Origin of the sequence: Enterobacter sp. RHBSTW-00975 (assembly GCF_013615235.1) — a bacterium.
GTDB lineage: Bacteria > Pseudomonadota > Gammaproteobacteria > Enterobacterales > Enterobacteriaceae > Enterobacter > Enterobacter ludwigii.
The window spans coordinates 4,359,098-4,474,440 of the sequence record NZ_CP055883.1 but is presented as its reverse complement, the minus strand read 5'-3'; the positions used below and the strand labels follow the sequence as shown (position 1 = coordinate 4,474,440).

At 56.1% G+C, this 115,343-nt stretch carries 105 protein-coding genes and 1 pseudogene (1 of these 106 cut by a window edge); 65 read left to right on the top strand and 41 right to left on the bottom strand.

Annotation, left to right across the window (positions count from 1 at the left end; translation table 11 throughout):
* From HV340_RS21695 to HV340_RS21675, 5 genes are all read right to left on the bottom strand, one after another.
* Nucleotides 1–51, bottom strand: partial view of a lysophospholipid acyltransferase family protein gene (locus tag HV340_RS21695; protein WP_025202835.1) — the 5' end (the start) only. Its footprint begins 765 nt before the window's first position; the window shows 51 of its 816 coding nt (coding positions 1–51); its start codon is at nucleotides 49–51; its stop codon lies beyond the left edge, outside the window.
* Nucleotides 48–770 (bottom strand): beta-ketoacyl synthase chain length factor, encoded by a 723-nt coding sequence (locus HV340_RS21690; RefSeq protein WP_032679149.1) that lies wholly within the window; start codon nucleotides 768–770, stop codon nucleotides 48–50. Before HV340_RS21690 ends, HV340_RS21695 begins: the two co-directional genes overlap by 4 nt.
* Nucleotides 771–834: 64 nt before the next feature.
* The gene (locus tag HV340_RS21685) at nucleotides 835–1,899 is read right to left on the bottom strand and encodes a class I SAM-dependent methyltransferase (RefSeq protein WP_181216218.1); all 1,065 of its coding nucleotides are present in this window, start codon (nucleotides 1,897–1,899) and stop codon (nucleotides 835–837) included.
* A gap of 67 nt (nucleotides 1,900–1,966) precedes the next feature.
* The gene (locus HV340_RS21680) at nucleotides 1,967–2,356 is read right to left on the bottom strand and encodes a hypothetical protein (protein ID WP_020884534.1); all 390 of its coding nucleotides are present in this window, start codon (nucleotides 2,354–2,356) and stop codon (nucleotides 1,967–1,969) included.
* Nucleotides 2,357–2,679: 323 nt separating this feature from the next.
* Nucleotides 2,680–3,729, bottom strand: a complete 1,050-nt coding sequence (locus HV340_RS21675) for an AI-2E family transporter (RefSeq protein WP_014172027.1) — start codon at nucleotides 3,727–3,729, stop codon at nucleotides 2,680–2,682.
* 144 nt (nucleotides 3,730–3,873) lie between these two features.
* Between HV340_RS21675 and HV340_RS21670 the strand changes: the two genes are divergently transcribed.
* Complete coding sequence (locus tag HV340_RS21670) at nucleotides 3,874–5,091, top strand: MFS transporter (RefSeq protein WP_020884535.1); 1,218 nt, start codon at nucleotides 3,874–3,876, stop codon at nucleotides 5,089–5,091.
* 4 nt (nucleotides 5,092–5,095) lie between these two features.
* Here HV340_RS21670 and HV340_RS21665 read toward each other — a convergent pair whose 3' ends face one another.
* Together HV340_RS21665 and HV340_RS21660 are read right to left on the bottom strand one after the other, a co-directional pair.
* Nucleotides 5,096–5,653, bottom strand: a complete 558-nt coding sequence (locus HV340_RS21665) for a DcrB family lipoprotein (protein WP_014172025.1) — start codon at nucleotides 5,651–5,653, stop codon at nucleotides 5,096–5,098.
* A 72-nt stretch (nucleotides 5,654–5,725) separates the two neighbouring features.
* Nucleotides 5,726–6,391 carry a 7-cyano-7-deazaguanine/7-aminomethyl-7-deazaguanine transporter gene (locus HV340_RS21660; RefSeq protein WP_020884536.1) on the bottom strand — a complete coding sequence of 222 codons (666 nt, stop codon included), beginning with the start codon at nucleotides 6,389–6,391 and terminating at the stop codon, nucleotides 5,726–5,728.
* Between the two features lie 166 nt (nucleotides 6,392–6,557).
* On the opposite strand from HV340_RS21660, the gene tusA reads away from it, so the two are divergent.
* The 4 genes from tusA (at nucleotide 6,558) to HV340_RS21640 (ending at nucleotide 9,781) form a co-directional block, all read left to right on the top strand.
* Nucleotides 6,558–6,800: a sulfurtransferase TusA gene (tusA, locus tag HV340_RS21655; protein ID WP_108647725.1), complete on the top strand. Its 243-nt coding sequence runs from the start codon at nucleotides 6,558–6,560 to the stop codon at nucleotides 6,798–6,800.
* Nucleotides 6,801–6,991: 191 nt separating this feature from the next.
* Complete coding sequence (locus HV340_RS21650) at nucleotides 6,992–7,963, top strand: TRAP transporter substrate-binding protein (RefSeq protein ID WP_014172022.1); 972 nt, start codon at nucleotides 6,992–6,994, stop codon at nucleotides 7,961–7,963.
* An 11-nt stretch (nucleotides 7,964–7,974) separates the two neighbouring features.
* Complete coding sequence (locus HV340_RS21645) at nucleotides 7,975–8,484, top strand: TRAP transporter small permease (protein ID WP_108647729.1); 510 nt, start codon at nucleotides 7,975–7,977, stop codon at nucleotides 8,482–8,484.
* A gap of 10 nt (nucleotides 8,485–8,494) precedes the next feature.
* Nucleotides 8,495–9,781, top strand: a complete 1,287-nt coding sequence (locus tag HV340_RS21640) for a TRAP transporter large permease (RefSeq protein ID WP_020884539.1) — start codon at nucleotides 8,495–8,497, stop codon at nucleotides 9,779–9,781.
* A 42-nt stretch (nucleotides 9,782–9,823) separates the two neighbouring features.
* Here the strand turns inward: HV340_RS21640 and zntA are convergent, their stop codons facing one another.
* Both zntA and HV340_RS21630 read right to left on the bottom strand, forming a co-directional pair.
* Nucleotides 9,824–12,010 (bottom strand): Zn(II)/Cd(II)/Pb(II) translocating P-type ATPase ZntA, encoded by a 2,187-nt coding sequence (zntA, locus tag HV340_RS21635; protein WP_181216217.1) that lies wholly within the window; start codon nucleotides 12,008–12,010, stop codon nucleotides 9,824–9,826.
* 76 nt (nucleotides 12,011–12,086) lie between these two features.
* Nucleotides 12,087–12,713 (bottom strand): lysoplasmalogenase, encoded by a 627-nt coding sequence (locus tag HV340_RS21630; RefSeq protein ID WP_181216216.1) that lies wholly within the window; start codon nucleotides 12,711–12,713, stop codon nucleotides 12,087–12,089.
* Between the two features lie 129 nt (nucleotides 12,714–12,842).
* Here HV340_RS21630 and HV340_RS21625 point away from each other — a divergent pair, with 129 nt between their 5' ends.
* Nucleotides 12,843–13,202, top strand: coding sequence for a DUF2500 domain-containing protein (locus HV340_RS21625; RefSeq protein WP_032679142.1), 360 nt, complete (start codon nucleotides 12,843–12,845; stop codon nucleotides 13,200–13,202).
* A gap of 47 nt (nucleotides 13,203–13,249) precedes the next feature.
* On the opposite strand, the gene HV340_RS21620 is transcribed toward HV340_RS21625, so the two are convergent.
* Complete coding sequence (locus HV340_RS21620; protein ID WP_014172016.1) at nucleotides 13,250–13,531, bottom strand: DUF1145 family protein; 282 nt, start codon at nucleotides 13,529–13,531, stop codon at nucleotides 13,250–13,252.
* Nucleotides 13,515–14,117 (bottom strand): 16S rRNA (guanine(966)-N(2))-methyltransferase, encoded by a 603-nt coding sequence (gene rsmD / locus HV340_RS21615; RefSeq protein WP_020884541.1) that lies wholly within the window; start codon nucleotides 14,115–14,117, stop codon nucleotides 13,515–13,517. Before rsmD ends, HV340_RS21620 begins: the two co-directional genes overlap by 17 nt.
* A gap of 127 nt (nucleotides 14,118–14,244) precedes the next feature.
* Between rsmD and ftsY the strand changes: the two genes are divergently transcribed.
* The 6 genes from ftsY (at nucleotide 14,245) to livJ (ending at nucleotide 21,234) form a co-directional block, all read left to right on the top strand.
* Nucleotides 14,245–15,711, top strand: a complete 1,467-nt coding sequence (gene ftsY / locus HV340_RS21610) for a signal recognition particle-docking protein FtsY (RefSeq protein WP_020884542.1) — start codon at nucleotides 14,245–14,247, stop codon at nucleotides 15,709–15,711.
* Nucleotides 15,712–15,713: 2 nt separating this feature from the next.
* A complete protein-coding gene (gene ftsE / locus HV340_RS21605) occupies nucleotides 15,714–16,379 on the top strand; it encodes a cell division ATP-binding protein FtsE (protein WP_014172013.1) in 666 nt (221 codons plus the stop codon).
* On the top strand, nucleotides 16,372–17,427 hold the full coding sequence (ftsX, locus tag HV340_RS21600) for a permease-like cell division protein FtsX (protein WP_014172012.1): 1,056 nt from the start codon (nucleotides 16,372–16,374) through the stop codon (nucleotides 17,425–17,427). Before ftsE ends, ftsX begins: the two co-directional genes overlap by 8 nt.
* A gap of 251 nt (nucleotides 17,428–17,678) precedes the next feature.
* Nucleotides 17,679–18,536 (top strand): RNA polymerase sigma factor RpoH, encoded by an 858-nt coding sequence (gene rpoH / locus HV340_RS21595; RefSeq protein WP_014172011.1) that lies wholly within the window; start codon nucleotides 17,679–17,681, stop codon nucleotides 18,534–18,536.
* Nucleotides 18,537–18,671: 135 nt separating this feature from the next.
* On the top strand, nucleotides 18,672–19,937 hold the full coding sequence (locus HV340_RS21590; protein ID WP_181216215.1) for a 4-aminobutyrate--2-oxoglutarate transaminase: 1,266 nt from the start codon (nucleotides 18,672–18,674) through the stop codon (nucleotides 19,935–19,937).
* A 196-nt stretch (nucleotides 19,938–20,133) separates the two neighbouring features.
* Nucleotides 20,134–21,234: a branched chain amino acid ABC transporter substrate-binding protein LivJ gene (gene livJ, locus HV340_RS21585; protein WP_072126534.1), complete on the top strand. Its 1,101-nt coding sequence runs from the start codon at nucleotides 20,134–20,136 to the stop codon at nucleotides 21,232–21,234.
* Nucleotides 21,235–21,320: 86 nt separating this feature from the next.
* On the opposite strand, the gene panM is transcribed toward livJ, so the two are convergent.
* Nucleotides 21,321–21,713 carry an aspartate 1-decarboxylase autocleavage activator PanM gene (gene panM / locus HV340_RS21580; protein WP_020884545.1) on the bottom strand — a complete coding sequence of 131 codons (393 nt, stop codon included), beginning with the start codon at nucleotides 21,711–21,713 and terminating at the stop codon, nucleotides 21,321–21,323.
* 424 nt (nucleotides 21,714–22,137) lie between these two features.
* Here panM and livK point away from each other — a divergent pair, with 424 nt between their 5' ends.
* The 10 genes from livK (at nucleotide 22,138) to ugpQ (ending at nucleotide 32,138) form a co-directional block, all read left to right on the top strand.
* On the top strand, nucleotides 22,138–23,247 hold the full coding sequence (livK, locus tag HV340_RS21575) for a high-affinity branched-chain amino acid ABC transporter substrate-binding protein LivK (RefSeq protein WP_020884546.1): 1,110 nt from the start codon (nucleotides 22,138–22,140) through the stop codon (nucleotides 23,245–23,247).
* A gap of 46 nt (nucleotides 23,248–23,293) precedes the next feature.
* Complete coding sequence (gene livH, locus HV340_RS21570; protein ID WP_020884547.1) at nucleotides 23,294–24,220, top strand: high-affinity branched-chain amino acid ABC transporter permease LivH; 927 nt, start codon at nucleotides 23,294–23,296, stop codon at nucleotides 24,218–24,220.
* Nucleotides 24,217–25,494 (top strand): high-affinity branched-chain amino acid ABC transporter permease LivM, encoded by a 1,278-nt coding sequence (locus tag HV340_RS21565; RefSeq protein ID WP_059305698.1) that lies wholly within the window; start codon nucleotides 24,217–24,219, stop codon nucleotides 25,492–25,494. Before livH ends, HV340_RS21565 begins: the two co-directional genes overlap by 4 nt.
* A complete protein-coding gene (livG, locus tag HV340_RS21560; RefSeq protein WP_014172002.1) occupies nucleotides 25,491–26,258 on the top strand; it encodes a high-affinity branched-chain amino acid ABC transporter ATP-binding protein LivG in 768 nt (255 codons plus the stop codon). Before HV340_RS21565 ends, livG begins: the two co-directional genes overlap by 4 nt.
* Before the next feature lies 1 nt (nucleotide 26,259).
* Nucleotides 26,260–26,973 (top strand): high-affinity branched-chain amino acid ABC transporter ATP-binding protein LivF, encoded by a 714-nt coding sequence (gene livF, locus HV340_RS21555; protein WP_020884549.1) that lies wholly within the window; start codon nucleotides 26,260–26,262, stop codon nucleotides 26,971–26,973.
* 227 nt (nucleotides 26,974–27,200) lie between these two features.
* Nucleotides 27,201–28,517: a sn-glycerol-3-phosphate ABC transporter substrate-binding protein UgpB gene (gene ugpB / locus HV340_RS21550; protein WP_032679132.1), complete on the top strand. Its 1,317-nt coding sequence runs from the start codon at nucleotides 27,201–27,203 to the stop codon at nucleotides 28,515–28,517.
* 73 nt (nucleotides 28,518–28,590) lie between these two features.
* Entirely contained in the window at nucleotides 28,591–29,478 is an 888-nt protein-coding gene (ugpA, locus tag HV340_RS21545; RefSeq protein WP_014171998.1) for a sn-glycerol-3-phosphate ABC transporter permease UgpA, read from the top strand.
* Nucleotides 29,475–30,320 (top strand): sn-glycerol-3-phosphate ABC transporter permease UgpE, encoded by an 846-nt coding sequence (gene ugpE / locus HV340_RS21540; RefSeq protein WP_014171997.1) that lies wholly within the window; start codon nucleotides 29,475–29,477, stop codon nucleotides 30,318–30,320. The genes ugpA and ugpE overlap by 4 nt, the downstream gene beginning before the upstream one ends.
* Before the next feature lies 1 nt (nucleotide 30,321).
* Nucleotides 30,322–31,392 (top strand): sn-glycerol-3-phosphate import ATP-binding protein UgpC, encoded by a 1,071-nt coding sequence (locus HV340_RS21535; RefSeq protein WP_020884551.1) that lies wholly within the window; start codon nucleotides 30,322–30,324, stop codon nucleotides 31,390–31,392.
* Nucleotides 31,389–32,138: a glycerophosphodiester phosphodiesterase gene (gene ugpQ, locus HV340_RS21530; protein WP_059305699.1), complete on the top strand. Its 750-nt coding sequence runs from the start codon at nucleotides 31,389–31,391 to the stop codon at nucleotides 32,136–32,138. The genes HV340_RS21535 and ugpQ overlap by 4 nt, the downstream gene beginning before the upstream one ends.
* Here the strand turns inward: ugpQ and HV340_RS21525 are convergent.
* Nucleotides 32,119–32,505, bottom strand: coding sequence for a DUF2756 family protein (locus HV340_RS21525; RefSeq protein WP_020884553.1), 387 nt, complete (start codon nucleotides 32,503–32,505; stop codon nucleotides 32,119–32,121). The two genes, ugpQ and HV340_RS21525, sit on opposite strands and share 20 nt — an antisense overlap.
* A 124-nt stretch (nucleotides 32,506–32,629) precedes the next feature.
* Between HV340_RS21525 and ggt the strand changes: the two genes are divergently transcribed.
* A complete protein-coding gene (gene ggt, locus HV340_RS21520) occupies nucleotides 32,630–34,375 on the top strand; it encodes a gamma-glutamyltransferase (protein ID WP_072255740.1) in 1,746 nt (581 codons plus the stop codon).
* Between the two features lie 39 nt (nucleotides 34,376–34,414).
* On the opposite strand, the gene yhhY is transcribed toward ggt, so the two are convergent.
* Complete coding sequence (yhhY, locus tag HV340_RS21515) at nucleotides 34,415–34,903, bottom strand: N-acetyltransferase (protein WP_014171992.1); 489 nt, start codon at nucleotides 34,901–34,903, stop codon at nucleotides 34,415–34,417.
* 308 nt (nucleotides 34,904–35,211) lie between these two features.
* Between yhhY and HV340_RS21510 the strand changes: the two genes are divergently transcribed.
* From HV340_RS21510 to gntU, 5 genes are all read left to right on the top strand, one after another.
* Entirely contained in the window at nucleotides 35,212–36,249 is a 1,038-nt protein-coding gene (locus tag HV340_RS21510) for an oxidoreductase (RefSeq protein WP_181216214.1), read from the top strand.
* A gap of 122 nt (nucleotides 36,250–36,371) precedes the next feature.
* Nucleotides 36,372–37,067: a pirin family protein gene (locus tag HV340_RS21505; protein WP_014171990.1), complete on the top strand. Its 696-nt coding sequence runs from the start codon at nucleotides 36,372–36,374 to the stop codon at nucleotides 37,065–37,067.
* 100 nt (nucleotides 37,068–37,167) lie between these two features.
* The gene (gene gntR, locus HV340_RS21500; RefSeq protein WP_014171989.1) at nucleotides 37,168–38,163 is read left to right on the top strand and encodes a gluconate operon transcriptional repressor GntR; all 996 of its coding nucleotides are present in this window, start codon (nucleotides 37,168–37,170) and stop codon (nucleotides 38,161–38,163) included.
* 126 nt (nucleotides 38,164–38,289) lie between these two features.
* The gene (gene gntK, locus HV340_RS21495; protein WP_020884556.1) at nucleotides 38,290–38,817 is read left to right on the top strand and encodes a gluconokinase; all 528 of its coding nucleotides are present in this window, start codon (nucleotides 38,290–38,292) and stop codon (nucleotides 38,815–38,817) included.
* Between the two features lie 3 nt (nucleotides 38,818–38,820).
* Nucleotides 38,821–40,161 (top strand): gluconate transporter, encoded by a 1,341-nt coding sequence (gene gntU, locus HV340_RS21490; RefSeq protein ID WP_014171987.1) that lies wholly within the window; start codon nucleotides 38,821–38,823, stop codon nucleotides 40,159–40,161.
* Nucleotides 40,162–40,211: 50 nt separating this feature from the next.
* On the opposite strand, the gene yhgN is transcribed toward gntU, so the two are convergent.
* On the bottom strand, nucleotides 40,212–40,805 hold the full coding sequence (yhgN, locus tag HV340_RS21485) for an NAAT family transporter YhgN (RefSeq protein ID WP_003861574.1): 594 nt from the start codon (nucleotides 40,803–40,805) through the stop codon (nucleotides 40,212–40,214).
* 177 nt (nucleotides 40,806–40,982) lie between these two features.
* On the opposite strand from yhgN, the gene asd reads away from it, so the two are divergent.
* The 6 genes from asd (at nucleotide 40,983) to glgP (ending at nucleotide 51,686) form a co-directional block, all read left to right on the top strand.
* Entirely contained in the window at nucleotides 40,983–42,086 is a 1,104-nt protein-coding gene (gene asd, locus HV340_RS21480; protein ID WP_014171986.1) for an aspartate-semialdehyde dehydrogenase, read from the top strand.
* Between the two features lie 231 nt (nucleotides 42,087–42,317).
* Nucleotides 42,318–44,504, top strand: coding sequence for a 1,4-alpha-glucan branching enzyme (glgB, locus tag HV340_RS21475; RefSeq protein ID WP_020884557.1), 2,187 nt, complete (start codon nucleotides 42,318–42,320; stop codon nucleotides 44,502–44,504).
* Entirely contained in the window at nucleotides 44,501–46,474 is a 1,974-nt protein-coding gene (gene glgX, locus HV340_RS21470; protein WP_181216213.1) for a glycogen debranching protein GlgX, read from the top strand. Before glgB ends, glgX begins: the two co-directional genes overlap by 4 nt.
* A gap of 17 nt (nucleotides 46,475–46,491) precedes the next feature.
* Complete coding sequence (gene glgC / locus HV340_RS21465; protein WP_020884559.1) at nucleotides 46,492–47,787, top strand: glucose-1-phosphate adenylyltransferase; 1,296 nt, start codon at nucleotides 46,492–46,494, stop codon at nucleotides 47,785–47,787.
* A complete protein-coding gene (gene glgA / locus HV340_RS21460) occupies nucleotides 47,787–49,220 on the top strand; it encodes a glycogen synthase GlgA (protein ID WP_014171982.1) in 1,434 nt (477 codons plus the stop codon). The genes glgC and glgA overlap by 1 nt, the downstream gene beginning before the upstream one ends.
* A gap of 18 nt (nucleotides 49,221–49,238) precedes the next feature.
* Entirely contained in the window at nucleotides 49,239–51,686 is a 2,448-nt protein-coding gene (gene glgP, locus HV340_RS21455; RefSeq protein ID WP_014171981.1) for a glycogen phosphorylase, read from the top strand.
* Between the two features lie 88 nt (nucleotides 51,687–51,774).
* On the opposite strand, the gene glpD is transcribed toward glgP, so the two are convergent.
* Nucleotides 51,775–53,283, bottom strand: a complete 1,509-nt coding sequence (gene glpD, locus HV340_RS21450) for a glycerol-3-phosphate dehydrogenase (RefSeq protein WP_020884561.1) — start codon at nucleotides 53,281–53,283, stop codon at nucleotides 51,775–51,777.
* Between the two features lie 252 nt (nucleotides 53,284–53,535).
* On the opposite strand from glpD, the gene glpE reads away from it, so the two are divergent.
* From glpE to HV340_RS21435, 3 genes are read left to right on the top strand one after another with little or no spacing between them, the layout of a single operon-like run.
* Nucleotides 53,536–53,868 carry a thiosulfate sulfurtransferase GlpE gene (gene glpE / locus HV340_RS21445; RefSeq protein WP_020884562.1) on the top strand — a complete coding sequence of 111 codons (333 nt, stop codon included), beginning with the start codon at nucleotides 53,536–53,538 and terminating at the stop codon, nucleotides 53,866–53,868.
* Nucleotides 53,869–53,915: 47 nt separating this feature from the next.
* On the top strand, nucleotides 53,916–54,746 hold the full coding sequence (glpG, locus tag HV340_RS21440; RefSeq protein ID WP_032679123.1) for a rhomboid family intramembrane serine protease GlpG: 831 nt from the start codon (nucleotides 53,916–53,918) through the stop codon (nucleotides 54,744–54,746).
* 16 nt (nucleotides 54,747–54,762) lie between these two features.
* Entirely contained in the window at nucleotides 54,763–55,521 is a 759-nt protein-coding gene (locus HV340_RS21435; RefSeq protein WP_008503060.1) for a DeoR/GlpR family transcriptional regulator, read from the top strand.
* Nucleotides 55,522–55,604: 83 nt separating this feature from the next.
* On the opposite strand, the gene malT is transcribed toward HV340_RS21435, so the two are convergent.
* A complete protein-coding gene (malT, locus tag HV340_RS21430) occupies nucleotides 55,605–58,310 on the bottom strand; it encodes an HTH-type transcriptional regulator MalT (RefSeq protein ID WP_020884564.1) in 2,706 nt (901 codons plus the stop codon).
* Nucleotides 58,311–58,895: 585 nt separating this feature from the next.
* Between malT and malP the strand changes: the two genes are divergently transcribed.
* Together malP and malQ are read left to right on the top strand one after the other, a co-directional pair.
* Nucleotides 58,896–61,289: a maltodextrin phosphorylase gene (malP, locus tag HV340_RS21425; protein ID WP_063925811.1), complete on the top strand. Its 2,394-nt coding sequence runs from the start codon at nucleotides 58,896–58,898 to the stop codon at nucleotides 61,287–61,289.
* Nucleotides 61,290–61,298: 9 nt separating this feature from the next.
* Complete coding sequence (malQ, locus tag HV340_RS21420) at nucleotides 61,299–63,380, top strand: 4-alpha-glucanotransferase (RefSeq protein WP_059305704.1); 2,082 nt, start codon at nucleotides 61,299–61,301, stop codon at nucleotides 63,378–63,380.
* A gap of 52 nt (nucleotides 63,381–63,432) precedes the next feature.
* On the opposite strand, the pseudogene gntT reads toward malQ, so the two are convergent.
* From gntT to gntX, 3 genes and pseudogenes are all read right to left on the bottom strand, one after another.
* Nucleotides 63,433–64,751: pseudogene (gene gntT, locus HV340_RS21415) on the bottom strand (gluconate transporter).
* A 307-nt stretch (nucleotides 64,752–65,058) separates the two neighbouring features.
* Nucleotides 65,059–65,634 (bottom strand): Fe-S biogenesis protein NfuA, encoded by a 576-nt coding sequence (gene nfuA / locus HV340_RS21410; RefSeq protein WP_003861601.1) that lies wholly within the window; start codon nucleotides 65,632–65,634, stop codon nucleotides 65,059–65,061.
* A gap of 61 nt (nucleotides 65,635–65,695) precedes the next feature.
* Nucleotides 65,696–66,379: a DNA utilization protein GntX gene (gene gntX / locus HV340_RS21405; RefSeq protein ID WP_020884567.1), complete on the bottom strand. Its 684-nt coding sequence runs from the start codon at nucleotides 66,377–66,379 to the stop codon at nucleotides 65,696–65,698.
* A gap of 36 nt (nucleotides 66,380–66,415) precedes the next feature.
* Between gntX and bioH the strand changes: the two genes are divergently transcribed.
* Both bioH and HV340_RS21395 read left to right on the top strand, forming a co-directional pair.
* Nucleotides 66,416–67,189 carry a pimeloyl-ACP methyl ester esterase BioH gene (gene bioH / locus HV340_RS21400; RefSeq protein ID WP_050737692.1) on the top strand — a complete coding sequence of 258 codons (774 nt, stop codon included), beginning with the start codon at nucleotides 66,416–66,418 and terminating at the stop codon, nucleotides 67,187–67,189.
* Nucleotides 67,190–67,300: 111 nt separating this feature from the next.
* The gene (locus HV340_RS21395; protein ID WP_025202855.1) at nucleotides 67,301–67,570 is read left to right on the top strand and encodes a YdgH/BhsA/McbA-like domain containing protein; all 270 of its coding nucleotides are present in this window, start codon (nucleotides 67,301–67,303) and stop codon (nucleotides 67,568–67,570) included.
* Between the two features lie 30 nt (nucleotides 67,571–67,600).
* Here the strand turns inward: HV340_RS21395 and feoC are convergent, their stop codons facing one another.
* From feoC to greB, 5 genes are all read right to left on the bottom strand, one after another.
* Nucleotides 67,601–67,840: a [Fe-S]-dependent transcriptional repressor FeoC gene (feoC, locus tag HV340_RS21390; RefSeq protein ID WP_014171968.1), complete on the bottom strand. Its 240-nt coding sequence runs from the start codon at nucleotides 67,838–67,840 to the stop codon at nucleotides 67,601–67,603.
* A 10-nt stretch (nucleotides 67,841–67,850) separates the two neighbouring features.
* On the bottom strand, nucleotides 67,851–70,169 hold the full coding sequence (gene feoB / locus HV340_RS21385; RefSeq protein WP_059305705.1) for a Fe(2+) transporter permease subunit FeoB: 2,319 nt from the start codon (nucleotides 70,167–70,169) through the stop codon (nucleotides 67,851–67,853).
* Nucleotides 70,170–70,199: 30 nt separating this feature from the next.
* Entirely contained in the window at nucleotides 70,200–70,427 is a 228-nt protein-coding gene (feoA, locus tag HV340_RS21380; RefSeq protein WP_020884570.1) for a ferrous iron transporter A, read from the bottom strand.
* Between the two features lie 292 nt (nucleotides 70,428–70,719).
* On the bottom strand, nucleotides 70,720–73,050 hold the full coding sequence (locus HV340_RS21375; RefSeq protein WP_059305706.1) for a Tex family protein: 2,331 nt from the start codon (nucleotides 73,048–73,050) through the stop codon (nucleotides 70,720–70,722).
* A gap of 88 nt (nucleotides 73,051–73,138) precedes the next feature.
* Nucleotides 73,139–73,612, bottom strand: a complete 474-nt coding sequence (greB, locus tag HV340_RS21370; protein WP_014171964.1) for a transcription elongation factor GreB — start codon at nucleotides 73,610–73,612, stop codon at nucleotides 73,139–73,141.
* Nucleotides 73,613–73,844: 232 nt separating this feature from the next.
* Between greB and ompR the strand changes: the two genes are divergently transcribed.
* Together ompR and envZ are read left to right on the top strand one after the other, a co-directional pair.
* Nucleotides 73,845–74,564 carry a two-component system response regulator OmpR gene (gene ompR / locus HV340_RS21365; RefSeq protein ID WP_006177890.1) on the top strand — a complete coding sequence of 240 codons (720 nt, stop codon included), beginning with the start codon at nucleotides 73,845–73,847 and terminating at the stop codon, nucleotides 74,562–74,564.
* Entirely contained in the window at nucleotides 74,561–75,907 is a 1,347-nt protein-coding gene (envZ, locus tag HV340_RS21360; protein ID WP_014171962.1) for a two-component system sensor histidine kinase EnvZ, read from the top strand. Before ompR ends, envZ begins: the two co-directional genes overlap by 4 nt.
* Nucleotides 75,908–75,954: 47 nt before the next feature.
* On the opposite strand, the gene pckA is transcribed toward envZ, so the two are convergent.
* The 5 genes from pckA to HV340_RS21335 form a co-directional block, all read right to left on the bottom strand.
* Complete coding sequence (pckA, locus tag HV340_RS21355) at nucleotides 75,955–77,574, bottom strand: phosphoenolpyruvate carboxykinase (ATP) (RefSeq protein ID WP_014171961.1); 1,620 nt, start codon at nucleotides 77,572–77,574, stop codon at nucleotides 75,955–75,957.
* Between the two features lie 353 nt (nucleotides 77,575–77,927).
* On the bottom strand, nucleotides 77,928–78,806 hold the full coding sequence (hslO, locus tag HV340_RS21350; protein WP_014171960.1) for an Hsp33 family molecular chaperone HslO: 879 nt from the start codon (nucleotides 78,804–78,806) through the stop codon (nucleotides 77,928–77,930).
* A 24-nt stretch (nucleotides 78,807–78,830) separates the two neighbouring features.
* On the bottom strand, nucleotides 78,831–79,232 hold the full coding sequence (gene hslR / locus HV340_RS21345) for a ribosome-associated heat shock protein Hsp15 (protein WP_020884572.1): 402 nt from the start codon (nucleotides 79,230–79,232) through the stop codon (nucleotides 78,831–78,833).
* Complete coding sequence (yrfG, locus tag HV340_RS21340) at nucleotides 79,229–79,912, bottom strand: GMP/IMP nucleotidase (RefSeq protein ID WP_025202858.1); 684 nt, start codon at nucleotides 79,910–79,912, stop codon at nucleotides 79,229–79,231. Before yrfG ends, hslR begins: the two co-directional genes overlap by 4 nt.
* Nucleotides 79,913–79,979: 67 nt before the next feature.
* Complete coding sequence (locus tag HV340_RS21335) at nucleotides 79,980–82,115, bottom strand: intracellular growth attenuator family protein (RefSeq protein WP_032679110.1); 2,136 nt, start codon at nucleotides 82,113–82,115, stop codon at nucleotides 79,980–79,982.
* 326 nt (nucleotides 82,116–82,441) lie between these two features.
* Here HV340_RS21335 and nudE point away from each other — a divergent pair, with 326 nt between their 5' ends.
* A complete protein-coding gene (gene nudE, locus HV340_RS21330; protein ID WP_014171956.1) occupies nucleotides 82,442–83,002 on the top strand; it encodes an ADP compounds hydrolase NudE in 561 nt (186 codons plus the stop codon).
* Nucleotides 83,003–83,074: 72 nt separating this feature from the next.
* Here the strand turns inward: nudE and mrcA are convergent, their stop codons facing one another.
* Nucleotides 83,075–85,627, bottom strand: coding sequence for a peptidoglycan glycosyltransferase/peptidoglycan DD-transpeptidase MrcA (mrcA, locus tag HV340_RS21325; RefSeq protein ID WP_020884575.1), 2,553 nt, complete (start codon nucleotides 85,625–85,627; stop codon nucleotides 83,075–83,077).
* A gap of 119 nt (nucleotides 85,628–85,746) precedes the next feature.
* Here mrcA and HV340_RS21320 point away from each other — a divergent pair, with 119 nt between their 5' ends.
* The 12 genes from HV340_RS21320 to trpS all read left to right on the top strand — a co-directional run bounded on the left by HV340_RS21320 (nucleotide 85,747) and on the right by trpS (nucleotide 95,748).
* A complete protein-coding gene (locus HV340_RS21320; protein ID WP_063925812.1) occupies nucleotides 85,747–86,523 on the top strand; it encodes a hypothetical protein in 777 nt (258 codons plus the stop codon).
* Complete coding sequence (locus tag HV340_RS21315) at nucleotides 86,520–87,014, top strand: PilN domain-containing protein (protein WP_063925813.1); 495 nt, start codon at nucleotides 86,520–86,522, stop codon at nucleotides 87,012–87,014. The genes HV340_RS21320 and HV340_RS21315 overlap by 4 nt, the downstream gene beginning before the upstream one ends.
* Nucleotides 87,015–87,017: 3 nt before the next feature.
* Nucleotides 87,018–87,479: a hypothetical protein gene (locus HV340_RS21310; protein ID WP_063925814.1), complete on the top strand. Its 462-nt coding sequence runs from the start codon at nucleotides 87,018–87,020 to the stop codon at nucleotides 87,477–87,479.
* Nucleotides 87,469–87,873, top strand: coding sequence for a HofP DNA utilization family protein (locus HV340_RS21305; protein ID WP_063925815.1), 405 nt, complete (start codon nucleotides 87,469–87,471; stop codon nucleotides 87,871–87,873). The genes HV340_RS21310 and HV340_RS21305 overlap by 11 nt, the downstream gene beginning before the upstream one ends.
* Nucleotides 87,785–89,023, top strand: a complete 1,239-nt coding sequence (hofQ, locus tag HV340_RS21300; protein ID WP_032680150.1) for a DNA uptake porin HofQ — start codon at nucleotides 87,785–87,787, stop codon at nucleotides 89,021–89,023. The genes HV340_RS21305 and hofQ overlap by 89 nt, the downstream gene beginning before the upstream one ends.
* 286 nt (nucleotides 89,024–89,309) lie before the next feature.
* On the top strand, nucleotides 89,310–89,831 hold the full coding sequence (aroK, locus tag HV340_RS21295) for a shikimate kinase AroK (protein WP_003861630.1): 522 nt from the start codon (nucleotides 89,310–89,312) through the stop codon (nucleotides 89,829–89,831).
* Nucleotides 89,832–89,888: 57 nt separating this feature from the next.
* Complete coding sequence (gene aroB, locus HV340_RS21290) at nucleotides 89,889–90,977, top strand: 3-dehydroquinate synthase (protein WP_063925816.1); 1,089 nt, start codon at nucleotides 89,889–89,891, stop codon at nucleotides 90,975–90,977.
* Nucleotides 90,978–91,069: 92 nt separating this feature from the next.
* Nucleotides 91,070–92,398 (top strand): cell division protein DamX, encoded by a 1,329-nt coding sequence (damX, locus tag HV340_RS21285; RefSeq protein WP_063925817.1) that lies wholly within the window; start codon nucleotides 91,070–91,072, stop codon nucleotides 92,396–92,398.
* Between the two features lie 67 nt (nucleotides 92,399–92,465).
* Nucleotides 92,466–93,278 (top strand): adenine-specific DNA-methyltransferase, encoded by an 813-nt coding sequence (gene dam / locus HV340_RS21280; RefSeq protein WP_014171946.1) that lies wholly within the window; start codon nucleotides 92,466–92,468, stop codon nucleotides 93,276–93,278.
* A 41-nt stretch (nucleotides 93,279–93,319) separates the two neighbouring features.
* Nucleotides 93,320–93,997, top strand: a complete 678-nt coding sequence (gene rpe / locus HV340_RS21275; protein ID WP_014885523.1) for a ribulose-phosphate 3-epimerase — start codon at nucleotides 93,320–93,322, stop codon at nucleotides 93,995–93,997.
* The gene (gph, locus tag HV340_RS21270) at nucleotides 93,990–94,751 is read left to right on the top strand and encodes a phosphoglycolate phosphatase (protein ID WP_020884582.1); all 762 of its coding nucleotides are present in this window, start codon (nucleotides 93,990–93,992) and stop codon (nucleotides 94,749–94,751) included. Before rpe ends, gph begins: the two co-directional genes overlap by 8 nt.
* Nucleotides 94,744–95,748: a tryptophan--tRNA ligase gene (gene trpS, locus HV340_RS21265; RefSeq protein ID WP_014171943.1), complete on the top strand. Its 1,005-nt coding sequence runs from the start codon at nucleotides 94,744–94,746 to the stop codon at nucleotides 95,746–95,748. The genes gph and trpS overlap by 8 nt, the downstream gene beginning before the upstream one ends.
* Nucleotides 95,749–95,849: 101 nt before the next feature.
* Here trpS and HV340_RS21260 read toward each other — a convergent pair whose 3' ends face one another.
* The 4 genes from HV340_RS21260 to nirB form a co-directional block, all read right to left on the bottom strand.
* Nucleotides 95,850–96,020, bottom strand: coding sequence for a YhfL family protein (locus tag HV340_RS21260; protein WP_020884583.1), 171 nt, complete (start codon nucleotides 96,018–96,020; stop codon nucleotides 95,850–95,852).
* 147 nt (nucleotides 96,021–96,167) lie between these two features.
* Complete coding sequence (gene cysG, locus HV340_RS21255; RefSeq protein ID WP_020884584.1) at nucleotides 96,168–97,541, bottom strand: siroheme synthase CysG; 1,374 nt, start codon at nucleotides 97,539–97,541, stop codon at nucleotides 96,168–96,170.
* Between the two features lie 136 nt (nucleotides 97,542–97,677).
* Nucleotides 97,678–98,004, bottom strand: coding sequence for a nitrite reductase small subunit NirD (nirD, locus tag HV340_RS21250; protein WP_181216212.1), 327 nt, complete (start codon nucleotides 98,002–98,004; stop codon nucleotides 97,678–97,680).
* Nucleotides 98,001–100,544, bottom strand: coding sequence for a nitrite reductase large subunit NirB (gene nirB / locus HV340_RS21245; protein ID WP_181216211.1), 2,544 nt, complete (start codon nucleotides 100,542–100,544; stop codon nucleotides 98,001–98,003). The genes nirD and nirB overlap by 4 nt, the downstream gene beginning before the upstream one ends.
* A gap of 240 nt (nucleotides 100,545–100,784) precedes the next feature.
* On the opposite strand from nirB, the gene HV340_RS21240 reads away from it, so the two are divergent.
* Nucleotides 100,785–102,101: a cytosine deaminase gene (locus tag HV340_RS21240; protein WP_032679098.1), complete on the top strand. Its 1,317-nt coding sequence runs from the start codon at nucleotides 100,785–100,787 to the stop codon at nucleotides 102,099–102,101.
* Between the two features lie 4 nt (nucleotides 102,102–102,105).
* On the opposite strand, the gene tsgA is transcribed toward HV340_RS21240, so the two are convergent.
* Nucleotides 102,106–103,290 carry an MFS transporter TsgA gene (gene tsgA / locus HV340_RS21235; protein WP_020884588.1) on the bottom strand — a complete coding sequence of 395 codons (1,185 nt, stop codon included), beginning with the start codon at nucleotides 103,288–103,290 and terminating at the stop codon, nucleotides 102,106–102,108.
* 278 nt (nucleotides 103,291–103,568) lie between these two features.
* On the opposite strand from tsgA, the gene ppiA reads away from it, so the two are divergent.
* The 5 genes from ppiA to HV340_RS21210 all read left to right on the top strand — a co-directional run bounded on the left by ppiA (nucleotide 103,569) and on the right by HV340_RS21210 (nucleotide 106,909).
* Nucleotides 103,569–104,141 carry a peptidylprolyl isomerase A gene (ppiA, locus tag HV340_RS21230; RefSeq protein WP_014171936.1) on the top strand — a complete coding sequence of 191 codons (573 nt, stop codon included), beginning with the start codon at nucleotides 103,569–103,571 and terminating at the stop codon, nucleotides 104,139–104,141.
* Nucleotides 104,142–104,248: 107 nt separating this feature from the next.
* Entirely contained in the window at nucleotides 104,249–104,416 is a 168-nt protein-coding gene (locus HV340_RS21225) for a YhfG family protein (RefSeq protein ID WP_181216210.1), read from the top strand.
* The gene (locus tag HV340_RS21220; protein ID WP_181216209.1) at nucleotides 104,406–105,008 is read left to right on the top strand and encodes a putative adenosine monophosphate-protein transferase Fic; all 603 of its coding nucleotides are present in this window, start codon (nucleotides 104,406–104,408) and stop codon (nucleotides 105,006–105,008) included. The genes HV340_RS21225 and HV340_RS21220 overlap by 11 nt, the downstream gene beginning before the upstream one ends.
* Nucleotides 105,009–105,038: 30 nt before the next feature.
* Entirely contained in the window at nucleotides 105,039–105,602 is a 564-nt protein-coding gene (gene pabA / locus HV340_RS21215) for an aminodeoxychorismate synthase component 2 (protein ID WP_181216208.1), read from the top strand.
* 86 nt (nucleotides 105,603–105,688) lie between these two features.
* The gene (locus HV340_RS21210) at nucleotides 105,689–106,909 is read left to right on the top strand and encodes an aspartate aminotransferase family protein (protein ID WP_171032977.1); all 1,221 of its coding nucleotides are present in this window, start codon (nucleotides 105,689–105,691) and stop codon (nucleotides 106,907–106,909) included.
* Here the strand turns inward: HV340_RS21210 and HV340_RS21205 are convergent.
* Together HV340_RS21205 and crp are read right to left on the bottom strand one after the other, a co-directional pair.
* Nucleotides 106,906–108,993, bottom strand: coding sequence for a YccS/YhfK family putative transporter (locus HV340_RS21205; protein ID WP_020884592.1), 2,088 nt, complete (start codon nucleotides 108,991–108,993; stop codon nucleotides 106,906–106,908). The two genes, HV340_RS21210 and HV340_RS21205, sit on opposite strands and share 4 nt — an antisense overlap.
* Nucleotides 108,994–109,050: 57 nt before the next feature.
* Complete coding sequence (gene crp, locus HV340_RS21200; RefSeq protein WP_000242758.1) at nucleotides 109,051–109,683, bottom strand: cAMP-activated global transcriptional regulator CRP; 633 nt, start codon at nucleotides 109,681–109,683, stop codon at nucleotides 109,051–109,053.
* Between the two features lie 311 nt (nucleotides 109,684–109,994).
* Here crp and HV340_RS21195 point away from each other — a divergent pair, with 311 nt between their 5' ends.
* Nucleotides 109,995–110,399, top strand: a complete 405-nt coding sequence (locus HV340_RS21195; RefSeq protein WP_025202873.1) for an OsmC family protein — start codon at nucleotides 109,995–109,997, stop codon at nucleotides 110,397–110,399.
* Between the two features lie 65 nt (nucleotides 110,400–110,464).
* Here the strand turns inward: HV340_RS21195 and HV340_RS21190 are convergent, their stop codons facing one another.
* Genes HV340_RS21190 through HV340_RS21180 form a run of 3 tightly spaced genes read right to left on the bottom strand, consistent with a single transcriptional unit; the run spans nucleotide 110,465 to nucleotide 112,602 of the window.
* Nucleotides 110,465–111,334 carry a phosphoribulokinase gene (locus HV340_RS21190; RefSeq protein WP_014171927.1) on the bottom strand — a complete coding sequence of 290 codons (870 nt, stop codon included), beginning with the start codon at nucleotides 111,332–111,334 and terminating at the stop codon, nucleotides 110,465–110,467.
* A 30-nt stretch (nucleotides 111,335–111,364) separates the two neighbouring features.
* Nucleotides 111,365–111,583, bottom strand: a complete 219-nt coding sequence (locus tag HV340_RS21185) for a YheU family protein (protein WP_003861664.1) — start codon at nucleotides 111,581–111,583, stop codon at nucleotides 111,365–111,367.
* Entirely contained in the window at nucleotides 111,580–112,602 is a 1,023-nt protein-coding gene (locus HV340_RS21180; RefSeq protein WP_014171925.1) for a hydrolase, read from the bottom strand. Before HV340_RS21180 ends, HV340_RS21185 begins: the two co-directional genes overlap by 4 nt.
* A 228-nt stretch (nucleotides 112,603–112,830) precedes the next feature.
* Between HV340_RS21180 and mdcA the strand changes: the two genes are divergently transcribed.
* Both mdcA and HV340_RS21170 read left to right on the top strand, forming a co-directional pair.
* Complete coding sequence (gene mdcA / locus HV340_RS21175) at nucleotides 112,831–114,486, top strand: malonate decarboxylase subunit alpha (RefSeq protein WP_014171924.1); 1,656 nt, start codon at nucleotides 112,831–112,833, stop codon at nucleotides 114,484–114,486.
* Nucleotides 114,486–115,343, top strand: coding sequence for a triphosphoribosyl-dephospho-CoA synthase (locus HV340_RS21170; protein WP_025202874.1), 858 nt, complete (start codon nucleotides 114,486–114,488; stop codon nucleotides 115,341–115,343). The genes mdcA and HV340_RS21170 overlap by 1 nt, the downstream gene beginning before the upstream one ends.

The following is a 115,343-nucleotide window of genomic DNA, read 5'->3' as shown; positions in this document are numbered from 1 at the left end:
GGTCATCATCAGACGCCATAACCAGTTGATACGGGCAGTCAGGCGGCTCATTCGCGTGTCCATTGCCACAGCAGACGTTCGCCTGAAACCACAAACTGCCGTTCATCGCGGAGGTAACGTTGCAGGAACATCAGGCTCTGCGGCAGGGGAGGTTCTTCACCCGTGCTGCCGCTGTGGGTTTCACACTGCAGTGTGCTCCCGGCTTCAATCACCAGGGCCAGCGCGTAGGGCCAGGTGGGCATCTGCGGCGGTAAACCCGGATGATAAAAATCGGGCAGGGCGCCGTCAAAATCGACCAGCAAGACGCGGGAATAGCCCGCCTGAAGCAGGCTCAACACTTCATATAATGCCTGCTGGAAGGTGTCCAGCCCGGCAGAAACAGAAGACGAGACGATGGGGTGTCGCGCAGTGATCGTCAGGTTGCCCACCGCCGAATTGTGCACGGACATGGCAAAGTCTGTCGGCGAGACGGCCTGACCGGTCGCCAGGGAGTGCAGGATGCGGAAATTACGCTCCAGTTCGCCATGACGGCTGGAATAGACAACGGCATCAATCGCGTGGCGGCGAAGCAGGGTGAGTCCGAGGTCTACCGCCAGCTTACTGCCCGAGTTGAGGCGGCGCGCGGTCATCATTGGCAGTTCGGTAAGCTTAGGCAGCGGCGCAGCCGGGTCGAGGGTAAGGTGCTGGCGTGACCACGCCTGCCACTCTGCGGCATCGCTCAGGCCTGGCGCTCTTGCCTGCCAGTCAATTATGTTCAGTGAAAATTTCATCTACGCGCGTCCGCGGAAAACCATCATTAAAAGACAGGCAAGCCTGCCGGGCAGTTCAACTGCTCTATTGTTCAATTTTTTGACAAATCAAAAGGGTATGACCTACCCCAAGGTTGTCCAGCCGCTGTTCTACGTGGAAACCGGCCCGCTCCAGGTAGTGATAAAATTTCTCTACACTGTAAAACCGGCTGTTGCCGTTCGCCATACAGGTGAAATAAAGCGAGGTAGCATTCAGGCTGAATGAGGCGGCTTCAAATTTTTGGGCATCCCAGAACAGTTCCATGATGCACAGTCGCGCGCCGGGCTTCATAACCTGTGCAACGCGAGTCAACATGGCGACAATCTGGTCCGGAGAGAAACAATCCAGGAACTGGCTCATCCACCAGATATCGGCTTCACCCGGCAATGTCGCATGACTAAGCATATCGACAGCATGGAAGTCAATGCGATGAGATAAACCTGCTTTTTCGATGTTTTCCTGCGCCAGCGTTATCTGCTGTGGCAGGTCAAGGATCGTCACGGCAACATTGTCGTCATAGCGGCAGCAGCGTAACGCCCATTTACCCGTATTTCCGCCCACATCGTACAATTTTGTCGGCGAGCTTGCGAATATATATGGCAGCGCCGCGTCGAAAGCGGCATCAGAATAGTAATGATCAAAAGCGAACCAGCTCTCTTTTGCCTGCGCGGGTAATTGTGATAATGCCGGATAGATGGTTGGCCAGTTACCAAACACGGATAATCCCGCCGGTTTTTCTTCCTGCAGGGCATCGGCCAGATGGAATAATCCCTGGTAACAAACATCCTGCGTGAAATCCATATTCACGCGGGTCATGGTGTCATGCAATAAGAAATGGCCCACCTTTGCCAGGAAATAGCGTCCTTCTTTACAGGTAACGATCCGTCCGCTTAATCCCATATCCAGCAATACGCTTACGCTATAACTGCTCAGGGTACTGTTTTCGGTTATTTCCTCGAGACTTGCCCCTGTTTTCCCTTTTTTATCCAGCCACGAAAGCACGCCCGAATTACGCAGACAACGCGCGGTCTGAAACAGCATCGGCGCAAAAGCGATGCGTTGCGCTTCGGTAATGGCGTCCAGCGCGTTGAGGGTGTCCTTTTCGTACATGCGTGCGTAACCTTATGAGGCCGAGAAAAACGTTATCGGGCCATGTCGGCCCGACATGAGGAAAATATTACAGCGCGGCGCCTGCAGAGAGGTTCATCTGAATATCGTGGTCGAGGTTATGAACCCAGCGGTTATAGTTTTTGTGAATTTTACCGTCGGCGGCTTTCAGGTTCATACTGCTTTCGTAATTAATTGAATAGCTTGTCGCAGAATAAGGAATACGGATTTCGACCGAGTGGTCGCGTGCCTGCAGACGGCCTTTAATTACGCCCGGGCCCGCTTCGCTCATGATCCAGTCGCGCTTCTGGCCTGCTTTCAGAATGGCGGTTTTCACCTGCTCAGCGGTGTGGCCTGTACTGACAGTAGCGTGAACCTGATCGATTGGGGCGGTACGCGCGCAACCGGCCAGTGCGCCGACGACAGCAACAGCAGCAAACCATTTAATGATCTTTTTCATCAACAACTCCGTATCAATAATAACAATTTAAATCAGTAATTTTAAAAAATTATATTTTGGCGGAGTATTATCGCTAATGAGGATAATTTTTGTCGATATAAAAGTGGGTATTTATTTTACGCGAGGGGAGGTGTAATGCATTGAAACGAAAGGGTGAGAATTATATGTCATGTAATTTGCGTTAAATAAATATTTGCATGACGATTCATTTATTAGGGCGGGATAAATAACGCGAAATCCTCCTTAGCGAAAATGAAAATTACCGCGCGGTGAGCGTCGCGGTAATTTTCGGTGTGTTGCACTGTTACGCGTTGTGGGACCCGTTATCCCGGCAGACGGCTTTTCGGTCGCCCGGGACCCAACAGGATCGCCAGTTTGCTGCCACCTTTGGTGGTTTCCATCCAGATCTTACACACGCTGGTCAGCGGGACTGACAGTAACATCCCGACCGGTCCCAGCAGCCATCCCCAGATCAGCAACGACAAGAACACCACCAGCGTCGACATTCCGAGACGGTGGCCCATCATGCGCGGCTCAAGGATATTGCCCAGTACCATATGCACGACCAGGAACAGCGCCCCCACCAGCATGCATTCGTAAAAGCCATTGAACAGAAACGCCTGAATCATCGGCGGCACGGCGGAAAGCACCGCGCCGATGTTGGGTACGTAGTTCAGCAGAAACGCCAGTACGCCCCACATCAGCGCGAACTGCACGCCCATCAGCATCAGTCCCAGCCAGACAATCACCCCGGTCCAGACGCTTAACAGCGTTTTCAGGGCCAGATATTTGGACACGCCCTTCAGGGCCCGGTGTAAACCCGCAATATGAATTTGCGGGTTATTCAGCGCAAAGCGCAGCTTATAAGGAACATGGCGGACCTCGAACAGCATAAACACCACCGTCATCACCAGCAGCAGGATGCTGGCCATCGCGCCGGAAAGGCCGGTCATCAGGGTGGTGGCGTAGGTCATGACCTTCTCTGAATCCATGCGGCGTAACATCCGCTCGGGTGAGATATGCAGGTTAAGAAAAGGCATCATCTCCTGAAGCGAAACGATCTTACGCGTCAGCTCTTTGTTGTACTGCGGAAGCATGGTGGAGAATTCACTGAGCGACGCCGCCAGCACGCCGAAAAGCGCCGTCAGGGCAATCATCATCACGATGACCACGATAGTAATGGCCACCGGACGGCTGATGCCCCGGCGCAAAAACCAGGTCACCAGCGGATTAAGCACAATGGCAAAAAAGAGCGCCAGCAGGAGCTGGACAATGATGTCAGCGGCAGCATGGATACCTGCGAGGATAACCACCAGGCAGGCGAGTTTTAATAAGATGTGAAGTCCTGCTTTGTCGGACTGGTTCGGTATCATGCGGGTTCCTTAATGTGATAGCCCGTTAAGTGTAGTGCCCGGTGGCCGCTTCGTCTGGAGCCGATAATCTGAAAGTCAGTGCTGATTTTCTTATCCTGCCGTGGTAATAGTGAAACACTGTTGTAAAAACTCAGGTTAAACCCCATGCCAGAGCATGCCGCCGAACCGGCGCTGAGCGGATTGCGCCTCAATCTGCGCATTGTTTCCGTTGTGATTTTTAACTTCGCCAGTTATCTGACGATTGGCCTGCCGCTGGCGGTGTTGCCGGGCTATGTCCATGACGTCATGGGTTTTAGCGCATTCTGGGCGGGGCTGGTCATCAGCCTGCAGTATTTCGCCACGCTCCTGAGCCGCCCGCATGCCGGGCGCTATGCGGATCTGTTTGGGCCAAAGCGCATCGTCATTGTGGGGCTCTGCGGCTGTTTTCTGAGTGGTCTGGGCTACCTGCTGGCCGCCACCACCAGCCACTGGCCGCTGGTCAGCCTGGCGCTGCTCTGTCTGGGGCGAGTGATTCTGGGTATCGGACAAAGTCTGGCGGGTACCGGTTCGACGCTGTGGGGCGTGGGTGTGGTGGGTGCGTCCCATATTGGCCGGGTGATCTCCTGGAACGGTATCGTCACTTACGGCGCAATGGCGCTGGGCGCACCGCTGGGGGTGATTTGTTATGCCTATGGCGGGCTATCCGGGCTGGCTATCACCATTATGGTCGTCGCGCTGCTCGCGATTCTGTTTGCCCTGCCGCGCCCGAAGGTGAAGGCCAGCAAAGGCAAGCCACTGCCGTTCAGGGCGGTGTTAGGGCGCGTCTGGCCTTATGGTATGGCGCTGGCGCTGGCAACCACCGGCTTCGGCGTGATCGCCACGTTCATCACTCTCTTCTATGACGCCAAAGGCTGGGACGGCGCAGCCTTTGCCCTGACGCTGTTTAGCTGTGCGTTTGTCGGCGCGCGTTTGCTCTTCCCGAACGGTATCAACCGTCTGGGGGGACTGAATGTGGCGTTGATCTGCTTTGCGGTAGAGATTGTCGGGCTGGTGCTGACCGGGATTGCCACCGCACCGTGGATGGCGAAAATGGGCGTTTTCCTCGCCGGCGCTGGCTTTTCGCTGGTCTTCCCGGCACTCGGCGTGGTCGCGGTAAAAGCCGTGCCGCAGCAGAACCAGGGGTCGGCGCTGGCGACCTATACGGTGTTTATGGACATGTCGCTGGGCATTACCGGGCCGCTGGCGGGGCTGGTGATGGCGTGGGCAGGGGTTCCGGTAATCTATCTTGCCGCGGCGGGTCTGGTGGTTATCGCATTGATGCTGACATGGCGGCTAAAAAAATGGCCCCCGGTGCAGGCACCGGAGGCCACGTCATCATCGTGAAGAATTACTGGATCACGATGGTGTTAATGATGTTTTCAGCAGCTGTCTGCGCTTTCTGCTGATTTTCCGCCGGCAGAGTGATCTGCAGGGTCAGCAGTTTGTTATCGACCTTGCCAAGCACCACGGAAGAGTAAGCGGTCTGGCCTTTTGCTGAAATGATGCTGTCCAGCTGTTGCAGCGTGTGGCCTTTCAGTTCGATAGATTTATTGGTCACGACCTGCAGCTGCGGATCGCGGCTGCGCTGCTGATCTTCCAGACGTTTGGTCATGACGGCCAGGTCTTCGCTGGTGTCGTCGCCCACAATCACAATAACGGCTTTCTGCCCGGTTGCATCGGAGTAAACGTGCATATTGTTCGCCTGGGTACCCAGCTTGCCGCTCTGGTCAGTCATATCTGCCGGCAGAGAGAAACTGAGTTTACCGTCCAGCAGACTCACCGGCTGACCGGTGGCGTTGCTCTCTGCAGACGCGCCCTGAGCAGGCGTTTTCGTGTCGCTGTTATCACAGGCTGCAAGGCCCACAACCAGCAGGCCAATCCCGACATATTTAACCAGATTGCGCATTAACTTCTTCCTTTCGATAAACGGCCATAACGGCTGATTGGCTCATCTTATCACAACTGATAAAGCGAACCCTTAACCAGCCTGCAATGCTGTGATTTCAGATTTATCTGCGAGTCTTTTCAGCAGCATATTCAGCAGGACGCCGTACATCGGCAGGAAGAACACAATGCTGATAAGCACCTTGAAGCAGTAGTCCACAAGGGCGATTTCCATCCAGTGCTGGGCCATAAATGCGTCCGGGCTACGCCAGAATGCGATAAAGAAGAAGGCCAGCGTGTCGCTGACGTTGCCGAACAGCGTGGACGCCGTGGGTGCCATCCACCAGCGATGATTTTGACGCAGGCGGTTAAACACGTGAACGTCGAGGATCTGCCCCAGCGCGTAGGCCATAAAGCTGGCGGAGGCGATACGGGCGACAAACAGGTTGAAGTGCGTTAATGCCTCGAACCCCTGCCAGCTTCCCATATAAAACAGGGAAGAGATCACGTACGAAATGAACAGCGCCGGCAGCATGACCGCAAAAATAATGCGGCGAGCCAGCGGTGCGCCGAAAATACGCACGGTCAAATCAGTGGCGAGAAAAATAAACGGGAAACTGAACGCGCCCCACGTGGTATGAAAACCAAAGATGGAGATCGGGAGTTGCACCAGATAGTTGCTGGAGGTAATCACCAGCAAATGAAAAAGCGAAAGCCAGAACAACGCTTTAACGCGCTGCGAATCAGAAAACTGCATCATGTTGTAACCTTTTTATACGTTGGGGTGAGGGAACCCAATAAAAACCGCAGCATGATACTGCTTTGGCCGGACATTGCAATGGTTAGTTTTTACGCAATCGTTAACCTGGTTGCATTGCCGACGATGGGGCGTAAACTACAGCCGTTTTTACCTGACCGAGAAGAACATGACCGATCTGTTTTCCAGCCCAGACCACACCCTTGATGCTCAGGGCCTTCGCTGCCCGGAGCCGGTAATGATGGTACGTAAAACCGTGCGCAACATGCAGACCGGTGAGACGCTGCTGATCATCGCCGACGACCCCGCCACCACCCGCGACATTCCCGGTTTTTGTACCTTTATGGAACATGAGCTGGTGGCACAGCAGACCGAAATGCTGCCGTACCGGTATGTGATCCGCAAGGGGTAAATGCGGCCTGATGGCCTCACCCCGACCCTCTCCCACCGGGAGAGGGAGAAAACTTTTCTAAACCATCGTTTCAAAATTTCACGCTTTTGTGAGGCGCTTCACCTCCGCTTTTCCGGCCGTAGTCTAGTTTTTAAGCGTACAAAAATAAAACACTGTTTTAACGCTTATCTCACTACCCTGGAGTTGACCCGATGAAAACGACCCTCAAGCCGTTACTGGCCGCCCTGTGCCTCTCCGCTTTTGCCTGCTCTGTCGCTGCGCAAACCATCAAAGCCGCCGATGTGCACCCTGAAGGCTACCCGAACGTGGTGGCGGTTCAGCAAATGGGTGAAAAACTCAAACAACAAACCGACGGCAAGCTGGAGATTAAGGTCTTCCCCGGCGGCGTGCTGGGGGATGAAAAACAGATGATTGAGCAGGCGCAGATGGGGGCGATCGATATGATCCGCGTCTCGATGGCGCCGGTGGCGGCCATCCTGCCCGATATCGAAGTCTTCACACTGCCCTACGTTTTCCGCGATGAAGACCACATGCACAAAGTGATCGACGGGGATATCGGCAAGCAAATTGGCGATAAGCTGACCGCCAACCCGAAATCACGACTGGTGTTCCTCGGCTGGATGGACTCCGGCACCCGCAACCTGATCACCAAAGATCCGATTGTTAAACCCGACGATCTGAAAGGGAAGAAAATCCGCGTACAGGGCAGTCCGGTGGCGCTGGCGACGCTGAAAGATATGGGCGCTAACGCGGTGGCAATGGGGGTGAGCGAAGTTTACAGCGGGATGCAAACCGGCGTGATTGACGGCGCGGAGAATAATCCACCGACCTATGTCGCGCATAACTATATGCCGGTCGCCAAAAACTACACCCTCAGCGGCCACTTTATCACCCCGGAAATGCTGCTCTATTCAAAAGTGAAGTGGGACAAACTCAGCGCCGACGAGCAGAAAAAGATCCTGACCCTGGCCCGTGAAGCCCAGTTTGAACAACGTAAGTTGTGGGAAGCCTATAACGCCCAGGCGCTGGAAAAAATGAAGGCTGGCGGGGTGCAGTTCCACGAGATCGACAAAACGGTATTTATCAAAGCCACAGAGCCGGTGCGCGCCCAGTATGGCGAAAAGCATCAGGATCTGATGAAAGCCATCGCTGACGTCAAGTAACCGGAGTACGTATGTCCGAACTCTATCTGAAGTGGATGGACCGTCTCTACCTGCTGGCGATGGCCGTGGCGGGCATCTCGCTGCTGGTGATGACGATTGTGATCCCCATCGGCATCTTTTCGCGCTATGTGCTTAACCGCGGTGAATCCTGGCCGGAGCCGGTTGCCATCATCTGCATGGTGACCTTCACCTTTATCGGCGCGGCGGTCAGCTACCGTGCCGGTTCGCACATTGCGGTGAATATGCTCACCGACCGGCTGCCCGGGTCGTTAAAAACCGTCTGCGCACGGGCCGTTGATCTGCTGATGCTGCTGATCGCTGGCCTGATGTTCTGGTACAGCTACTGGCTGTGCGTCGAACTCTGGGAGCAACCGGTCGCCGAATTTCCGGTCCTGACCTCCGGCGAGAGCTATCTGCCGCTGCCGGTGGGCTCTGCCGTTCTGATCCTGTTTGTGATTGAGCGCCTGCTGTTTGGCTCGCAGGAAAACCGTCCCGTCGTGCTGATCGGCAACCACAGTTAAGGGGTGAACAATGGATGCATTCGTTTTGTTATTCACCCTCGCCATTTTGCTGGCGCTGGGGATGCCGGTGGCTTTTGCCGTCGGGCTAAGCGCCGTCGCGGGCGCGTTGTGGATAGATTTACCCCTCGAGGCGCTGATGATTCAGATAACCAGCGGGGTGAATAAATTCACGCTGCTGGCGATCCCCTTCTTTATTCTCGCGGGTGCGATTATGGCGGAAGGGGGGATTGCCCGACGGCTGGTCAATTTCGCCTACGTGTTTGTTGGCTTTATTCGCGGTGGGCTGTCGCTGGTGAATATTGTGGCCTCCACGTTCTTCGGCGCGATTTCCGGCTCGTCGGTGGCGGATACGGCCTCCATTGGCAGCGTAATGATCCCGGAGATGGAGAAGAAGGGCTATCCGCGCGAGTATGCGGCGGCGGTGACCGCCAGCGGGTCGGTACAGGCGATTTTGATCCCGCCCAGCCACAACTCGGTAATTTATTCCCTCGCGGCAGGCGGGACGGTCTCTATCGCGACGCTGTTTATCGCGGGGGTGCTGCCAGGGCTGCTGCTCGGCGTAAGCCTGATGGCAATGTGTCTGGGCTTTGCCCGCAAACGTGGCTACCCGAAAGGGGAAAAAATTCCCTTTAAGCAGGCGCTGAAAATCACGCTGGACGCGCTGTGGGGGCTGATGACTGTAGTGATTATTCTCGGCGGGATACTGTCCGGGATATTTACCGCAACGGAATCCGCTGCCGTGGCCTGTCTGTGGGCGTTCTTTGTCACCATGTTTATCTACCGGGACTACAAATGGAACGAACTGCCGAAGCTGATGTGCAGGACGGTGAAAACCGTCACCATCGTGATGATACTGATTGGCTTTGCGGCGGCGTTTGGCGCGGTGATGACCTACATGCAGCTCCCGAGCCGTATCACCGAGTTCTTCACCTCGCTCTCCGATAACAAGTACGTGATCCTGATGTATCTCAACATCATGCTGCTGCTGATCGGCACGTTAATGGACATGGCGCCGATCATCCTGATCCTGACGCCAGTGCTGTTGCCGGTAACCAATTCGCTGGGCATCGATCCGGTGCATTTTGGGATGATCATGATGGTGAACCTGGGGATCGGGCTGATTACGCCGCCGGTCGGTTCGGTGCTGTTTGTGGCGAGCGCGGTAAGTAAACAGAAAATCGAGCATGTGGTTCGCGCCATGCTGCCGTTTTACGGCATGCTGCTGGTGGTGCTGGCGATGGTGACGTACATCCCGGCCATCTCGCTGTGGCTGCCGCGCGTGTTAGGGATGCAGTGACGCCGTTTTCCGCCCTCTCCCGGTGGGAGAGGGCATCTCGTGTTATTGTCGACGTAATAAGCGGAGCGCGTTCGCCGTCACCAGTACCGTCGCGCCGGTATCCGCCAGTACCGCCAGCCACAGGCCGGTTATACCGAGCAGCGTGGTGACCAGGAAAATCCCCTTCAGGCCCAGCGCAATCCCGATGTTCTGACGGATATTGGCCCGCGTGGCGCGCGCCAGAGCAATCATCTGCGCCAGCCCGGTCAGGCGGTTGTGGGTGAGCGCCGCGTCGGCGGTTTCGAGCGCCACGTCGGTGCCGCTGCCCATTGCAATGCCAATGGTGGCGGCTTTCATCGCCGGGGCATCGTTGATTCCGTCACCCACCATTGCCAGTGGTGCATGATTGTTCAGTTCCGTTACGGCGCTCACTTTATCCGCAGGCAATAACCCGGCTTTAAACGCCAGCCCCAGTTCACCGGCAATCGCTGCCGCGGCTCGCGGGTTATCCCCGGTGAGGATCACCCCCTGCACGCCCAGTTGATGCAGCGCGGCGACGGCGTCTTTTGCATCGTCACGCAGGGTATCACGCAGTGCCAGCATCCCTATCGCCACGCCGTTTTGCACCACCATCACCACGGTTTGCCCGGCCTGTTCCAGCGCCTGGACTTGCTGGCTCAGCCCGGCCGCCGGAAACGTATTCGCGGCAGCGATCAGGACGTTATTCCCTTCAACGTCGGCTTCAATCCCGGACCCGACCCGCGCCCGCTGTGCGGTGGCGGCAGGGATGTCCAGCCCACGCGACTGCGCCTCGCGGACTATTGCTTGTGCCAGCGGGTGGGTGGAGCCTTGTTCGACGGCAGCGGCCAGGGCGAGCAGCGTATTTTCACTGACCTCCTGAGGATAAATGCCCGTGACCTGCGGTTTACCCACCGTCAGCGTACCGGTTTTATCGAAGGCGATATGTTGCACCTGGCTCAGCTGCTCCAGCGCCGCTCCGCCTTTAATCAGCGCTCCACGACGCGCCGCGGCCGCCAGACCGGAGGTAATGGCCGCCGGCGTGGAGATCACCAGCGCGCACGGGCAACCAATCAGCAGCAACGTCAGACCTTTATAAACCCAGCCTTCCCAGGCTGCGCCCAGGAATAACGGTGGAATAATTGTCACCAGCAGGGCGACCAGCATGATGGCGGGGGTGTAGATCCGGCTGAAGCGATCGATAAAGCGCTCAACGGGGGCGCGACGCTCCTCGGCCTCTTCAATCAGCTTCAGGATGCGGTCGATGGCGCTCTCACCCGGTCCGGAGAGGACTGTGAGTTGCACCAGACGATCGACGCTGGTGGCGCCTGCAGGCACTTTCTCGCCCGCTGAGCGTTCAACCGGAATCGACTCGCCGGTGAGGGCACTTTCATCGAAACTCGCCGTGGCGGTAAGCAGTTCACCGTCCGCAGGCAGACGCCCGCCGGCGGCGACCTCAATCACATCACCCGGGCGCAGCGTGTTAATTGCCACCGTCTGGCGTTCGCTGCCCGTCACCCGCGTTGCGGTTTCCGGTTTCAGCGCCATCAGCGCGCTGACCCCTTTCCGTGCCCGACTCGCCGCCCAGCCCTCAAGGCGCTCGCCAATTAAGAACAGCAGCAGCACCATGGCCGCTTCCGCCGTCGCGCCAATAAACAACGCGCCGATCGCCGCCACGCTCATCAGCGTTTCGATGGCGAACCAGCTTCCGCTTTTCATCAGTCGCACGGCCTGACGGGCAATCGGGAACAGTCCGACAAGCGTCGTGGCGATGAACGCCAGGTTACCGAACGGGTGGTTAAACTGCTCCAGACCCCAGCTCAGGGCCATCATGATGACAAGGGTGATAATGGGCAGGTTTTCTCGCAGGGCTGACGTCTTTTCGACAGATGCGGTTTCGCTGCGCAGGCTGTAACCGGCCTTACTGACAGCGGCTTCAACCAGCGTGCTGATGTCATTATCGGCACTGACCAGAAGTTTCTCGGTGGCGAAGAGCACCTGGACGTGGCTGACGCCCGGGACCTGTTTTACCGCGTTTTCGACTTTACGGGCGCAGGCCGCGCAGTCCATACCGTTGACCACCCAGCTGTAGCAGTTTGCGCTTTCCGGGAGCGGCAGCGTGTTTTGCGTTTCGCATGCGCCGTCGCAGCAGCAGTCGTCCTTCGCGGGAACGGGGCTGAGCTTAAGTGCCGAGAATTGTGGAACTTTTTTAGGTGTTTCTGGAGTCGACATGGCAGTCTCCGGTAATGATAATTTTCTCATTAACCGCAGCATACACTCTGGAGTCGACTCCAGAGTCAAGGCTTATTTAGATATACAGTGAACGCACAATCAGGAAGTGACCGGCAAAGTAGCAGGCGGCGGCAATCGCGTTATCCGCACGGAAGCGGCGACGATAGTGGCTGCCCAGCCAGACGATATTCCCGAGTAACAGCAGCGTGGCACCAAAGAACGCGGACATTGCCGGTGCCGTCGGACGGAAGAACCACAGTTCACCCGCCAGCCATACCATCACCAGCGTCATGGCGATAAAGGTGCAGACAGGCAAACGCATCTCTTCCAGACGTGTCCAGATCACCGCGATCAGCAGCGCGCCAATGACCAGCAGCACCAGCGGCAGCGGCCAGAAGAAGGAGAGCGTCATCTGGCTGGCGAAGTAAATGGTATAAAGCAGATGCGACAGGAAAAATGCCCCAACGGCATACAGCAGGCGCTGTCGCGGCAGCAGGGTTAAGGCATCACCAGTCAGGGACGCACACAGACCGGCAAGAACCAGATAGCTGACGGCGTTAAACATGGGCGCTTGCCAGGCAAGCAGCAGGAGTAACAACAGCGTGACGGGTTTAAACAACCATCGCTGCCAGGCAGGGCCGCGATAGGATGCATCGACGTAAAGCCATGCGGAAAAACAGACAGCGATAAATGACCAAAGCATATTAACTCCCTGTAACTGTTGAGTCTGAATAATCAGTTTCTTATTCAGTGTAGTGATGGGGGCAGGCGTTTGGCAATGCCGGGGAAGGCAAGGTATCCTGAATTCCGTATAATCTGATGGGATTTTTGAATGAGCAAGATGCCGCTTTTTTTCGTTATCGTGGTGGCGATTATCGTCATTGCCGCCTCCTTTCGTTTCGTGCAGCAGCGCCGTGAGAAGGCGGACAACGATGCCGCGCCGTTGATGCAAAAACGCGTGGTGGTAAGCAATAAACGCGAGAAAGCCCTCAATGACCGACGCTCGCGCCAGCAGCAGGTTACGCCGGCGGGAGCCACCATGCGCTATGAAGCGAGCTTTAAGCCGGAAACCGGCGGGCTGGAGATGACCTACCGTCTGGAGGCGCAGCAGTACCATCAACTGACGGTGGGAGAAAAAGGGATTCTGAGTTACAAAGGGTCGCGGTTTGAAGGGTTTACGCCAGATCGGTAATGTTCCCTCTCCCGCAGGGAGAGGGGTAGGCTGAGGCTTGAGGCGCCTTACTTCTTCGCCTGGGCCTTAAATTTCTTCATCCACACCAGCAGTTCAAATACGCCAAAAATAAACACGCGCAGCTGCTGCCAGCCGGTCATCTGCGGACCGTCTTTTGGCAGGCCGTTTTTCAGCATCACCATCTGCAGGGCGTGCATGAAGGTGGTAAAGATAAAAGCCACGTTCACAAAGATGTTCATCGGGCGCGGGAACGGGTGCACCAGATTGAGGAGCAGAAATGCCCAGACGCCCAGCATCAACAAACGTCCCACATTAATCAGTACTGGCATTGGATTCTCCTTGTGCCTGACGGTGATACAGACGATAAGCGACCTGACCTGCCACTTTTTCTCGGTGCAGATCCCAGTGTACCGGGACCGGCGGTAAACCATTTTCGACTTCGCTTTCGACGTAGATTAACGCGTCATCCGCCAGCCAGCCGTTGTTTTCCAGCAGGGATAACGTCTCTTCCAGCAGCCCCTTGCGGAACGGCGGGTCGACAAACACCACGTTGTGCGGCGTGCCCTTTTGCGCGAGGAAGCTCAGTGTGTTGGTATTCACTACTTTGGCGTTGGTCGCTTTCAGCGTTGCCAGATTTTGCTGCAACGTCTGCGCAACGCCGCGCTCCATCTCCAGCAGCGTGGCGCTGGCGGCATAGCGCGACAGCGCCTCCAGACCCAGCGCGCCGCTGCCCGCGAAGCAGTCAAGGCAGTGGGCATCCACCATTGAGGGAGCCAGCCAGTTAAACAGCGTTTCGCGTACGCGGTCCGTGGTTGGGCGTAGTCCGGGGCTATCCGGCACCGGTAATTTCCGGCCTCGCCACTGGCCGCCGATAATACGAATTTGACCGGCTGGGGCGCGGTTGGGTTTCTTCATCTCTGGAAAGCTCTGTTAACAATTGGCCTGCGATTGCGGGCGGTGATGTCAATTAAGTAAAGTGTTAGACTATTTCATCATTTTTTTAGCTTCCATGTATATAGCGCCGCGAGGAGTGTAGTCGCAGATGGCAAAACAAAAAAAACGTGGCTTCTTTTCCTGGCTGGGCTTCGGTGAAAAAGAGCAAGAAACAGAGCAGAAAACCGAAGAACAACAAGCCGTTGAAGAGCAGTCTCAGCCTGAAACGCCGGTAGAAACTGCCGCCGTTGTCGACGCGGAAGAGCACGCGCACAGCAAAGAAGAGACCGAAGCCTTTGCTGAAGAGGTGGTGGAAGTTACCGAACAGGTTCAGGAAAGCGAGAAGCCAGAACCCGTTGTGGTAGAAGACGTTATCGATACGCCGCAGGCGATTATCGAGCATGAAACGTTGCCGCTGCCGGAAGAGGTGAAAGCCGAAGAGGTTTCAGCGCAGGAGTGGCAGGCCGAGGCAGAAACCGTCGAAATTGTTGAGGCGGTGGAAGAAGAAGCACAAGACGAGCCAGCGCTTACCGACGAAGAGCTGGAAGCCCAGGCGCTGGCGGCAGACGCGGCGGAAGAAGCGGTTATCGTTGTGCCGGTGGAAGCGCAACCAGAGCAGGGTGAAGAGGTTGCTCAGGAGCAGGAAAAACCCACCAAAGAAGGTTTCTTCGCCCGCCTGAAGCGTAGCCTGCTCAAAACCAAAGAAAACTTAGGTTCCGGATTTATCAGTCTGTTCCGCGGCAAGAAGATCGACGACGATCTCTTTGAAGAGCTGGAAGAGCAACTGCTGATCGCCGACGTTGGGGTGGAAACAACCCGTAAGATCATCGCCAGTCTGACCGAAGGGGCGAGCCGCAAGGAGTTGCGTGACGCCGAAGCGCTGTACGGTCTGCTGAAAGACGAGATGGGCGAAATCCTCGCAAAAGTTGACGAACCGCTTAATATTGAAGGCAAAACGCCATTTGTTATTCTGATGGTTGGCGTGAACGGTGTGGGGAAAACCACCACTATCGGCAAGCTGGCGCGACAGTTTGAGCAGCAGGGCAAATCGGTAATGCTGGCGGCAGGTGATACCTTCCGTGCGGCGGCGGTTGAGCAGCTGCAGGTCTGGGGCCAGCGTAACAACATCCCGGTGATTGCGCAGCATACCGGTGCGGATTCCGCCTCCGTTATCTTTGACGCTATCCAGGCGGCGAAGTCGCGTAACGTGGATGTGCTGATTGCCGACACCGCAGGGCGTTTGCAGAACAAAGCGCACCTGATGGAAGAGTTGAAGAAAATCGTCCGCGTCATGAAGAAGCTGGACGAAGAGGCACCGCATGAAATTATGCTGACCATTGATGCCAGCACCGGACAGAACGCCATTAGCCAGGCGAAGCTGTTCCATGAAGCGGTAGGGCTGACCGGGATCACGCTGACCAAACTGGACGGCACCGCGAAAGGCGGGGTGATCTTCTCCGTGGCCGATCAGTTCAATATTCCTATCCGTTACATCGGTGTAGGCGAACGTATTGAGGATTTACGTCCGTTTAAAGCGGACGACTTTATTGAGGCACTATTTGCCCGAGAGGACTAACAATGATTCGCTTTGAACACGTCAGCAAGGCCTATCTCGGTGGGAGACAAGCGCTGCAGGGGGTGACATTCCACCTGCAGCCAGGCGAGATGGCATTCCTGACCGGCCATTCCGGCGCGGGGAAAAGTACCCTGCTCAAGCTTATCTGTGGGATCGAGCGGCCGAGCGCCGGGAAAATCTGGTTCAGCGGCCATGATATTAGCCGTCTGAAAAACCGTGAGGTGCCGTTCCTGCGTCGTCAGATTGGCATGATTTTCCAGGACCACCACCTGCTGATGGATCGCACCGTTTTCGATAACGTGGCCATTCCGCTGATTATTGCCGGTGCCAGCTATGATGATATCCGCCGTCGCGTCTCTGCGGCGCTGGATAAAGTCGGGCTGCTGGACAAAGCGAAGAACTTCCCGATCCAGCTGTCTGGCGGTGAACAGCAGCGTGTGGGGATTGCCCGTGCGGTGGTGAATAAACCTGCGGTACTGCTGGCGGATGAACCGACCGGTAACCTGGACGACGCCCTGTCAGAAGGGATTTTGCGTCTGTTTGAGGAATTTAACCGCGTTGGGGTGACGGTATTGATGGCAACGCACGACATCGGGCTGATTTCCCGTCGTTCGTACCGCATGCTGACCCTGAGCGACGGTCATTTGCACGGAGGCCTCGGTGAATAAGCGTGATGCAATAAACCAGATTCGGCAGTTCGGAAACCGGTTTGACCGCTTCCGTAAGCCGCAGGGCGGCGGTGACGGCAATCGTAATGCGCCAAAGCGTGCGAAAGCGGCGCCTAAGCCGAACTCCCGCAAAACCAACGTGTTCAACGAGCAGGTGCGTTATGCGTTCCACGGTGCGTTGCAGGACCTGAAAAGCAAACCGCTGGCGACGTTCCTGACGGTGATGGTGATTGCCATCTCCCTGACGCTGCCAAGCGTCTGCTACATGGTCTATAAAAACGTTAACCAGGCGGCGTCGCAGTACTATCCTTCTCCGCAGATCACGGTCTATCTGGATAAGGCGCTCGACGATAACGCGGCGGCGCAGGTTGTGGGACAAATCCAGGCCGAACAGGGCGTAGAGAAAGTGAATTATCTCTCTCGTGAAGAAGCCCTGGGTGAGTTCCGTAACTGGTCAGGCTTTGGCGGTGCGCTGGACATGCTTGAAGAGAACCCCCTCCCGGCCGTGGCGGTGGTGATCCCGAAACTCGATTTCCAGGGGACCGATTCGCTCAACACCCTGCGTGACCGCATCACCCGTATCAACGGGATTGATGAAGTGCGCATGGATGACAGCTGGTTTGCGCGTCTTGCTGCGCTGACCGGGCTGGTAGGGCGCGTGGCGGCGATGATTGGTGTGCTGATGGTGGCGGCGGTCTTCCTCGTCATCGGTAACAGCGTGCGCCTGAGCATTTTCGCGCGTCGCGACACCATCAACGTGCAGAAACTGATTGGTGCGACGGATGGCTTCATCCTGCGTCCGTTCCTGTACGGCGGCGCATTGCTCGGTTTTTCCGGCGCATTTCTTTCACTGATATTGTCAGAAATTTTGGTGATGCGGCTGTCCTCTGCCGTAACCGAGGTGGCGCAGGTTTTCGGAACGAAGTTTGATATCAGCGGCTTAGGGTTCGATGAGTGCCTGTTACTGCTGCTGGTGTGCTCGATGATCGGCTGGGTGGCAGCATGGCTGGCAACCGTGCAACATTTACGTCACTTTACTCCCGACTAATAAAAGCGTGATATAATCTTTCCCTGCACCGAGATGTTCGCTCTGCAGGGAAAGCGTCCCTGTTGTCTCTTCCCCTGTTATCATCTCCATGTCACAATTTGTGCGTAATTTATTCACCGTTGCACCTGGAACTTGTGGATAAAATCACTGTCTGATAAAAGAGTGAATGCTAATCTCGTGGCTCAAACGCTTTGGCATGGTTGTTGCCTGATGGGGACAGCCTGGACCAGAAGAAACATTGAGAGGAATGAATGACCAAAGAAATGCAAACTTTAGCTTTAGCCCCTGTTGGTAACCTGGAATCTTATATCCGGGCTGCGAACACCTGGCCGATGTTAACGGCCGAGGAAGAAAAGGAGCTTGCTGAAAAGCTGCATTACCAGGGCGATCTGGAAGCAGCGAAAAAGCTGATCCTGTCTCACCTGCGCTTTGTTGTTCACATTGCTCGTAATTATGCGGGCTATGGCCTGCCGCAGGCGGACTTGATTCAGGAAGGTAACATCGGTCTGATGAAGGCTGTACGTCGCTTCAACCCGGAAGTGGGTGTGCGACTGGTCTCCTTCGCCGTGCACTGGATCAAAGCAGAAATTCATGAATACGTGCTGCGCAACTGGCGTATCGTGAAAGTCGCCACGACAAAAGCGCAACGTAAACTGTTCTTCAACCTGCGTAAAACCAAGCAGCGTCTGGGCTGGTTCAATCAGGATGAAGTTGAAATGGTGGCGCGCGAGCTGGGCGTATCCAGCAAAGACGTGCGTGAGATGGAATCCCGTATGGCCGCGCAGGACATGACCTTCGATATGTCCTCCGACGACGACGGCTCTGACAGCCAGCCAATGGCACCGGTTCTGTATCTGCAGGATAAAACCTCTAACTTTGCTGACGGCATTGAAGAGGATAACTGGGAAGATCAGGCCGCGAACAAGCTGACTTCAGCAATGGAAGGCCTCGACGAACGTAGCCAGGATATTATCCGCGCCCGCTGGCTGGACGAAGACAACAAGTCCACGCTGCAGGAGCTGGCCGATCGCTACGGCGTCTCCGCTGAACGTGTGCGTCAGCTTGAAAAGAACGCCATGAAAAAACTTCGCGCCGCTATCGAAGCGTAATTTCCGCGATGTCCCCGATAACCCTCGAATGCAAATTCGGGGGTTTTGTTTTTTTATCTCCCGCTCTGGCGAATTCCCTCCCCCTGGCAAACACTTACAGATGCGCTAAGCAGGTGACTTTCTCAGGGGGACAGGGTGAAAAACAGTGAACTGAATGACCGGCGTTTGCAGGCGACGCCGCGCGGTATCGGCGTGATGTGTAACTTCTACGCCGATAAAGCCGAAAATGCCACGGTGTGGGACGTCGAGGGTAACGAGTATATCGACTTCGCCGCCGGGATTGCGGTGCTGAATACCGGCCATCGGCATCCAAAAGTTATTGCCGCCATCGAAAAACAACTCCACGCATTTACCCATACGGCATATCAGATTGTCCCGTACGAAGGCTATGTGGCGCTTGCCGAGCGTATCAACCAACGTGTACCCGTTGATGGGGCTGCCAAAACGGCTTTCTTCTCTACGGGAGCAGAGGCGGTCGAAAACGCGGTAAAAATTGCCCGCGCGTATACCCGTCGTCCTGGCCTGATCGCCTTTGGCGGTGCCTTCCACGGCCGTACCTTTATGACGATGGCGTTGACGGGGAAAGTGGCGCCGTACAAACTCGGTTTCGGTCCGTTTCCAGGATCGGTTTATCACGCACACTATCCAAATGATCTGTACGGCGTCAGCACGGCAGAAGCGTTAAAAAGCCTCGAACGCATCTTCAAAGCCGACATTGCGCCGGACCAGGTGGCGGCCATTATCCTGGAACCGGTTCAGGGGGAGGGGGGATTCAACATTGCCCCCGCCGATTTTATGCAGGCCCTGCGCGAACTGTGCGATACGCACGGAATTTTGCTGATTGCCGATGAAGTGCAAAGTGGCTTTGCGCGAACCGGCAAGCTGTTCTCGATGGAACACCATTGCGTGAAGCCGGATCTGATCACCATGGCGAAAAGCCTGGCCGGCGGGATGCCGCTCTCGGCGGTCTCTGGCCGGGCGGAAGTGATGGATGCCCCCGCACCTGGCGGGCTGGGCGGGACTTACGCCGGCAACCCGTTGGCGATTGCCGCAGCCCATGCCGTGCTGGATGTGATTGATGAAGAGGATCTCTGCACGCGCGCGGCGCATCTTGGCCATCATCTGGTGGAAGTACTGAACAAAGCGAAGGCGGACTGTCCGTTTATTGCCGATATTCGTGCTCAGGGCTCAATGGTGGCGGTGGAGTTTAACGACCCGCAAACCGGACTGCCGTCGCCGGAATTCACGCGTCAGGTCCAGGAGCGTGCGTTGCAGGAAGGTCTATTGCTGCTGAGCTGCGGCGTGTACGGCAACGTTATCCGTTTCCTCTATCCGCTTACCATCCCCGAAGTTCAGTTCCGTAAAGCGCTGGATATTATCTCCGCGTCGCTGACACGTTAAAGCCCTGGCCCGGCGGTGATCCCTGCCGGGCTTATCATATATTCATTTCAAATTAGCTATTCCAAAATCATAAAAATGGGGTATGTTTTAGCAGAGTATGCTGAAAAAGCGCGACTGTCATACCTATAACTGAAATAAAGCGCTACACAACAACATCACGACAATCTTAATAACCATAATAATGGGGAATCTCAGGATGAATATGAAGGGTAAAGCGTTACTGGCAGGATGTATTGCGTTGGCATTCAGCACGATGGCACAGGCCGATATTAAAGTGGCTGTCGTGGGCGCGATGTCCGGTCCGGTAGCACAGTACGGCGACCAGGAATTTACCGGCGCAGAACAGGCGGTTGCAGACATTAATGCTAAGGGCGGCATCAAGGGCGAAAAACTGCAGATCGTAAAATATGATGATGCCTGTGACCCGAAACAAGCGGTTGCCGTGGCGAACAAAGTGGTGAACGACGGAATCAAATACGTTATCGGTCACCTGTGCTCCTCTTCCACGCAGCCCGCGTCTGATATCTACGAAGACGAAGGCATTCTGATGATCACCCCGGCTGCAACGGCGCCGGAGCTGACCGCACGTGGCTATAAGCTGACCCTGCGTACCACCGGTCTGGATTCAGACCAGGGCCCAACCGCGGCAAAATACATTCTGGACAACGTGAAGCCGAAGCGTATCGCGATTGTTCACGACAAACAGCAGTATGGTGAAGGTCTGGCGCGTGCCGTGCAGGATGGTCTGAAGAAAGGCAATGCCAATGTGGTCTTCTTCGACGGTATCACCGCCGGTGAGAAAGACTTCTCCACTCTGGTGGCACGTCTGAAGAAAGAGAATATTGATTTCGTTTACTACGGTGGCTATCACCCTGAAATGGGCCAGATCCTGCGTCAGGCACGTGCGGCCGGCCTGAAAACCCAGTTTATGGGTCCGGAAGGGGTGGCGAACGTTTCCCTGTCTAACATCGCCGGTGAGTCTGCTGAAGGCCTGCTGGTGACCAAACCAAAGAACTACGACCAGGTGCCTGCGAACAAACCGATCGTAGATGCCATCAAGGCGAAGAAACAGGATCCAAGCGGCGCGTTCGTCTGGACCACCTACGCTGCGCTGCAGTCTCTGCAGGCGGGTCTGAACCAGTCAGCCGATCCGGCTGAGATTGCCACCTGGCTGAAAGCCAACTCTGTCGATACCGTGATGGGTCCGCTTTCCTGGGATGCGAAGGGCGATCTGAAAGGCTTCGAGTTCGGCGTGTTTGACTGGCATGCTAACGGAACGGCGACCGACGCCAAATAAAAGCAAACGGCAACCTTTCGGTTGCCGTTTTAGTATTTGCACCCTCTCCCGTGGGAGAGGGGCGGGGTGAGGGCATCAGGCGGCATTCAGCAAACCTGACGTTTCTCCCACCCGTTTTCCTGCGCCGTAAACCCTAACGCCTGCATAAACGCCGCCATCACGCCGCGGTCTTCCACGCCCACGTCGGCCATCCACCAGGAGGTAACGTTCGGGTTTTCACGGATTATCTCTTCAATTAAATACTGCCCCACACCGCGACGACGGGTCACGTCACGTACGCGCAGTGAGTCCAGCGCCCCTTCGGTGCCGCTCAGGGTCACGCGAACCGCGGCGAGCAGACGCTCGTTAAAGCGGGCGGCGTAGATGCGGTGTGTCTCATCGACGCGGAGTGAAGAAGGGGAATATTCCGGCCAGATCTTGCCCAGGTCGATATGATCCTGGTCGCTAAAGGTCACCAGACGCACGATAGTCAGTTTCATTAGCTGCTTGTCCAAATCAAATTGAGTAGGGGCAGTGTACTCAATTTATTCCCTCAGCGGCTTCCTCTTTTTATCCCGGCTCACCAGGTGATTAGTTTTTTGGCAGCGCGAAGGGCAGTTTGAAAACACATGGATCGAAAAATAAGCAGAATTTTAACCTGAATGGCAGTGAATTATTCGGCGCTTTGTACCGTTATTTTATGCTGCAAACTGCAATTTTATTTGTTTATCTCTGCCCTATTTCAGAATATTATCTTTGCTTAATCGCCTGAAAAATAGAGATTTTAGTCTGGTTTTTATGAAAAAACTGCGCTAAACCATTAAAGGCGCTGGTAAAAATAGCGTTGTGCATTAAAAGTACAGAATGCTTTTTAACCATAATAAAACAAAATATATACACGACATCACGAATGGGGATTCAGAGATGAAAAGGAACGCGAAGACGTTAATCGCGGGGATGGTTGCATTGGCGATTTCGCATGCAGCCATGGCGGAAGATATTAAGGTTGCTGTAGTGGGTGCGATGTCCGGTCCTGTTGCCCAGTGGGGGGATATGGAGTTCAACGGTGCTCGCCAGGCAATCAAAGACATCAACGCCAAAGGCGGCATCAAAGGCGACAAGCTGGTTGGCGTGGAATATGACGACGCCTGCGATCCCAAACAGGCCGTCGCGGTCGCTAACAAAATCGTGAACGATGGCATCCAGTACGTGATTGGCCACCTGTGCTCGTCGTCCACCCAGCCTGCGTCTGATATCTACGAAGACGAAGGCATTCTGATGATTACCCCGGGCGCAACCAACCCTGAACTGACTCAGCGCGGTTATCAGCACATCATGCGTACTGCCGGTCTGGACTCGTCTCAGGGACCAACCGCCGCCCGATACATCCTCGACACCGTCAAGCCGACGCGCATCGCCATTATTCATGACAAACAGCAGTACGGCGAAGGCCTGGCGCGCTCCGTTCAGGACGGGCTGAAAAAAGGCGGCGCGAATATCGTCTTCTTTGATGGCATCACCGCTGGCGAGAAAGATTTCTCCGCGCTGATCGCCCGTCTGCAAAAAGAGAATATCGATTTTGTTTATTACGGTGGCTACTACCCGGAAATGGGTCAGATGCTGCGTCAGGCGCGTTCGGTCGGGCTGAAAACCCAGTTTATGGGGCCAGAAGGCGTCGGTAACGCCTCCCTGTCGAACATCGCCGGGGACGCAGGCGAAGGCATGCTGGTGACGATGCCAAAACGCTATGACCAGGATCCTGCGAACAAGGCTATCGTAGACGCGCTCAAGGCGCAGAAGAAAGATCCAAGTGGTCCGTACGTCTGGATCACCTACGCGGCGGTGCAGTCTCTGGCAACCGCGCTGGATCGCACCGGCAGCAAAGAACCGCTGGATCTGGTGAAAGATTTAAAAGCACACGGGGCGAACACCGTGATTGGGCCGCTGAACTGGGATGAGAAAGGCGATCTGAAGGGATTTGAGTTTGGTGTCTTTAAGTGGCACGCCGACGGTTCGTCCTCGGTCGCCAAATAATTATCCCACCGCCCGGACCGCCGGGCGGGTATAAAAAGGTTTGCATATGTCCGAGCAGTTTCTCTATTTCCTGCAGCAGATGTTTAACGGCGTCACGCTGGGAAGCACCTACGCGCTGATCGCCATCGGCTACACGATGGTTTACGGCATTATCGGCATGATTAACTTCGCCCACGGCGAGGTCTACATGATCGGTAGCTATGTCTCCTTTATGATTATCGCCGCCCTGATGATGATGGGTATCGACAGCAGCTGGCTGCTGGTCGCCGCCGGATTTGTCGGCGCGATTGTGATTGCCAGCGCCTATGGCTGGAGCATTGAACGCGTGGCGTACCGGCCGGTGCGTAGCTCCAAACGCCTGATTGCGCTGATCTCCGCCATCGGGATGTCGATCTTCCTGCAAAACTACGTCAGCCTGACGGAAGGCTCGCGCGACGTGGCGCTGCCAAGCCTGTTCAACGGTCAGTGGGTGGTCGGTGCCAGCGAGAACTTCTCTGCCTCTATCACCACCATGCAGCTGGTGATTTGGGTGGTGACCTTCGTTGCGATGCTCGCCCTGACGGTCTTTATCCGCTACTCGCGTATGGGACGCGCCTGCCGTGCCTGCGCAGAAGATCTGAAGATGGCGAGCCTGCTTGGCATCAACACCGACCGCGTTATCGCCCTGACCTTTGTGATTGGGGCAGCGATGGCGGCGGTCGCGGGTGTCCTGCTGGGGCAGTTCTACGGCGTTATCAACCCGTACATCGGCTTTATGGCCGGGATGAAAGCCTTCACCGCGGCGGTCCTGGGCGGTATCGGCAGTATTCCTGGTGCGATGATTGGCGGCCTGATCCTGGGCGTGGCCGAAGCGCTCTCCTCCGCGTATCTGAGTACGGAATATAAAGATGTGGTGTCGTTTGCCCTGCTGATTCTGGTTCTGCTGGTAATGCCTACCGGTATTCTGGGTCGTCCGGAGGTAGAGAAAGTATGAAACCGATGCATTTCGCAATGGCGCTCCTCTCAGCCGCCATGTTCTTCGTGCTGGCAGGCGTCTTTATGGGCGTCCAGTTAGAGCTGGACGGCACAAAACTGGTGGTGGATACCGCCGCCGACATTCGCTGGCAGTGGATATTCATTGGCACCGCGGTTGTGTTTCTGTTCCAGATGCTGCGTCCTGTGTTCCAGAAGACGCTGAAAAGTGTCTCCGGTCCGAAATTCGTTCTGCCGGCTCTCGACGGCTCAACCGTTAAGCAGAAGCTGTTCTTCGTGGCGTTGCTGGCGGCTGCGGTGGCGTGGCCGTTTGTGGTCTCTCGCGGTACGGTCGATATCGCGACCCTGACCATGATCTACGTGATCCTCGGTCTGGGCCTGAACGTGGTGGTGGGGCTGTCTGGCCTGCTGGTGCTGGGCTACGGTGGTTTCTACGCCATCGGGGCCTATACCTTCGCGCTGCTGAACCACTATTACGGTCTCGGCTTCTGGACCTGTCTGCCGCTGGCGGGCCTGGTCTCCGCCGCGGCGGGCTTCCTGCTGGGCTTCCCGGTCTTACGCCTGCGCGGTGACTATCTGGCGATTGTGACTTTAGGCTTCGGCGAAATCGTGCGTATCCTGCTGCTCAACAACACCGAAGTGACCGGCGGCCCGAACGGGATCAGCCAGATCCCGAAACCGACCTTCTTTGGTCTGGAGTTCAGCCGTACGGCTCGCGAAGGGGGCTGGGATACCTTCAGCAACTTCTTTGGCGTGAAGTACGATCCGTCCGACCGGGTGATTTGGCTCTACCTGGTGGCGCTGCTGCTGGTGGTGCTTACCCTGTTCGTGATTAACCGTCTGCTGCGTATGCCGCTGGGCCGTGCGTGGGAAGCGCTGCGTGAAGATGAAATCGCCTGCCGTTCACTGGGCCTCAACCCGACCCGCATCAAGTTGACCGCGTTTACCATCAGCGCCGCGTTTGCCGGTTTTGCCGGTACGCTGTTTGCCGCGCGTCAGGGCTTTGTCAGCCCCGAATCGTTCACCTTTGCTGAATCTGCCTTTGTGCTGGCGATTGTGGTGCTCGGCGGTATGGGCTCGCAGTTTGCCGTTATCCTGGCGGCCATTCTGCTGGTGGTCTCCCGTGAGCTGATGCGCGACTTTAACGAATACAGCATGCTGATGCTGGGTGGTTTGATGGTGCTGATGATGATCTGGCGTCCCCAGGGCTTGCTGCCGATGACCCGTCCACAGCTGAAGCTGAAAAACGGGCAAGCGAAAGGAGAGCAGGCATGAGCCAGCCATTATTATCCGTTAACGGCCTGATGATGCGTTTTGGCGGCCTGCTGGCCGTCAACAACGTGAATCTGGATCTGCACAAGAAAGAGATTGTCTCCCTGATTGGCCCTAACGGCGCGGGGAAAACCACGGTCTTTAACTGCCTGACCGGTTTCTACAAGCCGACGGGTGGCACCATCAAGCTGCGCGATCAGCATCTGGAAGGGCTTCCGGGCCAGCAGATTGCCCGCATGGGGGTGGTGCGTACCTTCCAGCACGTGCGTCTGTTCCGCGAGATGACGGTGATAGAGAACCTGCTGGTGGCGCAACACCTGCAGCTCAAAACCGGCCTTTTCTCTGGCCTGCTGAAAACCCCGGCCTTCCGCCGTGCTCAGGATGAAGCGCTCGACCGCGCCGCCACCTGGCTTGACCGTATCGGCCTGCTGCAGCATGCGAACCGTCAGGCCAGCAACCTGGCCTACGGTGACCAGCGTCGTCTGGAGATCGTGCGCTGCATGGTGACGCAGCCAGAAATCCTGATGCTCGATGAACCGGCGGCAGGGCTTAACCCGAAAGAGACCAAAGAGCTGGACGAGTTGATTGCCGAACTGCGCGATCATCACGACACCACCATCCTGCTGATTGAGCATGATATGAAGCTGGTGATGGGCATTTCTGACCGTATCTACGTGGTAAACCAGGGCACGCCGCTGGCAAACGGGACGCCGGAAGAGATCCGCAACAACCCGGACGTGATCCGTGCATACCTGGGTGAGGCATAAGATGGAAAAAGCGATGTTAACGTTCGACAAGGTTAATGCTCACTACGGCAAGATACAGGCGCTGCACGATGTCAGCCTGCATATCAATCAGGGCGAAATCGTCACCCTGATTGGCGCGAACGGTGCGGGTAAAACCACGCTGCTCGGCACCCTGTGCGGCGACCCGCGCGCCACCAGCGGGCGGATTGTCTTTGATGGCAAAGATATTACCGACTGGCAAACCGCCAGAATCATGCGTGAAGCGGTGGCGATTGTCCCGGAAGGGCGTCGCGTCTTCTCACGAATGACGGTGGAAGAGAACCTTGCGATGGGCGGCTTCTTTGCTGACCGCGACCAGTACCAGTCCCGCATCAAATGGGTCTATGAGCTGTTTCCGCGTTTGTGGGAGCGCCGTATTCAGCGGGCCGGCACGATGTCCGGTGGTGAACAGCAGATGCTGGCGATTGGCCGCGCGCTGATGAGCCAGCCGCGTTTGCTGCTGCTGGATGAACCGTCGCTCGGTCTTGCGCCGATCATCATTCAGCAGATCTTCGACACCATCGAACAGCTGCGTAAAGAGGGGATGACCATTTTCCTCGTCGAGCAGAACGCCAACCAGGCGCTGAAGCTCGCCGACCGCGGCTACGTGCTGGAAAACGGCCACGTGGTGCTCTCCGATACCGGCGACGCGCTGCTGGCAAACGAAGCGGTGCGAAGCGCCTATCTCGGCGGCTAGATAAAAGCAAAAGAAAAAAGGCAACTGACGTTGCCTTTTTTCATGCAGGGCACCAGACCGCACCGAACTTACCCCAACCGCCTTCACACAACCATCATCCGACTGAAGTCTTGTTGTCATCTCACTGTAAAGAAACAGTTATTTTTCTGTCATTCGAGCATGTCATGTTACCTCGCGAGCATAAAAACGCGTGATATCGCGCATCCGGCACAATAAGAGAGACGACAATGACATCGTTACGACACACAGCTTTGGGTCTGGCAATGGGGCTGACTTTTGCGGCGAACGCAATGGCTGTCACCACCATTCCGTTCTGGCATTCCATGGAAGGGGAGTTGGGTAAAGAAGTTGACTCCCTGGCGCAGCGTTTCAACGACACCCATCCGGATTACAAAATTGTGCCGGTGTACAAAGGTAACTACGAGCAGAGCCTGAGCGCGGGCATTGCCGCTTTCCGTACCGGTAATGCACCTGCGCTGCTTCAGGTTTACGAAGTCGGTACTGCGACCATGATGGCCTCTAAAGCCATTAAACCGGTCTACGAAGTGTTTAAAGACGCAGGTATCAACTTCGACGAATCGCAATTCGTGCCGACCGTGGCGGGTTACTACACCGATTCCAAAACCGGTCATCTGCTGTCTCAGCCGTTTAACAGCTCCACGCCGGTGCTGTACTACAACAAAGACGCCTTCAAGAAAGCCGGTTTAGATCCGGAACAACCGCCAAAAACCTGGCAGGATCTGGCGGCGTACACCGCTAAGCTGAAAGCGGCGGGGATGAAGTGCGGCTACGCCAGCGGCTGGCAGGGCTGGATCCAGATTGAAAACTTCAGCGCCTGGCACGGCTTGCCGGTGGCCACCAAAAACAACGGCTTCGACGGCACCGACGCGGTACTGGAGTTCAACAAGCCAGAGCAGGTGAAGCACATCGCTCTGCTTGCCGATCTCAACAAGAAGGGCGATTTCAGCTACTTCGGGCGTAAAGACGAATCCACCGAGAAGTTCTACAACGGTGACTGCGCGATTACGACCGCCTCTTCCGGCTCTCTGGCGGATATCCGTCATTACGCAAAATTCAACTACGGCGTAGGCATGATGCCTTACGATGCTGACGTGAAAGGCGCACCGCAGAACGCCATCATCGGTGGGGCGAGCCTGTGGGTCATGCAGGGCAAAGACAAGGGCACCTACAAGGGCGTGGCCGAGTTCCTCGACTTCCTGGCGAAGCCAGAGAATGCCGCCGAATGGCATCAGAAAACCGGCTACCTGCCTATCACCACGGCTGCGTATGACCTGACCCGCGAGCAGGGCTTCTACAGCAAAAACCCGGGCGCGGATATCGCGACGCGTCAGATGCTCAACAAGCCGCCATTGCCGTTCACCAAAGGCCTGCGTCTGGGGAACATGCCGCAGATCCGTACCATCGTAGATGAAGAGCTGGAAAGCGTGTGGACCGGGAAGAAAACCCCACAGCAGGCGCTGGATTCTGCGGTAGAGCGCGGTAATCAGCTGCTGCGCCGCTTTGAGCAATCAACAAAGTCTTAATCATTTTACCCTCATCCTGTCCCTCTCCCTGTGGGAAGGGCTGGGGTGAGGGCTACCTACGCTGAGCTAAACTATGTCCTCATCCCGTCCGGTGTTCCGTTCGCGCTGGCTGCCGTATTTGCTGGTCGCGCCGCAGCTGGTCATCACCGTTATCTTCTTTATTTGGCCTGCGGGCGAGGCGCTCTGGTACTCGGTACAAAGCGTCGATCCGTTTGGGCTTTCCAGCCAGTTTGTCGGGCTGGACAACTTTACCGCACTGTTCCATGACAGCTATTACCTCGACGCCTTCTGGACGACCATGAAGTTCAGCGCGCTGGTCACTGTCAGCGGCCTTGTCGCATCGCTCTTTTTCGCGGCGCTGGTGGATTACGTGGTGCGCGGCAGCCGTCTGTATCAGACGCTGATGCTGCTACCATACGCCGTGGCGCCTGCCGTCGCCGCCGTGCTGTGGATCTTCCTGTTTAACCCAGGGCGCGGGCTGATTACCCATTTCCTGGCGGAGTTCGGCTACGACTGGAACCACGCCCAGAACAGCGGTCAGGCGATGTTCCTGGTGGTCTTCGCGTCGGTGTGGAAACAGATCAGCTACAACTTCCTGTTCTTCTTTGCTGCGCTGCAGTCTATTCCGCGCTCGCTGGTTGAAGCCGCGGCGATTGATGGTGCAGGGCCGGTCCGTCGTTTCTTTAGGCTGTCGCTGCCGCTGATTGCCCCGGTGAGTTTCTTCCTGCTGGTGGTCAACCTGGTTTACGCCTTCTTCGACACCTTCCCGGTGATCGACGCCGCCACGGCCGGTGGCCCGGTGCAGGCCACGACGACGCTTATCTATAAGATCTATCGCGAAGGCTTTGCCGGTCTGGATCTCTCGGCATCCGCCGCCCAGTCGGTCGTGCTGATGTTCCTCGTCATCCTTCTCACGGTAGTGCAGTTCCGTTATGTCGAAAGTAAGGTGCGCTACCAATGATCGAGAACCGTCGCGGGCTGACGATGTTCAGCCACACCATGCTGATTTTGGGCATCATCGTCATTCTGTTCCCGCTGTATGTGGCCTTCGTTGCCGCCACGCTGGACACCAAAGCGGTGTTTGATACGCCGATGACGCTGATCCCAGGAGGGCATCTTTTCGAAAACATGAAAACCATCTGGACCCAGGGCGTGGGCGCTAACAGCGCGCCATTCTGGCTGATGATGCTGAACAGCTTCATCATGGCGTTCGGTATTACGGTGGGCAAAATCACGGTGTCGATGCTCTCGGCTTTCGCCATCGTCTGGTTCCGCTTTCCCCTGCGTAACCTGTTCTTCTGGATGATCTTCATCACCCTGATGCTGCCGGTCGAAGTGCGTATCTTCCCGACGGTGGAAGTGATCGCCAACCTGAAGATGCTGGACAGCTACGCAGGTTTAACCCTGCCGCTGATGGCCTCGGCCACCGCCACCTTCCTGTTCCGCCAGTTCTTTATGACCCTGCCGGACGAGCTGATTGAGGCCGCGCGTATTGACGGAGCCTCGCCGATGCGCTTCTTCCGTGACATCGTGCTGCCGCTGTCGAAAACCAACCTTGCGGCGCTGTTTGTCATCACCTTTATCTACGGCTGGAACCAGTATCTGTGGCCGCTGCTGATTATTCAGGACGTCAATCTTGGCACCGCCGTGGCGGGCATCAAAGGCATGATCGCCACCGGTGAAGGCACCACGCTCTGGAATCAGGTGATGGCGGCGATGCTGCTCACCCTTATCCCCCCGGTCGTTATCGTTTTAGCCATGCAACGTGCGTTCGTGCGTGGTTTAGTGGACAGTGAGAAATAAGATGGCAGGTTTAAAATTACAGGCAGTGACCAAAAGCTGGGACAACAAAACCCAGGTCATTCAGCCGTTAACGCTCGACGTGGCGGACGGGGAATTTATCGTGATGGTTGGCCCGTCAGGCTGCGGAAAATCGACGCTGCTGCGCATGGTTGCCGGGCTTGAACGTGTGACCAGCGGCGATATCTGGATCGATCGCCAGCGCGTGACCGAGATGGAGCCGAAAGACCGGGGCATCGCGATGGTGTTTCAGAACTACGCCCTTTACCCGCACATGAGCGTGGAAGAGAACATGGCATGGGGGCTGAAAATCCGCGGGATGGGCAAAAGCCATATCGATGAGCGCGTGAAAGAGGCGGCGCGTATTCTGGAACTGGATGGCCTGCTCAAGCGACGTCCGCGTGAACTGTCCGGCGGACAGCGCCAGCGTGTGGCGATGGGGCGCGCCATTGTGCGTGACCCTGCGGTGTTCCTGTTCGACGAGCCGCTCTCCAACCTTGATGCCAAGCTGCGCGTGCAGATGCGCCTTGAGCTGCAGCAACTGCACCGTCGTCTGAAAACCACCTCCCTGTATGTGACGCACGATCAGGTGGAAGCGATGACCCTCGCCCAGCGCGTGATGGTGATGAACAAAGGCGTCGCCGAACAGATTGGCACCCCGGTGGAGGTATACGAGAAACCGGCCTCCCGCTTTGTGGCGAGCTTTATTGGCAGTCCGGCGATGAACCTGCTGGAAGGGCGGATCAGCAGCGCCGGTACGCACTTTGAGCTGGAAAGTGGGATGGCGCTGCCCGTAAACGGGTACTATCGTGGCTATGCCGGGCGTAAGATGACGCTCGGTATCCGCCCGGAACATATTGGGTTAACCTCACAGGCGGAAGGCGGCGTGCCGCTGGTCATGGACACGCTGGAGATGCTGGGGGCTGACAACCTGGCGCACGGACGTTGGGGTGAACAAAAAATGGTGGTGCGTCTGGCCCATCAGGAGCGCCCTAAAGCAGGCAGCACGCTGTGGCTGCATCTGCCGGAAAATCACCTGCACGTATTCGACGGTGAAACAGGACAACGTATATGAGTAACTGGCCTTATCCCCACATCGTCGCCCACCGGGGCGGCGGTAAACTGGCTCCGGAAAACACGTTGGCGGCTATCGATATGGGCGCGCATTACGGTCACACGATGATCGAGTTCGATGCCAAGCTATCGAAAGACGGCGAGATTTTCCTTCTGCATGATGACAACCTCGAACGCACCAGCAATGGCTGGGGCGTGGCGGGAGACCTGCCGTGGCGCGATCTGCTGAACGTCGACGCCGGAAGCTGGTACAGCAGCGAGTTCAAAGGCGAGCCGCTGCCGCTGCTGGCGGAAGTGGCCGACCGCTGTCGCCTGCACGGCATGATGGCCAATATCGAAATCAAACCAACCACCGGCACCGGGCCGCTCACAGGTAAAGTCATTGCGCTGGCCGCGCGTGAGCTGTGGGAGGGCATGACGCCACCCCTGCTGTCGTCGTTTGACATTGATGCCCTGGAGGCGGCGCAGGCGTCCGTTCCGGCGTTGCCGCGCGGACTGCTGCTCGACACGTGGCGTGATGACTGGCGTGAGCTGACCAGCCGTTTAGGGTGTGTGTCGATTCACCTGAACCACGCGCTGCTGGATGAGGCGCGGGTAAAAATGTTGAAAGAGGCGGGGCTGCATATCCTGGTCTATACCGTCAACAAACCCCAGCGCGCGGCAGAGCTGCTGCGCTGGGGGGTGGACAGTATCTGTACCGATGCGATTGACGTAATCGGCCCGAACTTTAGTTCTGCGAAGAATTAAGCATCCCGCCATTCGACGGTGACTGGGACGGCAGCATATGCTGCTGTCCGCTGCCCGACGAGGTCATCCCGCCCAGCATCCCGCCGTTCGGGTTAGGCAGCGGCTGCTCACGCACTTGACCCTGCTGTATGCGCTGGGTGTTGGTGTTCATCTGGTTTTGCAGGCTTTGCTGCTGCATCTGGGTCTGCGTTTTCAACTGCTGGTTCAGCATCCCTTTCTGCTGTTGCTGCTGGCTCATCATCTCCGTTTGCATACGCTGCTGGCTTGGAATGACGTAGCCCTGCTGGTTCGGGTTGTTCATCGTATTGAGTGGCTGTGCGAGCGCGGCAAACGGAAGCAGCGCTGTAAGAATCAGTAAGCGTTTCATTGTCATCTCCCTTCTTTTGAGGCTTCTCTTAAGTTTACCCTGATTTCACCATGACGATGATTTTTTAGGAGTTGTGAACCAGGCTTAAGCGGGGAATATGGCCCTCTTCACCTGGAGAACAATAATGATGAAACCAACGTTTTTGCGCTGGATAGCGATCGCCGCGCTGATGGCAGGCGGCACATTTAGCGTGGCGGCCAACCCGCCAGCGGCTCCGCCAGTCTCGTACGGCGTGGAGGAAGATGTTTTTCATCCCGTGCGGGCAACGCAGGGTATGGTGGCGTCGGTGGATGCGCTGGCAACGAAAGTGGGCGTCGATATTCTCCGGCAGGGCGGTAATGCGGTGGATGCGGCAGTCGCGGTGGGTTATGCGCTGGCGGTGACGCATCCGCAGGCGGGGAACCTGGGCGGCGGCGGCTTTATGATGCTGCGGACCAAAGACGGCAAAACCACCGCCATCGACTTCCGTGAGATGGCCCCCGGACAGGCTTCCCGCGATATGTTCCTTGACGATCAAGGCAACCCGGACAGCAAAAAATCCCTGACCTCGCATCTCGCCTCCGGTACGCCGGGCACCGTCGCAGGCTTCTCCCTGGCGCTGGAAAAATATGGCACCCTGCCGCTCAACAAAGTGGTACAGCCTGCGATTAAGCTCGCCCGCGAAGGTTTTGTGGTGAATGACGCCCTGGCTGACGATCTTAAAACCTATGGCAGCGAAGTGATTCCGACTCACGAAAACAGCAAGGCTATCTTCTGGAAAGACGGTGAACCGCTGAAGAAGGGCGATAAGCTGGTGCAGAAGAACCTGGCAAAAAGTCTGGAGCTGATTGCGGAGCACGGCCCGGATGCGTTCTACAAAGGGGCGATTGCCGACCAGATTGCCGAAGAGATGCAAAAGAACGGTGGGCTTATCACCAAAGCGGATCTCGCGGAGTACAAGGCCGTCGAGCGTGAGCCGATTCACGGAAGCTATCGCGGCTATGACGTTTTCTCGATGCCACCTCCGTCTTCCGGCGGCATTCACATCGTGCAGATCCTCAACATTCTTGAAAACTTCGATATGCACAAGTTCGGCTTCGGCAGTGCGGATGCCATGCAGGTGATGGCAGAGGCGGAAAAACGCGCCTACGCCGACCGTTCAGAATACCTGGGCGACCCGGACTTCGTGAAGGTGCCGTGGCAGGCGCTGACCAATAAAGCCTATGCCAAATCGATTGCTGATGAGATTGACATCAACAAGGCCAAACCGTCGAGCGAGATCCGCCCGGGCAAGCTGGCACCGTATGAGAGCAACCAGACCACCCACTTCTCGGTGGTGGATAAAGACGGTAACGCGGTGGCGGTGACCTATACCCTCAACACCACCTTTGGTACAGGCATCGTGGCAGGCAACAGCGGGATTCTGCTCAATAACGAGATGGATGACTTCTCGGCCAAACCGGGCGTGCCGAACGTCTACGGACTGGTAGGCGGGGATGCGAATGCGGTCGGGCCGAAGAAGCGTCCGCTGTCGTCCATGTCGCCTACCATCGTGGTCAAAGACGGTAAAACCTGGCTGGTGACAGGCAGCCCTGGCGGCAGCCGTATTATCACCACGGTGCTGCAGATGGTGGTGAACAGCATTGACTTTGGAATGAATGTCGCCGAAGCGACGAACGCACCGCGTTTCCACCATCAGTGGCTGCCGGACGAGCTGCGTGTTGAGAAGGGCTTTAGCCCGGACACCTTAAAACTGCTGGAGCAGCGCGGACAGAAGGTGGCGCTGAAAGAGGCAATGGGCAGCACCCAGAGCATTATGGTCGGCCCGGACGGCACGCTGTTTGGGGCCTCGGATCCGCGTTCGGTGGATGATTTGACGGCGGGGTTCTGATTTTATTGCCCGGTAAGCGTCGCGCTACCGGGCAATTTATCACTTCAGCCGCGCCATGTAATACGCGTCCACATAGTCGCCGTTACGCAGGGCGAAGTTCCTGCCGGTCCCTTCGATTTCAAACCCAAACTTCTTATACAGCGCCAGTGCCGCAGGGTTATCCGCAAAAACCGTGAGCTCAATGCGTTCAATGCGCAACCAGTTGTCGCAGAGATTGACCATTTCGCGCATGAGCGCACGACCCACACCGCGTCCCTGTACATCAGCGGCCACGCTAATGCCGAACGTTGCAACGTGGCTGCGGCGGGGATTTTCCATCACATCGAGTGCCATATGGCCAACCACTCGCTGGTCAAGACAGGCGACGAGATGCCGTCTTCCCGGTTTCGTCGCGACCCGGTCATGCCACATATCCATTGAGGGATGGGGAAGTTGTAGCGTGTCGTGATACACCCCAGGATGCGACATAATGTCACGTAACGCTTCTGCATCGCGGGCTTCGATATGGCGTATCACAATCTCACTCATTCCTTCATCCTCAGTCAGTTAAACGTCCATTCCAACATCAGTGAGATTAAAATTTGAGTCAACTGCTAATTTTTGCAAAAAAGATTGGACAAGTGCGAATGAGAATGATTATTATTGCTCTGCGTTCAGGAAGACCACGACGGGAACCTGAAAGCACGACATTGCTCACATTGCTTCCAGTATTACTTTAGCCAGCTTTACGCTGGCTTTTTTTTGTCTTTTTTCGCCCGCTCCCCGTGGAAGAGGGCTGGGGTGAGGGCAAAACTTGCGCTATGGTTGCACTCAGTAACCTTAAAAAGGACTGAGCCATGACATTACATTGCGCATTTATTGGATTTGGCAAAAGCACCACGCGTTACCACCTTCCGTATGTTCTCAACCGCAAAGACAGCTGGCACGTTGCCCATATCTACCGGCGTCGCGCAAAGCCGGAAGAGCAGTCTCCCCAGTACTCCCATATTCATTTCACCAGCGATCTTGATGAGGTCCTCAACGATCCGCAGGTCAAACTGGTGATTGTCTGTACCCATGCTGACAGCCATTTCGAGTACGCAAAACGCGCGCTGGAGGCGGGCAAAAACGTGCTGGTGGAAAAGCCGTTTACCCCGACAATGGCAGAGGCGAAAACGTTGTTTGACCTGGCGAAGCGCAAAGGGCTGACCGTCACGCCGTACCAAAACCGCCGCTTTGACAGCTGCTTCCTGACGGCAAAAAAAGTGATTGAGAGCGGTAAACTGGGTGACATCGTCGAGATTGAAAGCCACTTTGATTACTACCGTCCGGTGGCCGAAACGCATCCCGGCCTGCCGCAGGATGGCTCGTTCTATGGTCTCGGCGTGCACACCATGGACCAGGTAATCTCCCTGTTTGGCCGACCGGACCACGTGGCGTATGACATTCGCAGCCTGCGGAATAAAGCCAACCCGGACGATACCTTCGAAGCCCAGCTGTTTTACGGCGACCTGAAAGCCATCGTCAAAACCAGCCATCTGGTGAAAATTGACTATCCGAAATTTATTGTGCATGGCACCAGAGGCTCGTTTATTAAGTACGGTATCGACCAGCAGGAGACCAGCCTGAAGGCGAACATTATGCCCGGCGACCCGGGGTTTGCGGCGGATGACTCCGTGGGCGTGCTGGAGTACGTCAACGAAGAGGGCATCACCGTTAAAGAGGACGTGAAACCCGAAGCGGGTGACTATGGCCGCGTTTACGATGCGCTGTATGAGACCCTGACTAACGGTGCGCCCAATTACGTCAAGGAATCTGAAGTTATGACCAATCTCGAACTCCTTGGACGGGCCTTCGAACAGGCCTCTCCTGCCACGATAACCCTCGCCAGATAAGAAATTATGACTCCTCTTTGCTTGTTCTAAATTTTTGAACAGAGGAGTCAATTTTCACCCTCTATGATCCCAGGCCGTTTGCGTCCACACTTACTCCATCGAAACGAACTGAGGGTGAAACAATGATCTACTTACGCAAAGCAAACGAACGTGGTCACGCGAATCATGGCTGGCTGGACTCATGGCATTCATTCTCGTTTGCTGACTACTACGACCCGAACTTTATGGGCTTCTCCGCACTGCGCGTCATTAACGATGACGTGATTGATGCAGGCCAGGGCTTCGGTACCCACCCGCACAAAGACATGGAAATCCTGACGTATGTGCTGGAAGGGGCGGTTGAGCACCAGGACAGCATGGGCAACAAAGAGCAGGTTCCGGCGGGCGAGTTCCAGATTATGAGTGCGGGTACCGGGGTGCGTCACTCTGAATACAACCCAAGCAAAACGGAAAAACTGCACCTGTATCAAATCTGGATCATTCCGGAAGAAACCGGCATCACCCCGCGCTACGAACAGCGCCGCTTTGATGCTAAACAGGGCAAACAGCTGGTGCTCTCTCCGGATGCGCGTGACGGTTCGCTGAAAGTGCACCAGGATATGGAACTGTACCGCTGGGCGCTGGCAAAAGACGAACAGTCTGTCCATCAGATTGCCGCTAACCGCCGCGTCTGGATCCAGGTGGTGAAAGGCGAGGTGTCTATCAACGGCACGAAAGCTACCACGGCGGATGGTCTGGCAATCTGGGATGAGCAGGCACTGTCCGTGCATGCCGACAGTGAAAGCGAAATTCTGCTGTTTGATCTGCCACCGGTGTAATAAATCATAAATAAATGCCCATCCTTCCCTTTGACAGGGGAAGGATGGGCTTTGTCCGTGATAAACTGAGCAAATCTATCACTTACGATTTCTCAGGACGATGAAAAAGAAACGCCCCGTACTTCAGGATGTAGCCGATCGCGTCGGTGTGACCAAAATGACGGTCAGCCGGTTTTTACGTAACCCGGAACAGGTTTCCGTGGCGTTGCGTGGCAAGATTGCCGCTGCCCTCGATGAACTGGGGTATATCCCTAACCGCGCCCCCGATATTCTTTCGAATGCGACCAGCCGCGCGGTTGGCGTCCTCCTGCCTTCCTTAACCAACCAGGTTTTTGCCGAAGTGTTGCGCGGCATTGAAAGCGTGACCGATGCCTTTGGCTATCAGACCATGCTCGCCCACTATGGGTACAAGCCGGAACTGGAAGAAGAACGTCTTGAGTCCATGCTCTCCTGGAACATCGACGGTCTGATTTTAACCGAACGTACTCACACCCCCCGTACGCTAAAAATGATTGAAGTGGCAGGCATTCCGGTGGTGGAGCTGATGGACAGCCAGTCGCCGTGTCTCGATATTGCGGTGGGCTTTGATAACTTCGAAGCGGCGCGCCAGATGACGGCGGCCATCATTGCCCGCGGCCATCGCCATATTGCCTACCTGGGTGCACGTCTGGATGAACGTACTATCATCAAACAGAAGGGATACGAGCAGGCAATGCTCGACGCCGGTTTAACACCGTACAGCGTGATGGTTGAGCAGTCGTCATCCTATACGTCGGGTATTGAGCTGATGCGTCAGGCACGACGCGAGTATCCGCAACTGGACGGTATTTTCTGTACCAACGATGACCTTGCGGTCGGTGCAGCGTTCGAATGCCAGCGTCTGGGGCTGAAGATCCCCGAAGATATGGCGATTGCCGGTTTCCACGGCCACGACATCGGCCAGGTGATGGAACCCCGTCTGGCGAGCGTCCTGACACCGCGTGAACGTATGGGCCGTATTGGCGCAGAACGCCTGCTGGCGCGCATACGTGGCGAGACGGTGACGCCGAAAATGTTAGATTTAGGTTTCACCTTGTCACCGGGTGGATCTATTTAAGCTGACAAATTTGAAGTGGGTCACACTTATTCACTTCGCGCACGTTTGGATATTGCTTCTCTTTTGCCCCGGCAGGACAATGTTACCGATAACTGTTACCCGTAACAATTGACTGAGGGACACCCTTTGAGCACGACTAATCATGATCACCACGTTTACGTCCTGATGGGCGTTTCCGGTAGCGGTAAATCTGCCGTGGCCAGCGAAGTGGCGCATCAACTTCATGCGGCGTTTCTTGATGGCGACTTCCTCCATCCACGCAGCAATATCATGAAAATGGCCTCCGGCGAGCCGCTGAACGATGACGACCGCAAACCGTGGTTGCAGGCGCTGAATGACGCCGCGTTCGCGATGCAGCGTACCAACAAGGTCTCTCTTATCGTCTGCTCCGCGCTGAAAAAAACCTACCGCGACCTGCTGCGTGACGGCAACCCGAACCTCTCTTTCATCTACCTGAAAGGCGATTTCGAGGTGATTGAGAGCCGTCTGAAGGCGCGTAAAGGCCACTTCTTCAAAACCCAGATGCTGGTGACGCAGTTCGAAGCGCTGCAGGAGCCGGGTGACGATGAGAAAGACGTCTTAGTGGTTGATATCGATCAGTCACTGGAGGGTGTTGTTGCCAGCACCATCGAGGTCATTAATAAAAGGCAGTAAGTTTTGAGTACATTAACGCTAGTTTTAACAGCAGTTGGTTCCGTATTGCTGCTGCTGTTTTTAGTGATGAAAGCGCGTATGCATGCTTTCGTTGCCTTAATGGTGGTGTCTATTGGTGCAGGTCTCTTTTCCGGTATGCCGCTCGATAAGATCGCAGCGACGATGGAAAAAGGGATGGGAGGCACGCTGGGTTTCCTGGCCATTGTGGTCGCGCTGGGCGCGATGTTTGGCAAGATCCTGCATGAGACGGGCGCAGTCGACCAGATTGCCGTCAAAATGCTCAAATCCTTCGGACACAGCCGTGCGCACTACGCGATTGGCCTCGCCGGTCTGATTTGTGCGCTGCCGCTGTTCTTCGAAGTGGCCGTGGTGCTGCTGATTAGCGTGGCGTTCTCGATGGCGCGCCATACCGGCACTAACCTCGTGAAGCTGGTGATTCCGCTGTTTGCGGGCGTGGCGGCTGCGGCGGCGTTCCTGCTGCCTGGGCCTGCGCCGATGCTGCTGGCTTCTCAGATGCACGCCGATTTTGGCTGGATGATCCTGATTGGCCTGTGTGCAGCGATCCCGGGAATGATTATTGCCGGCCCGCTGTGGGGCAACTTCATCAGCCGTTACGTTGAGCTTCACATTCCGGATGACGTCACCGAGCCGCACCTTGGCGAAGGCAAAATGCCGTCCTTCGGCTTCAGCCTGGCGCTGATCCTGCTGCCGCTGGTGCTGGTGGGGCTGAAAACCATCGCCGCGCGTTTCGTGCCGGTGGGGTCTACCGCGTACGAATGGTTTGAGTTTATCGGCCACCCGTTCACCGCGATCCTGGTGGCGTGTCTGGTGGCGATGTACGGCCTGGCGATGCGTCAGGGCATGCCGAAAGACAAAGTGATGGAAATCTGCGGCCATGCGCTGCAGCCGGCGGGTATCATTCTGCTGGTGATCGGTGCCGGTGGCGTGTTCAAACAGGTGCTGGTGGATTCCGGCGTGGGTCCGGCGCTGGGCGAAGCCCTGACCGGCATGGGGCTGCCCATTGCGGTGACCTGTTTCGTACTGGCTGCGGCGGTGCGTATCATCCAGGGCTCTGCGACGGTGGCATGTTTAACCGCCGTGGGTCTGGTGATGCCGGTGATTGAACAGCTTAACTACTCCGGTGCCCAGATGGCCGCGCTCTCAATCTGTATTGCGGGCGGTTCGATTGTGGTGTCACACGTCAACGACGCCGGCTTCTGGCTGTTCGGTAAATTTACCGGTGCGACCGAAGCGCAAACCCTGAAAACCTGGACGCTGATGGAAACCATCCTCGGCACGACGGGTGCCATTGTCGGGATGATTGCGTTTACGCTGCTGAGTTAAACCCGGCTAAAAGCAAAAGGACAACGTGAGTTGTCCTTTTTTGTTTTTACCTAGCCCTTCATCCACGCGCGGATCCCGTCCAGGAACATCTGCGTCGCCATCATCACTAGAATCAACCCCATCAGGCGCTCCAGCGCGTTTACGCCTTTCTCACCCAGCAGGCGCAGGAACAACGACGACTGCAGCAAAATGATAAACGTCCCGCCCCAGGCAATCAGCAAGGCAATCACCAGATGGCTCATCTGATTGGGGTACTGATGCGACAACAGCATCAGCGTTGCCAGAATCGTCGGTCCGGCGACGAGGGGAATCGCCAGCGGCACAATAAACGGCTCTTCCCCCGCGGGCAGGCCGCTGCTGCTGCCTTCAGCGCTCGGGAAAATCATCTTAATCGCTATCAGGAACAGGATAATCCCACCGGAAATCGAAACCGTTTCGGCACGCAGATTCAGGAAGGCGAGGATTTTCTCACCGGCAAACAGGAAGATGAACATCACCAGCAGCGCGATAAGCAGCTCGCGGATCATGATCGCCCGACGGCGTTTGGGTTCGGTGTGCTTCAGCACCGACATGAAGATAGGCAGGTTGCCCAGAGGATCCATTATCAGGATCAATAAAACCGCCGCGGATATGATTTCACTCATTAAAATTATCCCTGAAACTCTCTATGGTTATTATGATGATTAGCGCTATTTCTGATTGGCGGGCCATCATCGATTAATTTCGCTTGCGACTTTGGCAGCATTTTGTAATGTGAAGCATATCCCAGTTGAATACTGGTTTGCACAATCAGCACACACCCTCTGCAGGAAAAAAATGCTATGAAAAACGTTGGTTTTATCGGCTGGCGCGGTATGGTCGGCTCTGTTCTCATGCAACGCATGGTTGAAGAGCGCGATTTTGACGCCATCCGCCCGGTCTTCTTCTCCACTTCCCAGCTCGGCCAGGCTGCACCTTCTTTTGGCGGCAGCACCGGTACGTTGCAGGATGCTTTCGATCTGGAAGCGCTGAAGGCACTCGACATTATTGTCACTTGCCAGGGCGGCGATTATACCAACGAAATTTATCCAAAGCTGCGTGAAAGCGGCTGGCAGGGCTACTGGATTGATGCGGCGTCTTCACTGCGCATGAAAGACGATGCCATCATCATTCTCGACCCGGTCAACCAGGACGTCATCACCGACGGCCTGAACAACGGCGTAAAAACCTTTGTCGGCGGTAACTGCACCGTCAGCCTGATGCTGATGTCCCTCGGCGGCCTGTTCGCACAGGACCTGGTGGAGTGGGTCTCCGTGGCGACTTACCAGGCCGCATCCGGCGGCGGTGCGCGTCATATGCGCGAACTGCTGACGCAGATGGGCCAGTTGCACCACAGCGTTGCGACCGAGCTGGCAAATCCGGCCTCCGCTATTCTCGATATCGAGCGTAAAGTCACCGAGCTGACCCGCAGCGGCGAGCTGCCGGTGGATAACTTTGGTGTACCGCTGGCCGGTGGTCTGATCCCGTGGATCGACAAACAGCTGGATAACGGCCAGACCCGCGAAGAGTGGAAAGGTCAGGCTGAGACCAACAAAATACTCAATACCGCGAACACCATTCCAGTTGACGGTCTGTGCGTACGTATCGGCGCGCTGCGCTGCCACAGCCAGGCCTTCACGATTAAACTGAAAAAAGATGTGTCGATTCCGACCGTGGAAGAGCTGCTGGCTGCACACAACCCGTGGGCGAAAGTGGTTCCAAACGATCGCGACATCACCATGCGTGAATTGACCCCGGCTGCCGTCACCGGCACGCTGACCACCCCGGTTGGTCGTCTGCGTAAGCTGAACATGGGGCCGGAGTTCCTTTCTGCATTCACCGTCGGCGACCAGCTTCTGTGGGGCGCAGCCGAGCCGCTGCGTCGCATGCTGCGCCAGCTGGCGTAATAATTTGTTAAACCCCGGGGGGTGATTTTCACCCCCTTTTCCGCGTACTACATGGAGTAAAACGCATATGTCTTATTTTTTATCAGGAGTCATTTAGAGCGTTGGCTATGCTTTAAGGAAGAGTTATTTCTTACCTGAGGTTAGGACGGGGCTGAGAGGATGCCCGTTCAGGTCACATTAAAGTCGTCCCAGGCGCTAAAAAAGGACGACATAAAAAACAGGATGAATACCATGTCCGATCGTGTGGATAGAGACGTGATTAATGCGCTTATTGCGGGTCATTTTGCCGACCCCTTTTCCGTACTGGGGATGCACCGTACCGAGGCCGGGCTGGAAGTCCGGGCACTGTTACCGGATGCCACAGAAGTGTGGGTTATCGAACCCAAAACCGGCCGCAAGGTCGGCAATCTGGAATGCCTCGATTCTCGTGGCTTCTTTTCGGGCGTAATGCCCCGTCGTAAAAACCCTTTTCGTTATCAGCTTGCCGTTATCTGGCATGGTCAGCAAAATCTCATCGATGATCCCTACAGTTTTGGGCCTCTTTTACAGGAGATGGACGCGTGGCTGCTGTCTGAAGGTACTCACCTGCGACCTTATGAAACGCTGGGTGCCCATGCCGATACGATGGATGGCATCACCGGCACGCGGTTTGCCGTGTGGGCGCCTAACGCCCAGCGAGTCTCCGTTGTTGGCCAGTTCAACTACTGGGATGGCCGTCGTCACCCGATGCGTCTGCGCCGTGAAAGCGGTATCTGGGAGCTGTTTATCCCCGGCGCGCACAACGGCCAGCTGTATAAATTCGAGATGATCGATGCGCACGGCAAGCTGCGTATTAAGTCCGACCCGTACGCCTTCGAAGCGCAAATGCGTCCGGAAACCGCGTCAATGATTTGCGGCCTGCCGGAGAAAGTTGTCCAGAGTGAAGAACGCAAGCAGGCCAACCGCTTTGATGCGCCAATCTCCGTCTACGAAGTGCATCTCGGTTCCTGGCGTCGCCATACCGATAACAACTTCTGGCTCAGCTACCGGGAGCTTGCTGACCAGCTGGTTCCGTACGCGAAATGGATGGGCTTTACCCACCTTGAGCTGCTGCCAATTAATGAACACCCGTTCGACGGAAGCTGGGGTTATCAGCCGACCGGGATGTATGCCCCGACGCGTCGCTTCGGCACGCGCGATGACTTCCGCTATTTTATCAATGCCGCGCACGCCGCCGGGTTAAACGTGATCCTCGACTGGGTGCCGGGCCATTTCCCGTCCGATGATTTTAGTCTTTCAGAATTTGACGGCACTAAGCTGTACGAGCACAGCGACCCGCGCGAAGGCTATCACCAGGACTGGAACACGCTGATCTACAACTACGGTCGTCGTGAAGTGGCAAACTACCTCGTGGGCAATGCGCTGTACTGGATTGAGCGCTTTGGCATTGATGCCCTGCGCGTTGATGCCGTGGCGTCGATGATCTACCGCGACTACAGCCGCAAAGAAGGCGAGTGGATCCCAAACGAGTATGGCGGCCGTGAAAACCTGGAAGCGATTGAGTTTCTGCGCAACACCAACCGTATTATCGGCGAGCAGGTAGAAGGTGCGGTGACGATGGCGGAAGAGTCCACCGACTTCCCTGGCGTCTCCCGTCCACCGTCAACCGGCGGACTGGGGTTCTGGTACAAATGGAACCTGGGGTGGATGCACGACACGCTCGACTACATGAAGCTGGATCCCGTCTACCGTCAGTATCACCATGACAAACTCACCTTCGGGCTGCTCTACAACTACACCGAGAACTTCATGCTGCCGCTGTCGCATGACGAAGTGGTGCATGGCAAAAAATCCATTCTCGACCGCATGCCGGGCGATGCATGGCAGAAGTTCGCCAACCTGCGTGCCTACTACGGCTGGATGTTCGCCTTCCCGGGTAAAAAACTGCTGTTTATGGGCAATGAGTTCGCCCAGGGGCGCGAGTGGAACCACGACACCAGCCTCGACTGGCATCTGCTGGAAGGGGGCGACAACTGGCACCACGGCGTGCAGCGTCTGGTGCGGGACCTGAACCTGACCTACCGTCACCACAAAGCCCTGCATGAGCTTGATTTTGACCCGTACGGTTTCGAGTGGCTGGTGGTGGATGACCATGAGCGCTCGGTGTTTGTCTTTGTGCGGCGGGATAAAGCCGGCAACGAAATTATCGTCGCCAGCAACTTTACCCCTGTACCGCGCCATCATTATCGCTTCGGGATTAACCAGGCCGGCAAGTGGCGTGAAATCCTGAATACCGATTCCACGCACTACCACGGCAGCAATGCCGGTAACGGTGGTCTGGTGCAAAGCGATGCCATTGAAAGCCACGGGCGACCGAATTCCCTGAGCCTTACGCTACCGCCGCTCAGTACCATCTGGCTGATCCGGGAGGGGGAATGACCCAGCTTACGGCAGGTAAACCCGAACCGCTCGGGGCACATTTTGATGGAAAGGGGGTGAATTTCACGCTCTTTTCTGCCCATGCGGAGCGGGTTGAACTGTGCGTATTTGACGGCGAGGGTAATGAACATCGTTACGACCTGCCGTCTCGCACAGGAGATACCTGGCACGGCTACCTGGCCGGGGGACGGCCAGGAATGCACTACGGCTATCGCGTACACGGCCCGTGGGCACCTGCGCAGGGGCACTGGTTTAACCCGGCGAAGCTGCTGATCGATCCGTGTGCGCACCGCGTGGATGGCGAGTTTAAAGACGACCCTATTTTCCATGTCGGCTACGGTGAACCCGACCACCGCGACAGCGCCCCCGTGGCGCCTAAAAGCGTGGTGGTGAACGATCTCTACGACTGGGAAGACGATGCCCCGCCGCGCACGCCGTGGGGCAACACCGTTATCTACGAGGCGCATGTTAAAGGGCTGACGTATCTGCATCCGTCAATCCCGAAAGAGATGCGCGGCACCTACAAGGCGCTCGGTCATCCGACCATGATTGCCTACCTCAAGCACCTCGGGATCACGGCCCTGGAGCTGTTGCCCGTCGCGCATTTTGCCAGTGAACCTCGTCTGCAGCGGCTGGGGCTCAGTAACTACTGGGGCTACAACCCGCTGGCGATGTTTGCGCTCGAACCCCGCTATGCCACTCATCCGGACAAGGCGCGGGACGAGTTTCGTGATGCGGTAAAGGCGCTTCATGCGGCAGGTATTGAGGTCATTCTGGACGTGGTACTGAACCACAGTGCGGAAAGCGATCTCGATGGACCGACGCTCTCCATGCGCGGAATTGATAACCGTAGCTATTATTGGATCAGGGACGATGGCGATTACTTCAACTGGACCGGTTGCGGTAACACGCTCAATCTCAGCCACCCGGCGGTCATGCATTTCGCGTATGAATGCCTGAAGTACTGGGTGGACATGTTCCACGTCGACGGTTTTCGTTTTGATCTGGCACCCGTTATGGGGCGTACGCCGGCCTTCAGCCAGCAGGCGCCGCTGTTTGAAGCGATCAAAAACTGTCCGGTGCTGTCACAGGTGAAGCTCATTGCCGAGCCGTGGGACATCGGTGAAGGGGGTTATCAGGTCGGGAATTTCCCGCCCCTGTTTGCCGAGTGGAACGATCACTATCGCGATGCCGCGCGCCGCTTCTGGCTGGAACGGAATCTGTCGCTGGGGGAGTTCGCCGGACGCTTTGCCGGGTCCAGCGATCTTTTTAAGCGCGATGGCAAACGACCGTCTGCGACGATCAACCTGCTGACGGCGCACGACGGTTTTACGCTCCGGGACTGCGTTTGTTTCAATCAGAAACACAATGAAGCGAACGGCGAGGAGAATCGCGATGGCACTAACAATAACCATAGCTTCAATCATGGTATAGAAGGGTTAGGCGGAAGCCTTGATGTTATCGAGCGGCGACGCGCCAGCGTGCATGCGCTGCTGACAACGCTGTTATTGTCGCAGGGCACGCCGATGCTGCTGGCAGGCGATGAACATGGTCACAGTCAGCATGGTAACAACAATGCGTATTGCCAGGACAACACGTTGACCTGGCTCGACTGGGGTGAAGCGAACAGCGGGTTGATTCACTTTACCGCTGCGCTGAGCCATCTTCGCCAGCAAATTCCCGCGCTCACCGCCGATCGCTGGTGGGAAGAGGGCGACGGTAATGTCCGCTGGCTGAATCAAGACGCGCAACCCTTAAGCGCGCAAGAGTGGCAACACGGCGTACCACGCCTGCAAATCCTGCTTTCGGAGAGGTGGCTGGTCACGCTGAACGCGACGGATGACGTCGCTGAGATTGTTTTACCTGACGGGGAATGGCGCGCTGTTCCCCCATTTGCCGGAGCGGATAATCCGGTAGTAATGGCTGTCTGGCACGGGCCTGCGCACGGAGTGTGCGTATTCCAAAGATGATAAAAAAGGAGTTAGTCATGGTTAGATTAGAGAAGAACGATCCCTTAATGTTGGCACGCCAGCTACCATTAAAAACTGTTGCCCTGATACTCGCAGGCGGGCGTGGTACTCGTCTGAAAGATTTGACCATCAAACGCGCCAAACCTGCCGTCCACTTTGGTGGTAAGTTCCGTATTATCGACTTTGCGCTCTCCAACTGCCTGAACTCAGGCATTCGCCGCATTGGCGTCATTACGCAGTATCAGTCGCATACTCTGGTGCAGCACATCCAGCGCGGCTGGTCATTCTTCAGTGAAGAGATGAATGAGTTTGTCGATCTTCTGCCTGCCCAGCAGCGCGTTCACGGTGAGAACTGGTATCGCGGGACGGCGGATGCGGTGACGCAAAACCTCGACATTATTCGTCGTTATAACGCGGAATACATCGTGATCCTCGCGGGCGATCATATCTACAAGCAAGACTACTCCCATATGCTGATCGACCACGTCGAAAAAGGGGCGCGTTGCACCGTGGCATGCCTGCCCGTGCCTGTTGCTGAGGCGACGGCATTTGGGGTGATGCACGTCGACGCCGACGACAAGATTATCGATTTTGTCGAAAAACCGGCGAACCCACCGACAATGCCAGGGGACGATACCAAATCGCTCGCCAGCATGGGGATCTATGTCTTTGATGCCGATTATCTTTACGCGCTGCTGGAAGAAGACGACAAAGACGAAAACTCCAGCCACGACTTCGGCAAAGATATCATTCCGAAAATTACCAAAGCTGGCATGGCGTATGCACATCCCTTCCCGTTGTCCTGCGTGCAGTCTGATCCGAATGCTGAACCTTACTGGCGCGACGTCGGAACGCTGGAGGCCTACTGGAAGGCAAACCTCGATCTCGCGTCGGTGACGCCTGAACTGGATATGTACGACCAGAACTGGCCAATCCGTACCCACATGGAATCGCTGCCGCCGGCGAAATTCGTTCAGGACCGCTCCGGCAGTCACGGCATGACGCTGAACTCGCTGGTGTCCGGCGGATGCATTATCTCGGGGTCGGTGGTGGTGCAGTCGGTGCTGTTCCCCCGCGTGCGCGTGAACTCATTCTGTAATATCGATTCGGCGGTGCTGCTGCCGGATGTCTGGGTCGGACGCTCATGCCGTCTGCGCCGTTGCGTTATCGACCGTGCCTGCGTCATACCTGAAGGCATGGTGATTGGTGAAAATGCGGAAGAAGACGCGCGTCGTTTCTACCGTTCGGAAGAGGGGATCGTGTTAGTAACACGGGAAATGTTGCGGAAGCTGCAGGTCAAACAGGAGCGATAATGCAGGTTTTACATGTATGTTCTGAGATGTTCCCGTTGTTAAAAACGGGCGGTCTGGCGGATGTTCTTGGCGCATTGCCTGCGGCGCAAATCGCCGGGGGTGTAGATACCCGAGTTCTGTTGCCCGCTTTTCCGGATATCCGGCGTGGTATTCCAGATGCAAAGGTGGTCACTCGTCGTGAAACCTTCGCCGGACGCATCACCCTGCTGTTTGGACATTACAATGGCGTAGGCATTTACCTGATTGATGCGCCGCATTTATACGATCGACCGGGTAGCCCGTATCACGATACGAACCTGTTCGCCTATACCGACAACGTGCTGCGTTTCGCACTGCTCGGCTGGGTCGGTGCTGAAATGGCAACCGGGCTGGATCCGTTCTGGCGCCCGAATGTGGTACACGCTCACGACTGGCACGCCGGGCTTGCACCGGCGTATCTGGCGGCGCGCGGCCACCCGGCGAAATCGGTTTTTACCGTTCACAACCTGGCGTATCAGGGCATGTACTATGCCCATCACATGAATGACATCGATCTGCCATGGTCGTTCTATAACATGCACGGGCTGGAGTTTAACGGGCAGATTTCGTTCCTGAAAGCCGGCATCTACTACGCCGATCACATTACGGCCGTGAGCCCGACCTACGCCCGGGAAATTACCCAGCCGGAGTTTGGTAACGGTCTGGAAGGGCTGCTGCGACAGCGCCATCGTGAGGGCCGCCTGTCGGGGATCCTCAACGGCGTTGATGAGCAGATCTGGAATCCGGAGACCGATCTTCTGCTGGCGGCACGCTATGGCCGCGATTCCGTGGAAGACAAAGCGGAAAACAAACGCCAGCTGCAGATTGCGATGGGGCTGAAGGTGAACGATAAAGTGCCGCTGTTCGCCGTCGTCAGCCGTCTGACCAGCCAGAAAGGGCTGGATTTAGTGCTGGAGGCGCTGCCGGGCTTACTGGAGCAGGGTGGGCAACTGGCGCTGCTCGGTGCCGGCGACCCGGTGCTGCAGGAAGGTTTCCTTGCGGCAGCGGCGGAACACCCCGGGCAGGTAGGGGTGCAGATTGGCTATCACGAAGCGTTTTCGCACCGGATTATGGGCGGTGCTGACGTCATTCTGGTGCCGAGTCGTTTCGAACCGTGTGGCCTGACGCAGCTCTATGGCCTGAAATACGGCACGCTGCCGCTGGTACGTCGTACTGGCGGGCTGGCGGATACCGTATCGGACAGTTCTCTGGAAAACCTTGCGGACGGTATCGCCAGTGGGTTTGTCTTTGAGGACAGTAATGCCTGGTCGCTGCTGCGGGCGATTCGGCGTGCTTTCGTCTTGTGGTCCCGTCCATCTCTGTGGCGTTACGTTCAGCGTCAGGCGATGTCTCTGGACTTTGGCTGGCACGTTGCGGCGCAGTCATACCGCGACCTTTATCAACGCTTGATGTAACGAGGCGAAGTTACTGATATGAATGCTCCTTTTAGCTATTCTTCACCCACGCTCAGCGTTGAGGCGTTAAAGCACTCTATCGCCTATAAGCTGATGTTTACCATCGGGAAAGACCCGGTCATCGCCAACAAACACGAGTGGCTGAACGCCACGCTGTTTGCCGTGCGTGACCGCTTAGTGGAACGCTGGCTGCGCTCTAACCGCGCCCAGCTCTCGCAGGAAACGCGGCAGGTTTATTACCTGTCGATGGAATTTTTGATTGGCCGCACGCTGTCCAATGCGTTGTTGTCGCTCGGTATCTACGACGACGTCAAAACCGCACTGGAAGAGATGGGGTTAGATTTAGAAGAGCTCATTGACGAAGAGAACGACCCGGGCCTCGGTAACGGCGGCCTGGGGCGCCTGGCCGCCTGTTTCCTGGACTCGCTGGCGACGCTGGCCCTGCCGGGCCGCGGCTACGGGATTCGCTACGACTACGGCATGTTCAAACAGAACATTGTGGAAGGCCGACAGAAAGAGTCTCCGGACTACTGGCTTGAGTACGGCAACCCGTGGGAATTCAAACGACACAATACGCGCTACAAAGTGCGCTTTGGTGGCCGTATTCAGCAGGAGGGAAAAAAATCCCGCTGGGTTGAGACGGAAGAGATCCTGGCCGTGGCCTATGACCAGATTATCCCCGGCTACGACACCGATGCCACCAATACCCTGCGCCTGTGGAGCGCCCAGGCCAGTAGCGAAATCAACCTCGGTAAATTCAACCAGGGCGACTATTTTGCGGCGGTGGAAGATAAAAACCACTCTGAAAACGTCTCCCGCGTACTTTATCCGGACGACTCGACCTATTCCGGACGCGAACTGCGTTTGCGTCAGGAGTATTTCCTTGTGTCCGCGACGATTCAGGACATCCTGAGCCGTCACTATCAGCTGCACAAAACCTACAGTAACCTGGCGGAAAAAACCGCGATTCACCTCAACGATACCCACCCGGTGCTTTCGATCCCCGAGCTTATGCGTTTGCTGATCGACGAGCACAAGTTCAGCTGGGATGATGCGTTTGAAGTGACCTGCCAGGTCTTCTCGTACACCAACCACACCCTGATGAGCGAAGCGCTGGAAACCTGGCCGGTCGACATGCTCGGTAAAATTTTGCCGCGCCATCTGCAGATTATCTTTGAGATTAACGACTACTTCCTGAAGACGCTGCAGGAGCAGTATCCGAACGATACTGGCCTGCTGAGCCGGGCCTCAATCATTGATGAATCCAACGGTCGCCGCGTGCGTATGGCCTGGCTGGCGGTGGTGATCAGCCACAAGGTGAACGGGGTTTCCGGACTGCACTCGAACCTGATGGTGCAGTCGCTGTTTGCTGATTTCGCGAAGATCTTCCCGACGCGTTTTTGCAACGTGACGAACGGTGTTACCCCGCGTCGCTGGCTGGCGCTGGCTAACCAGCCGCTCTCCGACGTCCTGGACGAACATATTGGCCGCACCTGGCGTACCGATTTGAGTCAGCTGGGTGAGCTTGAACAGCACCTGGATTTCCCGGCGGTGAACAAAGCCGTGCGTGAAGCCAAGCTTCTGAACAAGAAGCGGCTGTCGGTGTATCTTGCGCTGCACCTGAACGTAGTGGCCAACCCGAAAGCGTTGTTTGATGTGCAAATCAAGCGTATCCATGAGTACAAGCGACAGCTTATGAACGTGCTGCACGTCATCACGCACTACAATCGCATCAAAGCCGACCCAACGGCCGACTGGGTGCCACGGGTGAAAATCTTTGCCGGTAAGGCGGCGTCGGCATACTACATGGCGAAGCACATTATTCATCTCATCAATGATGTGGCGAAGGTGGTCAACAACGATCCGGATATCGGTGACAAGCTGAAGGTGGTCTTTGTCCCGAACTACAGTGTGAGTCTGGCGCAGTTGATCATTCCGGCGGCGGACCTGTCTGAGCAGATTTCCACGGCCGGTACGGAAGCCTCCGGCACCAGTAATATGAAGTTTGCCCTGAATGGCGCACTGACCATCGGTACGCTGGATGGCGCGAACGTTGAGATGCTGGAACATGTCGGGGCAGAAAATATCTTTATCTTCGGTAACACGACGGAGGAGGTGGAGGCGCTTCGCAGGAAGGGCTACTCGCCGCGCGAGTACTACGAAGAAGATGAAGAGCTGCGCCAGGTGTTGACGCAAATCGCCACCGGCGTGTTTAACCCTGAAGAGCCGAGCCGCTATCGTGATCTGGTCGATTCACTGATTAACTTTGGTGACCACTATCAGGTTCTGGCGGATTACCGCAGCTATGTCGACTGCCAGGACAACGTGGACGAGTTGTACCGTCAGCAGGAGAAGTGGACCAGCGCCGCGATGCATAACATCGCCAATATGGGCTATTTCTCATCAGACCGTACTATCAAAGAATATGCTGAAACTATCTGGCATATCGATCCCGTGCGGTTATAAAAAAAACAGAGCCGGGTGGCGGCTTCGCCTGACCCGGCTTATGCAATCTGCAGGCCCGGGAAGCGTAACGCCACCGGGCTTTTTTACATCACGATGCTAATGACAGCTCACGCTTTCCCGCGTTCTGCGCCAGCCACTGCGCCACGCGCGACTGCTGCTCGGCATCCAGCCACATCCCTTCTTTGGTACGACGCCAGATGGCATCATCCAGGCGGCGCACCCACTCGTTCTCCACCAGATAGCGCAGTTCGGCTTCGTAGAGTTCGTGACCGAAATGTTCACCCAGGTCGGCAAGCGTTTTGGCTTCACCCAGGATCCATTCCGTATTACTGCCGTAGGTACGGGCGTAGTGACGCGCCATCCCTTCGGTGATGAACGGGTAGCGACGGCGCAGTTTCGCGGCATAATCATCGCGGTTATCCCCGATATCGCCGCCAGGCAATACGGCACCTTTAGTCCAGGCCGGGCCAATGCCTTTGTAGTACGGCACCAGTTTTTCCAGTGCGTGTTCGGCCAGCTTACGATAGGTAGTGAGCTTGCCGCCAAAGACCGACAGCAGCGGTGCCTGACCGTCCACGTCATGAATATCCAGCGTATAGTCGCGGGTGATGGCCTGCGGTGAGTCCGATTCGTCATCACACAGCGGACGCACGCCGGAGTAGGTCCAGACCACGTCATCGCGTGCCAGCTGTTTTTTGAAGTGCGCGTTATACACTTTCAGCAGGTAGCTGACTTCACTTTCGTCGATCTCGACATTTTTCGGATCGCCTTTGTACTCCACGTCGGTGGTGCCGATGATGGAGAACTCGTCCATCCACGGGATCACAAACACGATACGTTTATCTTCGTTTTGCAGGATATAGGCCTGCTTCTGGGTATGCACGCGTGGCACGACAATGTGGCTGCCTTTGATCAGGCGGATGCCGTACGGTGAAGGCAGGTGCATTCCCTCATCAAAGAACTGTTTCACCCACGGCCCGGTGGCGTTCACCAGGCCGCGCGCTTTCCAGCTGAACTTCTCGCCGGTATCCACGTCTTCCGCTTCAACAACCCACAGGCCGTTTTCACGACGGGCAGCCGTGGCGCGGGTGCGGGTTTTCACCTCGCCGCCCTTTTTCACCACCATCTGCGCATTGGCAAGGACCAGACGCGCATCGTCTACCCAGCAGTCGGAATATTCGAATCCGCGCACGATTTCAGGTTTAAGGACCGATTCTGAGCCAAAACGCAAACCGGTCGATCCTGGCAGGCTGGTACGTTTGCCCAGATGATCGTACATAAACAGACCGATTCGAATCATCCACGCCGGACGCAGATGCGGGCGGTGGGGCAGGCGAAAGCGCATCGGAATCGCCAGATGCGGGGCCATTTTCAGCAGCACTTCACGTTCGGCCAGGGCTTCGCTGACCAGGCGGAATTCGTAGTGTTCCAGGTAGCGCAGGCCACCGTGGATCAGTTTGGAGCTGGCGGACGAGGTCGCGCAGGCGAGATCGTTAGCTTCCAGCATCAGCACGGATAAACCGCGTCCTGCAGCATCGGCCGCAATCCCGGCACCGTTGATGCCACCGCCTATCACAATCAGATCTTTGGTTTCCATAACACCCTCACGCACTTTCGTTAAAGCTCAGAAATGTTCGATATCGCTCATAATAGCAAAGGAACGCGCTTTTGGTAACATCAAAAAAACAATTTAGAGTGATATGGATAACATAATGGCGTTTACCCGCCGCCAGGACGTACACTACGGGGTAAAATAGTGCCGCTTGATGCCCTCGCCCATCCTTCTCACTTCAGGAGAGAGTGGGGGTGAGAGGAAGCGCACCACACCTGAATATAAGATGAGAGCACCATGGATCAGTTTGAATGTATTAACGTAGAAGAAGCCCATCAGAAAATGCACCAGGGAACGGCTGTGCTGGTGGACATCCGCGATCCACAGAGCTTTGCGATGGGCCACACGCCAGGCGCGTTCCACCTGACCAACGACTCCCTGGGCGCGTTTATGCGCGATAACGACTTCGACACGCCGGTGATGGTCATGTGCTACCACGGCAACAGCAGTAAAGGTGCAGCGCAGTACCTGCTTCAGCAGGGCTACGATGCGGTTTACAGCGTTGATGGCGGTTTCGATGCCTGGCATCGTCATTTCCCGGCAGAAGTTGAATACGCGTTTGAGCGCTGATACCGCTATACTGTCCCCTTTTGTGTGGAAATAAGCGACGGCTGCCCATGTTGATGATCACCTCTTTTACCAACCCGCGCGTCGCCCAGGCGTTTGTCGACTATATGGCGACGCAGGGCGTTATTCTGACCATCCAGCAACATCATCAGACCGATGTGTGGCTGGCCGACGAGAGCCAGGCCGCGAGGGTAAATGAGGAGCTGGCGCGATTCCTTGAGAACCCTGGCGACCCGCGCTATCTGGCCGCAAGCTGGCAATCAGGCCAGACGGGCAGCGGGCTGCACTATCGTCGTTTTCCCTTCTTTGCCACCGTGCGCGAACGCGCGGGTCCGTTTACGCTGCTGCTGATGGCGGCCTGCATTATCGTGTTCATTATGATGAACGTGGTCGGCGACCAGAGCGTCATGATCGCCCTGGCATGGCCCTATGACCCTTCACTGGACGTTGACGTCTGGCGCTATTTTACCCACGCGCTGATGCACTTCTCGGTGATGCATATTCTCTTTAACCTGCTGTGGTGGTGGTACCTTGGCGGAGCCGTCGAGAAGCGTCTTGGCAGCGGGAAGCTGATTGTGATCACCGTCATCAGTGCCCTGTTGAGTGGCTATGTGCAGCACAAATTCAGCGGCCCGTGGTTTGGCGGATTATCAGGTGTTGTGTATGCCCTGATGGGCTATGTCTGGCTCAGAGGTGAGCGCGATCCTGAAAGTGGCATCTATCTGCAACGCGGGTTAATAACCTTTGCGTTAATATGGCTAATTGCCGGATGGTTTGATCTGTTTGGTATGTCTATCGCCAATGGTGCACACGTCACCGGGCTGGCCGTTGGGCTGGCGATGGCGTTTGCCGACACGCTCCATGCGCGAAAACGAACATAATTCTCAGGGATAATTGATGAAACAAACACAACGTCATGACGCCATTATCGAACTGGTTAAAAAACAGGGATATGTCAGCACCGAAGAGCTGGTCGAGCAGTTTGCCGTCAGCCCGCAGACCATTCGTCGTGACCTGAACGACCTTGCCGATCAAAACCGTATTCTGCGCCACCACGGCGGGGCGGCGCTGCCGTCCAGCTCGGTCAACACCTCATGGCATGACCGTAAAGCCACGCAAACGGCGGAAAAAGAGCGCATTGCGCGGAAAGTCGCCAGCCAGATCCCTAACGGGGCGACGCTGTTTATTGATATCGGCACCACGCCGGAAGCGGTCGCCCATGCGCTGCTGGATCATGAAAACCTGCGCGTCGTGACCAATAACCTGAATGTCGCGAATACCCTGATGCAGAAAGACGATTTCCGCATCATTCTTGCGGGCGGCGAGTTGCGCAGCCGCGACGGCGGCATCATCGGTGAAGCGACGCTCGACTTTATCTCTCAGTTCCGTCTCGATTTCGGCATTCTCGGGATCAGCGGTATCGACAGCGATGGCTCCCTGCTGGAGTTTGATTATCATGAAGTCCGCACCAAGCGCGCGATTATTGAGAATTCACGCCACGTTATGCTCGTGGTGGACCACTCCAAGTTTGGCCGTAACGCGATGGTGAATATGGGCAGCATCAGCATGGTTGATGCGGTTTATACCGACGTGATGCCGCCGGCAGGCGTGATGCAGGTGATTAAGGATAATAATCTGCAGCTGGAACTGTGCTGACGTAAAAGCAAAACGGCAACCGAAGGTTGCCGTTTTTAGTTTGTGCAAAACAGGCCGGGTGAAGGCACCCACGCGCACCGGAATTACACGCCGTACCCCATCATCTTTAGAAGCTGCTGTGCATGCTGCACCGCATCCTGACGATGGGCGACGCCCAGCTTCTGATAGAGATTGCGGATATGGGTTTTGATGGTGGTCGCCGCCACCGCCAGTTCACCGGCGATCTGCTCGTTGCTGTAGCCTGAGTAGATCAGCCCCAGCACCTGCCATTCGCGCTGAGTGAGCGGGCTGGTGCGGATCAGTTCCGGTACTTCCGGATGGTTCAGCAGACGTTCAACGAAGTTCTCATCAAAGTGCGCAAACTTATGGCGATGGTGCTGGTTAATCTCGCGCAGAATACGCTGGGCACGATGCTGATCCAGCTCTGGCAGCGTATTGAGTTGAATCAACTGTCGCAGCTGCTGGGCCATCACTTCACCTTCAATGACAAAGTGGCTGATAAACCCGGTGCGGTTCGCCAGCTGCAGCGCTTCCAGCAGGACGCGCTGGGCATCGTTTTTGCGGCCCGCCTGCCAGTAAAGCTGGTTCAGCAGAAGCAGGTTGCGGTTGAGATCGCTCATCAGACGCAGGCTGCGGGCGTTTTCATTAAGCTCTTCCAGCACGATTTCGGCAGGTTCTAATTCACCGAGCAGGATCTGGACGCGGGCAATGTTGCGCCACTGGCTCTGCAGGAAGTGGTTGTTGGCAAATTCCGGTTTAGGGGTCTGACGTAACCAGTTGGCGGCGGATTTTTTGTCGCCGGTCATCTGCCAGTAAATCACCCGCACCTTATCGGCGTTGGACACCCAGTCGCTGTGGTACTGACCGTTACCGAGCAGGTTTTCCAGACGGTTAAGGTGGTTGCGGGCGTTATCAAGATCGCCACGCGCCAGCGAGCACTGAACCAGCAGCGCCAGACACTGCAATTGCTGCTGTGGCTGGAAGCTGGAGAGAACGTCCACACCCTGACGGGCGCAGCTTTCCGCTTCATCCAGACGCGACCATGCCCAAAGGAGCTGTGCACGAATGCGCAGCAGGAACTCGTGCATCGGCAGCTGTTCCAGATGCTGCTCACGAATCAGCTGGAAGGCCTTTTCCTGATTTTCCCAGGCGGCCTGCAGGAACCCCTGCGCAAACAAAATTTCACTTTGCTGGATCAGGCTCCACAGCGCGTAATGCCAGACATCGTGGCGACGGGCCATCTGTTCAGTTTGTTGCATGAGCGAAAGGGAGCGCGTCAGCTCGCCTTTGCAGTGCAGAACTTCACCGTGTACCGAGGTGGCAACAATACGGCTGTAGAAATTGGCCAGCGGCAGTTCATCCAGCGCAACCATCGCCAGGCGCTCTGCCTCTTCCGGGTCACCGTCGTTAATCGCCACCTGCGCCCGCAGGGCGTTGAATTCGCCGTGCAGGGTGGCATCCATATCGCTTTCCATCTCCTGCTCGGCACGTGCCAGCAGGGTATTTACTTCACTGTAGCGATGCTGGCTCTGCATCAGCCAGGCCTGCAGCAGCACCAGGCGCGGATTCTCCAGCAGGCTCTCCCACGGCAGGGCTTTCAGTGACTCTTCAAGCAGCGTCAGCTCGCTGTGGTTAAACAAGCCCCATGCGTGGTTAAGGAGGATATCGCGCAGCATGCCGGCATCACCGGCGGCAAGCGCGTGGTGAATCGCCTCGCTCGGGAAACCTTGCGCCATCCAGCTTTCGGCGGCGGCGCGATGGATTTCCGGCAGTTCCGTCGCAAGCTCCCACTGACAGCGCTGGCGCAGGAAGCTGCCAAACAGTGGGTGATAGCTGAACCACTCGCCGGGATCGTCCATTCGGGTCAGGAACAGGCCCTGGCGTTCAATCTCTTCCAGCTGCAGCTGGCCGTTTTCACAGCCGGTCACGCGCACGATCAGCGCGTCGTTCATGGAACGCAGCAGAGAACTTTTGAGCAGGAAATTTCGGGTCGACGGATCAACGCTATTCAGCACTTCGTCGACGAGATAATCAGAAAGATGGCTCGCGTTAATTCCCGCCAGGCGACGCGCAGACTGGTGCGTCGGGCTGTTATTTTGCCGGGCAGAGAGAGCAATCAGCTGCAGCGCCGTCGCCCAGCCGGCGACATCATCACACAGGCGGCTGCTTTCGGAGGCCTCAATTGGCGAGTTCAGTCGGCAGTCAAAGAACTGTTTGGCTTCCTGATGGGTAAAGGCCAGCTGCTGGCTGCCGACTTCCAGCAGCTGATCGCGCACGCGCAGGTTGGCGATGCCCAGTTGCGGCAGGTTACGCGACAGCACGACCAGGGTCAGGTTTTCCGGCTGATGACGCAGGAAGAAACGCATCGATTCATGGATAACCGGGTTAGTGATGAGATGATAATCATCAATCACCACGTACAGCGGGCGATGCCATTCGGCCAGTTCGATAAACAGCTGTGAGAAAAGAGAAGACAGACTGGCGTACTGGCGCTTTTGCACCATGACCTCACTGGCAACGCAGTGTCCGTTGGTTGCCTGCTGAATGGCGGCAATCAGATAGCTGGCAAAACGCTCTTGCTGGTTATCGCCCTCATCAAGGGAGTACCAGCCAAGGTCGCTCTTACCTGCGGCCCATTGCGAAATGAGCGTTGTTTTTCCATAACCTGCAGGGCTCGTAACCAGCGCCAGTCGGAAATTATGCGCGCCGGAAAGTTTAGCCAGCAGACGCTCGCGGACCACTGTATGGTCAAGACGAACCGGGCGACTTAATTTAGACGGAATCAACATAGTTTTCACTTCACTGTGGGGAACGAGAGAATTTATTTTTTTTGCGCTTCGTAATTAATAGCTATAAGGTCGGCCAGAAAGAGAACTATTGCAAGTTATGTCTGGGTTTTGTGGCTCTGAATTTGCACTCTGTCACAAAACATTCAGGCGAGTACCGGAACTTTTCCAGAATGGCTTTAACACCGCGTCAGCGCTGGCTTGTCCCAGTGTCACACGGTTACGCTGAAACTGGTTTTAGAAAGGTATAGTGACGTCAAATTTAATAAAGTTCGGGTAAAGTTGAGTGAGATTAATAATCCCCTTAGGTAATGCCCCATTGCAGAAATATTATTCTGCGTAAGTAATCATTTCGGCGCGGATTAATTTCATTCGAAACTGTATTTCATTTTTTTGACATTCTCCCCGGTTATCTTTTTTTCTTCCTTGCACACTCACACTATGCTCTCAGAGTGGCCTTGATCACACTTTTATGCTCATCCCCGCTACTCCTCCCTGCCTAATCCCCTGCGGGATGAGGAAGAGGCGAAATGAGCCTGGCACACTAGCGCCAACATGTGTTTTCTCTCTACAGGATGCCAATTCCCTATGTCACAGCCTACCTTTAACAAAGCTCAATTCCAGGCTGCCCTGACGCGTCAGTGGCAGCGTTTTGGCCTTCACGCTGCAAACGCGATGACGCCTCACCAGTGGTGGCAGGCAGTGAGCGGTGCGCTCGCGGAGCAGCTGGATGCTCAACCGTTGGCAAAACCGGCGAAAGACCAGCGCCACGTTAACTACATCTCAATGGAGTTCCTGATTGGCCGTCTGACAGGTAACAACCTGCTGAACCTCGGCTGGTATCAGGAGGTGGGTGATGTGCTGAAAGAGCATGACATTAACCTGACCGACCTGCTGGAAGAAGAGATTGACCCGGCGCTGGGTAACGGTGGTCTGGGACGTCTGGCGGCCTGTTTCCTTGACTCGATGGCCACCGTCGGTCAGTCGGCCATTGGCTACGGTCTGAACTACCAGTACGGCCTGTTCCGTCAGTCGTTTGCTGATGGTCATCAGATGGAAGCGCCGGATGACTGGCACCGCAATACTTACCCCTGGTTCCGCCACAATGCACAGCTTGATGTGCAGGTAGGCATTGGTGGTAAAGTCACGAAGCAGGGGCTGTGGGAGCCTGCGTTTACCCTGACCGGCGAAGCCTGGGATCTGCCGGTGCTGGGCTACCGTAACGGCGTGGCGCAACCGCTGCGTCTGTGGCAGGCAAAGCACGCTCATCCCTTCAACCTGACCAAATTCAACGACGGCGATTTCCTGCGTGCCGAGCAGCAGGGGATCGACGCTGAGAAACTGACCAAAGTCCTTTACCCGAACGACAACCATCTGGCGGGCAAGAAACTGCGTCTGATGCAGCAGTACTTCCAGTGTGCCTGTTCCATTGCGGATATTCTGCGTCGTCATCACCTGGCGGGCCGCAAGCTGGCGCAGCTGCCGGACTTCGAAGTGATCCAGCTTAACGATACGCACCCGACGATTGCGATTCCTGAACTGCTGCGCGTGCTGATTGACGAGCACCAGCTGAGCTGGGATGACGCGTGGGCGATCACCAGCCGTACGTTTGCCTATACCAACCACACCCTGATGCCTGAAGCGCTGGAGTGCTGGGATGAGAAGCTGGTGAAAGCCCTGCTGCCACGTCATATGCAGATCATCAACAAGATTAACGACGCGTTTAAAAAGCAAGTGGATAAAACCTGGCCGGGCGACAAAGCGGTGTGGGCGAAGCTGGCTGTGGTACATGACAAACAGGTGCGCATGGCGAACATGTGCGTGGTGAGCGGTTTTGCGGTGAACGGTGTGGCGGCGCTGCACTCGGATCTGGTGGTGAAAGACCTGTTCCCGGAATATCACCAGCTGTGGCCGACCAAATTCCATAACGTGACCAACGGCATCACGCCGCGTCGCTGGATTAAGCAGTGCAACCCGCTGCTGGCCGGCCTGCTGGACAAAACCCTGAAGAAAGAGTGGGCCAACGATCTGGACCAGCTTATCAATCTGGAAAAGTATGCCGACGACGCTGCATTCCGCGAGCAGTACCGCGCCATTAAGCTCGAAAACAAAGTGCGTCTGGCGCATTTTGTCAAAGCGCGTACCGGCATTGAGATCAACCCGAACGCCATTTTCGATATTCAGATCAAACGTCTGCATGAGTACAAACGCCAGCACCTGAACCTGCTGCACATTCTGGCGCTGTATAAAGAGATCCGCGAGAACCCGCAGGCTGACCGCGTACCGCGCGTGTTCCTGTTTGGGGCGAAAGCCGCACCGGGCTACTACCTGGCGAAAAACATTATCCTCGCCATTAATAAAGTGGCCGCGGCCATCAATAACGATCCGAAAGTGGGTGACAAGCTGAAGGTGGTGTTCCTGCCGGACTACTGCGTCTCTGCAGCTGAGATGCTGATCCCGGCGGCGGATATCTCCGAGCAGATCTCCACGGCAGGGAAAGAAGCTTCCGGTACCGGCAACATGAAGCTGGCGCTGAACGGTGCGCTGACCGTCGGTACGCTCGACGGCGCGAACGTCGAGATCGCCGAAAAGGTGGGGGAAGAGAACATCTTTATCTTCGGCCATACCGTCGAAGAAGTGAAAGCCCTCAAAGCCAAAGGTTACGACCCGGTGAAATGGCGTAAGAAAGACAAAGTTCTTGATGCGGTTTTGAAAGAGCTGGAAAGCGGTAAGTACAGCGATGGCGATAAACATGCCTTTGACCAGATGCTGCACAGCATGGACAAACACGGCGGTGACCCGTATCTGGTCATGGCGGACTTTACGGCCTATGTGGACGCGCAAAAACAGGTCGATGTGCTGTATCGCGACCAGGAAGCGTGGACCCGGGCGTGCATTCTGAACACCGCCCGTTGCGGGATGTTCAGTTCTGACCGCTCAATCCGTGATTATCAGGCTCGTATCTGGCAGGCAAAACGCTAAGGAAGCGCGATGGAGAGTAAACGTCTGGACAGTGCCGCGCAGGCGGCGGGGATCAGCCTCAGTTACATTAATGCTCACGGCAAACCACAGTCTATTGGCGCCGACACCAAAAGACGTTTGCTGGATGCCATGCACAAGACCGACGCGAAAGCGTCGGTTGCTCCGGTGCCGAACGTGAAGGTGTTTACCGCCGGTAAGAAGATGCCGCTTACGGTAAACGGGCGCGGCGAATTTAGCTGGCTGCTCACGACCGAAGAGGGGCAACAGCACAAAGGCCATGCCACCGGTGGCAAAGCGCTTAACCTTCCGGCAAAACTGCCGGAGGGCTATCACACGTTAACCCTCACGCAGGACGACCAGCGTTTTCATTGTCGGGTGATTGTTGCGCCAAAACGCTGCTATGAGCCGCAGGCGTTGCTCGAGGGTAAAAAGCTGTGGGGGGCCTGCGTGCAGCTCTACACGCTGCGCTCTGACAGCAACTGGGGTATCGGCGATTTTGGCGACCTGAAAAAGATGCTGGCGGATGTGGGCGAGCGCGGCGGTGCGTTTATCGGCCTCAACCCCATTCATGCGCTCTATCCGGCGAACCCGGAAAGTGCCAGTCCGTACAGCCCGTCATCCCGTCGCTGGCTGAACGTGATTTACATTGACGTGAATGCCTTAGACGATTTTAAAAACAGCAGAGAGGCTCAGGCGTGGTGGAACCTCACGACCACTCAGCAGGCGCTGAAGCAGGCGCGCGAGACGGACTGGGTAGACTATGCCACCGTCACCGCACTGAAAATGGCCGCGTTACGTCTGGCGTGGAAAGGTTTTTCGCAGCGTGATGACGAGCAGATGTCGGCTTTCCGCCAGTTTGTAGCTCAGGAAGGCGAGAGCCTTTACTGGCAGGCGGCGTTCGATGCATTGCATGCTTATCAGGTAAAAGAGGACGAAATGCGCTGGGGCTGGCCGGTATGGCCGGAAGCGTATCAATCTGTCGATACGCCCGAAGTGCAGGCGTTCTGCAAAAAATATGCTGACGAGGTGGATTTCTTCCTCTGGCTGCAGTGGCTGGCTTACAGCCAGTTTGCCGCCTGCTGGCAGGTGAGCCAGGGCTATAAAATGCCGATTGGTCTGTACCGCGATCTGGCCGTTGGCGTGGCAGAAGGCGGGGCGGAAACCTGGTGTGACCGCGAGCTTTATTGCCTGAAGGCCTCCGTGGGCGCACCGCCGGATATTCTTGGCCCGCTCGGCCAGAACTGGGGCTTGCCGCCGATGGATCCGCACGTCATGGCTGCGCGGGCTTACGAGCCGTTTATCGACCTGCTGCGCGCCAACATGCAAAACTGCGGCGCGCTGCGAATTGACCACGTGATGTCCGTCCTGCGTCTGTGGTGGATCCCTTATGGTGAAACGGCTGACCACGGCGCGTATGTACAGTATCCGGTTGACGATCTGCTCTCGATCCTGGCGCTGGAGAGTAAACGTCATCAGTGCATGGTGATCGGCGAAGATCTCGGTACCGTGCCGGTTGAGATTGTCAGTAAGCTCCGCGACAGCGGTGTTTACTCCTATAAAGTGCTCTATTTTGAAAACGACCATGAGAAAACCTTCCGCGCGCCGAAAGCGTACCCTGAACAGTCAATGGCAGTCGCGACGACGCATGACCTTCCTACGCTTCGTGGCTATTGGGAAAGCGGCGATCTGACGCTCGGTAAAACGCTGGGTCTGTATCCGGATGAAGAGGTCTTACGCGGGCTGTATCAGGATCGCGAGCTGGCGAAGCAAGGGTTGCTTGATGCGTTACACAAGCATGGCTGCCTGCCGAAACGCGCCGGGCATAAGGCATCACTGATGTCGATGACGCCTACGCTCAACCGCGGATTGCAGCGCTATATTGCCGACAGCAACAGTGCCCTGCTGGGTCTGCAGCCGGAAGACTGGATTGATATGGCGGAGCCGGTAAACATTCCGGGCACCAGCTATCAGTACAAGAACTGGCGTCGCAAATTGTCCATCACGCTTGAGAAGATGTTTGCCGATGACGGGGTGAACAGACTGATTAAGGATTTGGATAAGCGCAGAAAAGCGGTGGGTAAAACGCGGTAGTCTCGCAGAGAGAAGAAAGCCGGGTAAGCGCAAGCTACCCGGCTTTTTGATATCAGATAACCATGTTCAACAGCAGAACCCCGACCAGACCACACACCGAAATAATGGTTTCCAGTGCAGACCAGGACTTGATGGTTTCACCGATAGTCAGGTTGAAATATTCCTTGAACAGCCAGAAGCCCGGATCGTTCACGTGAGAGAAAATCACGCTACCGGAACCTACCGCGATAACCATCAGCTCAGGGCTCACGCCCGTCGTCGCAATCAGCGGCGCAACGATACCACCGGCGGTGATTGCCGCAACGGTTGCAGAGCCGAGCGCGATACGCAGCACCGCAGCGATAGACCACGCCATCAGCAGCGGTGACACATTGGTTTCATGCATCATGGCCGCGATGTATTTATCCACGCCGCTGTCGACCAGCACCTGCTTGAACGCACCGCCACCACCGATAATCAGCAGCATCATGGCAATGATTTTGATGGAAGAGGTCAGCGTGTCGTTAATCTGATCCATCGAACGACCACGGTTCAGGCCGAAGGTGAACATCGCAATCAGCACCGCAATCAGCGTCGCCATCACCGGGTCGCCCAGGAACTCGGCAACGGACAGGAACGGGTGGCCTTTTGGCAGGATCATTTCCGCCACGGCACGCATCGCCATCAGGATGACCGGCACCAGAGAGGTCCAGACGCTGACGCCAAAACCAGGCATCTCTTCTTCCGTGAAGGTTTTCGCGCTGTACAGACCTTCCGGGATAGGCTTATCAATCCCTTTCAGGAAGCGGGCATAAACCGGGCCGGCCAGGATCACCGTCGGGATTGCCAGAATCGTACCGAACAGCAGGGTTTTACCCATATCGGCATGGAAGATGGTGGCGATCGCGGTTGGACCCGGGTGTGGTGGCAGGAAACCGTGCGTAACGGACAGCGCGGCGGCCATCGGTACACCGACATACAGCAGTGGAATGTTCGCTGCCGCTGCGATGGTGAACACCAGTGGCAGCATCAGCACGAAGCCCACTTCATAGAACAGTGCGAAACCGACGGTAAACCCGGTTAACACAACCGCCCACTGAATATTCTTCTTACCAAATTTGGCAATCAGCGTGGTGGCAATACGCTGGGCGCCCCCACAGTCCGCCAGCATTTTGCCGAGCATAGCGCCAAAGCCCATGATCAGTGCCAGGCTACCAAGCGTGCCCCGCCGACACCGGCTTTAATGGAGCTGATGACTTTCACCAGCGGCATCCCTTGCATCAGACCGACTGCAAGTGCCACCAGAACCAGAGCGATAAACCCGTTCATTTTGAAACGGATCATCAAGAGCAGTAATAACACAACACCGATAGCAACGATGACTAATGGCATGATTGACCTGGCCTTTGAATTGTTATGGGTAACGTCATTGTTTCAACGACAAATTCCGATTGTCCCAACTGGGAACAGAGTGTTAACGGCACTAATACTGTTGCCTTGGAAACTATTAAGTTTAGTCGGCTGTTATGAAGGTGCTTAGTGCCCACGAGAATGATACGGGTAACATGTCGTGGTTGAGAATCACCCTGGGGGGCTAAATTTGAATTATGAGACGCAGGTCAACATATGGGGAGGCAAGGCAGGGAGGGGAAAGCAGGCCCGGTAAGCATAGCGCCACCGGGCAAAAGCAGGCGGGCGCTTAGTAGTAAGAGTGCTCGCCGCGCTGGTGTTCGGTCAGATCGCGCACACCTTTCAGTTCCGGGAATTCGTTCAGCAGCTGCTTCTCGATCCCTTCTTTCAGCGTGACATCAACCATTGAACAACCGTTACAGCCGCCGCCGAATTGCAGGATCGCCAGGCCGTCTTCAGTGATTTCCATCAGGGAAACACGACCGCCGTGGCCCGCCAGCTGTGGGTTGATCTGAGACTGCAGCAGGTACTCGACGCGCTCCATCAGTGGGGCATCGTCAGACACTTTACGCATTTTGGCGTTTGGTGCTTTCAGGGTCAGCTGAGAACCCAGCTGATCGGTGACGAAGTCGATCTCCGCATCTTCAAGATACGGTGCGCTCAGCTCATCAACGTAAGCCGTGAGCTGTTCAAATTTAAGGGCAGTGTCAGTCGCTTCCACTGCGTCCGGAGGACAATAAGAGACACCACATTCTGCATTCGGAGTGCCTGGATTGATCACAAACACGCGGATCTGCGTCCCTTCTTCCTGATTTGCCAGCAGTTTGGCAAAGTGCGCTTGTGCAGAATCGGAAATACGGATCATAGCTTTGGCCTAATAGTTGACTAAATTACCTGGGTATAATCATACGCCCATTGAAGAAGGGCTACAAGGTACGGCACAGACACCATACCTGAACCGACGCGGCGCCGCTTTGCAAAAGCAGTCGGGAAAGTTCAGCAACGGTACTGCCTGTGGTGACGACATCATCCACAATCGCGATATGGAGGCCTTTGACCGGGAATTCAAGACGAAAGGCATTTTTGAGGTTCCTTTTGCGAAGTCGGGCCGTGAGCTGATGCTGGATGGCCGTATTATGGACGCGTTTGAGCGCACGGGCGTCGTACCGGCAACCGAGCCATCGGGCGAGCGGGCGGCAGAGCAGGTCACTTTGGTTATAGCCGCGTCGCCAGTGTCGGCGACGGTATAAAGGCACGTTAACCACCATGTCGATGTTCGGCAGGCCGCGGGTGCGTCGCGCCTGTAAAACGGCCAGCAGTAACAGGCGGGCGAGGGGACGCGCCAGCACACTCTGGCCGGCAAACTTCAGCGCATGAATAAGGCCGCTTAACGGCGCAACATAATCATCCACAGCCACCAGGGCACACCACGGCGGCGCTTTTTTCAGGCAGCGGCCGCAGGGAACGTCTCGCCCGGTGGCATTTAGCCCACACTGCGGACACGTCATCGCCTGCCTTTTCAGCGAGCGGGTGCAAACGGAGCAGACGCCCCATGCGCTGAGGGCAAGCGGCATCCGGCATAGCCAGCACAAGCCAGGCACTGTTAACATGTGCAACCTCCATGTGAAAAAAGAGAACAGTAACTGATGAAGACGCTGTGGTGGCAGACCGTAGGGACGGGAAATTGCCATCTTGTGCTGCTGCACGGATGGGGCCTGAATGCCGAAGTATGGAATTGCATAACCGGGGAACTCGCCTCGCAATTTACCCTGCATCTGGTGGATTTACCGGGCTTTGGCCGCAGCCGCGGCTTTGGGGCAATGTCGGTTGAGGAGATGGCGCAGCAGGTGCTGGACGCTGCGCCGCAACACGCCATCTGGCTGGGCTGGAGCCTGGGCGGGCTGGTGGCGAGCCAGATTGCGTTGACCCATCCCGAGCGCGTGCGTGCGCTGGTCACGGTAGCCTCGTCACCGTGCTTCAGTGCAAAGCACGACTGGCCGGGCATAAAACCGGATGTGCTGGCCGGGTTCCAGAAACAGTTGAGCGAAGACTTCCAGCGGACCGTTGAGCGTTTCCTGGCCCTGCAGACAATGGGAACCGACACCGCGCGTCAGGATGCCAGAGCGCTGAAGCAGACCGTGCTTTCCCTGCCGATGCCGGACGTTGAGGTGCTTAACGGGGGGCTTGAGATCCTCAAAACCGTCGATTTGCGTGAGCCGCTGGCCGCGCTGGCGATGCCGCACCTGCGTATCTACGGCTACCTCGACGGGCTGGTGCCGCGCAAAGTGGTTCCAGTGCTGGATTCACTCTGGCCACAAAGTGAGTCTCTGGTGATAAATAAAGCCGCGCATGCGCCGTTTATCTCTCATCCGGCGGAGTTTTGTTCAGCGCTCGTTGCGTTAAGTCAACGTTTAGACTGATTATTTTCTATCCAGCCTGGAAAAAGTTTCACACCGCAACCATACTCCAGATGTCGTTGCGGTTGTTCTGCCTACGATAATCAAAACAACAATCCTATGGAGAGTCAGGCTATGAAACTTGTTACAGGTATCGTCACTTCTCTGGTTATTGGGTCACTTTCATTTGGCGCCTTTGCGGCACAAGAGCTGGAAAAAGATAAAGTTGCCGGGATGAATCTGACCAAAGTTGGTGAGATTTCTACGTCTGACACGACCGCGCCGATGGACGCCAAAAAAGAGCTGTCTAAGAAAGCGGATGAGCTGGGTGGGAAGTACTACGTCGTCACCAGTGCAGAAAAACAGACCAAAAACGTGCGCGCAACGGCGGACGTCTATAAGTAATACGATAATGCCGGGCAGCGATGCCCGGCTTTATGCGCGCAGTGCCCACCACTCTCTGAGGCAGGCTTTTCCTTCCGGGCAGCTTTTACAACTGCCGGACAGGCAGCCCTCCGCCTCTTCCTGAATACGCACCGCTTTTCCCATGGCTTCCAGTCTTTCCAGCATGGCATCGATCATCGGCTGCGGCGTATGCAGGGTGAGGCTTAGCTGTTTCGCCTCCATTCGCCCTTGTAACGCCAGCAGGTCACGTACCTGAATCAACGATGCCATGGCTTACCCCTTAGTGACAGTCGCCCGCCGGGCTGTTGCAGCAGGTGGCAGCCGTTTTGCGGTTTGCCAGCAGGTTGATATCAACCCGGCTGCGTGCCCGGCGTAGCAGGCCGAGAACGAGCACGTTAAACAGCACAACCGCCAGGATGCACACCAGGCTATACCGCGGATGCTGGCTAAAGTTAACGGTCTGATAAAAGAGCGTCGCCAGAGAGTACGCGATGTTGAGCCCCCACAGAATGGAGAAGCCCATCCAGCCACGGCTGGACTCGCGGGCAATCGCACCCATGACGGAGATGCACGGAATATAGAGCAGAACAAAGATGAGGTAGCTGTAGGCCGCAGAGGCGCTGCCAAATTTCTCGCTCATCACGCCCATGGCACCCGTTGCCATTTCGCCGTCACCTTTACTGGCCTCAATAGGGTTCGCCAGCACACTCAGGCTAAAGGTGTCTTTCAGGCTCTGCCATGTCTCTTCGACGGCGCCCAGCAGTTCGTTACCGAGATGAAACTCTGCCGGATTGAACGCTTGCTCCTGGATGTTCTCCGCGGTGTAGAGCGTATTCAGGGTCCCGACGACCACCTCTTTCGCCATCGCACCGGTGAACAGACCGACGGTCGCCTGCCAGTTATCGTCATGGACGCCGATCGGTTTGAAGACCGGGGTTATGACGCGGCTGACGGAGGCGAGGGCGGAGTCGTTGATGTTATCCGCAGCCTGTCCGCTCAGGGTGAAGCTGTTCAGCGCGCTCAGGAAAATACTCACGATAACAATCACTTTACCGGCACGCAGGACGAAGCCTTTCAGGCGCTGCCAGGTCTGGATCACCAGGCTTTTAAGATGGGGGACGTGGTAGACCGGCAGTTCCATAACGAACGGCGACGCTTCGCCGCGCATGATGGTGTGTTTCAGCATCAGCCCCGTGAGAATGGCCATGACGATACCCAGCACGTACAGCGAGAAGACCGCCAGCGCCCCCTGCTGCCCAAAGAAGGCCGCGGCAAAGACCGCGAAGATAGCCAGTCGCGCACCGCAGGACATAAACGGTGCCATCATGATGGTCATCAGACGTTCACGCGGCGCATCCAGCGTACGGGCACCCATAACCGAGGGCACGTTACAGCCGAAGCCCACGATCAGCGGCACGAAGGATTTGCCCGGCAGACCGAGCGCCTGCATCAGGCGATCCATGACGAAGGCGGCGCGCGCCATGTAACCGGAATCCTCAAGGAAGGAGAGGAACAGATACATCATGCCGATTTGCGGCACCAGAGGCAGTACGGTGTTGATACCACCGCCAATCCCCTGGGCAAGGAAGATGGTCAGCCATTCCGGGAAATGCAGGGTGTAACCCACCCACTGAATGCCATGAACAAAGATAGCAACGGAACCGGCATCGAAAATCGGCTGGAGTGCGCCACCAATGTTAATGGCGAGCAAGAACATCAGGTACATCACCAGCAAGAAGACCGGCAAACCGAGGAAGCGGTTAAGCACAACCTTATCTACGGCCGCGGTGAAGCGGCTCGGTTCCGCCGTCAGGGCGTTACTGACCACGTCGCAAATCGCGGCGATGGCCTGATAGCGAGCATCAGCGATATGCAGGGCCGGATCATCCAGCTCGTCGCTCAGACGGGCGAGGACCACGTCCAGTTTATCTGCCGCATGACCAGCATAGGCGCGGCTGTAGATATCCCCTTCCAGCATTTGCAGGCCGAGCCACAGGCGCTGTTTCGCGGGCATGCTTTGGTCCATCTCTTGTGCCAGCAGATCCGCTTCGCGCAGAAGTGGCTGGGCGTAGTGCACCAGCTCAACGTTACGATTTCCCGCGTGGCGATCGATAGCCAGTTTCAGGGCATCAATACCGCGGGCGCGCGTCGACACCAGCGGAACGACCGGGCACCCCAGCCGTGCGGAGAGGGCATCGACGTCGATACGCAGTTTCTGTTTCTCTGCAATGTCGAGCATGTTGAGCGCCACGATGCAGGGAATGCCCAGCTCCAGCAGCTGCAGCGTCAGGTAGAGGTTACGCTCAAGGTTTGAGGCATCAACCACGTTGATGAGCAGATCCGCGTCGCCGCTAAGAATATAGTGGCAGGCAATCTGCTCATCGAGCGAAGTTTGCGAGGAGATCGTGGTTAAGGAGTACGTGCCGGGCAGGTCAACCAGCGTGACCTGGTGATCTGTTGTTGAGAACAGGCCTTCTTTACGTTCAACCGTTACGCCAGCCCAGTTACCGACGCGCTGGCGCGCACCCGTGAGCTGGTTAAATAGCGTTGTCTTGCCGGAATTAGGATTGCCAATTAAGCCAATAGTTAATTTTTTCATTTTTCTGGACTCACTGAAACCGCTGGCTTGTTATCGGGATAAGGCTTCGACTTCTATTAATGCGAGATCTTTTTTACGCAATACCAGATTTACGCGTCGGGTTTCGATATGCACCGGATCACCTAACGGGGCGACGCGCACGACCTGAAATGACGAGCCGGGCAGCATGCCCAGCGACAGCAGCTTTTGTCGATAGGCCGGGCTAATTTCGTGGGTAAAACCGGTAATTTTCCATGCACTGTCTGGAGTGAATTGCATAATGCCTGATTCCACGAGAGGTTAAAATATCTACTATGGGATGATAATGAGAATAGTTTTTATCAGCAATAATAAAACTGTGACGGAATGTTGTTTGCGGTATTAATTTACGGCCTGTTTGACCTTGCTCAATATTTACTGATTCTGCGGCAGGGAGAGGAAAGACTTATTTGTTAATAGTGTGATCACTGGTAGTTGAAATATAGATATACAACCGGTTTCATATTTTACAATTAATTTCGGCGGGATAACGGCCCGGTGAGTGACGCATCACCGGGCCTTTTTTATGCGGTTAGCGTTTCTTACCCATTGCTGCCGCCAGCGCATCCATCATGGCGCTGTTGCCCGCAGGCTGGGCGTCACGTCCGCGTGGCTTCGCCGCTTTTGCGGCCGGGCGCTGCTGCTCGCGTCCGCCGCCGTTACTGCCGCGGCGCGCGTTGGTTTCACCTGGCTGCTCGTCCAGACGCATCGTCAGGGCGATACGCTTACGCTGCAGATCCACTTCCATCACCTTCACCTTCACAATGTCGCCCGCTTTGACCACGGTATGCGGATCTTCAACGAATTTATCGGCAAGGGAAGAGATGTGGACCAGACCGTCCTGGTGCACGCCGATATCGACAAACGCGCCAAAGTTGGTGACGTTAGTGACCGCCCCTTCGAGTACCATGCCCGGAAGCAGATCATTCATGGTTTCAACGCCGTCGGCGAAGGTCGCGGTTTTAAACTCAGGACGCGGATCGCGGCCCGGTTTTTCCAGCTCTTTGATGATGTCCGTGACCGTCGGCACCCCGAACTGTTCGTCGGTAAAATCGACCGCCTTCAGGTTGCGCAGCGCGCTGCTGTCGCCCATCAGGTCTTTCAGCGCCTGCTGGGTTGCGGCCAGAATGCGTTCCACTACCGGGTACGCTTCCGGGTGAACGGTTGAGGCATCCAGCGGGTTATCGCCGTGGTTGATGCGCAGGAAGCCCGCGCACTGCTCAAACGCTTTTGGCCCCAGACGGCTCACCTTCAGCAACTGCTGGCGGTTCTGGAACTGGCCGTTTTCATCACGCCAGGCAACGATGTTTTGCGCCATCATGCGGGTTAAGCCCGCCACGCGGGTCAGCAGGGGAACAGAGGCCGTGTTCAGGTCAACGCCGACGGCGTTTACGCAGTCTTCCACGACCGCATCCAGCTTACGGGCCAGCTGAGTCTGGCTCACGTCATGCTGATACTGGCCGACGCCGATGGATTTCGGGTCGATCTTAACCAGCTCCGCCAGCGGATCCTGCAGACGACGGGCGATAGAAACTGCACCGCGCAGGGAAACGTCCAGGTCCGGGAACTCCAGGGCGGCCAGTTCAGACGCTGAATAGACGGAAGCGCCCGCCTCGCTGACAATCACTTTCTGTGCGGTGACTTTCGGGAACTGTTTCTGCACGTCGAGGTAGAAACGCTCGGTTTCACGGGAGGCCGTACCGTTGCCGATGGCTACCAGCTCCACGTTGTATTTCTCGCACAGCGCCGCAACCACGACGGCAGCCTTCGCCGCCTGGCCGGTATGCGGATAAATGGTGTCGGTAGCCACCAGCTTGCCGGTACCGTCAACCACGGCCACTTTTACGCCGGTACGCAGACCCGGATCGAGACCCATGGTGGCGCGCAGGCCGGCAGGTGCGGCCATCAGCAGGTCGTGCAGGTTACGGGCGAAGACGTTGATTGCTTCGTCTTCGGCGCGTTCACGCACGGTGCCCATCAGTTCGGTTTCGAGGTGCATCAGCACCTTGATGCGCCACGTCCAGCTCACCACGCCTTTGCGCCAGCTGTCTGCCGGCGCGTTGTTCAGGCAAAGGCCGAGGTGGTCGATAATGATCTGCTCGCAGTGGCTCTCTTTTGGTGGCTCGTCAAACTGTGGGTCGGCATTCAGGGAGAGCTGGAGCACGCCTTCGTTGCGGCCGCGGAACATCGCCAGCGCGCGGTGTGAAGGGGTGGTAGAGATGGGTTCGTGATGATCAAAATAATCGCGGAACTTGGCGCCTTCTTCCTCTTTCCCGCTGACCACGGTAGAGACGATGTGGGCGTTTTTCCACAGATAGTCACGCACTTTCGCGAGCAGGGCGGCATCTTCAGAGAAGCGCTCCATCAGAATGTAGCGCGCGCCGTCGAGTGCGGCTTTGGTGTCTGCAACCCCTTTATCGGCATCGATAAACTTCGCGGCTTCGGTTTCCGGGTCGTGGGACGGTTCGTTCCACAGCAGTTCGGCCAGCGGCTCCAGGCCTGCCTCAATGGCAATCTGTCCACGGGTACGGCGCTTCGGTTTGTACGGCAGATAAAGGTCTTCGAGTTCGGTTTTGCTCAGGGTGCCGTTGATTGCGGTTTCCAGCTCGCTGGTCAGTTTTCCCTGTTCGCCGATGGATTTGAGGATCGCCTGACGACGGTCTTCCAGTTCGCGCAGGTACCCGAGACGGGTCTCCAGGTTACGCAGCTGCGTGTCATCCAGACCGCCGGTGACTTCCTTACGATAACGTGCAATAAACGGCACGGTGTTCCCTTCATCAAGCAGGCGAACGGCAGCTTCTACCTGTTCGGCTCTGGCCTGAAGTTCACCCGCAATAATGCGGCAGAGCGAATCTTTCATCATGGCTTTATCATCTGTTGAGTCGAAAAAATCAGGGGATAGTTATACGGGCTGACACGGCAAAATGCCAGCCGCGGAGGGCGCTCTCGGACTATTTAACGTACGTAATTTCGTTGACGTACCAGCTGGCTTCGCCGCCAGGGGTCTGAACAACGGCCAAATCGCCCACTTCCTTTTTCAGCAGCGCACGGGCCATTGGTGAGTCGATAGAGATGTAATCCTTACGACCAAAAATTTCGTCATAGCCGACGATACGAAAACGCAGGGTGTCGCCATCGTCGTTCTCAATCTCGACCCACGCGCCGAAAAACACTTTGCCTTCCTGCTGTGGGGAGTAATCGACTATTTTGAGGTTCTCAAGGCATTTGGTCAGATAGCGGACCCGGCGGTCGATTTCACGTAACCGTTTTTTGTTGTACTGGTAGTCAGCATTTTCACTGCGATCGCCCAGGCTTGCGGCCCAGGTCACTTTCTTGGTCACTTCAGGACGCTCTTCGCGCCACAGGTAATCCATCTCTTTTTTGAGTTTCTCATACCCTTCGCGGGTGATCAGGGGCGTTTTCATGGGGTGACCTTAAGACTCGACATCATTGCATTCTTTGCGCACATTACGTATCACGTAGTCTAACAGACAACGTTAATAATGATTTATGTGATGAAATGTGCAGATAAGCTGCTGTTAAATATGCTTTGTAACAATTTCGACTAGAATTTATACCAGAATTAGCTGGTCGAACACGTGCACTTTTTTAGAATACGCTGTTATTAGACTATCCGAACCTTTGGGAGTACACACAATGCAAGAGAACTACAAAATTCTGGTCGTGGATGACGACATGCGCCTGCGTGCGCTGCTTGAGCGTTATCTGACCGAGCAGGGCTTCCAGGTTCGTAGCGTGGCCAACGCTGAGCAGATGGACCGTCTGCTGACCCGCGAATCATTCCATCTTATGGTACTCGACCTGATGCTGCCTGGTGAAGACGGGCTTTCCATTTGCCGCCGTCTGCGTAGCCAGAGCAACCCTATGCCGATCATCATGGTGACGGCGAAAGGGGAAGAGGTTGACCGCATCGTTGGTCTGGAAATCGGCGCTGACGACTACATTCCAAAACCGTTCAACCCGCGTGAACTGCTGGCCCGTATTCGCGCCGTGCTGCGCCGTCAGGCGAACGAACTGCCTGGCGCACCGTCGCAGGAAGAAGCGGTGATTGCGTTTGGTAAGTTCAAGCTCAATCTCGGTACCCGTGAGATGTTCCGTGAAGATGAACCTATGCCGCTCACCAGCGGTGAGTTCGCGGTGCTGAAAGCGCTGGTCAGCCACCCGCGTGAGCCGCTTTCACGTGACAAGCTGATGAACCTGGCGCGCGGCCGTGAATACTCCGCAATGGAACGTTCCATTGACGTGCAGATCTCCCGTCTGCGCCGCATGGTGGAAGAAGATCCGGCGCATCCTCGTTATATTCAGACCGTATGGGGTCTGGGCTACGTGTTTGTCCCGGACGGCGCTAAAGCATGAGGCGAATGCGCTTCTCTCCGCGAAGCTCATTTGCCCGTACGCTGTTACTGATTGTCACCCTGCTGTTCGTCAGCCTGGTGACAACCTATCTGGTGGTGCTGAACTTTGCGATCCTGCCGAGCCTCCAGCAGTTCAATAAGGTTCTGGCATACGAAGTGCGTATGCTGATGACCGATAAACTGCAACTGGAGGACGGCACGCAGTTAGTTGTTCCCCCGGCGTTTCGCCGTGAAATCTACCGTGAGCTGGGTATTTCGCTTTACTCCAACGAAGCGGCAGAAGACGCTGGCCTGCGCTGGGCGCAGCATTATGAGTTCCTCAGCCAGCAGATGGCGCAGCAGTTAGGTGGCCCGACGGAAGTGCGCGTTGAGGTCAACAAAAGCTCACCGGTCGTCTGGCTGAAAACCTGGCTGTCACCCAATATCTGGGTGCGCGTCCCGCTGACCGAAATTCATCAGGGTGACTTCTCACCGCTGTTCCGTTACACCCTTGCCATTATGCTGCTGGCGATAGGCGGCGCGTGGCTGTTTATTCGTATACAGAACCGACCGCTGGTCGACCTGGAGCACGCTGCGCTGCAGGTCGGTAAAGGGATTATTCCTCCGCCACTGCGTGAGTACGGCGCCTCAGAAGTGCGTTCCGTGACGCGGGCCTTTAACCATATGGCGGCCGGCGTGAAGCAGCTGGCAGACGACCGTACGCTGCTGATGGCGGGCGTGAGCCATGACCTGCGCACGCCGCTCACGCGTATCCGTCTGGCGACGGAAATGATGGGCGAAGAGGATGGTTATCTTGCGGAGTCCATTAACAAGGACATCGAAGAGTGTAACGCCATCATCGAGCAGTTCATTGACTACCTGCGTACCGGGCAGGAGATGCCGATGGAGATGGCCGATCTGAATGCGGTACTCGGTGAAGTGGTCGCGGCGGAAAGCGGCTACGAGCGGGAAATCGATACCGACCTGCAGGCCGGTGAAATTCAGGTGCGGATGCACCCGCTTTCCATTAAACGTGCAGTGGCCAATATGGTGGTTAACGCGGCCCGTTATGGCAATGGCTGGATTAAAGTCAGCAGCGGGTCTGAGCTCAACCGCGCCTGGTTCCAGGTCGAAGATGACGGTCCGGGCATTAAGCCAGAGCAGCGTAAGCATCTGTTCCAGCCGTTTGTGCGGGGCGATAGCGCGCGCAGTACCAGCGGAACCGGCTTAGGCCTGGCGATTGTGCAGCGTATTGTGGATAACCATAACGGCTTGCTGGAGATTGGGACCAGTGAGCGGGGTGGTTTAAGCATTCGCGCATGGTTACCGGTACCGGTGACGCGCGGGCAGGTGAGAGAGAGTTAAAAAAGGGTGGCAAAAGCCACCCTTTTTTTTGCAGGTCGTGTCAGCTGTTACAGCTTCGGACCCGCACTCACCAGCGCTTCACCTGCCGGGGTATCGGTATACTTCTCGAAGTTCTCAATAAACAGTTTCGCCAGCGATTCTGCTTTCTCACGCCACTGCTCCGGTGAACCGTAGGTATTGCGTGGGTCGAGAATACGGGTCTCTACGCCCGGCAGCGCCGTCGGGATTGCCAGATCAAACATCGGCAGCGTGAAGGTTTCGGCGTTATCGAGTGAACCATCCAGAATGGCGTCGATAATGGCGCGGGTATCTTTGATGGAGATACGTTTGCCGGTGCCGTTCCAGCCGGTATTCACCAGGTACGCCTGTGCACCGGACGCCTGCATGCGTTTGACCAGCACTTCCGCGTACTGCGTCGGGTGCAGCGACAGGAACGCTGCGCCGAAGCAGGCGGAGAAGGTTGGCGTTGGCTCCGTCACGCCGCGCTCGGTACCGGCCAGTTTGGCGGTAAAACCAGACAGGAAGTGGTACTGCGTCTGGCTGGCGGTCAGGCGGGACACCGGAGGCAACACGCCGAACGCATCTGCCGTCAGGAAAATCACCTTCGTCGCGTGGCCCGCTTTTGACACCGGCTTCACGATGTTGTCGATGTGGTAGATAGGGTAAGACACGCGGGTGTTTTCGGTTTTCGAAGCATCGTCGAAGTCGATCGTTCCATCGGCACGCACGGTGACGTTTTCCAGCAGCGCATCGCGGCGGATGGCATGGAAGATATCTGGCTCCGCTTCTTCAGACAGGCGAATGGTCTTCGCGTAGCAGCCCCCCTCGAAGTTAAACACGCCGTCATCATCCCAGCCGTGCTCGTCATCGCCAATCAGACGACGTTTCGGATCGGTAGAAAGGGTGGTTTTACCGGTGCCGGACAGGCCGAAGAACACCGCCACATCCCCTTTTTCACCGACGTTTGCCGAACAGTGCATGGAGGCGATACCGCGCAGCGGCAGCAGGTAGTTCATCACCGAGAACATCCCTTTCTTCATTTCGCCGCCGTACCAGGTACCGCCGATCAGCTGAATACGCTCGGTCAGGTTAAAGGCGATGAAGTTTTCGGAGTTAAGACCCTGCTCTTTCCACTGTGGGTTCGTGCATTTCGCCCCGTTCATCACGATGAAGTCAGGGGTGAAATCCTGCAGCTCTTTGTCGTCAGGACGAATAAACATGTTTTTCACGAAATGCGCCTGCCAGGCCACTTCAGTGATAAACCGCACGGAAAGGCGGGTATCGGCGTTAGCGCCGCAGAAAGCATCAACGATGAACAGACGCTTACCGGAAAGTTGATGGGTAACGAGCCCTTTCAGATGCTGCCAGGTTTCCGGAGAGAGCGGTTTGTTATCGTTCTTCCCTTTGCCTTTATCAGCCCACCACAGCGTGTCGCGGGTGGTCTCGTCTCGGACGATGTATTTATCTTTCGGCGAACGACCGGTAAAGATACCGGTATCGACGGCGATAGCACCAAGGTTAGTCAACACACCTCGCTCGTATCCTTCCAGTGCTGGATTGAGCTCTTCCTGATACAGCGTATCGTAATCGGGGTTGTAGACGATTTCCTGGACGTCGTGAATACCATAAGCCTTGAGATCTTGCGGGGTTAAACCAGTAACACGCATATCACTGCTCCTTAGCCAATATGTACTGTCTGAAATTGTAGGGTTTTTGTGAGGTTGTTAACCGCGACGGGGCTCATAGATTTACGCATCTGGACAAAACCCTTACTAACGGAAAACGCTGCGACTCCAGTCACAGGGCAGGCGGATTATCGCAGGAATCGCTTTTTGGTTGGGGAAAATGTTCCGAAAAGGTTAATGGCTGGTGATTTTATCGGAAGGAATGTGAATGTAATCGCATACACGTAAGAAAATTACGTAAGAGTTACAGTGTTAAAAACGATTCAGCCAGAGAAGGCTTTTTTGCACTTTGCCCTCTCGCAAAAGGGAGAGGGCAAGGTGAGGGCAGGCTTTGCTTAGTGGACCTGAGGATCCGCCGGGGAGGCGTTGTTGCGGATCTCAGCAATATCCATCGAATTGAACACGTAGTGCGTACCGCAGTAGTCACAGTGCATATCGATTTCGCCGTCTTCCGCCATGATGCTGTCGATCTCTTCATCCGGCAGGGTCTTCAGCGCGCCAGCGCAGCGTTCACGTGAACAGGTGCACTTAAATTCCACCGACTGTGGGTCGTAAACCGTCACTTCTTCTTCGTGATAAAGACGCCACAGGACATCGGTCGCCGACAGGGTGAACAGCTCTTCTGCTTTGACGGTTTCCGTCAGAGTCGCGAGGTGCTCGAAGTCGTTGGTCTGCGCGTCCTGCGCAGGCAGAACCTGCAGCAGCATACCGCCAGCAGCAGGCTGACCGTCTACTTCACCGGTTCGGATGAACAGACGCGTCGGCAGCTGTTCAGAACGCATGAAGTAATCTTCCAGGCAGGCCGCCAGTGTATCGCCTTCGAGGCCAACCACGCCCTGATAGCGCTCACCTTCCTCCGGGGAGATGGTGATGACCAGATAGCCATTACCCACCAGCGTTTTCAGGTCCGCGTTTTCAGGAACATCGCCCTGTACGCGCGCCACGCCACGCATCTGCTGCTGGTTATTACCGTTGATGACCGCCAGGGTCATAGGGCCATCACCCTGCAACTGCACGGTGATATCCCCGGCAAATTTCAGGGTGGCAGTCAGCAGGCTGGTGGCAACCAGCAGTTCGCCCAACAGGGTTTTCACCGGCAGCGGGTAGTTGTGGTTTTCCAGAATCTGTTTCCAGGTTTCGGATACGGTGACCAGCTCGCCGCGCACGGCGAATTGTTCAAACAGATAGCGGTGTAATTGGTCGTGTTGGGCCATAATAGTCTCTCGTGCAGGTGAGGGTTACTCGGTCTCACCGTGTTTAAATTTCATCAGATCGCGGCGCTCTTTTTTATCCGGACGCCGGTCCGGGTGGGGCATTGTCAGCGCATTCATTTTGCGCGCCAGCGCGGTCTTCTCGCGTTTTTCAATGCTCTCAGCCGTCTCTTCATACAGCAGGACGGCTTCGGTTGCGGGCCGTCGTTGTTCAGTAATGGCTTTAATCACCACGGTACGTTCATCGTTGCCCTGACGCAGCGTTAAGGTGGCATTCAGTTCGACCAGCTTGCTCGGTTTGCTGCGCTGGCCGTTGTAATGCACTTTACCGCCGTCGATCATGTCGCGGGCAAGGGCGCGCGTTTTATAAAAACGGGCCGCCCACAGCCATTTATCCAGTCTTACCCCTTCAGAGGGTTTTTCTTTCATGGCCTCTCCTTCACGGTCAGTGAGGGGATCATCTGGCGATAGTCGTTCAGCCCCGGATGGCGCAGATAGCTTTTTTCAGCCAGGCCTGAGTCAGGGTTGGTAACGCCCAGACAATAGCGAATGCCAAACCTGGCCGCGGAATCCAGAATAGGCTCGCTGTCATCAATAAACAGCGTGCGTTCCGGCTGCAAACCGGTCTCTTCCGCCACCGCATGCCACAACCGCTGATCCTCTTTCGGATAACCAAATGTGTGGGTGGAAAGTAATAAATCAAGGTGCGAAGCAAGACCCGTATGCTCCAGCTTCACGGCCAGATTGTGAGGATGGGCGTTGGTCAGCAAGATACGGCGCTTGCCGCTCGCTTTCAGCGCATCCAGAAAAGGCACGGTATCCTCACGCAGTACGGCGCGCGGGCCCTGGGCGGTGGTCATGGCACAAATATCCAAACCGAGGCGCTCGCTCCAGTAGTCAAGACAGTACCAGTTTAGCGTATGCTGCACCGCGCTATATTGCGAACGAATGAATTCCTGCGCTTCTGCCGGGGAGATCCCCTGCTGTTCACCATAGGTTTCCGGAACCAGCTTTTGCCAGAAATAGTTATCAAAGGCGAGATCGAGCAGCGTGCCGTCCATATCCAGCAGAACGGTATCAACCTCCTGCCAGGCGATATCAAGATGCATAAGGGGGAACTCCAGCCTGAAGAAACGTGCGCGACAGGGTAGCACATCTTGTCGCGCATCGACGTTATCAGATCAGGCTCTCAGAGGAGGGGATCAGCTTAGGGTTAAGGCAATTTTCGTAATACTGCTGGATGTCGGCAAGCCTGGTGCGTGAGCGCTGATAGCGACGCAGCGCCATAAAACCGTTCCAGCAAATGCATACCAGCATCGCAATCATCAGCAGCGAGGTGCCGATGTAGCGCCACAGGCCTGCGCTGTCCGGCATGCGGTGCAGGCCGATGTGGCGCGTGCCGTTGGCATCGGTAAAGATACTCGTCACAATCCCTTCAGCGCTAAACGGCGTCTGCATCAGCATCTGCGCCAGGCGCTGGAACTGGCCCCACTGTTCCTGAGCCGGGTAGTCATAAAGTGCGACCTGCGGGTATGGCTGATCGACCAGGTCGCTCCCTTCATCACTGACGATCACAAAGCCGCCCGGTGCCGGGCTGTTCAGCGCCTGCGCCGCGCGGGTGGTTTCGCGCATCACGAAGGGTGCGGTTGACGTGGCGACCAGATTATCCAGCGACTCGGCGCTGACCGGACGCAGCAGCACGTTAACGCCATCCAGCCGGCCCGCTTCCGCGCGTTTCACCAGCGAATCCCAGTCTTTACTGTTACCCAGGTTTACAAGGGCGTTTTTGAGACGTACGCATTCGTCCTGAGCGGAACACAAATCCTGTGTTTTCAGGACGATGTCACCAAAGTCGTCCAGAAGCACCATCCCCGATTTCTGAATGGCCGAGCGCAGGGCAGGGCTCACGCGTGAGTCGTCATCGGGTTTCGGGTGCAGCTGGCGGTTGACCGTCTGGGTAAGCGACGTGGCTTTATTAACAACCTCAGATTCAGGCAGCGGCAGCGGCGGCGCATCATTCCAGATAATTTGCGAGCAATCGAACGGCATGAACGGCGAGCTCTGACGCGTATTCCATGCGCCAGGCGTATGAATGTTACACATCCCGGTGCCCTTCAGGCGCAGCGTATCACCGACCCGCACGCCAGCCTCGTCCAGTTGGTTGACGCTGGTTGCCTCAATGGTTTGCGCCCCTTTTATCCATGACAGGGTAAATTTAATGGGCATATCCAGCGGGACAAACAGCAGAAGCATGATAAAGACCAGTGCTGCCCCCCCGGCAATGACCGCACTGCGTAACCAGTGCTGAAGCGGGAAATTTTTTACTTCATCATGCAGGGATAAAAAGCGCCCCTGGCGCACCACATGGCGGTCAAGGTAGATATCGATATCGGTTTTCTGCCCTAAATCCTGGGCAATCCACGGCTGCCAGTGGCGCGGGTAGATAAGATCGATAATACCGAGCGAGATATTATTGAGGTGCTCCTGGTCACTCTCACCGAACAGACCCCAGCGCTTAGGAGTACCGCGCAGGCAGTGGATCTCACGTAGCGAGGTTTTTGCCGGCGGGGCAAAGAGCCCCCACAGCCCGGCTGCCAGCAACAGCACCGCACCGCCAGCCAGCCAGGGGACAAACACATCCGGCGTCAGCAGGCAGATGAAAAAGAGCAGGAACGCGGCCACGATCAGAATCGCTTCGCGAATCCCGTCAGGGCGGCTCAGGGCGTACTCTTCATGCGTCTCCTGGCGAATGTTCAGCAGCTCGATCTGCTCTGTCTCTTCGCCACGAATGGAGGCCTGCGTTGAGCTTGCGCGTTCCAGCGCAAAACGCGGGGCTTCCTGAAGATATTCATTCAACGTATGGCCGTTGAGTGAGATAACCAGCGGCAACGAATCGGTATGGATCAGCTCTACGCTGTTTTCGTCATTAATGTACTGCTCCCAGGACGGGGGCAAATGCACTTCAACCGAATCCAGGTAATAGCGCCATTTATTGGGATCGTCTGTGGTGATGCCATAGCGGGTGATGGAGCGCGTCACACTGAGCACTGTGTCACTTTGCGCATTTAACTTGAGCGCCACCGGCGCAGCAGTTGCCCCCGTCGGCCCAGGTGTTAACTGAGAACGGTTCAGTGTTTCGAGATAGTTTTCTACTGCATCGCGCTCTTCTTGCGTCAGTTTACGCGTCGTCGCACCGGCAAAGGCGTTTAAAAAGGGCAGCCGGTAACGACGCCTTACGCGACGCCTGTATACCCACCCTGCAACCAATGCGCCGGCCAGCATAGCAGCGAGAACAATCAAAATGGTGCTCATGCTTTCCCCATCTTACTTATCTTCTTACAGGTGTAGTCAGTAGCACCTTTAACATTGAATGAGAGTCTGTGGTTGGCTATCGGCAAGTATGGAGTCGAACTTGAGCATTCTGAAGCGCATCCCAGTGACCGATGATGATAGCAAAGCCTGTTATGGCGCGATATCAGCAAATTCCTGGAAACATTTCAACCTCTTGACATTTGTTTTGAATTGAGGATTGATTCCTGTTACGTTGCATAAATGTAAATACAGAACAATTGACATTGCCGAAACCGTGCGGCGTATCGCACAATAAAGCCAGTTCCCACTGCTAAGACCCCATCACGATGAGCAAACCACTACAAAAACCCACCATTCTGAATGTTGAAACAGTCGCAAAATCGCGCCTGTTTAATGTCGAAAGTGTGGATCTGGAGTTCAGCAACGGTGTGCGTCGCGTTTACGAACGTATGCGCCCTTCTTCGCGCGAAGCGGTGATGATTGTTCCTGTCGTCGACGACCATCTGATCTTAATCCGCGAGTATGCCGTGGGAACCGAATCTTACGAACTTGGGTTCTCGAAAGGGCTCATCGATCCGGGTGAAACGGTCTTTGAGGCGGCCAATCGCGAGCTGAAAGAAGAGGTCGGTTTTGGCGCGAACGAACTGACGTTCCTGAAAAAACTGAGCATGGCACCCTCCTATTTTTCCAGCAAAATGAACATTGTGGTTGCTGAGGATCTCTATCCAGAATCGCTGGAAGGGGACGAGCCGGAGCCACTGCCACAGGTTCGCTGGCCGCTGGCCCATATGATGGACCTGCTCGAAGACCCTGACTTTAACGAGGCCCGCAACGTGAGCGCGCTGTTCCTGGTACGCGAATGGCTGAAGGGGCAAGGGCGGTTATAACAGCCTGATGTCCACAACGTGTGAGAGAACAAAAAAAACGGCAACCTGAGGTTGCCGTTTTTACGTTGCCCGTTAGAACAACTCGTGCGTTTCGCCGTTATCAATGATTTCTGTACCCACCTCATGCACCGCCTGTGTGGTCGGCTGCGTGCCCTCGATGAAATACTCTGCACGGCTATTGCCGCCATTGGCGAGCTGCCCGGTGCTGCGGTCGATATTGACGGTAACCACGCCCGGTGGTGGCGTCAGCGGTTGCTCCGGAACGCCTTCCAGCACGGATTTCATATAGGCATCCCAGGCCGGTTGCGCACTCTTCGCGCCGCCTTCGTAGCCAGAAATCTGATCTTTAATCGCGCCTGAAGCCGTGGTGCGGCCTAAATCACGGCGATGATCGTCAAAACCGATCCAGACTGACGTCACCACGCCCGGGCCGTAACCGGAAAACCACGCATCTTTCGAGCTGTTTGTTGTTCCCGTTTTACCGCCGATATCATGGCGCTGTAAATCACGTCCTGCCCGCCAGCCGGTCCCTTGCCAGCCAGGTTCGCCGAAGATGTTGGTGTTCAGTGCGCTCTTTATCAGGAACGACAGCGGCGTGTTGATGACATGCGGTGCATACTCTTGCGCCCCGCTCTGCGCCACCAGCGACTGGTTAGCCTGTTCCAGCTGCGGCTGCGGCAACACAGGGTTCGTCTGCTCCTGAGACACGGCAACGTCTTCCATGTCCTTGTTTTCAATCACTTCAGATTTTGGCGTATTGCCGTAAATGACCGGAATATCGCAGTCAGGGCAGGCAATTTTCGGCTTCGCTTCAAACAGCACGCCACCCTGGTCGTTCTCGATTTTACTGATGAAGTACGGGTCAATCAGGAAGCCGCCGTTAGCCATCACCGAGTACCCCCGCGCCACCTGAAGCGGCGTAAAGGACGCAGAGCCTAACGCCAGCGATTCGGTGCGCACGATGTTCTGAGCCGGGAAACCGAAGCGTTGCAGATATTCCGCGGCATAGTCGACACCCATCGCACGCATTGCGCGCACCATCACCACGTTTTTCGACTGCCCAAGACCCTGACGAAGACGAATAGGGCCTGAATATTCCGCCGGTGAGTTCTTCGGCTGCCAGTCAGAACCGGCACCGGCATCCCAGCGGGAGATAGGCACGTCGTTCAGGATACTGGCGAGGGTCAGTCCCTTATCCATGGCTGCGGTGTAGAGGAACGGCTTGATGTTAGAGCCAACCTGACGCAACGCCTGGGTGGCGCGGTTAAATTTGCTCTGGTTGAAATCGAACCCACCGACCAGGGCCAGCACGGCACCGTTCTGCGGATTGATAGACACCAGGGCCGAGTTAACGTCTGGCACCTGCGCCAGCCACCAGCTGTCGCCCACCTTGCGTACCCAGATTTGCTGTCCGGTCTGGACGACATCCGTCACTTTACGCGGCGTCGGGCCTTGCAGGGTGTCTGAGCGGTACGGGCGAGCCCAACGGATCCCGTCCATACGCAGGGAGACAGACGTTCCATCCGCCAGCGTTGCCACTGCTTCCTGTGGATCGGCCTGAGTCACCACGGCAGGAAGGAGCGGGCCATAGGTGGGCAGCGCTTTCAGCGTACTGGTGATTTTTTTACTGTCCCAGGCGCTTTCGCCGACTTTCCACAGCACATTTGACGGGCCGCGATAACCGTGGCGCATGTCGTAATCCATCACGTTGTTACGCACCGCTTCCTGAGCCGCCTGCTGAACGTTGCGGGTCACGGTGGTGTAAACGCGGTAGCCATCTTCGTAGGCTTTATCGCCGTAGCGGCTCACCATCTCCTGACGCACCATTTCGGTGAGATAAGGGGCAGAGAAGGCAATCTCCGGCGCATGGTAGTTGGCATCGATGACATCGTTGCGCGCCTGTTCGTACTCGCTCTGGCTGATATAGCCTTCGCTCAGCATACGTGACAGGACGACGTTACGACGCGCCGTAGCGCGTTCAAGCGAGTAGAGCGGGTTGAAGGTCGATGGCGCTTTAGGCAGACCGGCAATGGTCGCCATTTCGCTTAACGTCAGCTGCTCGACAGGTTTACCAAAGTACACCTGCGCGGCCGCACCAACACCGTAGGCGCGGTAGCCGAGGTAGATTTTATTGAGGTACAGCTCAAGGATCTCGTCTTTGCTCAACAACTGCTCAATACGGATCGCAAGGAACACCTCTTTGATCTTACGGGTCAGGGTCTTTTCTGGGCTAAGGAAGAAGTTACGCGCCAGCTGCTGTGTAATGGTACTTGCCCCCTGAGAGGCATGACCGGAGAACAGCGCAATACTTGCAGCACGGAAAATCCCCACCGGATCGACACCGTGGTGCTCGTAAAAACGGCTGTCCTCGGTAGCGATAAAGGCTTTGACCATCACGGGCGGAATTTGATTTAAGGTCAGCGGGATACGACGCTTTTCGCCGTACTGCGCCATTAACTCGCCATCGGCGCTGTAGACCTGCATCGGGATCTGGAGTCGCACATCGCGAAGCGTAGCGACATCAGGCAGCTGCGGCTCAATATATTTGTACAAACCATAAATCGAGCCTGCTCCCAGCAGAATGCAACAGACTGCAAGGATTAATAAATACTTTACGAACTTCACCGGAGATTTCCCATTTGGTTTCACTTGGGCAGTTTCTAAACAATCGCGCGGTAGTATAAAGGCAAGCCTGATTCATTGATATAGCCGTCACCTGACGGGCGATAAGGAGATCGTGAAGCATGGCTTTCAAAACATGGCAAACAGGCGTTCATATTCAACAGGATAGGGTGCAGATAGTGGCGCTGGCCCGGGAGCGGTCGGGCTGGCGTTTGTGCCGCTGGTGGGCTATCACTCTGGCCGAAGGGATTATCCGGGATGGCAAAATTTGCCAGCCTGAACAACTGGTTGACGCCCTGCGCGACTGGCGGAAAACGTTGCCACACTCCCACCGGGTGTTTCTCTCATTTCCGGCGGCCCGCACGCTGCAACGATCGCTCCCCCGTCCGGGCGTGGCGCTGCGCGACAGCGAACAGCTCTCCTGGCTGGGGGCGACGCTCTCGCGTGAACTGGAGATGGCTGCTGACACGCTCTGTTTTGATTATGCGCAGGATACGTTCAGCAATACATTCCATGTCACCGCGGCACAAAACAACGAGATTCACCCCCTGCTGACGCTGGCAAAGATGTTGCGTTTACGGCTCGTGACGATCACCCCGGATGCCAGTGCGCTGGCGAATCTTCTCCCTGCGGTAGCGCCGGCGCAGTGTGTCGCCTGGCGTGATGGGCATCAGTGGCTGTGGGCGATGCGCCATCAGTGGGGACGGCGTTTTACCACGGAAGCGGAAAACGTGGCCGATCTCGCGGCACTGCTGGCCCTCACGCCACAGGACATTGCCCTCTTTGATAGCCAGCGAGACCCATGGGACGCCCTGGTTCGTTGCCATGCTCCTCTGCCGGCATGCGGCGCTGATTATACCGTCGCGCTGGCGCTGGCCATGAGTGAGGTGCCGGAATGAGCATGACGAACTTTCTGCCGTGGCGGCGGCAGCGGCGCGTGCGCTGCCTGCGATTCTGGGGCGTACTGTTTGTCGCTACGTGGCTGCTGATACTGATGGGGGTTTTCAGCCTGCGGATGAACCCTCTCGTGCTGACACGTGCGCTGCATATTCAACTGGCGGGCATGCAGTCCGTGCAGCAGGTGCTGGTGTCTCGTACAAGGTCAGGCACAGAGACGCCAATGCCCGTGCCAGCGCCTCAACGACGCGCCTGGCAGCCGGTGCTGGAGTCCTTTGCCGGGATGATGCCATCCCAGGTCTGGCTGACCGAACTGCGCTATCAACCCCCTTCACTGATGTTAACCGGATATGCCGCAACACTCCCCGCGCTCTCTGCTCTGCGGGATGGGCTCGGAAAGATGGCGGGGTTTACCCCGGGGCCGACGGGGGAATTACAGCAGGATGACCTAGGGCGCTGGATGTTCACCTTTCATCTGCGAAGCGAGGGCTAATGCGTGGAAACCTTGTTCGAACGCTGGTGCGAAAGCAGCCCCCGATGGCGGGTGCTGTGCTGGTGTCTGAGCGTTCTCTTTCTGGGGAGTACGACGTGGGGCATGGTGCTTCGACCGGTAACAAAGCAGGTGGCTGAACTTCAGCGGCAGGTCAGCGAGGCCGCACAGGCTAATGTCTCGCGATGGCCCGCCGCCAGTCAGGTGCCGCGGCGTCACGCACCCCGTGAAGCCACGGTAATGACGCCTTTTTCGCCACTCGAGTTTCAGGGGGCGGGCACAAGACTGGTTCACTGGAAGCCGTTACAAAACGGAGGGGAACTGACGCTGGATGCTGAGTGGCAGGCCATCCCGACTGTTTTCACCCGACTGGCGCAGTGGGATGTTCAGGTTGCCGCCTTTGCTCTCTCTGCACAGGGTTCGGCATTACGCCTGCGGGTGGAGCTGGAGGAGCAGCATGCGAACTAGCGCGCGTTGCCTGCTGGTGTGTTTTGCCCTGTTAGTGACCGGGATGCGGGATCCTTTTCGCCCGCCGGATGACCCTTGTGCGGTAGGGCAACTGGCGCAGTGGCATTACCACGGCATGGTGGGCGGCACTCAGGACACTGGCATTTTACAGGACGGGCAAAAGCGCTGGCATCGCCTGACACCGCAACAGCGTCTCCCGGTGGGCTGGCGGGTAACGGCCCTCAATGAAAGGGAACTGGTCGTCGATGTGGGGGATGCATGTGAACCCAGACAATGGACGTGGCAACGAGAAGGAACGAAAAAGAATGAACATAAGGATAACGCTGTGGCTGCTGGCGTTCAGTCATCCGCTGTGGGCCGCCGCGCCAAAGCCGGTCACGCTGGTGGTGGATGAGGTACCGGTGGTGCAGGTGCTACAGGCGCTGGTCGCACAGGAGAACCGTAATCTGGTGGTATCGCCAGATGTCAGCGGCACGCTGTCGCTCAATCTGACACGCGTCCCCTGGCGACAGGCGCTACAGACGGTTGTCACCAGCGCCGGGCTTGTTCTGCATGAAGAAGGGGGGATTTTTTATGTTCACACCGCAGCCTGGCAGCGTGAACAGCTGGAACGCAAAGAGCAGGAGCGGACACGCCGACAGCTTGATGCGCCGCTGGTCTCGCACAGCATACCTTTTTCTTACGCTGACGCCGGGGAACTGCAAAAAGCGGCGGAAAAACTGCTCAGTCCAAAAGGGAGTTTGTCTGTCGACAAGCGTACCAACCGTCTGCTGATACGGGATAACCAGGCGGTGCTTGATACGCTGCAGCACTGGGCGACACAGATGGATATCCCTGTCGAGCAGGTGGAACTGGCGGCGCATATCGTGACCATCAATGAAAAAAGCCTGCGTGAGCTGGGGGTGAAGTGGAATCTCGCCGACGCAACGGAGGCGGGCAAGGTCGGGCAACTCACAACGCTTGGCAGCGATCTGTCCGTGGCAAACGCCACCACCCATGTGGGTTTTAATATCGGGCGGATTAACGGCAGGCTGCTGGATCTGGAGTTGTCGGCGCTGGAGCAAAAGCAGCAGGTCGATATCATCGCCAGCCCACGACTGCTGGCCTCGCATATGCAACCGGCCAGTATTAAGCAGGGCAGTGAGATCCCATATCAGGTCTCCAGTGGTGACAGCGGGGCGACCTCCGTGGAATTTAAAGAGGCGGTGTTAGGCATGGAGGTGACGCCGGTGGTGCTGCCCGGCGGTCGCGTACGCCTGAAGTTGCACATCAGTGAAAATATGCCAGGACAGGTGCTGCAGCAGGCCGATGGTGAAACGCTGGCCATCGATAAACAAGAAATTGAAACCCAGGTGGAAGTAAAAAGTGGAGAAACGCTGGCGCTGGGCGGAATTTTTTCGCAAAAGAATAAAACCGGAAGCGATCGCGTGCCCGGGCTGGGCAACATCCCGTGGCTTGGACAGCTTTTTCGCCATGACGGAAAGGACAATGAACGACGGGAGTTAGTGGTGTTTATTACACCACGACTGGTCGGTATTCGCTGAAGAGTCACGATCCTCCCAATGATTTTGCATTCAGATTGTTGCAGATGTTTGACGTGGGGCATGAATTAGCATACAAGGAGTACCGATTTGAGTTGGACTTACGTCTTATTGCCTTATGCGTCTGGTGCGGTGATTTAATCAGTTGCCAAACAAGCCGGAGTATTGAGATAATTTTTAGTCTGACTCTCGCTCTATTGCATATGAGGTTTCAGTTCATGTCCTGCTACGCCGGGTGTCTGCGAAGCGGGGATTACCATTAACGAATAGTCTTAGTAGTACCGATAAAATGGCAGAGAAACGCAATATCTTTCTGGTTGGGCCTATGGGTGCCGGCAAAAGCACTATTGGGCGTCAGTTAGCTCAACAACTCAATATGGAATTTTACGATTCTGATCAAGAGATTGAGAAACGAACCGGAGCTGATGTGGGCTGGGTTTTCGACGTAGAAGGCGAAGAAGGTTTCCGTGACCGAGAAGAAAAAGTGATCAACGAACTCACGGAAAAGCAGGGCATTGTTCTGGCAACAGGCGGTGGCTCTGTCAAATCTCGCGAAACCCGCAACCGTCTCTCCGCCCGTGGCGTAGTGGTCTATCTCGAGACGACCATCGAAAAACAGCTGGCACGTACGCAGCGCGATAAAAAGCGCCCGTTGCTGCAGGTTGAAACGCCACCACGCGAAGTTCTGGAAGCGTTGGCCGATGAACGCAATCCGCTGTACGAAGAGATTGCTGATGTGACCATTCGTACTGACGATCAGAGCGCTAAAGTGGTTGCAAACCAGATTATTCATATGCTGGAAAGCAACTGATTCTGGCTTTATATACAATCGCCTGCGGGTAAAAGCATTAAAGGTGGATGTCGCGTCATGGAGAGGATTACAGTTACTCTCGGGGAACGTAGTTACCCAATCATCATCGCGGCTGGTTTGTTTAACGACCCAGCTTCCTTTTTACCACTGAAAGCGGGTGATCAGGCGATGCTGGTCACCAATGAGACGCTGGCTCCGCTTTATCTCGACCGCGTTCGCCACCTGCTTGAACAGGCGGGCGTTAAAGTCGACAGTGTGATTCTGCCCGATGGCGAGCAGTATAAAAGCCTGGCGGTACTGGATACCGTCTTTACCGCATTGCTGCAAAAACCGCATGGTCGCGATACAACACTGCTTGCCCTGGGCGGCGGTGTTGTGGGCGATCTGACGGGCTTTGCGGCTGCAAGTTATCAACGTGGTGTGCGTTTTATTCAAATCCCTACCACGTTACTGTCTCAGGTCGACTCTTCTGTCGGCGGCAAAACGGCCGTTAACCATCCGCTCGGTAAAAATATGATTGGCGCGTTCTACCAGCCGGCATCGGTGGTGGTGGATCTCGACTGTCTGAAAACCCTACCGAAACGCGAGCTGGCTTCTGGCCTGGCTGAAGTGATCAAATACGGCATTATTCTGGATGGCGAGTTCTTTGACTGGCTGGAAGAGAATATGGATGCGTTGCTGCGCCTGGATGAGGCGACACTGGCTTACTGCATTCGTCGTTGTTGTGAGCTGAAAGCGGAAGTTGTCGCTGCAGACGAGCGTGAAACGGGCTTACGTGCTTTACTGAATCTTGGGCATACGTTTGGTCACGCGATTGAAGCCGAAATGGGTTACGGTAACTGGCTTCACGGTGAAGCAGTCGCTGCCGGAATGGTAATGGCTGCCCGCACTTCTGAACGTCTGGGGCAGTTTAAACCGGAAGAGACGGCACGCATCATCACGCTGCTTGAGCGTGCGGGCTTGCCGGTAACCGGGCCGAAAGAGATGTCGGCACAAGCGTATTTACCCCACATGATGCGCGATAAAAAAGTATTGGCAGGTGAGATGCGTCTTGTACTCCCGCTTGCAATAGGGAAGAGTGAAGTACGCGGCGGAGTGCCGCATGATGTGGTTCTTGGCGCTATTGCTGACTGTCAGCAGGCGTAACAACTAGAAAGGTCAGGCCACTGTTACAGGTGGTCGTTTAGCTTCAGGCGAAATGCAAAGTCGTTGGCATAAGCCTTTGAGTGGGGTGTTAAATGGATGAATTCAAACCAGAAGACGAGCTGAAACCCGATCCCAGCGATCGTCGTACTGGTCGTTCTCGTCAATCTTCAGAACGTGATAACGAGCCGCAGATCAACTTTGACGATGTTGATCTGGATGCAGACGATCGTCGCCCTTCGCGTAGCCGCAACGCGCGTGATGAGCGAGAAGAAGAAGAGGGTTATGAGTCCGAAGAAGATTCAATGGACGAAGAGCCTGTAGAGCGTCGCCCACGTAAACGTAAAAAAGCCGCTGCGCAGAAACCCGCCTCCCGCCAGTACATCATGATGGGACTCGGCGTTCTGGTGCTCGTGCTGCTGATTGTCGGTATTGGTTCTGCGCTAAAAGCGCCTTCGACCCCTTCCGGTGAGCAAGCGGCATCCACTGAGAAGAGCATCAGCCTCTCTGGTAACGATGCGACCGATCAGGCGAATGGTGCGCAGCCAGCGCCGGGTACCACCTCCGCCGAGCAGACTGCCGGAAATACAACACAGCCGCAGGATGTTTCTCTGCCGCCAGTTTCTTCTACCCCCGCACAGGGTCAGGCACCTGCCACGCCGGAAGGCCAGCAGCGTGTAGAAGTTCAGGGCGACCTGAACAATGCCCTGACGCAGCCGCAAAATCAGGCGCAGGTGGACAATGCCGTGGTTAACTCTACGCTGCCAACTGAACCTGCGACCGTTGCGCCGATCCGCGGTGGTAACGCTCAGCCGCAAACGGCTGCAACCGAAACCAAACCGCGCCAGACGCAACCTGCGACCCGTCCTGAACGTAAGCAGGCTGTGATTGAACCTAAGCGTGAAACCAAACCTCAGGCAGTCGTCAAAGCGCCTGAAGTGAAAGCGCCAGCTCAGACAAAACGTACTGAAACGGCCACGGTGAGCGAACCGGCAAAAGCACCGGTTACGCAGACAGCACCGAAAGCAACGGCGACCACCACGGCACCGGCTGCCACTTCGGCACCAGCTGCAACTGCACCTGCTGCAACTGCACCTGCAGCGACGGCAACAACCAGCGCCGCAGCAGGCAAGACTGCAGGTAACGTCGGTTCGCTGAAGTCAGCCCCGTCGAGCAATTACACGCTGCAGCTGAGCAGTTCGTCTAACTATGACAACCTCAACGGTTGGGCGAAGAAAACAAATCTGAAAAACTATGTGGTTTATCAGACGACCCGTAATGGTCAGCCGTGGTACGTGCTGGTAAGTGGCGTTTATGCTTCAAAAGATGAAGCGAAACGTGCTGTCGCAACGCTGCCCGCCGACGTTCAGGCGAAAAACCCATGGGCTAAGCCAATTCATCAGGTTCAGGCTGATCTGAAGTAATGTTTAAAGCGCAGGATGCTGTCGGAGCTTTCTCCACAGCCGGAGAAGGTGTAATCAGTTAGTCAGCATGAAAAAAAATCGCGCTTTTCTGAAATGGGCAGGGGGGAAATACCCCCTGCTCGATGATATTAAAAAGCACCTGCCGAAAGGCGAGTGTCTTATCGAGCCCTTTGTGGGCGCTGGATCGGTATTCCTGAATACCGATTTTTCTCGTTATATCCTGGCGGATATCAACAGCGACCTCATCAGCCTCTACAACATCGTCAAGCTGCGGACCGACGAGTACGTGGAAGAGGCTCGGAAGCTGTTTACACCCGAGCACAATAATCCGGACGTTTACTACCAGTTCCGCACTGAGTTTAATCAAAGTCAGGATCCGTTCCGCCGGGCGCTGTTGTTCCTCTATCTCAATCGACACGGCTACAACGGTCTGTGCCGGTATAATCTTCGTGGTGAATTTAACGTGCCGTTTGGCCGTTATAAGCGTCCGTATTTCCCACAGGATGAGTTGTATCACTTTGCTAAAAAAGCGCAGAATGCCGAATTCCACTGCCTCTCCTATGAAGAGTGCATGGAGCTGGCAGGCGTAAACTCGGTGGTCTATTGCGACCCGCCTTACGCACCGCTGTCCGCGACGGCAAATTTCACCGCTTATCACACCAACAGCTTCAGTCCGGCCGAGCAGGCCCGTCTGGCGGAGATGGCGGAAAAGCTGGTCAGCAAAAGAATTCCGGTGTTAATTTCGAATCACGATACCCCTGATACGCGCGAATGGTACAAAGCCGCGAAGCATTTTCAGGTCAAAGTGCGGCGTAGCATAAGCAGCAACGGCGGCACACGTAAAAAGGTGGACGAACTCCTGGCTCTTTATCGCCCCTGAGCCGTTTTGCCCGCCGGTAAACACATTTCAAGGAGATGCGGATGAAACAGTTTTTGATTGCTCCCTCAATTCTGTCGGCCGATTTTGCCCGCCTGGGTGAAGACACTGCAAAAGCACTCGCGGCGGGCGCGGATGTCGTCCATTTCGACGTTATGGATAACCACTACGTTCCTAATCTGACCATTGGCCCGATGGTGCTTAAAGCGCTGCGTAACTACGGTATTACCGCGCCGATTGACGTTCATCTGATGGTGAAACCTGTTGACCGTATCGTGCCTGATTTTGCCGCTGCGGGAGCCAGTATCATCACCTTCCACCCTGAAGCGTCTGAACATGTGGATCGCACGCTGCAACTCATCAAAGAGAATGGCTGTAAAGCGGGTCTGGTTTTCAACCCGGCTACGCCGCTGAGCTATCTCGACCATGTGATGGATAAGCTGGATGTCATTTTGCTGATGTCCGTTAACCCGGGCTTTGGCGGTCAGTCGTTTATCCCTCATACGCTGGATAAACTGCGTGAAGTGCGCCGTCGTATTGATGAGTCAGGTTACGACATTCGTCTGGAAGTCGACGGTGGCGTAAAAGTGAATAACATTGGTGAAATTGCGGCAGCGGGCGCGGATATGTTCGTTGCAGGTTCAGCGATTTTCGACCAACCGGATTACAAAAAAGTCATTGATGAAATGCGCCGTGAACTGGCGAAGGTAAGTCATGGATAAATTGCAGGCAACCCGGGGTATCGCATTTGACCTCGACGGCACGCTGGTCGACAGCGCGCCGGGCTTAACCAGCGCCGTAGACCAGGCGCTGTATGCTCTTGAACTGCCCGTTGCGGGCGAAGAGCGTGTCATCACGTGGATTGGCAATGGCGCCGATGTCCTGATGGAGCGCGCGTTGACATGGGCCCGCCAGGAGCGTGTGTCCCAGCGTTCCGCACAGGGTAAACCGAGCGTGGATCATGCGGATATCCCGCAGGAAGAACAGCTGCGTATCCTGCGTAAATTGTTCAATCGTTTCTATGAAGAGACGGTCGAAGAGGGCAGTTTCCTGTTCCCGGATGTCGCAGAAACGCTGAGTGCGCTTCATGCCAACGGCATTCCGCTGGGGCTGGTGACAAACAAACCGACACCTTTTGTCGCCCCTTTGCTGGAAGCGCTGGATATCGCGAAGTATTTTTCCGTCATTGTTGGCGGTGATGATGTGCAGAACAAAAAGCCGCATCCGGAACCGTTACTGCTGGTGGCAGGAAAATTATCCTTAACGCCCGCGGAGCTGCTCTTTGTCGGGGATTCCCGCAATGATATTCTGGCTGCCAGAGCAGCGGGTTGTCCTTCAGTGGGATTGACCTATGGCTACAACTACGGTGAGGCCATCACGCTGAGTGAGCCGGACGTCGTGTTCGACCACTTCAAAGATTTGTTGCCCGCACTCGGGCTTTCGCACAGTGATAATCAGGAATTGAATAATGACTAAGCCCATCGTTTTTAGTGGCGCACAGCCGTCAGGTGAATTGACCATTGGTAACTACATGGGTGCGTTACGTCAGTGGGTCAGCATGCAGGACGATTACCATTGCATTTACTGCATCGTGGATCTGCATGCTATCACTGCACGTCAGGATCCTGAGAAGCTGCGTAAAGCCACCCTGGACACCCTGGCGCTGTATCTGGCCTGCGGAATTGATCCTGAGAAGAGCACCATTTTCGTTCAGTCTCACGTTCCAGAGCATGCGCAGCTGGGCTGGGCGCTGAACTGCTACACCTACTTCGGCGAACTGAGCCGCATGACGCAGTTCAAGGATAAATCCGCGCGCTACTCAGAAAACATCAACGCCGGTCTGTTTGATTACCCGGTACTGATGGCAGCAGACATTCTGCTGTACCAGACCAACCAGGTGCCGGTTGGCGAAGATCAGAAACAGCATCTGGAGCTGAGCCGCGATATCGCCCAACGCTTTAACGCGCTGTACGGCGACGTGTTCAAAGTGCCTGAGCCGTTCATTCCGAAATCCGGCGCACGCGTGATGTCGCTGCTGGAGCCAACCAAGAAGATGTCCAAGTCTGACGATAACCGCAACAACGTTATCGGCCTGCTGGAAGACCCGAAATCGGTGGTTAAAAAGCTCAAGCGTGCGGTGACCGACTCCGATGAGCCACCTGTTGTGCGTTACGACGTGCAGAACAAAGCGGGCGTCTCCAACCTGCTGGATATCCTCTCCGGTGTGACGGGTCAGAGCATTCCTGAGCTGGAACAACACTTCGAAGGCAAGATGTATGGTCACCTGAAAGGGGAAGTGGCGGATGCCGTTTCCGGCATGCTGACCGAGCTGCAGGAGCGTTATCACCGCTACCGTAACGACGAAGCTTTCCTGCAGAAAGTGATGAAAGAGGGCGCGGAAAAAGCCAGTGCCCGCGCGTCTGAAACCCTTAAAGCGGTGTACCAGGCGATTGGGTTTGTGGGTAAACCGTAACCCTGTTTTGTCGGGTAAGCATGAGCGCTCCCCGACAAAAAAACGCGCTGAGCCAGACAAAAAACCGGGACATTCCCGGTTTTTTTACGCCTGAAAAACGCTTACTGCTGTGCGGCCGGGCCGCAGCCACCGATGATCTTCGAAATGGAAATTGCCGGGTGCAGCAGGTAATCATAGCTGCAATTATTTTTGGTATTTTGAACGTGACCGGTGCAGGCGGTCAGAGTCGATAACATGCCTACCAGAACGGCGGCTTTTGCCAGTTTAAACATACGCATTCCTTGTCTGAAAAAAAACGAAAATTGGATCTAACGTGAGGGAATAAATGGAAAAATTCCATTTCGCGGGCGGTATGTTATCGGGAGCGGTAAGAGGGGAGTAGTCCGCATAAGGACTACTCCGGGAAGGGGGAATATGCGTTAGTGATTCGAGAACCAGTTCAGTTTATCGCGCAGTTCTACCACGCGTCCGACAATAATCAGCGCCGGGCTTTCAACCTGCTGTGCCAGCTCACCTAACTGCGTCAGCACGCCGTTCACCACGCGCTGCTTAATGGACGTGCCGTTTTCCACCAGCGCGACGGACATATCCTCTTCCATGCCGTGCTCAAGCAGTTTGGCCTGAATGGTCGCGGCCTGGTTTAACCCCATATAGAACACCAGCGTCTGTTTTTCGGCGGCCAGGTTATGCCAGTCCAGCTCACTGCCGGTTTTCAGGTGTCCCGTCACCAGGCGTACGCTCTGGGCATAGTCACGGTGGGTCAGCGGAATGCCCGAGTAAGCTGAGCAACCGGAGGCTGCCGTGATGCCCGGCACCACGGAAAACGGAATACCCGCGTTGCACAACGTTTCCAGCTCTTCACCGCCGCGACCAAAGATAAACGGGTCGCCACCCTTGAGGCGTACCACGCGTTTTCCTTTTTGCGCTTCGCGCAGCAGGATCTGGTTAATCTCCTCCTGCGGCACACAGTGGTACCCGGCACGTTTACCGACAAATACGCGATCAGCATCGCGGCGGACCAGGTTCATTATCTCATCGGAGACCAGACGGTCATAAACCACAATATCCGCCTGCTGGATCTGCTGCAGCCCTTTCAGCGTCAGCAAACCGGCATCGCCCGGGCCGGCACCCACCAGCACCACTTCACCACGATGATCCAGCGGCTCGCAGAGCAACTGCGCCGTCGTCTCTTCCACCGCTTTATGATCCTGATTCGCCAGCGACTGGGCCAGCCTGTCATTCACAAAGAATTTTTCCCAGAAGCGACGGCGTTCACCCACGGTCGCGAAGGTTTGCTTAACCCGGGAACGCAGCTGCCCGGCATAGTGGGCAATCTGGCCAAGATGCTGCGGCAGGATGGCTTCCAGTTTTTCCCGCAGCAGGCGGGCCAGAACGGGAGAGCGGCCGCCGGACGATACCGCAATCATCAGCGGCGAACGGTCAATGATCGACGGCATGATAAAGCTGGCCTCCTTCGGGGCATCCACCACGTTACAGAAGATGCGGCGCGCTTCACAGGCGTCGCTGACGCGTTGATTCACTTCATCGTCATCCGTGGCGGCAATGGTCAGCCAGCAGGTATCAAGCAAGGATTCATTAAACCCCCCCTGCACCAGCGTGAGCATCCCTTCTTTTTCCCAGGCCTCAAACTGCGGGGCAAAAGCCAGGGCGTTAACGGTGAGTCGGGCTCCTGCTTCTAACAGCAAGCGCGCTTTGCGTTCAGCCACATCGCCGCCGCCTACAAGCAGACAGTCGCGATGGCGTAATTGACAGAAAATCGGCAGGTGGTCCACGACATTACCTCACAGCATTCAAGGAGGGGGTAAGAAATTGAGGTCAGGATAACAGCAGGAATCGTACAGAACATACGGTTTTTCCTGCCGTTACCCATAAGGGGTCATAAGCTTTTCATATTGAAAAGGCGAGAGATTAGCCTTTCAGCTGCACCTGACCGTCCTTCACGCGGACATCGTAGGGCTTCACGGAATAACGCTCATCTTCCATGCAATACCCGTCGCGTAAACGAAAACGCTGTTTCTTCAACGGGCTGGCGACCCAGAGTTCACCCTGATGCTCTGCGATTAATCCCCGGGACAGGACGCTGGCCTCAAAGAACGGGTCGATATTGCTGATGGCAAAAACCTGTTCATCACGGCGAGGGCGAAATATCGCGACCTGCTCGTTACCCAGCAGGGCACAGACCCCGGTGGCAGGCAGAATGTCGTTAATGTTGCAGATGTTTATCCACTGGCTCATGCGTTTTCCTCCACCAGAGTCACCGGAATACGTTCATAAGGTGTCGCCGGACGATGTTGCTCGCGTTCTGCCACAACCTGCACATTCGGGTCGCGCTGGGTGCTGTTGATAAAGTGTCTGAAGCGAGTCTGCGCCGCCGGGGTGTTGACGGTTTCAGTCCACTCGCAGATCACCGCCTCGCGCAGGCGCGTCATTTCCGCTTCCAGATGGTCGTTCAGGCCCAGTTTGTCGTCAATGATGACCGATTTCAGGTACTCGATGCCGCCTTCCAGGTTATCGAGCCAGGACGCGGTACGGGTCAGCTTATCGGCGGTACGGATGTAGAACATCATAAAACGGTCGAGATACTGAATCAGCGTATCGCGGTCGAGGTCTGCAGCCAGCAGGTCAGCATGGCGTGGTTTCATGCCGCCGTTACCACAGACGTACAGGTTCCAGCCTTTCTCGGTGGCGATGATACCCACATCTTTACCCTGCGCTTCCGCACATTCGCGGGTACAGCCGGAGACGCCAAACTTCATTTTGTGCGGTGTACGGATGCCTTTGTAGCGGTTCTCCAGCTCCACACCGAAGCCGACGCTGTCGCCTACGCCGTAGCGGCACCAAGTGCTGCCCACACAGGTTTTTGCCATACGCAGCGCTTTCGCGTAGGCGTGGCCGGTTTCGAATCCCGCGTCAATCAGCTGACGCCAGATTTCAGGCAGGTCATCTTTTTGTGCACCAAACAGGCCGATACGCTGAGAGCCGGTGATTTTGGTATACAGGTTAAATTCACGCGCGATACGGCCAACGGCGACCAGCCCTTCCGGGGTGATTTCGCCACCGGCGGAGCGTGGGATGACGGAGTAAGTCCCGTCTTTCTGAATGTTCGCCAGGAAGTTATCGTTGGTATCCTGCAGCGGCGTATGCTCTGGTTTGAGAACGTACTCGTTCCAGCAGGAGGCCAGCAGGGAACCCACGGTAGGTTTACACACTTCACAGCCATAACCCTGGCCGTGTTTCGCCAGCAGTTCGTCGAAGGATTTGATGCCTTCCACGCGGATCAGGTGGTACAGCTCCTGGCGAGAGTAAGCGAAATGCTCGCACAGGTTATTGTTGACTTCGATACCCTGTTTCGCCAGTTCTGCGTTCAGAACCTGTGTGACCAGCGGGATACACCCACCGCAGCCGGTACCGGCTTTGGTTTCTGCCTTCAGGGCCGCGACGGTATGGCAGCCTTTATTGATGGCCGAAATCAGCATGCCTTTGGTCACATCGAAGCAGGAGCAAATCTGCGCGCTGTCGGGCAGTTTATCCACGCCGATGGACGGCTTACCGCTGGACGCATGCGCCGGAAGGATCAGCGCGTCCGGGTTTTCCGGCAGTTCGATGGCGTTCAAGACCAGCTGAAGCAGGTTACCGTAGTCGCTGGTATCGCCCACCAGCACCGCGCCGAGCAGGGTTTTGTTGTCCTGACTGACGATAAGACGTTTGTACACCTCTTTGCTTTCATCGAGGTAAACATAGCTGCGTGCGCCCGGCGTGCGGCCATGCGCATCGCCAATACCACCTACGTCTACGCCCAGCAGTTTCAGCTTGGCGCTCAGGTCAGCCCCTTCGAAGGCGTTCTGGTTGCCGAGAATATGGTCAACGGCAACCTGCGCCATTTTGTAGCCAGGCGCGACCAGACCGTACACGCGGTTGTTCCAGCTGGCGCATTCGCCGATGGCGTAGATATCCGGGTCGGAGGTCTGGCAGGTATCGTTAATCATGATCCCGCCGCGCTGAGCGACGGCCAGACCGCACTGGGTGGCCAGCTTGTCGCGTGGGCGAATACCGGTAGAGAAGACGATAAAGTCCACTTCCAGTTCGCTGCCATCGGCAAAGCGCATGGTTTTCCGCGCTTCGGTGCCTTCCTGCACAATCTCTTTGGTGTTTTTGCTGGTGTGAACCTTTACGCCCATGCTTTCGATTTTACGGCGCAGCTGGTCACCACCCATGTGGTCAAGCTGCTCTGCCATCAGCATCGGGGCAAATTCGATGACGTGGGTTTCAACACCGAGGTTTTTCAGCGCACCGGCGGCTTCCAGACCCAGCAGCCCCCCCCCGACCACGGCGCCACGTTTACTGCGGCGTGCACATGATTCGATCGCATTGAGATCTTCGATGGTACGATAAACGAAGCAATCCTGCGTTTCCGAGCCTTTGATCGGCGGGATCCACGGGTACGAGCCAGTCGCCATGATCAGCTTGTCGTAAAAAACCGTACGTCCGGCGCTGGAGTGGATCACTTTTTCCTGACGGTTGATGGTGATAGCGCGTTCGCCCACCAGCACTTTCACGCCATGCTTCTCGTAGAAACCATCGCGCACCAGAGAGAGCTCTTCAGCGGTATGATGGGAGAAGTAGGAAGACAAGTGCACACGGTCGTACGCCTTGCGGGGTTCTTCACAGAACACGGTAATATCGAACTGGTTAGCATCGGCTTTATCGAGAAGATCCTCAATAAAGCGGTGGCCGACCATGCCGTTACCGATGATAGCGAGTCTGACTTTGCTCATTTTTGCCTCGATTTCTTTTCTATTACTGCCTACCTTAACGATTCAGCAGGGGCACTTATTGATGCAAATCAAATACGCCTTCGCCTACTCCTTAGGTGGTATATGACTGATTTGTCAGGATTTTTATAAGTTGTGGAAATCGCTGGCTTTTCGAGGTAGCCGATTTTGTGTACAAATTAAGGGGCGCGTTGTCAAAAATGCGTACTCCCAAATTTCAGCCGCGTTTTTCAGGGGAAAGGCATGTCTACAACACCGCTTGGGCTTATCCAGAATGTTCGCTTACCGGGTCGCGAAGGGCTGTGGCAAATCGCCATTGAGCAGGGCCGTTTTGGTGGCATAACGCCGATGGGCGATACCGAAGACGAAAACGTAAGAATCTTAAACGCGCGTGGCGGCCTTGCCATCCCCCCGTTTATAGAACCGCATATCCACCTTGATACCACCCAGACGGCAGGCGAGCCGAGCTGGAACCAGTCCGGTACGCTGTTTGAAGGCATTGAGCGCTGGGCGGAGCGTAAGGCACTGCTTAGCCATGAAGATGTAAAAGCGCGCGCCTGGAAGACGCTGAAGGGGCAAATTGCTAACGGTATTCAGTTTGTGCGCACGCACGTGGACGTCTCTGACCCGACGCTCACCGCCCTGAAGGCCATGCTGGAGGTGAAGCAGGAGGTTGCGCCTTGGATCACGCTGCAAATCGTGGCGTTCCCGCAGGAAGGCATCCTTTCTTACCCGGACGGCGCGGCGCTGCTTGAGGAGGCGTTGAAGCTGGGCGCCGATGTGGTCGGGGCAATCCCGCATTTTGAATTCACCCGCGAGTATGGCGTGCAATCGCTGCACATTGCCTTTGAACTGGCGAAGAAATATGACCGTCCGCTGGATATCCACTGCGATGAAATTGACGATGAGCAGTCCCGATTTCTGGAAACGGTGGCCACCCTGGCTTATGAATCAGGGATGGGCCCGCGGGTCACGGCCAGCCATACTACGGCGATGCACTCCTATAACGGGGCATACACCTCGCGGCTTTTCCGCCTGCTGAAGATGTCAGGCATCAACTTTGTCGCCAATCCACTGGTGAATATCCATTTACAGGGACGCTTTGACGATTATCCCAAACGACGCGGGATTACCCGAGTGAAGGAGCTGCTGGAGGCGGGGATCAACGTCTGTTTCGGGCATGATGATGTCTTCGACCCGTGGTACCCGCTTGGCACCGGCAATATGCTGCAGGTACTGCATATGGGGCTGCATGTGTGTCAGATGATGGGGTATTCGCAAATCGACAACGGTTTGAACCTGATAACCCACAACAGCGCCCGAACCTTCGGCCTGACGGATTACGGTATCGAAACGGGAAATCTGGCTAACCTTATCGTGCTGCCTGCGGAGAGCGGGTTTGAAGCGGTGCGCTGCCAGGTGCCGGCGCGCTGGTCGATTCGGGAGGGGCGAGTGATTGCCACGACGCAGCTTGCGCAGACGTGGATCAAAATGGACGACGTTGCGGAAGAGCACATCTTCACGAAAAACAGCCCCTTCGCTGAGCGCAAAGGGGCGTAGGGGATCAGTGGGACGCCGCTGCCGTATTATGCTGGCGGTGGCGGGTCACAAAGCCCAGAACCAGACACATCACAAACACCACCGCGTACAAACCGTTAGCGGTATGCAGCGCGGCCAGCGGGCCGCTGTGGGCGACGATCGGGCCGGTGACCACGAAGGTCAGCATGGTGCCGATGGTGCCGCAGGTCAGCACGAAGTTCACCAGTTTCGGTGACGCCACTTTGGTCTGCAGAGAGCCCAGCGTAATGATAGAGGTGTAAATCGCGCTGGAGAAGAAGCCCAGGGTCAGGATGAACCACGGCATATGCTCCGGTGAACCGTTAATGAACAGGTACATCAGCACGGTTGCCATGCCCGCCAGCACGGTCAGAATGCGCTGCAGGTCGAAGAAGCGCAGGATGAAGCTAAACGCCCACATGCCGAACATGTAAGACATCCAGAAATCGCTCACCAGTTTACCCGCGTCGTTCAGGCTCATGCCCAGGCCTTTGGCGTATTCCGGTACCCAGGAGATAAAGCCCAGCTGACCGAGGATGTAGCACAGTGCGGCAACGGAGAGGAACAGTACGCCGATACCCCATTTCTCTTTCGCGACCGGCTCGTCCGTGGATTGTGCTTTTTTGCCCAGAACCGGGAATTCACAGCCGAAGGTCAGAATAAAGATTGCCACGTAGACCAGACCGATACAGGCATAAACCCAGTACCACTCAATGCTGCGTGCCAGCAGAACGGCCGCTACCATCGGGAAAATCATCCCCGCCATGCTGAAGAAGGAGTCGGTAAACAGCAGACGTGCGCCACGCTGACGGCCTTCATACATATGGGTAATCAGGAACGTACCGATGGACATCGTGATACCGCTCACCAGACCCAGCACAAACATGGCGGCAGAGAACAGGGCGATGCTGTGGCTCACCATTAAACCCGCTACCGCGGCGACCATCAGCACGAAACCAAAACGCAGCTGCGTTTTCAGTGGAACAATTTCCATCAGCCAGGCATTCAGGAAAATGGAGATCAGGATCCCGGCGTTGAGGAAGGTAAAGGTGTTACTCATGCTGGAAACGGGCAGCTGGAAGTAGTCTGCGATATTACCCATCACCATCCCGGTGACGATCACCAACGCGCCGGTCAGGGCGTAGGAGAAGAAGCTGATCCATGTGAGCTTGATACGATTGCTGTTAGTCATGTCTGGCCTGTTCAGGAAAAGAAAAGCGCCCGAGGGGCGCTGAGAGCGGGCAGATTTTAGACATTAAAGTGATCCATTCATATCTTTTAAGAGAAATTCGATCGCTATTGCAGGTTTTTATGTGATTCAGATCACATTAATAGGCGTCATAACCAATCGTTTGCGTGGTTACAACTGTTTCAATTTCGTAAAATTAGGTAAAAGGCTGGTCTCCGTTCATACTGCTCTTTAGAATCAAGCCATTCGCTTTTTATACTGCGCTTTGTTAAGGAATTCTCATGCTCAAATCAACGCTGGCGGCTGTCGCAGCTGTGTTTGCTCTTTCTGCCGTTTCCCCTGCTGCGCTGGCAGCCAAAGGAGACCCTCACGTTCTGCTGACCACCTCCGCCGGGAATATTGAGCTGGAACTGAATAGCCAGAAAGCTCCGGTTTCTGTGAAAAACTTCCTCGACTACGTGAATAACGGTTTCTATAACGGCACCACTTTCCATCGTGTGATCCCGGGCTTTATGGTGCAGGGCGGTGGTTTTAACGAGCAAATGCAGCAAAAGCAGCCTAACGCACCGATTAAAAACGAAGCGGATAACGGCCTGCGCAACACCCGCGGTACCATCTCTATGGCGCGTACGGCAGATAAAGACAGCGCCACCAGCCAGTTCTTTATCAACGTGGCGGATAACGCCTTCCTCGACCACGGTCAGCGCGACTTCGGTTACGCGGTCTTCGGTAAAGTGGTGAAAGGGATGGATGTGGCTGACAAGATTTCTCAGGTGCAGTCCCATGACGTTGGCCCGTACCAGAATGTGCCGACAAAACCGGTTGTGATCCTCTCTGCAAAAGTTCTGCCGTAACCTTCTTTGACACGGGCGTTTCTCGCCCGTGTTTCGCTCCCCTCCCTGCGAAAGCGCGTTTTGCTGCTTATACTTGTGGCACACGGACATCTTCAGGGAGGCGTTAAGTGAAAAAACTCACCGATATGCAAAAATCCCGTCTCTGGGAGCAGCAGCGAAACAGTAATTTCCAGGCCAGCCGCCGCCTTGAGGGGGTTGATAGCCCGCTCGTTACGCTAAACGCCCAGGATGCGCAAAGCCGTCTTGAAGAACTCAGGAGGCACTATGAGCGATAAAATCGGTGACGATCGTGACCCGTATCTCTACCCGGGTCTGAATGTGATGCGTAACCGTCTGAATATCCGCCAGGCTGACCGTCTTGCAAAGGCATCCTATGAGATCACCGCGCTGCGGGTGGCGACGCTCGGCTTAGGCCCGTCGGCGCCGGGGGTGCCGCATCTCTGTGCAATCCACCGCCACCTTTATCAGGATATTTTTGACTGGGCGGGCGATATCCGCGAAATCGATATTTATCAGGGCGACACCCGCTTCTGCCACTTCGCCTACATCGAGAAAGAGGGCAATGTCCTGATGCAGGATCTCGAGGAAGAGGGGTATCTCAACGATCTGCAGAAAGAGGAGTTTGTGGCCCGCCTGAGTCACTACTACTGTGAGATCAACGTGCTCCATCCCTTCCGGATTGGCAACGGTATCGCTCAGCGGATCTTCTTCGAACAGCTCGCCATCCATGCAGGCTATCAGCTGAGCTGGAAAGATATCGACCCGGGCAAATGGGCGGCGGCCAACCAGAGCGGCGCAATGGGCGATTTAACGGCCCTGAACGCCATCTTTGCCAAAGTAGTGAGCGAAGCGCGGGAAACTGAGTAGAATAGGGCGGCACGTTTTTCTGGAGCCGCCATGATTCTGCTGATTGATAACTACGATTCCTTCACCTGGAACCTTTACCAGTATTTTTGTGAACTGGGTGCAGAGGTGGTGGTCCGCCGCAACGACGACATCAGCCTGGCCGAAATCGACGCGCTTGCCCCGCAGAAAATCGTTATCTCGCCGGGGCCCTGCACGCCGTCGGAATCGGGCATTTCGCTGGATGTCATTCGTTACTACGCCGGTAAGCTGCCCATTCTTGGCGTCTGCCTGGGCCACCAGGCCATTGGGCAGGTGTTTGGTGCCACCATTGTGCGCGCCGCCAAAGTGATGCATGGCAAAACCGCGCCGGTGACCCATACCGGCACGGGCGTGTTTACGGGGCTTAATAATCCGCTTACCGTGACGCGCTACCATTCGCTGGTCATTGACCCGTCAACGCTGCCGGAATGCTTTGAGGTTACCGCCTGGAGCGATACCCGGGAGATCATGGGGATTCGGCATCGTGAATGGGACCTCGAAGGGGTGCAATTCCACCCGGAGAGTATCCTCAGCGAGCAGGGACACCAGCTGCTGGCAAATTTCCTCAATCGTTGAATAGTGGTTGCCTTACTGTGATTTTTTATGCATATTTTGTGATTATATTTTCACAATCACTGTGACATAAAATGGATGGTCATGACATGGCAACTGAACAATCTGCAATTACCCGCGCGACATTCGATGAAGTCATTCTGCCGATTTATGCACCGGCTGAGTTTATCCCGGTAAAAGGGAAAGGCAGCCGAGTCTGGGATCAGCAGGGGAAAGAGTATGTTGATTTCGCCGGCGGGATTGCGGTGACGGCGCTGGGTCATTGCCATCCTGCGCTGGTGGAGGCGCTGAAAACCCAGGGGGAAACCCTGTGGCATACCAGCAACGTCTTTACCAACGAACCGGCGCTGCGTCTGGGCCGCAAGTTAATCAGCGCGACCTTCGCCGAACGCGTGCTGTTTATGAACTCCGGTACCGAAGCGAACGAAACCGCCTTCAAACTGGCGCGCTACTATGCCTCCACGCGCCACAGCCCGTACAAAACCAAAATCATTGCTTTCCACAACGCCTTCCACGGTCGCTCGCTGTTTACCGTTTCCGTCGGCGGACAGCCAAAGTATTCCGACGGTTTTGGACCAAAACCGGCCGATATTATCCATGTGCCGTTTAACGATCTGCATGCGGTAAAAGCGGTAATGGATGACCACACCTGCGCGGTGGTGGTGGAGCCGATCCAGGGAGAGGGCGGCGTAACGGCTGCCACGCCTGAGTTCCTGAAAGGGCTGCGCGACCTGTGCGATGAGCATCAGGCGCTGCTGGTATTTGATGAAGTGCAGTGCGGGATGGGCCGTACCGGCTCCCTGTTTGCCTACATGCATTACGGCGTGACGCCGGATATTCTGACCAGCGCCAAAGCGCTCGGTGGCGGCTTCCCGGTCAGTGCGGTATTAACGACGCAGGAGATTGCCTCCGCGTTCCACGTGGGTTCCCACGGCTCCACATACGGCGGTAACCCGCTGGCGAGTGCCGTCGCGGGTGCCGCGTTCGACATTATCAACACCCCTGAGGTTCTGAGCGGCGTCAACGCGAAGCGTGAGCTTTTCGTGAAGCATTTGCAGCAGATTGATGACCAGTATGACGTCTTCAGCGAGATCCGCGGGATGGGGTTACTGATCGGCGCGGAGCTGAAGCCACAGTACAAAGGCCGTGCGCGCGATTTCCTGCACGCCGCCGCCCATGAAGGGGTGATGGTGCTCAATGCCGGGCCGGACGTGATGCGCTTTGCGCCGTCGCTGGTGGTCGAAAATCAGGACATTGAAGACGGGTTAAACCGTTTTGCCGCGGCGGTCGCGAAGATCGTAAACGCTTAAGACTCCGTTCGCGTTAAGCGACGGGTTAACCATATCCCATGGTGAGGGCGCTGACGCCATGCTACCGACGAAATGGTGTGCATGGTGTTCAGATGCCCGAGAACGCGCTGCAGATGCTGCTCCAGGGTACTCATTGGCCCGTGGGTGAGCGTCTCTGGCGCCTCCAGAATGTTCGAATCCCCTGACTCGCCAGGCGCGTCATACTCGAGTCGCTGCTGACACCGCTGCAGGGCAATCTCACACGACTGCAGGTAGCGCTGCGCCAGATCGGGCGTCAGCATCGTATGTTCCCGCGCCAGCGTGGTCATGGCGTTGATATGCTCAACGATAAACTGGCTGTGCGTCACCCAGAGCTTCATGTCCGCCAGATAGTGCGAGTTAAAGCCGGGCTCCTGCATTGCCTGATTCAGCGAGTTAAACAGGGCGTTATGCGCCTGGTTGACCTTCATCCGCTGATACGCCAGCGGGGAGGGCTGCGGGTCGTCACTCAGGATCAGGCGAATGGCCTGCTGGTCGGCCTCCAGCGCATCGTGGGCGTTCTGTCTGAGCAGCCCGCTTTGCCACTGAGGCCACAGCCAGACCATGCCGCCAAAGGCAATCAGGCAGCCAATCAGGGTATCGACCAGCCTGGCGATAATAAACTGCTCGCCGTTGAGCGTGAGCAACTGCAGGGTATACACCGCCGTTACCGTAAAGCCCACCATCGCCCAGCCGTAGTTTTTGCGGATGATCAGGTAGCTCACCATCGTGATCACCAGCATCCCTGCCAGCGTATAGCCTTCCGGCACGTGAAAGTGCAGCGTAACGCCCGCAATGATCAGCCCCGCCATCGTTCCGCCTGCCCGGTGCAGAATGCGCACCCGCGTCGCGCCATAGCCGTTCTGGGTGACAAACAGGATGGTCATTAAAATCCAGTACGGTTTGGGCAGATGCAGCGCCATGCCCATCAGGCTGGCAATGCTCAGCATCACGCTAATTCGCGCGGCGTTGCGCAGGGCAGATGATTTAAGGGAGAGGTAGCTTCTGAGCGCCGGCAGCAGCGGCAGGCGTTTTTGTTTGTCGGCCATCAGGTCGCGCGGATAAAGCGGACGCTGGGTTCGTAACACGCGGGCGATACGGCTGAAGTGCCAGGCGGCAAACTGACCCACCGGGTTGTCTTCATGCTGACGGGCAATCTTCTCCAGCGCGCCGAGCTGTTTGTCCATGTTAAAGCGCGTGGGGTAGCGGTGATACAGAATATCGTCAGCCAGCACCCGAAGGCGCGCGGAGACGGTTTGCGCGTTCCAGCGGATCACCGCTTCGGCATGGCTGCGCTCGACCAGTTTTTGCACCTCCTGCGGCTGGTGCAGGCTCACGGAGATATGCTCCTGTAAGTCCAGCCCCACCTGAAAGACGCGCAGCAGCCGCTTATATTCGTGGTTCTTATTGGCGGCGAGCATATGCAGCTGCTGATAACACTGGCTTATCAGGTCCACCACCTTTTGCTGACGCGTCAGCAGCGGCGGCAGTGATTTTTCTGGATCGGTATGCTGGGTGAGCAAGGTGTATTTGGCTTCACAGTAATCCGCCAGCTGCACGTAGAGCAGGCTCAGGGATTCCCGCAGCGGCTGTTCCCGCCACAGCCAGAACCAAAACCAGTTAAACAGCCCGTACCACAGCGTACCGAGGGCGTAGATCAGTAGCGGCTCCCACACCGGCATGTTGCCCGCAAGGCTCAGCGTGAAGATGGCGGCAATCAGCGACGCGGGAAGCAAACGCGCGTGCAGTGAGCTGATTTCAGCGGTTACGCCCAGGGTCATCGCCAGGACGGTGAGGATCAGCGGCAGCGGGATATCGCGGGCCAGCAAAAGCTGCACGGCGAGGCTACAGCCCGCAAACAGCGAGCCGCCCACGATCAGCCGTTTGAAAAAGCGCTTATGCGGTGTATCCAGACCGGCAATGTTGCAGCAGGCGGGAACGAGAGAGAAGAGCAGACCTTGCTGAAGATGGCCCAGAATCAGGCCCACGGCCACAGGAAGGCACAACACCAGCGTTTGTCGCAGTGCGTAGTTAACTTCCGGGTGATAAATCAGCCTGCGCCACATGGGGAATAGAGACAAAAACGGCGTGACACCTTGCGATGGCACGCCGTTTGAGCGGAATTAACGCGTTCCGTAAACCACGATGGTTTTACCGTGTGCGGAGATCAGGTTCTGATCTTCCAGCATTTTCAGAATACGGCCCACTGTTTCACGGGAGCAACCGACAATCTGACCGATTTCCTGGCGGGTAATTTTAATTTGCATGCCATCAGGGTGAGTCATCGCATCGGGTTGTTTCGCCAGATTCAGCAGGGTCTGAGCGATACGGCCGGTCACGTCCAGGAAGGCGAGGTTACCCACTTTCTCAGATGTCACCTGCAGACGGCGCGCCATCTGCGAAGAAAGACGCATCAGGATGTCAGGGTTAACCTGAATCAACTGACGGAATTTCTTGTAGGAAATTTCAGCCACTTCACATGCTGTCTTTGCACGAACCCAGGCACTACGTTCCTGGCCTTCTTCAAACAGGCCCAGTTCACCGATGAAATCGCCCTGGTTCAGATAAGAAAGGATCATCTCTTTCCCTTCTTCATCTTTGATCAGCACTGCCACCGAGCCTTTGACGATGTAATACAACGTTTCCGCTTTTTCACCCTGGTGAATCAGCGTGCTCTTCGATGGGTACTTATGAATGTGGCAATGAGACAAGAACCATTCGAGAGTCGGGTCTGTTTGCGGTTTGCCAAGCACCATGCGCTGTTATCCTCTGTTATAAGCTGTCACCAGAGTCATAAGATGCATCCGGACTCTGGGGTTGCAATCGAATTCTTACCCATACCCTGGGAAGTCGGCTATCGTAACGTTTCGCAGCCAGTAAAGTTTGATGTCCTCTGCATACATGTGTAACGTCAATGTATTACTGTAGCATCCTGAGTGTTTTAGCATAGCTTTCGCCGCGTGTCTCCTGGTGTCTCGCTTCAGCATGACGCAGGTCGCCTTCCATTGCGAGAAATGTAACGCACGCGTAATCTGTCACCAAAAATGCAACGTTGGAGTGAGTGAATATGCAAGCGCGTGTGAAATGGGTTGAAGGTTTAACGTTCCTGGGCGAGTCAGCTTCAGGACACCAGATTTTGATGGATGGTAACTCCGGCGATAAAGCACCAAGCCCAATGGAAATGGTGCTGATGGCAGCAGGTGGATGCAGCGCAATTGACGTGGTGTCGATCCTGCAAAAAGGCCGTCACGATGTGACCGACTGCGAAGTAAAACTCACCTCAGAACGCCGCGAAGAGGCACCACGCCTGTTTACCCACATTAACCTGCATTTCATCGTCAGCGGGAAAGAACTGAAAGACGCGGCGGTCTCACGCGCGGTCGATCTTTCAGCGGAGAAATACTGCTCGGTCGCCTTAATGCTCGAGAAAGCGGTAAAAATTACGCATTCGTATGAAGTGATCGACGCCTGATATTGGGGGCATCGTTCACTCTGATGCCCTCACCGAAACCCTCTCCCACGCGGAGAGGGAAATCATCAGGCGATTTTCTTCCCTTCTATCAACCGCTGCACCAGCGGCATCATAATTAATTCCATTGCCAGCCCCATTTTTCCGCCCGGAACCACTAACGTATTCATGTGCGAAATAAACGAGCCCTGCAGCATCGCCAGCAGCCAGGGGTAATCAATACCGTCGAGATTGCGGAAATGGATAACCACAAAGCTCTCATCCAGCGACGGGATACTTTTGGCGGCGAACGGGTTAGAGGTGTCCACTGTCGGTACGCGCTGGAAGTTGATATGCGTGCGGGAGAACTGCGGCGTCAGGTAAGTAATGTAGTCTTCCATGGAGCGCACGACGGAATCCATCACCGCCTCGCGTGAATGGCCGCGCTCGCTGATGTCACGCGTCAGCTTCTGGATCCATTCAAGGTTCACGATGGGCACCACGCCAACCAGCAGATCCACGTGACGCGCCACGTCATGCTGCGGCGTCACCACGCCACCGTGCAACCCTTCGTAAAACAGGACGTCGGTTGGTTCCGGCAGCGGTTGCCAGGGGGTAAAAGTGCCTGGCACCTGGTTCCAGGGAACGGCTTCATCGTAGGTGTGCAGATATTTGCGTGACTGCCCCTTGCCGCTCTGGCCGTACTCCTGAAAGGTTTGCTCCAGCAGGCCGAAGTCATTGGCCTCCGGGCCGAAGTAACTGATGTGTTTACCCAGATCGCGCGCCTTGCGGATAGCCATATCCATCTCCGGGCGCGTGTAGCGGTGAAAGCTATCGCCTTCGACCTCCGCCGCACGGAGATTCAGTTGGGCGAAAATCTTACGAAAAGCGAGGCTGGTCGTGGTGGTTCCCGCACCACTCGAACCCGTAACGGCAATAACCGGATGTCTGGCAGACATAGCAACTCCCTGACTGGAAAGGTTTAAAGATCAGCCATGAAACGCGTTGCGGGGCATGATATTGACCGTCTCATGCAGTTCAGACCATACCAGCACCACGTCGCCGCTTTTGAGCTGGCGCTTCACATCGTTGACCTTTTGCTCAAGCGAACGTTCATGTTCACCATAATCGGTACCTTCGCGCAAGACAAAGCTTTCAATCAGATTATCGAGCGTTTCGGGGGAGAGGTCCTGCCACGGAATAATCATTTTGCACCGTCCAGATAAGGGGTAAGCCAGTCAGGAATACGCGACTCCAGCCACATTTTCGGGCGACGCAACGTTCCACCGATGAACCCCACGTGACCACCATGCTCTGTCAGCTGATAGTGAACGTTGGCAGGCAGAAATTCCTGCGCGGGAATAGAGTGATGATCCATAAACGGGTCATCTTTGGCATGAATGATAAGCGTCGGTTGCGTGATCTTACTGAGCAGCGGCATGGCGCTGCACTGACGATAGTAGTCAATCGCATCGGCAAAACCGTGAATTTTGGCGGTGATCAGATCGTCGAATTCGCGGATGCGACGGACCTTTTTCAACTGACGCAGGCTCACCGGCAGCGTATCCGGATAGGCTTTCAGCTTGCGCGCCGCGTTGGCTTTCAGCAGGTTGAGCAGGTAACGCTGATAGACCCGGGAAAAGCCTTTCTCCATATGGTAGCTGCACTGCTCCAGCATAAAGGGCGCGGAGACAATGACGGCCGCATCCAGCGGCACGGTGTCGCCCTCTTTTGCCAGCAGGCAGGCCAGCATATTGCCGCCCAGCGAGTAGCCCACGGCCGCTGTCGGGACGGTACCAAAGTTTTCCCGTAACCAGTGTAAAAACCAGGTGCCGTCTTCGGTTTCACCCGAGTGATAGATGCGCTTCTGGCGATTCGGTTCGCCGCTACAGCCGCGAAAGTGCATCACCACGCCGAGCCAGCCCCGCGCTTTGGCTGCCTGGATGAGCCCGTGTGCATAGGGGCTGTGCAGACTGCCTTCCAGACCGTGAAAAACCACCAGACGCGGCTTATGGCGCGCCTGTTCTGGCTCTTCGCTCCATGCCAGGTCCAGAAAGTCACCGTCCGGTAAGTCCAGCCGTTGCCAGTGCGGCGTGAACTGAACCTTACGGCGGATGAGTCGCGGCAGCATGGTCTGCAGATGGCAATTGGCCACGCCGCGCATGGGCACGAACTCGGTGCTGTCTTCGGCGATGATGTCGAAGTCTGATGGAATGATTTGGCTCATAACGGCGATGCTAATTCTTGTCAGTTATTTTCTGTTCTTTCCGAATTGTACCCCGTTTAGCCTGGTTTTCCGAAACATGAACTGATCTCGATCACAAATATTTACCTTGATTATTACTCTCAGGCTAATGATTCCGCCCTGCGCTTAATTGATGACTTCCTCGCCACAGCGCACACTTTACTCAACGTTAAGCAAATCAGAATGATGTGCTGAATCAGGAGGTTAATAATGTTATCTGGGCAAACACCCACCCGGCAATGGAACACACGACGCACCGAGAAAGCGCGTCGTCTGGCATCCGTACCGGTGCAGGGCAAGGTACTGCCAACCGGCGATCTTGTCGCCATGCTGGAAAAACTGATCGCGCCTGGCGACAAAGTCGTTCTGGAAGGTAATAACCAGAAGCAGGCCGATTTCCTTTCACGCTCGCTGGCTGAAGTGAACCCGCAAATCGTGCATGACCTGCACATGATTATGCCAAGCGTGGGCCGTAGCGAGCATCTGGATATCTTTGAGAAAGGTATCGCCCGCAAGCTGGACTTCTCCTTCTCCGGTACCCAGAGCCTGCGCATCTCGCAGCTGCTGGAAGATGGTCAGCTCGAAATTGGTGCTATCCATACCTACATAGAGCTCTATTCACGTCTGTACGTGGATCTCTCGCCAAACGTGGCGCTGATTGCCGGCTTTAAAGCGGACCGAAAAGGTAATCTTTATACCGGCGCAAGCACTGAAGATACCCCCGCGCTGGTGGAAGCGGCCGCATTCCATGACGGCATTGTCATCGCACAGGTGAATGAGCTGGTGGACGACGAATGCGACCTGCCGCGCGTTGATATTCCCGGCTCCTGGATTGACTTCGTGGTGGTGGCCGACAAACCGTTCTTTATCGAACCGCTGTTTACCCGCGACCCGCGTCTCATCAAACAGGAACATATCCTGATGGCGATGATGGCCATTAAGGGCATTTATGCGGAACATCAGGTGCAATCCCTGAACCACGGGATTGGTTTTAATACCGCGGCGATTGAACTGCTGCTGCCGACCTACGGTGAACAGCTCGGCCTGAAAGGCAAAATCTGTAAACACTGGACCCTTAACCCGCACCCAACCCTGATCCCGGCGATTGAAAGCGGCTGGGTGGAAAGCGTGCACTGCTTCGGCGGCGAACTGGGGATGGAAGAGTACATTCGTGCACGTCCGGACATCTTCTTTACCGGTGCCGACGGCTCTATGCGTTCCAACCGCGCCTTCTGTCAGCTGGCAGGCCAGTACGCCGTTGATATGTTCATCGGGTCAACCCTGCAGGTTGACGGGTATGCCAACTCCTCAACCGTGACCCGTGGTCGTCTCTCTGGTTTCGGCGGTGCGCCAAACATGGGCCATGACCCGCATGGTCGTCGTCATGCCACCCCGGCCTGGCTGAACATGATCACCGAACCCGATCCGATGCAGCGCGGTAAAAAACTCGTCGTCCAGATGGTGGAAACCTTTCAGGCAGGCGTGAAACCGACCTTTGTGGAAAAACTCGATGCTGTTGACGTTGCGAAAGCGTCCGGGATGCCTCTGGCTCCGGTCATGATCTACGGCGACGACGTGACACATGTGCTGACGGAAGAGGGGATTGCTTACCTCTATCGCGCAGAAAGTCTTGAAGAGCGCCGGGCGATGGTTGCGGCCGTCGCGGGGATCACCGATATCGGTCTGGGCGTCGATGCCAAGCGCGTGGCGCAGTTGCGCCAGAGCGGCAAAGTGGTTTACCCGGAAGATATGGGGATTCGCCGCACCGATGCCACCCGTTCTCTGCTGGCAGCAGGCAGCGTGTCAGACCTGGTTGAATGGTCTGGCGGTCTTTACAACCCACCTGCGAAATTCCGGAGCTGGTAATGAAACTTCTGCCCCAGATTCAGGTTGAAGGCGGTGCCGAATGGCTGGCGCGAACCGCCACGCAGTGTCTGATTGACGAAGCACAGTTAAGCCCGAAACCCGGTCTGGTGGACAGTCGGGGGAACGGCGCGCACCACGATCTGTCGCTCGCGTTGATGGAGCGTTCCGCGCGCAGCCTGACCCCCACGTTTCAGGCGCTGGCGCAACACAGCTGGCAGCGTCCGGCGGATATTGCGCTCAGGCAAACCATAGGGCGACTCGGCCGTGAAGGTGAGCAGCAGATGATGGCGGCTACCGACGGTGTAAATACCCACCGCGGCGCGATTTGGGCGCTGGGGCTGCTGGTCAGTGCCGTGGCGATGCTCGGTGGCGATGCCAGCGCGCAGGCGGTAGCGAATACCGCGGCACAGCTGGCGAAACTGCCCGATGACGCGGCGCCGAAAGTGTTCAGCAAAGGGCTACGCGCCACGCGCCGCTACCGGGTTCCGGGCGCACGTGAAGAGGCTCAGCAGGCATTTCCACACGTGATGCAGCGTGCTCTGCCGCAGCTTCGTCTGAGCCGTCTTAACGGCAGCAGCGAAACGTACGCAAGGCTCGATGCGCTGATGGCCATCATGACGTCGCTTGCCGACACCTGCGTGCTGTCGCGCGCCGGGATGGCGGGGCTGGAGGCCATGCAGAACGGTGCGCGTGCGGTGCTGAGCGCCGGAGGATGCGCGACATCCGCAGGCCAGATGGCGCTGGCGAGATTGGACCGTCACATGCTGGCACTCAATGCCTCACCGGGCGGAGCAGCCGACCTGCTTGCCGCCACGCTGTTTCTCGATCGCATCGAAACGCCTTATTCAAAGCATTAA

Coding starts and splice junctions, on each gene's coding strand:
- HV340_RS21510 (WP_181216214.1), top strand. CDS start 35,212: ATGACATTACATTGCGCATTTATTGGATTTGGCAAAAGCACCACGCGT.
- pabA (WP_181216208.1), top strand. CDS start 105,039: ATGATTCTGCTGATTGATAACTACGATTCCTTCACCTGGAACCTTTAC.
- HV340_RS21645 (WP_108647729.1), top strand. CDS start 7,975: ATGTCCGAACTCTATCTGAAGTGGATGGACCGTCTCTACCTGCTGGCG.
- HV340_RS21210 (WP_171032977.1), top strand. CDS start 105,689: ATGGCAACTGAACAATCTGCAATTACCCGCGCGACATTCGATGAAGTC.
- ftsE (WP_014172013.1), top strand. CDS start 15,714: ATGATTCGCTTTGAACACGTCAGCAAGGCCTATCTCGGTGGGAGACAA.
- HV340_RS21650 (WP_014172022.1), top strand. CDS start 6,992: ATGAAAACGACCCTCAAGCCGTTACTGGCCGCCCTGTGCCTCTCCGCT.
- HV340_RS21395 (WP_025202855.1), top strand. CDS start 67,301: ATGAAACTTGTTACAGGTATCGTCACTTCTCTGGTTATTGGGTCACTT.
- hofQ (WP_032680150.1), top strand. CDS start 87,785: ATGAACATAAGGATAACGCTGTGGCTGCTGGCGTTCAGTCATCCGCTG.
- HV340_RS21525 (WP_020884553.1), bottom strand. CDS start 32,505: ATGAAACGCTTACTGATTCTTACAGCGCTGCTTCCGTTTGCCGCGCTC.
- HV340_RS21670 (WP_020884535.1), top strand. CDS start 3,874: ATGCCAGAGCATGCCGCCGAACCGGCGCTGAGCGGATTGCGCCTCAAT.
- HV340_RS21660 (WP_020884536.1), bottom strand. CDS start 6,391: ATGATGCAGTTTTCTGATTCGCAGCGCGTTAAAGCGTTGTTCTGGCTT.
- glgA (WP_014171982.1), top strand. CDS start 47,787: ATGCAGGTTTTACATGTATGTTCTGAGATGTTCCCGTTGTTAAAAACG.
- nfuA (WP_003861601.1), bottom strand. CDS start 65,634: ATGATCCGTATTTCCGATTCTGCACAAGCGCACTTTGCCAAACTGCTG.
- gntR (WP_014171989.1), top strand. CDS start 37,168: ATGAAAAAGAAACGCCCCGTACTTCAGGATGTAGCCGATCGCGTCGGT.
- aroK (WP_003861630.1), top strand. CDS start 89,310: ATGGCAGAGAAACGCAATATCTTTCTGGTTGGGCCTATGGGTGCCGGC.
- livF (WP_020884549.1), top strand. CDS start 26,260: ATGGAAAAAGCGATGTTAACGTTCGACAAGGTTAATGCTCACTACGGC.
- dam (WP_014171946.1), top strand. CDS start 92,466: ATGAAAAAAAATCGCGCTTTTCTGAAATGGGCAGGGGGGAAATACCCC.
- ugpE (WP_014171997.1), top strand. CDS start 29,475: ATGATCGAGAACCGTCGCGGGCTGACGATGTTCAGCCACACCATGCTG.
- HV340_RS21435 (WP_008503060.1), top strand. CDS start 54,763: ATGAAACAAACACAACGTCATGACGCCATTATCGAACTGGTTAAAAAA.
- HV340_RS21260 (WP_020884583.1), bottom strand. CDS start 96,020: ATGTTTAAACTGGCAAAAGCCGCCGTTCTGGTAGGCATGTTATCGACT.
- livH (WP_020884547.1), top strand. CDS start 23,294: ATGTCCGAGCAGTTTCTCTATTTCCTGCAGCAGATGTTTAACGGCGTC.
- HV340_RS21640 (WP_020884539.1), top strand. CDS start 8,495: ATGGATGCATTCGTTTTGTTATTCACCCTCGCCATTTTGCTGGCGCTG.
- yrfG (WP_025202858.1), bottom strand. CDS start 79,912: ATGCATCTTGATATCGCCTGGCAGGAGGTTGATACCGTTCTGCTGGAT.
- trpS (WP_014171943.1), top strand. CDS start 94,744: ATGACTAAGCCCATCGTTTTTAGTGGCGCACAGCCGTCAGGTGAATTG.
- yhgN (WP_003861574.1), bottom strand. CDS start 40,805: ATGAGTGAAATCATATCCGCGGCGGTTTTATTGATCCTGATAATGGAT.
- HV340_RS21335 (WP_032679110.1), bottom strand. CDS start 82,115: ATGAGCACCATTTTGATTGTTCTCGCTGCTATGCTGGCCGGCGCATTG.
- gntX (WP_020884567.1), bottom strand. CDS start 66,379: ATGTTAACAGTGCCTGGCTTGTGCTGGCTATGCCGGATGCCGCTTGCC.
- damX (WP_063925817.1), top strand. CDS start 91,070: ATGGATGAATTCAAACCAGAAGACGAGCTGAAACCCGATCCCAGCGAT.
- glpD (WP_020884561.1), bottom strand. CDS start 53,283: ATGGAAACCAAAGATCTGATTGTGATAGGCGGTGGCATCAACGGTGCC.
- hslR (WP_020884572.1), bottom strand. CDS start 79,232: ATGAAAGAAAAACCCTCTGAAGGGGTAAGACTGGATAAATGGCTGTGG.
- HV340_RS21665 (WP_014172025.1), bottom strand. CDS start 5,653: ATGCGCAATCTGGTTAAATATGTCGGGATTGGCCTGCTGGTTGTGGGC.
- ompR (WP_006177890.1), top strand. CDS start 73,845: ATGCAAGAGAACTACAAAATTCTGGTCGTGGATGACGACATGCGCCTG.
- ugpQ (WP_059305699.1), top strand. CDS start 31,389: ATGAGTAACTGGCCTTATCCCCACATCGTCGCCCACCGGGGCGGCGGT.
- malP (WP_063925811.1), top strand. CDS start 58,896: ATGTCACAGCCTACCTTTAACAAAGCTCAATTCCAGGCTGCCCTGACG.
- HV340_RS21685 (WP_181216218.1), bottom strand. CDS start 1,899: ATGTACGAAAAGGACACCCTCAACGCGCTGGACGCCATTACCGAAGCG.
- ugpB (WP_032679132.1), top strand. CDS start 27,201: ATGACATCGTTACGACACACAGCTTTGGGTCTGGCAATGGGGCTGACT.
- HV340_RS21190 (WP_014171927.1), bottom strand. CDS start 111,334: ATGTCTGCCAGACATCCGGTTATTGCCGTTACGGGTTCGAGTGGTGCG.
- nudE (WP_014171956.1), top strand. CDS start 82,442: ATGAGCAAACCACTACAAAAACCCACCATTCTGAATGTTGAAACAGTC.
- pckA (WP_014171961.1), bottom strand. CDS start 77,574: ATGCGTGTTACTGGTTTAACCCCGCAAGATCTCAAGGCTTATGGTATT.
- HV340_RS21185 (WP_003861664.1), bottom strand. CDS start 111,583: ATGATTATTCCGTGGCAGGACCTCTCCCCCGAAACGCTCGATAATCTG.
- HV340_RS21195 (WP_025202873.1), top strand. CDS start 109,995: ATGCAAGCGCGTGTGAAATGGGTTGAAGGTTTAACGTTCCTGGGCGAG.
- aroB (WP_063925816.1), top strand. CDS start 89,889: ATGGAGAGGATTACAGTTACTCTCGGGGAACGTAGTTACCCAATCATC.
- HV340_RS21625 (WP_032679142.1), top strand. CDS start 12,843: ATGAGCAAGATGCCGCTTTTTTTCGTTATCGTGGTGGCGATTATCGTC.
- HV340_RS21170 (WP_025202874.1), top strand. CDS start 114,486: ATGAAACTTCTGCCCCAGATTCAGGTTGAAGGCGGTGCCGAATGGCTG.
- feoB (WP_059305705.1), bottom strand. CDS start 70,169: ATGAAAAAATTAACTATTGGCTTAATTGGCAATCCTAATTCCGGCAAG.
- HV340_RS21675 (WP_014172027.1), bottom strand. CDS start 3,729: ATGATACCGAACCAGTCCGACAAAGCAGGACTTCACATCTTATTAAAA.
- gph (WP_020884582.1), top strand. CDS start 93,990: ATGGATAAATTGCAGGCAACCCGGGGTATCGCATTTGACCTCGACGGC.
- tsgA (WP_020884588.1), bottom strand. CDS start 103,290: ATGACTAACAGCAATCGTATCAAGCTCACATGGATCAGCTTCTTCTCC.
- yhhY (WP_014171992.1), bottom strand. CDS start 34,903: ATGAGTGAGATTGTGATACGCCATATCGAAGCCCGCGATGCAGAAGCG.
- nirB (WP_181216211.1), bottom strand. CDS start 100,544: ATGAGCAAAGTCAGACTCGCTATCATCGGTAACGGCATGGTCGGCCAC.
- glpG (WP_032679123.1), top strand. CDS start 53,916: ATGTTGATGATCACCTCTTTTACCAACCCGCGCGTCGCCCAGGCGTTT.
- bioH (WP_050737692.1), top strand. CDS start 66,416: ATGAAGACGCTGTGGTGGCAGACCGTAGGGACGGGAAATTGCCATCTT.
- ggt (WP_072255740.1), top strand. CDS start 32,630: ATGATGAAACCAACGTTTTTGCGCTGGATAGCGATCGCCGCGCTGATG.
- HV340_RS21205 (WP_020884592.1), bottom strand. CDS start 108,993: ATGTGGCGCAGGCTGATTTATCACCCGGAAGTTAACTACGCACTGCGA.
- rpe (WP_014885523.1), top strand. CDS start 93,320: ATGAAACAGTTTTTGATTGCTCCCTCAATTCTGTCGGCCGATTTTGCC.
- HV340_RS21220 (WP_181216209.1), top strand. CDS start 104,406: ATGAGCGATAAAATCGGTGACGATCGTGACCCGTATCTCTACCCGGGT.
- zntA (WP_181216217.1), bottom strand. CDS start 12,010: ATGTCGACTCCAGAAACACCTAAAAAAGTTCCACAATTCTCGGCACTT.
- rsmD (WP_020884541.1), bottom strand. CDS start 14,117: ATGAAGAAACCCAACCGCGCCCCAGCCGGTCAAATTCGTATTATCGGC.
- HV340_RS21505 (WP_014171990.1), top strand. CDS start 36,372: ATGATCTACTTACGCAAAGCAAACGAACGTGGTCACGCGAATCATGGC.
- greB (WP_014171964.1), bottom strand. CDS start 73,612: ATGAAAACGCCCCTGATCACCCGCGAAGGGTATGAGAAACTCAAAAAA.
- glgC (WP_020884559.1), top strand. CDS start 46,492: ATGGTTAGATTAGAGAAGAACGATCCCTTAATGTTGGCACGCCAGCTA.
- HV340_RS21690 (WP_032679149.1), bottom strand. CDS start 770: ATGAAATTTTCACTGAACATAATTGACTGGCAGGCAAGAGCGCCAGGC.
- malQ (WP_059305704.1), top strand. CDS start 61,299: ATGGAGAGTAAACGTCTGGACAGTGCCGCGCAGGCGGCGGGGATCAGC.
- HV340_RS21240 (WP_032679098.1), top strand. CDS start 100,785: ATGTCTACAACACCGCTTGGGCTTATCCAGAATGTTCGCTTACCGGGT.
- ugpA (WP_014171998.1), top strand. CDS start 28,591: ATGTCCTCATCCCGTCCGGTGTTCCGTTCGCGCTGGCTGCCGTATTTG.
- ftsY (WP_020884542.1), top strand. CDS start 14,245: ATGGCAAAACAAAAAAAACGTGGCTTCTTTTCCTGGCTGGGCTTCGGT.
- feoC (WP_014171968.1), bottom strand. CDS start 67,840: ATGGCATCGTTGATTCAGGTACGTGACCTGCTGGCGTTACAAGGGCGA.
- livG (WP_014172002.1), top strand. CDS start 25,491: ATGAGCCAGCCATTATTATCCGTTAACGGCCTGATGATGCGTTTTGGC.
- HV340_RS21315 (WP_063925813.1), top strand. CDS start 86,520: ATGAGCATGACGAACTTTCTGCCGTGGCGGCGGCAGCGGCGCGTGCGC.
- glpE (WP_020884562.1), top strand. CDS start 53,536: ATGGATCAGTTTGAATGTATTAACGTAGAAGAAGCCCATCAGAAAATG.
- HV340_RS21680 (WP_020884534.1), bottom strand. CDS start 2,356: ATGAAAAAGATCATTAAATGGTTTGCTGCTGTTGCTGTCGTCGGCGCA.
- mdcA (WP_014171924.1), top strand. CDS start 112,831: ATGTTATCTGGGCAAACACCCACCCGGCAATGGAACACACGACGCACC.
- feoA (WP_020884570.1), bottom strand. CDS start 70,427: ATGCAATTCACTCCAGACAGTGCATGGAAAATTACCGGTTTTACCCAC.
- HV340_RS21320 (WP_063925812.1), top strand. CDS start 85,747: ATGGCTTTCAAAACATGGCAAACAGGCGTTCATATTCAACAGGATAGG.
- envZ (WP_014171962.1), top strand. CDS start 74,561: ATGAGGCGAATGCGCTTCTCTCCGCGAAGCTCATTTGCCCGTACGCTG.
- panM (WP_020884545.1), bottom strand. CDS start 21,713: ATGAAACTGACTATCGTGCGTCTGGTGACCTTTAGCGACCAGGATCAT.
- HV340_RS21180 (WP_014171925.1), bottom strand. CDS start 112,602: ATGAGCCAAATCATTCCATCAGACTTCGACATCATCGCCGAAGACAGC.
- HV340_RS21620 (WP_014172016.1), bottom strand. CDS start 13,531: ATGCCAGTACTGATTAATGTGGGACGTTTGTTGATGCTGGGCGTCTGG.
- crp (WP_000242758.1), bottom strand. CDS start 109,683: ATGGTGCTTGGCAAACCGCAAACAGACCCGACTCTCGAATGGTTCTTG.
- HV340_RS21565 (WP_059305698.1), top strand. CDS start 24,217: ATGAAACCGATGCATTTCGCAATGGCGCTCCTCTCAGCCGCCATGTTC.
- ppiA (WP_014171936.1), top strand. CDS start 103,569: ATGCTCAAATCAACGCTGGCGGCTGTCGCAGCTGTGTTTGCTCTTTCT.
- HV340_RS21535 (WP_020884551.1), top strand. CDS start 30,322: ATGGCAGGTTTAAAATTACAGGCAGTGACCAAAAGCTGGGACAACAAA.
- asd (WP_014171986.1), top strand. CDS start 40,983: ATGAAAAACGTTGGTTTTATCGGCTGGCGCGGTATGGTCGGCTCTGTT.
- nirD (WP_181216212.1), bottom strand. CDS start 98,004: ATGAGCCAGTGGATAAACATCTGCAACATTAACGACATTCTGCCTGCC.
- glgX (WP_181216213.1), top strand. CDS start 44,501: ATGACCCAGCTTACGGCAGGTAAACCCGAACCGCTCGGGGCACATTTT.
- HV340_RS21375 (WP_059305706.1), bottom strand. CDS start 73,050: ATGATGAAAGATTCGCTCTGCCGCATTATTGCGGGTGAACTTCAGGCC.
- HV340_RS21305 (WP_063925815.1), top strand. CDS start 87,469: ATGCGAACTAGCGCGCGTTGCCTGCTGGTGTGTTTTGCCCTGTTAGTG.
- rpoH (WP_014172011.1), top strand. CDS start 17,679: ATGACCAAAGAAATGCAAACTTTAGCTTTAGCCCCTGTTGGTAACCTG.
- livK (WP_020884546.1), top strand. CDS start 22,138: ATGAAAAGGAACGCGAAGACGTTAATCGCGGGGATGGTTGCATTGGCG.
- malT (WP_020884564.1), bottom strand. CDS start 58,310: ATGTTGATTCCGTCTAAATTAAGTCGCCCGGTTCGTCTTGACCATACA.
- HV340_RS21630 (WP_181216216.1), bottom strand. CDS start 12,713: ATGCTTTGGTCATTTATCGCTGTCTGTTTTTCCGCATGGCTTTACGTC.
- hslO (WP_014171960.1), bottom strand. CDS start 78,806: ATGGCCCAACACGACCAATTACACCGCTATCTGTTTGAACAATTCGCC.
- glgB (WP_020884557.1), top strand. CDS start 42,318: ATGTCCGATCGTGTGGATAGAGACGTGATTAATGCGCTTATTGCGGGT.
- glgP (WP_014171981.1), top strand. CDS start 49,239: ATGAATGCTCCTTTTAGCTATTCTTCACCCACGCTCAGCGTTGAGGCG.
- tusA (WP_108647725.1), top strand. CDS start 6,558: ATGACCGATCTGTTTTCCAGCCCAGACCACACCCTTGATGCTCAGGGC.
- livJ (WP_072126534.1), top strand. CDS start 20,134: ATGAATATGAAGGGTAAAGCGTTACTGGCAGGATGTATTGCGTTGGCA.